This is a genomic window from Dyella sp. 2YAF14, assembly GCF_052114725.1.
Lineage (GTDB): Bacteria > Pseudomonadota > Gammaproteobacteria > Xanthomonadales > Rhodanobacteraceae > Dyella.
In genome coordinates, this window is sequence record NZ_JBFRFH010000006.1 from 55,222 (window position 1) to 168,788 (window position 113,567).

At 64.2% G+C, this 113,567-nt stretch carries 104 protein-coding genes, 1 tRNA gene and 1 other RNA gene (2 of these 106 only partly in view); 71 read left to right on the top strand and 35 right to left on the bottom strand.

The features are described from left to right. Window positions 1-654, bottom strand: partial view of a DUF58 domain-containing protein gene (locus tag AB4Y82_RS11455; RefSeq protein WP_441604047.1) — the 5' portion only. The gene continues 303 nt to the left of window position 1, outside the view; 654 of the gene's 957 nt are visible here — the first part of the coding sequence; its start codon is at window positions 652-654; the stop codon falls past the left edge of the window. Beyond that, window positions 654-1,595: an AAA family ATPase gene (locus AB4Y82_RS11460; RefSeq protein WP_441604048.1), complete on the bottom strand. Its 942-nt coding sequence runs from the start codon at window positions 1,593-1,595 to the stop codon at window positions 654-656. The genes AB4Y82_RS11455 and AB4Y82_RS11460 overlap by 1 nt, the downstream gene beginning before the upstream one ends. A 41-nt stretch (window positions 1,596-1,636) precedes the next feature. Between AB4Y82_RS11460 and AB4Y82_RS11465 the strand changes: the two genes are divergently transcribed. Continuing rightward, entirely contained in the window at window positions 1,637-3,232 is a 1,596-nt protein-coding gene (locus AB4Y82_RS11465) for an ArnT family glycosyltransferase (RefSeq protein ID WP_441611279.1), read from the top strand. A gap of 1 nt (window position 3,233) precedes the next feature. On the opposite strand, the gene AB4Y82_RS11470 is transcribed toward AB4Y82_RS11465, so the two are convergent. Together AB4Y82_RS11470 and AB4Y82_RS11475 are read right to left on the bottom strand one after the other, a co-directional pair. Beyond that, window positions 3,234-3,818 carry a Maf family protein gene (locus tag AB4Y82_RS11470; protein WP_441604050.1) on the bottom strand — a complete coding sequence of 195 codons (585 nt, stop codon included), beginning with the start codon at window positions 3,816-3,818 and terminating at the stop codon, window positions 3,234-3,236. Next, window positions 3,815-4,270: a hypothetical protein gene (locus AB4Y82_RS11475; protein ID WP_441604051.1), complete on the bottom strand. Its 456-nt coding sequence runs from the start codon at window positions 4,268-4,270 to the stop codon at window positions 3,815-3,817. The genes AB4Y82_RS11470 and AB4Y82_RS11475 overlap by 4 nt, the downstream gene beginning before the upstream one ends. A 173-nt stretch (window positions 4,271-4,443) precedes the next feature. Here AB4Y82_RS11475 and AB4Y82_RS11480 point away from each other — a divergent pair, with 173 nt between their 5' ends. From AB4Y82_RS11480 to gyrA, 43 genes are all read left to right on the top strand, one after another. Next, window positions 4,444-4,923, top strand: coding sequence for a YceD family protein (locus AB4Y82_RS11480; RefSeq protein ID WP_441604163.1), 480 nt, complete (start codon window positions 4,444-4,446; stop codon window positions 4,921-4,923). Between the two features lie 18 nt (window positions 4,924-4,941). Further along, window positions 4,942-5,136, top strand: a complete 195-nt coding sequence (gene rpmF, locus AB4Y82_RS11485) for a 50S ribosomal protein L32 (RefSeq protein ID WP_046970143.1) — start codon at window positions 4,942-4,944, stop codon at window positions 5,134-5,136. 147 nt (window positions 5,137-5,283) lie between these two features. Further along, on the top strand, window positions 5,284-6,258 hold the full coding sequence (locus tag AB4Y82_RS11490) for a beta-ketoacyl-ACP synthase III (protein WP_441604052.1): 975 nt from the start codon (window positions 5,284-5,286) through the stop codon (window positions 6,256-6,258). Window positions 6,259-6,480: 222 nt separating this feature from the next. Next, window positions 6,481-7,428 (top strand): ACP S-malonyltransferase, encoded by a 948-nt coding sequence (fabD, locus tag AB4Y82_RS11495; protein WP_441604053.1) that lies wholly within the window; start codon window positions 6,481-6,483, stop codon window positions 7,426-7,428. Between the two features lie 67 nt (window positions 7,429-7,495). Then, window positions 7,496-8,239 carry a 3-oxoacyl-ACP reductase FabG gene (gene fabG, locus AB4Y82_RS11500; RefSeq protein WP_441604054.1) on the top strand — a complete coding sequence of 248 codons (744 nt, stop codon included), beginning with the start codon at window positions 7,496-7,498 and terminating at the stop codon, window positions 8,237-8,239. 304 nt (window positions 8,240-8,543) lie between these two features. Then, entirely contained in the window at window positions 8,544-8,783 is a 240-nt protein-coding gene (gene acpP, locus AB4Y82_RS11505; RefSeq protein ID WP_019466215.1) for an acyl carrier protein, read from the top strand. A 207-nt stretch (window positions 8,784-8,990) separates the two neighbouring features. Then, window positions 8,991-10,229 (top strand): beta-ketoacyl-ACP synthase II, encoded by a 1,239-nt coding sequence (gene fabF, locus AB4Y82_RS11510; RefSeq protein WP_441604055.1) that lies wholly within the window; start codon window positions 8,991-8,993, stop codon window positions 10,227-10,229. A 5-nt stretch (window positions 10,230-10,234) separates the two neighbouring features. Next, window positions 10,235-11,587 carry an aminodeoxychorismate synthase component I gene (locus AB4Y82_RS11515; RefSeq protein ID WP_441604056.1) on the top strand — a complete coding sequence of 451 codons (1,353 nt, stop codon included), beginning with the start codon at window positions 10,235-10,237 and terminating at the stop codon, window positions 11,585-11,587. Further along, window positions 11,587-12,411: an aminodeoxychorismate lyase gene (gene pabC / locus AB4Y82_RS11520; RefSeq protein WP_441611281.1), complete on the top strand. Its 825-nt coding sequence runs from the start codon at window positions 11,587-11,589 to the stop codon at window positions 12,409-12,411. The genes AB4Y82_RS11515 and pabC overlap by 1 nt, the downstream gene beginning before the upstream one ends. Beyond that, window positions 12,408-13,445 carry an endolytic transglycosylase MltG gene (mltG, locus tag AB4Y82_RS11525; RefSeq protein WP_441604058.1) on the top strand — a complete coding sequence of 346 codons (1,038 nt, stop codon included), beginning with the start codon at window positions 12,408-12,410 and terminating at the stop codon, window positions 13,443-13,445. The genes pabC and mltG overlap by 4 nt, the downstream gene beginning before the upstream one ends. Continuing rightward, window positions 13,436-14,074: a dTMP kinase gene (tmk, locus tag AB4Y82_RS11530; protein WP_441604059.1), complete on the top strand. Its 639-nt coding sequence runs from the start codon at window positions 13,436-13,438 to the stop codon at window positions 14,072-14,074. The genes mltG and tmk overlap by 10 nt, the downstream gene beginning before the upstream one ends. Further along, window positions 14,071-15,006 (top strand): DNA polymerase III subunit delta', encoded by a 936-nt coding sequence (holB, locus tag AB4Y82_RS11535; protein ID WP_441604060.1) that lies wholly within the window; start codon window positions 14,071-14,073, stop codon window positions 15,004-15,006. Before tmk ends, holB begins: the two co-directional genes overlap by 4 nt. Before the next feature lie 82 nt (window positions 15,007-15,088). After that, window positions 15,089-16,711: a hypothetical protein gene (locus AB4Y82_RS11540; RefSeq protein WP_441604061.1), complete on the top strand. Its 1,623-nt coding sequence runs from the start codon at window positions 15,089-15,091 to the stop codon at window positions 16,709-16,711. 1 nt (window position 16,712) lies between these two features. After that, entirely contained in the window at window positions 16,713-17,642 is a 930-nt protein-coding gene (locus AB4Y82_RS11545; RefSeq protein WP_441604062.1) for a PIG-L deacetylase family protein, read from the top strand. 98 nt (window positions 17,643-17,740) lie between these two features. Further along, on the top strand, window positions 17,741-18,097 hold the full coding sequence (locus tag AB4Y82_RS11550; protein ID WP_046970154.1) for a PilZ domain-containing protein: 357 nt from the start codon (window positions 17,741-17,743) through the stop codon (window positions 18,095-18,097). Between the two features lie 284 nt (window positions 18,098-18,381). Next, window positions 18,382-18,738 (top strand): NADH-quinone oxidoreductase subunit A, encoded by a 357-nt coding sequence (locus AB4Y82_RS11555; RefSeq protein WP_121880989.1) that lies wholly within the window; start codon window positions 18,382-18,384, stop codon window positions 18,736-18,738. After that, window positions 18,729-19,286, top strand: a complete 558-nt coding sequence (locus AB4Y82_RS11560) for a NuoB/complex I 20 kDa subunit family protein (protein WP_046970156.1) — start codon at window positions 18,729-18,731, stop codon at window positions 19,284-19,286. Before AB4Y82_RS11555 ends, AB4Y82_RS11560 begins: the two co-directional genes overlap by 10 nt. 17 nt (window positions 19,287-19,303) lie before the next feature. Continuing rightward, window positions 19,304-20,032: an NADH-quinone oxidoreductase subunit C gene (locus AB4Y82_RS11565; RefSeq protein WP_441604063.1), complete on the top strand. Its 729-nt coding sequence runs from the start codon at window positions 19,304-19,306 to the stop codon at window positions 20,030-20,032. 2 nt (window positions 20,033-20,034) lie between these two features. Next, window positions 20,035-21,288, top strand: coding sequence for an NADH-quinone oxidoreductase subunit D (locus tag AB4Y82_RS11570; RefSeq protein ID WP_441604064.1), 1,254 nt, complete (start codon window positions 20,035-20,037; stop codon window positions 21,286-21,288). 18 nt (window positions 21,289-21,306) lie between these two features. Then, window positions 21,307-21,834 (top strand): NADH-quinone oxidoreductase subunit NuoE, encoded by a 528-nt coding sequence (gene nuoE / locus AB4Y82_RS11575; RefSeq protein ID WP_046970159.1) that lies wholly within the window; start codon window positions 21,307-21,309, stop codon window positions 21,832-21,834. Window positions 21,835-21,846: 12 nt separating this feature from the next. Then, on the top strand, window positions 21,847-23,157 hold the full coding sequence (gene nuoF / locus AB4Y82_RS11580; protein WP_441604065.1) for an NADH-quinone oxidoreductase subunit NuoF: 1,311 nt from the start codon (window positions 21,847-21,849) through the stop codon (window positions 23,155-23,157). After that, window positions 23,154-25,475, top strand: a complete 2,322-nt coding sequence (gene nuoG, locus AB4Y82_RS11585; protein WP_441604066.1) for an NADH-quinone oxidoreductase subunit NuoG — start codon at window positions 23,154-23,156, stop codon at window positions 25,473-25,475. The genes nuoF and nuoG overlap by 4 nt, the downstream gene beginning before the upstream one ends. A 4-nt stretch (window positions 25,476-25,479) precedes the next feature. Beyond that, window positions 25,480-26,508, top strand: coding sequence for an NADH-quinone oxidoreductase subunit NuoH (gene nuoH / locus AB4Y82_RS11590; RefSeq protein WP_441604067.1), 1,029 nt, complete (start codon window positions 25,480-25,482; stop codon window positions 26,506-26,508). A gap of 6 nt (window positions 26,509-26,514) precedes the next feature. Next, window positions 26,515-27,006 carry an NADH-quinone oxidoreductase subunit NuoI gene (gene nuoI, locus AB4Y82_RS11595; protein WP_046970163.1) on the top strand — a complete coding sequence of 164 codons (492 nt, stop codon included), beginning with the start codon at window positions 26,515-26,517 and terminating at the stop codon, window positions 27,004-27,006. A gap of 12 nt (window positions 27,007-27,018) precedes the next feature. Beyond that, the gene (locus tag AB4Y82_RS11600; RefSeq protein WP_441604068.1) at window positions 27,019-27,672 is read left to right on the top strand and encodes an NADH-quinone oxidoreductase subunit J; all 654 of its coding nucleotides are present in this window, start codon (window positions 27,019-27,021) and stop codon (window positions 27,670-27,672) included. Further along, entirely contained in the window at window positions 27,669-27,974 is a 306-nt protein-coding gene (gene nuoK, locus AB4Y82_RS11605; RefSeq protein WP_046970165.1) for an NADH-quinone oxidoreductase subunit NuoK, read from the top strand. The genes AB4Y82_RS11600 and nuoK overlap by 4 nt, the downstream gene beginning before the upstream one ends. A 4-nt stretch (window positions 27,975-27,978) precedes the next feature. After that, the gene (gene nuoL, locus AB4Y82_RS11610; protein ID WP_441611283.1) at window positions 27,979-30,060 is read left to right on the top strand and encodes an NADH-quinone oxidoreductase subunit L; all 2,082 of its coding nucleotides are present in this window, start codon (window positions 27,979-27,981) and stop codon (window positions 30,058-30,060) included. Window positions 30,061-30,073: 13 nt separating this feature from the next. Then, the gene (locus AB4Y82_RS11615; protein WP_441604070.1) at window positions 30,074-31,582 is read left to right on the top strand and encodes an NADH-quinone oxidoreductase subunit M; all 1,509 of its coding nucleotides are present in this window, start codon (window positions 30,074-30,076) and stop codon (window positions 31,580-31,582) included. Window positions 31,583-31,594: 12 nt separating this feature from the next. Next, the gene (nuoN, locus tag AB4Y82_RS11620) at window positions 31,595-33,034 is read left to right on the top strand and encodes an NADH-quinone oxidoreductase subunit NuoN (RefSeq protein ID WP_441604071.1); all 1,440 of its coding nucleotides are present in this window, start codon (window positions 31,595-31,597) and stop codon (window positions 33,032-33,034) included. A gap of 124 nt (window positions 33,035-33,158) precedes the next feature. Further along, window positions 33,159-33,235, top strand: a tRNA-Met gene (locus tag AB4Y82_RS11625). Window positions 33,236-33,457: 222 nt separating this feature from the next. After that, on the top strand, window positions 33,458-33,973 hold the full coding sequence (gene rimP / locus AB4Y82_RS11630) for a ribosome maturation factor RimP (protein ID WP_441604072.1): 516 nt from the start codon (window positions 33,458-33,460) through the stop codon (window positions 33,971-33,973). Window positions 33,974-34,022: 49 nt separating this feature from the next. Continuing rightward, window positions 34,023-35,528: a transcription termination factor NusA gene (gene nusA / locus AB4Y82_RS11635; RefSeq protein WP_441604073.1), complete on the top strand. Its 1,506-nt coding sequence runs from the start codon at window positions 34,023-34,025 to the stop codon at window positions 35,526-35,528. Window positions 35,529-35,653: 125 nt separating this feature from the next. After that, window positions 35,654-38,530 (top strand): translation initiation factor IF-2, encoded by a 2,877-nt coding sequence (gene infB, locus AB4Y82_RS11640; protein ID WP_441604074.1) that lies wholly within the window; start codon window positions 35,654-35,656, stop codon window positions 38,528-38,530. A gap of 193 nt (window positions 38,531-38,723) precedes the next feature. Continuing rightward, a complete protein-coding gene (gene rbfA, locus AB4Y82_RS11645) occupies window positions 38,724-39,119 on the top strand; it encodes a 30S ribosome-binding factor RbfA (RefSeq protein WP_441604075.1) in 396 nt (131 codons plus the stop codon). 129 nt (window positions 39,120-39,248) lie between these two features. Beyond that, the gene (gene truB, locus AB4Y82_RS11650; protein WP_441604076.1) at window positions 39,249-40,181 is read left to right on the top strand and encodes a tRNA pseudouridine(55) synthase TruB; all 933 of its coding nucleotides are present in this window, start codon (window positions 39,249-39,251) and stop codon (window positions 40,179-40,181) included. Between the two features lie 145 nt (window positions 40,182-40,326). After that, window positions 40,327-40,596 carry a 30S ribosomal protein S15 gene (gene rpsO, locus AB4Y82_RS11655; protein ID WP_102304155.1) on the top strand — a complete coding sequence of 90 codons (270 nt, stop codon included), beginning with the start codon at window positions 40,327-40,329 and terminating at the stop codon, window positions 40,594-40,596. 83 nt (window positions 40,597-40,679) lie between these two features. Continuing rightward, window positions 40,680-42,785, top strand: coding sequence for a polyribonucleotide nucleotidyltransferase (gene pnp, locus AB4Y82_RS11660; RefSeq protein WP_441604077.1), 2,106 nt, complete (start codon window positions 40,680-40,682; stop codon window positions 42,783-42,785). Between the two features lie 343 nt (window positions 42,786-43,128). Further along, a complete protein-coding gene (locus AB4Y82_RS11665; RefSeq protein ID WP_441604078.1) occupies window positions 43,129-44,190 on the top strand; it encodes a poly(R)-hydroxyalkanoic acid synthase subunit PhaE in 1,062 nt (353 codons plus the stop codon). A gap of 9 nt (window positions 44,191-44,199) precedes the next feature. Next, window positions 44,200-45,267: a class III poly(R)-hydroxyalkanoic acid synthase subunit PhaC gene (gene phaC, locus AB4Y82_RS11670; RefSeq protein ID WP_441611285.1), complete on the top strand. Its 1,068-nt coding sequence runs from the start codon at window positions 44,200-44,202 to the stop codon at window positions 45,265-45,267. Window positions 45,268-45,298: 31 nt separating this feature from the next. Continuing rightward, window positions 45,299-45,484, top strand: a complete 186-nt coding sequence (locus tag AB4Y82_RS11675) for a PspC domain-containing protein (RefSeq protein ID WP_121880953.1) — start codon at window positions 45,299-45,301, stop codon at window positions 45,482-45,484. A gap of 61 nt (window positions 45,485-45,545) precedes the next feature. Then, the gene (gene mtnA / locus AB4Y82_RS11680) at window positions 45,546-46,559 is read left to right on the top strand and encodes an S-methyl-5-thioribose-1-phosphate isomerase (RefSeq protein ID WP_441604080.1); all 1,014 of its coding nucleotides are present in this window, start codon (window positions 45,546-45,548) and stop codon (window positions 46,557-46,559) included. After that, window positions 46,556-46,966 carry a GtrA family protein gene (locus AB4Y82_RS11685; RefSeq protein WP_441604081.1) on the top strand — a complete coding sequence of 137 codons (411 nt, stop codon included), beginning with the start codon at window positions 46,556-46,558 and terminating at the stop codon, window positions 46,964-46,966. The genes mtnA and AB4Y82_RS11685 overlap by 4 nt, the downstream gene beginning before the upstream one ends. Window positions 46,967-47,104: 138 nt before the next feature. Next, entirely contained in the window at window positions 47,105-49,699 is a 2,595-nt protein-coding gene (gyrA, locus tag AB4Y82_RS11690; RefSeq protein WP_441604082.1) for a DNA gyrase subunit A, read from the top strand. Between the two features lie 54 nt (window positions 49,700-49,753). On the opposite strand, the gene AB4Y82_RS11695 is transcribed toward gyrA, so the two are convergent. Then, a complete protein-coding gene (locus AB4Y82_RS11695; RefSeq protein WP_441604083.1) occupies window positions 49,754-50,134 on the bottom strand; it encodes a DUF427 domain-containing protein in 381 nt (126 codons plus the stop codon). A gap of 112 nt (window positions 50,135-50,246) precedes the next feature. After that, on the bottom strand, window positions 50,247-50,726 hold the full coding sequence (locus AB4Y82_RS11700; RefSeq protein ID WP_441604084.1) for a peroxiredoxin: 480 nt from the start codon (window positions 50,724-50,726) through the stop codon (window positions 50,247-50,249). 224 nt (window positions 50,727-50,950) lie between these two features. Here AB4Y82_RS11700 and AB4Y82_RS11705 point away from each other — a divergent pair, with 224 nt between their 5' ends. After that, window positions 50,951-51,859 carry a DnaJ C-terminal domain-containing protein gene (locus AB4Y82_RS11705; protein ID WP_441604085.1) on the top strand — a complete coding sequence of 303 codons (909 nt, stop codon included), beginning with the start codon at window positions 50,951-50,953 and terminating at the stop codon, window positions 51,857-51,859. A 65-nt stretch (window positions 51,860-51,924) separates the two neighbouring features. On the opposite strand, the gene pilH is transcribed toward AB4Y82_RS11705, so the two are convergent. The 8 genes from pilH to AB4Y82_RS11745 all read right to left on the bottom strand — a co-directional run bounded on the left by pilH (window position 51,925) and on the right by AB4Y82_RS11745 (window position 61,915). After that, a complete protein-coding gene (gene pilH / locus AB4Y82_RS11710; RefSeq protein ID WP_121880941.1) occupies window positions 51,925-52,290 on the bottom strand; it encodes a twitching motility response regulator PilH in 366 nt (121 codons plus the stop codon). A 72-nt stretch (window positions 52,291-52,362) separates the two neighbouring features. Continuing rightward, window positions 52,363-53,370: an oxidoreductase gene (locus tag AB4Y82_RS11715; RefSeq protein ID WP_441604086.1), complete on the bottom strand. Its 1,008-nt coding sequence runs from the start codon at window positions 53,368-53,370 to the stop codon at window positions 52,363-52,365. 30 nt (window positions 53,371-53,400) lie between these two features. Then, complete coding sequence (locus tag AB4Y82_RS11720) at window positions 53,401-53,997, bottom strand: TIGR00730 family Rossman fold protein (RefSeq protein WP_441604087.1); 597 nt, start codon at window positions 53,995-53,997, stop codon at window positions 53,401-53,403. Window positions 53,998-54,236: 239 nt separating this feature from the next. Then, a complete protein-coding gene (lpdA, locus tag AB4Y82_RS11725; protein WP_441611287.1) occupies window positions 54,237-55,661 on the bottom strand; it encodes a dihydrolipoyl dehydrogenase in 1,425 nt (474 codons plus the stop codon). 147 nt (window positions 55,662-55,808) lie between these two features. Further along, window positions 55,809-57,011 (bottom strand): 2-oxoglutarate dehydrogenase complex dihydrolipoyllysine-residue succinyltransferase, encoded by a 1,203-nt coding sequence (odhB, locus tag AB4Y82_RS11730; RefSeq protein ID WP_441604089.1) that lies wholly within the window; start codon window positions 57,009-57,011, stop codon window positions 55,809-55,811. A gap of 82 nt (window positions 57,012-57,093) precedes the next feature. After that, window positions 57,094-59,940, bottom strand: a complete 2,847-nt coding sequence (locus AB4Y82_RS11735) for a 2-oxoglutarate dehydrogenase E1 component (RefSeq protein WP_441604090.1) — start codon at window positions 59,938-59,940, stop codon at window positions 57,094-57,096. Between the two features lie 251 nt (window positions 59,941-60,191). Then, window positions 60,192-60,725, bottom strand: coding sequence for a DUF7931 domain-containing protein (locus tag AB4Y82_RS11740; protein ID WP_441604091.1), 534 nt, complete (start codon window positions 60,723-60,725; stop codon window positions 60,192-60,194). Further along, window positions 60,722-61,915 (bottom strand): JmjC domain-containing protein, encoded by a 1,194-nt coding sequence (locus AB4Y82_RS11745; protein ID WP_441604092.1) that lies wholly within the window; start codon window positions 61,913-61,915, stop codon window positions 60,722-60,724. The genes AB4Y82_RS11740 and AB4Y82_RS11745 overlap by 4 nt, the downstream gene beginning before the upstream one ends. 224 nt (window positions 61,916-62,139) lie before the next feature. On the opposite strand from AB4Y82_RS11745, the gene AB4Y82_RS11750 reads away from it, so the two are divergent. From AB4Y82_RS11750 to AB4Y82_RS11765, 4 genes are all read left to right on the top strand, one after another. Next, window positions 62,140-63,912 (top strand): assimilatory sulfite reductase (NADPH) flavoprotein subunit, encoded by a 1,773-nt coding sequence (locus tag AB4Y82_RS11750; protein ID WP_441611289.1) that lies wholly within the window; start codon window positions 62,140-62,142, stop codon window positions 63,910-63,912. Window position 63,913: 1 nt separating this feature from the next. Then, entirely contained in the window at window positions 63,914-65,608 is a 1,695-nt protein-coding gene (cysI, locus tag AB4Y82_RS11755) for an assimilatory sulfite reductase (NADPH) hemoprotein subunit (RefSeq protein ID WP_441604094.1), read from the top strand. Beyond that, entirely contained in the window at window positions 65,605-66,327 is a 723-nt protein-coding gene (locus AB4Y82_RS11760; RefSeq protein ID WP_441604095.1) for a phosphoadenylyl-sulfate reductase, read from the top strand. Before cysI ends, AB4Y82_RS11760 begins: the two co-directional genes overlap by 4 nt. 68 nt (window positions 66,328-66,395) lie before the next feature. Next, on the top strand, window positions 66,396-68,162 hold the full coding sequence (locus tag AB4Y82_RS11765; RefSeq protein WP_441604096.1) for a bifunctional sulfate adenylyltransferase/adenylylsulfate kinase: 1,767 nt from the start codon (window positions 66,396-66,398) through the stop codon (window positions 68,160-68,162). A gap of 311 nt (window positions 68,163-68,473) precedes the next feature. Here the strand turns inward: AB4Y82_RS11765 and AB4Y82_RS11770 are convergent, their stop codons facing one another. Beyond that, window positions 68,474-69,493, bottom strand: coding sequence for a LysR substrate-binding domain-containing protein (locus AB4Y82_RS11770; protein WP_441611290.1), 1,020 nt, complete (start codon window positions 69,491-69,493; stop codon window positions 68,474-68,476). Window positions 69,494-69,826: 333 nt separating this feature from the next. Here AB4Y82_RS11770 and cysG point away from each other — a divergent pair, with 333 nt between their 5' ends. Next, the gene (cysG, locus tag AB4Y82_RS11775) at window positions 69,827-71,263 is read left to right on the top strand and encodes a siroheme synthase CysG (RefSeq protein ID WP_441604098.1); all 1,437 of its coding nucleotides are present in this window, start codon (window positions 69,827-69,829) and stop codon (window positions 71,261-71,263) included. Window positions 71,264-71,338: 75 nt separating this feature from the next. After that, window positions 71,339-72,280 (top strand): cysteine synthase A, encoded by a 942-nt coding sequence (gene cysK / locus AB4Y82_RS11780; protein ID WP_441604099.1) that lies wholly within the window; start codon window positions 71,339-71,341, stop codon window positions 72,278-72,280. Window positions 72,281-72,486: 206 nt separating this feature from the next. Here cysK and AB4Y82_RS11785 read toward each other — a convergent pair whose 3' ends face one another. After that, the gene (locus tag AB4Y82_RS11785; protein ID WP_441604100.1) at window positions 72,487-72,858 is read right to left on the bottom strand and encodes a winged helix-turn-helix transcriptional regulator; all 372 of its coding nucleotides are present in this window, start codon (window positions 72,856-72,858) and stop codon (window positions 72,487-72,489) included. A gap of 154 nt (window positions 72,859-73,012) precedes the next feature. Between AB4Y82_RS11785 and gstA the strand changes: the two genes are divergently transcribed. After that, window positions 73,013-73,627: a glutathione transferase GstA gene (gene gstA / locus AB4Y82_RS11790; protein WP_441604101.1), complete on the top strand. Its 615-nt coding sequence runs from the start codon at window positions 73,013-73,015 to the stop codon at window positions 73,625-73,627. Between the two features lie 62 nt (window positions 73,628-73,689). Here gstA and purB read toward each other — a convergent pair whose 3' ends face one another. Then, entirely contained in the window at window positions 73,690-75,057 is a 1,368-nt protein-coding gene (purB, locus tag AB4Y82_RS11795) for an adenylosuccinate lyase (RefSeq protein WP_441604102.1), read from the bottom strand. Window positions 75,058-75,580: 523 nt separating this feature from the next. On the opposite strand from purB, the gene AB4Y82_RS11800 reads away from it, so the two are divergent. Further along, window positions 75,581-76,978 (top strand): class II fumarate hydratase, encoded by a 1,398-nt coding sequence (locus tag AB4Y82_RS11800; protein WP_441604103.1) that lies wholly within the window; start codon window positions 75,581-75,583, stop codon window positions 76,976-76,978. 92 nt (window positions 76,979-77,070) lie between these two features. Here AB4Y82_RS11800 and AB4Y82_RS11805 read toward each other — a convergent pair whose 3' ends face one another. The 5 genes from AB4Y82_RS11805 to AB4Y82_RS11825 all read right to left on the bottom strand — a co-directional run bounded on the left by AB4Y82_RS11805 (window position 77,071) and on the right by AB4Y82_RS11825 (window position 80,274). Further along, window positions 77,071-77,631: a DUF2884 family protein gene (locus AB4Y82_RS11805; protein WP_441604104.1), complete on the bottom strand. Its 561-nt coding sequence runs from the start codon at window positions 77,629-77,631 to the stop codon at window positions 77,071-77,073. A gap of 115 nt (window positions 77,632-77,746) precedes the next feature. Further along, entirely contained in the window at window positions 77,747-78,712 is a 966-nt protein-coding gene (locus AB4Y82_RS11810; protein ID WP_441604105.1) for a hypothetical protein, read from the bottom strand. After that, window positions 78,709-79,566 carry an ABC transporter ATP-binding protein gene (locus AB4Y82_RS11815; RefSeq protein ID WP_441604106.1) on the bottom strand — a complete coding sequence of 286 codons (858 nt, stop codon included), beginning with the start codon at window positions 79,564-79,566 and terminating at the stop codon, window positions 78,709-78,711. Before AB4Y82_RS11815 ends, AB4Y82_RS11810 begins: the two co-directional genes overlap by 4 nt. Further along, window positions 79,563-79,946 (bottom strand): GntR family transcriptional regulator, encoded by a 384-nt coding sequence (locus AB4Y82_RS11820; protein ID WP_441604107.1) that lies wholly within the window; start codon window positions 79,944-79,946, stop codon window positions 79,563-79,565. Before AB4Y82_RS11820 ends, AB4Y82_RS11815 begins: the two co-directional genes overlap by 4 nt. Before the next feature lie 4 nt (window positions 79,947-79,950). Beyond that, on the bottom strand, window positions 79,951-80,274 hold the full coding sequence (locus AB4Y82_RS11825; protein ID WP_441604108.1) for a hypothetical protein: 324 nt from the start codon (window positions 80,272-80,274) through the stop codon (window positions 79,951-79,953). Between the two features lie 290 nt (window positions 80,275-80,564). On the opposite strand from AB4Y82_RS11825, the gene AB4Y82_RS11830 reads away from it, so the two are divergent. The 10 genes from AB4Y82_RS11830 (at window position 80,565) to AB4Y82_RS11875 (ending at window position 96,253) form a co-directional block, all read left to right on the top strand. Beyond that, the gene (locus AB4Y82_RS11830) at window positions 80,565-81,350 is read left to right on the top strand and encodes an SDR family NAD(P)-dependent oxidoreductase (RefSeq protein ID WP_441604109.1); all 786 of its coding nucleotides are present in this window, start codon (window positions 80,565-80,567) and stop codon (window positions 81,348-81,350) included. 533 nt (window positions 81,351-81,883) lie between these two features. After that, entirely contained in the window at window positions 81,884-84,160 is a 2,277-nt protein-coding gene (gene bcsB, locus AB4Y82_RS11835) for a cellulose biosynthesis cyclic di-GMP-binding regulatory protein BcsB (protein WP_441604110.1), read from the top strand. Window positions 84,161-84,163: 3 nt separating this feature from the next. Next, complete coding sequence (gene bcsZ, locus AB4Y82_RS11840; RefSeq protein WP_441604111.1) at window positions 84,164-85,327, top strand: cellulose synthase complex periplasmic endoglucanase BcsZ; 1,164 nt, start codon at window positions 84,164-84,166, stop codon at window positions 85,325-85,327. Continuing rightward, entirely contained in the window at window positions 85,309-89,112 is a 3,804-nt protein-coding gene (locus tag AB4Y82_RS11845; protein WP_441604112.1) for a cellulose synthase subunit BcsC-related outer membrane protein, read from the top strand. Before bcsZ ends, AB4Y82_RS11845 begins: the two co-directional genes overlap by 19 nt. A gap of 31 nt (window positions 89,113-89,143) precedes the next feature. Further along, entirely contained in the window at window positions 89,144-90,901 is a 1,758-nt protein-coding gene (bcsE, locus tag AB4Y82_RS11850) for a cellulose biosynthesis protein BcsE (protein WP_441604113.1), read from the top strand. A gap of 7 nt (window positions 90,902-90,908) precedes the next feature. After that, entirely contained in the window at window positions 90,909-91,109 is a 201-nt protein-coding gene (locus tag AB4Y82_RS11855; RefSeq protein WP_441604114.1) for a hypothetical protein, read from the top strand. Continuing rightward, window positions 91,106-91,900: a cellulose biosynthesis protein BcsQ gene (gene bcsQ, locus AB4Y82_RS11860; RefSeq protein WP_441604115.1), complete on the top strand. Its 795-nt coding sequence runs from the start codon at window positions 91,106-91,108 to the stop codon at window positions 91,898-91,900. Before AB4Y82_RS11855 ends, bcsQ begins: the two co-directional genes overlap by 4 nt. Further along, entirely contained in the window at window positions 91,897-94,464 is a 2,568-nt protein-coding gene (gene bcsA / locus AB4Y82_RS11865) for a UDP-forming cellulose synthase catalytic subunit (protein ID WP_441611292.1), read from the top strand. The genes bcsQ and bcsA overlap by 4 nt, the downstream gene beginning before the upstream one ends. A gap of 11 nt (window positions 94,465-94,475) precedes the next feature. Continuing rightward, on the top strand, window positions 94,476-96,059 hold the full coding sequence (gene bcsG / locus AB4Y82_RS11870) for a cellulose biosynthesis protein BcsG (RefSeq protein ID WP_441604117.1): 1,584 nt from the start codon (window positions 94,476-94,478) through the stop codon (window positions 96,057-96,059). Then, window positions 96,059-96,253: a hypothetical protein gene (locus tag AB4Y82_RS11875; RefSeq protein WP_046970283.1), complete on the top strand. Its 195-nt coding sequence runs from the start codon at window positions 96,059-96,061 to the stop codon at window positions 96,251-96,253. Before bcsG ends, AB4Y82_RS11875 begins: the two co-directional genes overlap by 1 nt. 2 nt (window positions 96,254-96,255) lie before the next feature. On the opposite strand, the gene AB4Y82_RS11880 is transcribed toward AB4Y82_RS11875, so the two are convergent. Then, window positions 96,256-98,007, bottom strand: a complete 1,752-nt coding sequence (locus tag AB4Y82_RS11880; protein WP_441604118.1) for a diguanylate cyclase — start codon at window positions 98,005-98,007, stop codon at window positions 96,256-96,258. Between the two features lie 304 nt (window positions 98,008-98,311). Here AB4Y82_RS11880 and AB4Y82_RS11885 point away from each other — a divergent pair, with 304 nt between their 5' ends. Both AB4Y82_RS11885 and AB4Y82_RS11890 read left to right on the top strand, forming a co-directional pair. Next, window positions 98,312-98,575, top strand: coding sequence for a hypothetical protein (locus AB4Y82_RS11885; protein WP_441604119.1), 264 nt, complete (start codon window positions 98,312-98,314; stop codon window positions 98,573-98,575). Window positions 98,576-98,587: 12 nt separating this feature from the next. Then, window positions 98,588-98,926, top strand: coding sequence for a hypothetical protein (locus tag AB4Y82_RS11890; RefSeq protein WP_441604120.1), 339 nt, complete (start codon window positions 98,588-98,590; stop codon window positions 98,924-98,926). 7 nt (window positions 98,927-98,933) lie between these two features. Here AB4Y82_RS11890 and AB4Y82_RS11895 read toward each other — a convergent pair whose 3' ends face one another. The 8 genes from AB4Y82_RS11895 to ssrA form a co-directional block, all read right to left on the bottom strand. Then, complete coding sequence (locus AB4Y82_RS11895; RefSeq protein WP_441604121.1) at window positions 98,934-99,701, bottom strand: bestrophin-like domain; 768 nt, start codon at window positions 99,699-99,701, stop codon at window positions 98,934-98,936. 247 nt (window positions 99,702-99,948) lie between these two features. Then, on the bottom strand, window positions 99,949-101,115 hold the full coding sequence (locus AB4Y82_RS11900; protein WP_441604122.1) for an acyltransferase family protein: 1,167 nt from the start codon (window positions 101,113-101,115) through the stop codon (window positions 99,949-99,951). Between the two features lie 104 nt (window positions 101,116-101,219). Then, a complete protein-coding gene (locus AB4Y82_RS11905; protein ID WP_441611294.1) occupies window positions 101,220-101,453 on the bottom strand; it encodes a LytTR family DNA-binding domain-containing protein in 234 nt (77 codons plus the stop codon). Continuing rightward, the gene (locus AB4Y82_RS11910) at window positions 101,348-101,947 is read right to left on the bottom strand and encodes a LytR/AlgR family response regulator transcription factor (RefSeq protein ID WP_441611296.1); all 600 of its coding nucleotides are present in this window, start codon (window positions 101,945-101,947) and stop codon (window positions 101,348-101,350) included. The genes AB4Y82_RS11905 and AB4Y82_RS11910 overlap by 106 nt, the downstream gene beginning before the upstream one ends. An 8-nt stretch (window positions 101,948-101,955) precedes the next feature. Beyond that, window positions 101,956-103,062 (bottom strand): sensor histidine kinase, encoded by a 1,107-nt coding sequence (locus tag AB4Y82_RS11915; protein ID WP_441604124.1) that lies wholly within the window; start codon window positions 103,060-103,062, stop codon window positions 101,956-101,958. A 158-nt stretch (window positions 103,063-103,220) separates the two neighbouring features. Next, window positions 103,221-104,144 carry a hypothetical protein gene (locus AB4Y82_RS11920; RefSeq protein ID WP_441604164.1) on the bottom strand — a complete coding sequence of 308 codons (924 nt, stop codon included), beginning with the start codon at window positions 104,142-104,144 and terminating at the stop codon, window positions 103,221-103,223. Between the two features lie 423 nt (window positions 104,145-104,567). Then, window positions 104,568-104,900: a hypothetical protein gene (locus AB4Y82_RS11925; protein WP_441604125.1), complete on the bottom strand. Its 333-nt coding sequence runs from the start codon at window positions 104,898-104,900 to the stop codon at window positions 104,568-104,570. Between the two features lie 93 nt (window positions 104,901-104,993). Beyond that, window positions 104,994-105,345: a transfer-messenger RNA gene (gene ssrA / locus AB4Y82_RS11930) on the bottom strand. A gap of 109 nt (window positions 105,346-105,454) precedes the next feature. Between ssrA and AB4Y82_RS11935 the strand changes: the two genes are divergently transcribed. Beyond that, entirely contained in the window at window positions 105,455-105,967 is a 513-nt protein-coding gene (locus AB4Y82_RS11935) for a GNAT family N-acetyltransferase (RefSeq protein ID WP_441604126.1), read from the top strand. On the opposite strand, the gene smpB is transcribed toward AB4Y82_RS11935, so the two are convergent. Then, on the bottom strand, window positions 105,959-106,450 hold the full coding sequence (smpB, locus tag AB4Y82_RS11940; protein ID WP_441604127.1) for an SsrA-binding protein SmpB: 492 nt from the start codon (window positions 106,448-106,450) through the stop codon (window positions 105,959-105,961). The two genes, AB4Y82_RS11935 and smpB, sit on opposite strands and share 9 nt — an antisense overlap. A gap of 82 nt (window positions 106,451-106,532) precedes the next feature. On the opposite strand from smpB, the gene AB4Y82_RS11945 reads away from it, so the two are divergent. Together AB4Y82_RS11945 and AB4Y82_RS11950 are read left to right on the top strand one after the other, a co-directional pair. Continuing rightward, a complete protein-coding gene (locus tag AB4Y82_RS11945) occupies window positions 106,533-106,964 on the top strand; it encodes a type II toxin-antitoxin system RatA family toxin (protein WP_441604128.1) in 432 nt (143 codons plus the stop codon). Further along, the gene (locus AB4Y82_RS11950; RefSeq protein ID WP_441604129.1) at window positions 106,957-107,238 is read left to right on the top strand and encodes an RnfH family protein; all 282 of its coding nucleotides are present in this window, start codon (window positions 106,957-106,959) and stop codon (window positions 107,236-107,238) included. The genes AB4Y82_RS11945 and AB4Y82_RS11950 overlap by 8 nt, the downstream gene beginning before the upstream one ends. A gap of 16 nt (window positions 107,239-107,254) precedes the next feature. Here the strand turns inward: AB4Y82_RS11950 and AB4Y82_RS11955 are convergent, their stop codons facing one another. Then, window positions 107,255-107,713, bottom strand: a complete 459-nt coding sequence (locus AB4Y82_RS11955; RefSeq protein ID WP_441604130.1) for an outer membrane protein assembly factor BamE — start codon at window positions 107,711-107,713, stop codon at window positions 107,255-107,257. A 76-nt stretch (window positions 107,714-107,789) separates the two neighbouring features. Between AB4Y82_RS11955 and fur the strand changes: the two genes are divergently transcribed. Then, window positions 107,790-108,206, top strand: a complete 417-nt coding sequence (gene fur, locus AB4Y82_RS11960; protein ID WP_109127012.1) for a ferric iron uptake transcriptional regulator — start codon at window positions 107,790-107,792, stop codon at window positions 108,204-108,206. Between the two features lie 345 nt (window positions 108,207-108,551). Here the strand turns inward: fur and AB4Y82_RS11965 are convergent, their stop codons facing one another. Continuing rightward, entirely contained in the window at window positions 108,552-110,147 is a 1,596-nt protein-coding gene (locus AB4Y82_RS11965) for an MASE1 domain-containing sensor histidine kinase (RefSeq protein ID WP_441604131.1), read from the bottom strand. 115 nt (window positions 110,148-110,262) lie between these two features. Between AB4Y82_RS11965 and AB4Y82_RS11970 the strand changes: the two genes are divergently transcribed. Further along, a complete protein-coding gene (locus AB4Y82_RS11970) occupies window positions 110,263-110,898 on the top strand; it encodes a response regulator transcription factor (protein WP_046970299.1) in 636 nt (211 codons plus the stop codon). 304 nt (window positions 110,899-111,202) lie between these two features. Here AB4Y82_RS11970 and recN read toward each other — a convergent pair whose 3' ends face one another. Continuing rightward, window positions 111,203-112,873, bottom strand: coding sequence for a DNA repair protein RecN (recN, locus tag AB4Y82_RS11975; RefSeq protein WP_441604132.1), 1,671 nt, complete (start codon window positions 112,871-112,873; stop codon window positions 111,203-111,205). Window positions 112,874-113,066: 193 nt separating this feature from the next. Here recN and hrcA point away from each other — a divergent pair, with 193 nt between their 5' ends. Continuing rightward, a protein-coding gene (gene hrcA / locus AB4Y82_RS11980) for a heat-inducible transcriptional repressor HrcA (protein ID WP_441604133.1) crosses the window boundary here: on the top strand, window positions 113,067-113,567 show its 5' portion. 552 nt of this gene lie beyond the right edge of the window; 501 of the gene's 1,053 nt are visible here — the first part of the coding sequence; it begins with the start codon at window positions 113,067-113,069; its stop codon lies beyond the right edge, outside the window.

Genomic DNA, 113,567 nt, shown 5'->3' on the forward strand with positions numbered 1-113,567 from the left:
GGCCGCAATATCCTCGCCCTGATGCAGGCGTTGCTGCTTGCTGGCATCACCGGGCAGCAGCGGCGGTGGGCCGCCGGTTTCAGGGTGCGGCCACACCAGCACGGACTGCTCGGGATGAATCCAGCTCCAGGCATGGAACAGCCCGAGCGGCCAGTTGCTCCACAGTTTGATGCGCGGCATGGGGCGCCAGCCACGACGCCGGGTATCCAGCTGCAGGGAGACCAGGGTTTCGCCGTGTGCCTCGACGGCAAAGGCTTCGGCCTGGCCGTTCATGTCCGCGTGTACCGAGGTATGCGCGTGGCCGCTGCCGCTGAACACCAGGGTGATCGCCATGGGCTCGCCCGCGATCGCCTGGCCTTGCCGGATGCCGGTGAGCTTCAGTCCATCAAGGCTGCGAAACGCAATCAGCATGCTCGCCGAGGTGGCCGAGCCGAGCAGACAGGTGAGCATCAGTGCGGCGTTGTTGGTGTAGTTCAACGCACCCACCAGCATGATCAGCAGGAGCACCGTAAAGGCAGCGCCAAAGGCGGTCGGCACGATGTAGACGCGCCGCCGATGCAGCACGATCGGCAGGGATTCGGGGCGCTTGTAGCGAGTGAGTGCGGGCAGGCGTCGTTCTGCCCAGGTCTGGACGCGACGAATCGCGGCGAGCATTAATCCACCGCGACGTCGGCAAGCAGGCTGCGCGCGAGGCTGTCGCCGCTCGCGCCCCGGGTGGTGACCAGGCGATGCGCCGCCAGCGGTACGAACAGCGCCTGGATGTCCTCCGGCAATACATGTTGGCGGCCGCTCAGCATGGCCCACGCGCGCGCGGCGCTCAGCAGCGCCAGGCCGGCGCGTGGCGACAGGCCGACGCGAACGTCCGCATGACGCCTGCTGGCGGCCAGCAAGGCCTGCAGGTAATCCAGCAGTGCGGCGCTCGCCGTCACCGATTGCGCTCGCCGCGCCAGTTCGGCCAGTCCGGCCACATCCAGTTGCGGCGTGAGTTGGGCTAGCAGGTCGCGTCGGTCGCTGCCGGTCAGTAGCGCGCGTTCTGCGGCAGCGTCGGGATAGTCCAGCGACACACGCAACATGAAGCGGTCCAGCTGCGAGTCCGGCAGCGGGAAGGTCCCGGCCAGATCGAGCGGATTCTGCGTGGCCACCACAAAAAACGGCTGCGGCAGGATATGCGTCTGGCCGTCCACCGTGACCTGGCCTTCCGCCATCGACTCGAGCAGGGCGCTCTGCGTCTTGGGCGTGGCGCGATTGATTTCATCGGCCAGCAGCAGGCCGGTAAAGATGGGACCGGGATGGAATCGGAACTGCCCTGTCTCGCGCTCGTAGACGCTCACCCCGATAATGTCCGAGGGCAGCAGGTCGCTGGTGAACTGCACGCGCTGGAAATCCAGCTCAAAGCTGGCGGCCAGGGCATGGGCCAGGGTGGTCTTGCCAACGCCGGGCACGTCTTCCAGTAGAAGATGGCCGCCAGCAAGCAGGCAGGTGAAGGCCAGCTTGACTTGGCGCGGCTTGCCAAGCAGCACGCGATTGACCTGGGCCATGCTGGCCTCCAGCCGCGTGCGTAGTGATTCTTCGTGTAGCGGAGTAATGGCGGACATGGGTTTCTGGCAGCGGGGAAGGGTGATGCGGAACAGAGCTCATGCGTGACACCCCCAGTGTAGCCGTGGGTTTCTCGCGCTGGCGAGCGGTGTTCGTGATCGCCTTCGCAGTGCTCTGCGTGCTCAAGATCATGCTTGCTGCAAGCCTGTCACCGTTTGGTGACGAGGCGTTTTACTGGCAAGAGAGTCGCCGCCTGGCCTGGGGCTATAGCGACTTGCCGCCGCTCACGGCCCTGCTGATCCACTTTGGCGAGCACATCGCCGGGCACGGCGTGTTCGGCATGCGCTGGCCTTTCCTGCTGATCGGCAGCCTCCTGCCATGGCTGGTGCGAGCCTTTGCCCGCGAGGCCTTCGACGAACGCACCGGCTGGCAGGCCGGCCTGCTGTGCCTGGTCTTGCCGCTGGCGGGCAGTCTGGGCGTGCTCGCTTTACCGGACGTGCCGCTGACCGTGGCGATCACGGCGGCCCTGCTTGGCCTGGTGCGGGCGCTGGATCGCGACTATTTGCGCGACTGGCTGCTGCTCGGCCTCTCGCTGGGCGTGTGCTGGCTGACCCATTACCGGGCCGCCATGCCGATGTTGGCCGGCCTGCTGTTTTGCGTGATGACCCCGCGTGGTCGGGCGCAGTGGCGCCGTCCAGGTCTGTGGCTGGCCATGGCGATGGCTGCGCTGGGCCTGATCCCACTGGTCATTTCCAATTGGCAGCACCACGCTGCAGGCCTGGCCTTTCAACTGGTCGAACGCAATCCCTGGCAATTCCATGCCGACGCCCTGGTGCAGCCGCTGGAGCAGGCGGTGGCCTGCACGCCGTTGCTATACCTGCTGCTGCTGTGGGCGGCATGGGTGAGCTGGCGGCGTCGTGAGGAGGGGCGGCCGTGGGACCTCATCGCGATCGTGTCCGGCTGCTTCCTCGTCGTCTATTTCGCGCTTGGCCTGTTTGCGGACGACATACGCTTTCGGGCGCACTGGCCTTTGCCCGGCTATCTGCCGCTGTTGGCCGCATTGCCTGTCTTGCTGCGCGAACGCCGGCCGTGGCGCCAGGCGTGGTTGACCGCTGCGTTCGTGCTGGCGGCGGCGGGTCTGCTTGGCGGCCTTGCGTATCTCGGCCTGGCCGCCAGCAACAACGGTGCGCGTGTGTTGGCCGGCTTCAAGGCGTTCCCGGCGCGTTTCGTTGGCTGGCGCGAAAGTGGCGACATGGCGCGCGAACTGCTCGCCTCGCATCCAGGCGTGGTGGTCGCCGACAACTTCATGCTGGCGGCAGAAATCGATTTCCAGTTGGGCGGCAGCGTGCCGGTCTACGTGCTCGACAGTCCACTCAACGTCAAGCACGGGCGCGCACCGCAGCTGGTCTGGTGGGAACTGGACGAAACCGCCTTGGGCCGACGGCATGGTGGCGAACTCATGTTGCTCGCGGTGGATGAAAAAGCGCTGCGCGTGCATGAGCGGGCGGACTGGTTGCGTGCGCTGTGCGGCCGCATCAACCAGCCAGCACCGCTGACGCGGCTGGATCTGTTCGACGGGCGCCGCCGGATCGCTTTTTATGCAGGAACGGTCCCGTTGTCGCTGCCAGCCATGGCGACGGCCAGCGATGCCTGCCCGATTTGGCGAATCGCCGCGGTGAACGACGAACAACCCTGAGTCAGGGCAGGGCGATGCCTGCTTCGCGCAGCATGCGTGCAAGTGCAATCAGCGGCAGGCCAATCAAGGCCGACGGATCCTGGTTGTCGATCCGCTCGAACAGGCTGATGCCCAGTCCTTCGCACTTGAAGCTGCCGGCGCAATCGAGCGGCTGCTCGCGTTCGATGTAGCGATCGATCTCGTCCACGGTGAGGCTGCGAAACATCACCACGGTGTGGTCGACATGCACGCGATCCTCACCCGTGCGGGTGTCGTGCAGGCACAGCGCCGTATGGAAATGCACCTCGCGACCGGAGCTCGCCAGCAGCTGTTCGCGGGCGCGCTCGGCCGTGCCAGGTTTGTCGAGCACCATGCCGCCCAGTTCGGCAACTTGATCGGAACCAATCACCAGCGCATCGTCCAGTCCGGCGGCTGCGGCGCGCGCTTTGGCGATGGCGAGCCGACTGGCGCGATCGCGTGGCGTTTCATCGGGCAGGGCGGTCTCGTCGGTGCCGGGAGCGCGTTGTTCGAAATCGTCGACGATGCGGCGTAGAAGTTCGGCCCGATAACGCGAGGTCGAGCCCAGCACCAGGGTGGGCAGGCTCATGCGTCGTGCTCGCGGCGCAGGTGTTCCCGCATGGCGCTGTCCAGATCGTGCTGGGCGCGATCCAGGGCTGCCAGCAGCGGCTGCAGGCGATCGCGGGTATCATTCATGGATGCGACGGCTCTATCGAGTTCCTCCTGCGAGGCTTTCGGTGCGGCGTCGCGGATCCAGATGCGTTGTTGCAGCAGGGAGCGCAGGCCCGCGTCGATCGCGTGGCGCGCCTCCTGTTCGCTGCTGGCGGGCAGATCCGGATTGAGCGACATGACGGCGTGGGCCTGTTGCAGGCCGGCTCGACAGGTCTTGAGATCCGCTTCCACCTTGTCGGCCAGCTCCAGCAACTGAAGCAGGCTCAGCGTCCGGCGATCGGCACGACGCCGATAGGCCAGGATGGCCCCGACCAGGGCAGCGGCAAGGATCAGCAGCGCAGCGATGCCGAGCGTCAGGTAGGGGTTCACGGGCGGCCAGCTCGCAGGAGAGGTGGTCAAAGTCTGCCGTACCGGGGCCGTTCAGGCAAAATTGGCCAAGTCAGCGCTCGCGGACCCGCCAGCCCGTTGACTTCAATGGGTTGTAATCCTATGATTTCGGGTCTATGTCCGTGACACTGCCAGAGTCCGTGGACGCTTGGCGCATGGTCTCGGCGCGGCGTTCGTTCCAGGGGGAGTTCCCCGTAGTCGCCATGAAGCGATTGGGCGAGGCCTTGGCCGGTACGGAAGGGACGGCGCACTACGAGCTGGATTTTGGCCGGGACGAGTTTGGTACGGCGTACCTCGACGTGCGTGTCCAGGTTCCTGTCACGCTGACCTGCCAGCGCAGCCTGGAGCCGTTTGTACTGCCCATGGCGGTTGATAGCCGGCTGGGATTGATCCGCTCCGAGCGCGATGAAGCGGCCTTGCCGCCCAACGTCGAGCCGCTGCTGATCGCCGACGACAGCAAGCTCAACCTGCTGGAAGTCATCGAAGACGAATTGTTGTTGGCGCTGCCGCTGGTCCCGGTCAATCCGGACAGCACATTGCCTGAAGACGTAGTAGGCCCCACGCCGGAGGAAGTCTCCAGCGAAGGGCGTTCCGATAACCCGTTCGCGGTTTTGCGCGAACTCAAGAAAAACTGATTTAGCTGGAGATTCGCCATGGCCGTTGCCAAGAGCCGCAAGACCCCGTCCACCCGCGGCATGCGTCGTTCGCACGATGCGCTGAAGACCGTGCAGCTGTCGACCGATCCGACCAGCGGCGAGGTGCATCTGCGCCACCACGTCACCAAGGACGGCTACTACCGCGGCAAGAAGGTCATCCAGACCGCCGGCGCGGTGGTCGAAGAGGATTAATCGTTTCCCGCAAGGGATACGGTTCCGCATGGCGGCGCGATTTCGCGCCGCTTTGCGTTTATGCGATCACCCACGTAACGTTGGCGGTTTGGAAGCTGGCTTGAGCTGTTGAGGCCGCTTCATCCCAATCCGTCGCATGGAAAGTTAATGGCCCAGATTTACGCCCGCATCACCGGCACCGGCAGCGCACTGCCTGAGCGAGTGGTGACCAACGCCGATCTCGAGAAGATCGTCGAGACCAGTGACGAATGGATTGTCAGCCGCACCGGCATTCAGCGCCGCCACATCGCCGCCGAAGGCCAGACCACCGGCGACCTGGCCACCGAAGCCGCGGAGCGCGCCCTCGAAGCTGCCGGCGTCAAGGCGTCAGAGATTGATCTGATCGTGCTCGGCACGACCACGCCGGACATTATTTTTCCGTCCACCGCCTGCCTCGTGCAGCATCGCCTGGGCGCCAACGGTTGCGCCGCGTTCGACGTCAATGCGGCCTGCTCGGGCTTCGTCTACGCGCTGGGCATTGCCGACAAGTTCATCCGCAGCGGCCAGTCCAAGAAAGTGCTGGTGATCGGCGCGGAAACGCTGACCCGCATGGTCGACTGGACTGAGCGCGAAACCTGCGTGCTGTTCGGCGACGGCGCCGGCGCGGTGGTGCTGGAAGCCTCGGAAGAGCCGGGCATCTACGCCACGCTGCTGCATGCCGACGGCGGCTTCAAGCATCTGCTGTACAACCCGGTGGGCGTCTCGGTCGGCTTCAAGGACGAGCCCAACCACGGCGTGCGCATCAACATGGCGGGCCGCGAAGTGTTCAAGGTCGCCGTGAAGACGCTCGACTCGCTGGTCGACGAAACGTTGCAGGCCGCTGGCATGGACGAATCGCAGATCGACTGGCTGATTCCGCACCAGGCCAACCTGCGCATCATCGAGGCCACGGCCAAGCGCCTGAAGATGCCGATGGAGCAGGTGATCGTCACCGTGCAGGAGCATGCGAATACCTCGTCCGGCTCGGTGCCGCTGGCGCTCGATTACGCCGTGCGTTCGGGCAAGGTCAAGCGTGGTCAGAACCTGCTGCTGGAAGCGTTTGGTGGCGGGTTTACGTGGGCTTCGGCGCTGTTGCGCTACTGATTGTCCAGTTGCACGAGATACAAGGCCGCCTCCGGGCGGCCTTTGTCTTTCCTGTGGGAGCGCACCCTGTGCGCGACTGGCCTCAGGGCTGACCGAGGGGCGTTGTGGTCGCGCACAAGGTGCCCTCCTACAGGTGTCGCGTGTCGAAATGACTGAATACAGCTGCGTATGGCGCTGATTACTGGCACCATTCCGTTTTTCGATTTCAGAAAACCCCTATCCATGACCGATACCGCCGCCACGCTAGCTTTCGTTTTCCCTGGCCAGGGTTCGCAATCCGTGGGCATGCTGGCCGAGCTGGCCGCTGCGCATGCGGAAGTGAAGGCCACGTTCGACGAGGCATCGCAGGGCGCGGGCACCGACCTGTGGGCGCTCAGCCAGCAGGGTCCGGAAGAGGACCTCAACCGCACCGAGAACACGCAGCCGGCACTGCTCGCCGCCAGCGTGGCGGTGTGGCGCGTGTGGCAGAAGCTGGGTGGCGCGACGCCTGCGCAGATGTCCGGCCACAGCCTGGGCGAGTACAGCGCTCTGGTATGTGCCGGCGCCTTGTCGCTGCATGACGCTGCTGCACTGGTCGCCGAGCGCGGTCGCCTGATGCAGGCCGCCGTGCCGCCGGGCGTGGGCGCGATGGCGGCCATCCTTGGTGGCGACGATGCGCAGATTGCGGCGGTGTGCGAAGAAGTCGCGCAGGGCCAGGTCGTGTCGCCGGCCAACTTCAATTCGCCCGGCCAGCTCGTCATCGCGGGCAATGCCGAAGCGGTGGATCGCGCGTTGGCCAAGCTGGCGGAGCAGGGCGTGAAGAAAGCCATCAAGCTGGCCGTGTCGGTACCTTCGCATTGCGCACTGATGCGCGACGCGGCCGATCGCCTGGGCGAGCGCATGGCGTCCATCAACTGGGCATTGCCGTCTGTGCCGGTCGTGCAGAACGCCGAAGCGCGCAGCTACGACAACCTGGACGATATTCGCGGCGCGCTGCAGCGCCAGCTGTATCTGCCGGTGCGCTGGACGCAATGCGTGCAGGCGCTGGTCGCAGGCGGTGCGACGCGCATGGCCGAAGCTGGTCCGGGCAAAGTGCTGGCAGGCCTGATCAAGCGCATCGACAAGAGCGTGGAAGCGCGCGCCATCGGTACGCCGGCCGAGCTGGAAGCCGCCCGTACCGAGTGGGCCTGATTCCCGGCACTTTCCCGATTCATGCGGCTGGACGGATTGCCGTTTAGCCATCCAAAGGAAATAACAGATGAGCAAGACACTGCAAGGTGAAATCGTCCTCGTCACGGGCGCCAGCCGCGGCATCGGTGCGGCGATTGCCGACGAACTGGCGGCGCAGGGCGCCACGGTCATCGGCACCGCCACCAGCGACAGCGGTGCGGCGGCGATCGGCGAGCGTCTTGCCGCGCACGGCGGCCATGGCCGCATGCTCAATGTGACCGATGGCGCGTCCATCGATGCGCTCATCGACAGCATCGCCAAGGAATTCGGCCCGGTCTCGATCCTGGTCAACAATGCCGGCATCACGCGCGATCAGCTGCTGATGCGCATGCGCGATGAAGACTGGCAGGCCATTCTCGATACCAATCTCACCTCGGTGTATCGCGCCTCCAAGGCGGTGATGCGCGGCATGATGAAGGCGCGCAAGGGCCGCATCATCTCGATCGCTTCGGTGGTCGGCGTCACCGGCAACCCGGGCCAGTCCAACTATGCGGCGGCCAAGGCTGGCATCATTGCGTTCTCCAAGTCGCTGGCGCGCGAGATCGGTTCGCGCGGCATCACCGTGAACGTGGTGGCGCCGGGCTTCATCGATACCGATATGACGCGTGCGCTGCCTGAAGACGCCCGTACGGCGCTGCTGGGTCAGATTGCGCTCGGGCACCTGGGTCAGGCGACCGATATCGCGAAGGCCGTGGGCTTTCTGGCGTCCCCGTCGGCGGCTTACATCACCGGCGAGACGCTGCATGTGAACGGCGGCATGTACATGCCGTAAGCCCTCAAGAAAGGGCGGCAAGCCCTTCTGTTGGCCCCCAATTGTTTGAAACGGCCGAATTGCCCTCCATCTATGGGGACGGGCAGTCCGGTGCGCCGGCGCGGGCCGGCTTAACACGGAGTTGTCGCAAGCTACATCGTTTTAGGCGACAATTGCTTCTTTCGCGCCGGCCCCGTGGCCTGCGTATCACCATTGCTGGCGGATCATGGCGGCCTTGCGGCTTAACCACTACAATCCGCCGGCCATATGTCGGCCTTATGTCCGGCGTTGATCAGGTAACTACTCCTTGGGAGGTATTGGCAACATGAGCACCATCGAAGAGCGCGTCAAGAAAATCGTCATCGAGCAGCTGGGCGTGAAGGAAGAGGAAGTCACGGCGAACGCTTCGTTCGTGGACGATCTGGGCGCTGATTCGCTGGACACCGTCGAGCTGGTCATGGCCCTCGAGGAAGAGTTCGAGACCGAGATTCCGGACGAAGAGGCCGAGAAGATCACCACGGTGCAGCAGGCTGTTGACTACATCAAGGCCCACACCAAGGAGTGATCGCTCTGCTGCGACGACGCCATGCGTCTGTCCACTAGCGATACCGGAAGCTGCGCCACATTGGCGCAGTTTTCGTTTCTGCATTTTGCAACGTCCGATCCCGTATGGTGCGCACGGCGCACTGCACGGCCCGGATGACGTGGCCACGAATGACGCAGATTGCCTGCCGCCATCGATAGAGCCACGGATACACAAGGGAAGATCAGCATGAGCAAACGACGTGTGGTTGTAACCGGGCTGGGCATCATTTCCCCGGTCGGCAACGAAGTCGCGACCGCCTGGGACAACATCCTCAAGGGCGTCAGCGGCATCGGTGAGGTTACCCATTTCGACGCCACCGCCTATGCCACGCGCATCGCCGGTCAGGTACGTGATTTCGATCCGGCGCAGTGGATCGCCCAGAAAGAAATCAAGAAGATGGATCCGTTCATCCATTACGGCATCGCCGCGGGCACGCAAGCCCTGCGCGATTCCGGCCTGGAAGTGACGGAAGCAAACGCACCGCGCATCGGCGTGGCCGTGGCTGCCGGTATCGGCGGCCTGCATACCATCGAACATACGTCGATCGAGCTGCACGACAAGGGGCCGCGTCGCGTGTCGCCGTTCTTCGTGCCCTCGTCGATCATCAACATGGTGTCCGGTCACCTGTCGATCATGTACGGCCTGAAGGGCCCGAACATCGCCTGCGTCACGGCCTGCACCACGGGTACGCACAACATCGGCCTGGCCGCGCGCATGATCCAGTACGGCGATGCCGACGTGATGATCGCCGGCGGCGCCGAGTTCGCCACCACCGGCACGGCGATGGCGGGCTTCTGCTCGGCCAAGGCCATGTCCACCCGCAACGATGAGCCGACCAAGGCCAGTCGTCCGTGGGACAAGGACCGCGATGGTTTCGTGCTGTCCGACGGCGCCGGCGTGCTGGTGCTGGAAGAGTACGAACACGCCAAGGCACGCGGCGCGAAGATCTATGCGGAGCTGGTCGGCTTCGGCATGAGCGGCGATGCTTTCCACATCACTGCCCCGAGCGAAGGTGGCGAAGGTGCGGCGCGCAGCATGGACACGGCACTGAAGGACGGTCATCTGAACCCGACCGACGTGCAGTACGTCAATGCACACGGCACGTCCACGCCGCTGGGCGACCTGGGTGAAGTGCTGGCCGCCAAGCGCGTGTTCGGCGATCACGCCTACAAGCTGGCGATGAGCTCGACCAAGTCGGCCACCGGTCACTTGCTGGGTGCCGCTGGCGGCGTGGAGGCGATCTTCACCATCCTCGCCCTGCGCGACCAGGTATTGCCGCCGACCATCAACCTGGACGAGCCGGGCGAAGGCTGCGATCTGGATTTCGTGCCGCACACCGCGCGCGAAGCGAAGTTCGACGTGGCCATCTCCAACTCGTTCGGCTTCGGCGGCACCAACGGTACGCTGGCATTCCGTCGCATTTGAGCGAAGTGACCACGTTCCATCGCAAGACCCTGCACGGCCGGCGCGATCTACTCGCGCCGGCCGCTGCATTTCCGGAGCGCTATCCGGGCCTGCTGCAGAGCGTGACCCACGGTACGCCGCAGTCGCGCTACGACATTCTTTTCGCGTTTCCGCAGGAAGCGCTGACCCTGCGCGCCGATGGGCGGCTCATCGACGATCGGGGGGAGCCGTTGCAGCGCGGCTTTCTCGATGCGCTGGATGAAGCATGGTGCGCGGTTCGATCGCCGCGTGACGGAGCAAGCGACTTGCCGTTCCACGGTGGCTGGCTGCTGTTTCTTGCCTATGAACTGGTTGGCGAGATCGAAACGCGCCTGCAGCTGCGTCCCTCCGATGTTTTGCCCACTGCCATCGCCTTGCGCTGCCCTGCGGCGGTTATCGTTGACCATGCGCGTGGTTGCACGGTGTTGGTGGCGGAGCAGGGGCATCAAGGCTTGCTCGATGTCATGGAGGCTGATCTCTTCGCGCCGATGGAATTGCCTGCGTTGCCTGCACCCGACGCTTGCAGCGAGGACGAGCCGGCGCTGTTTCTCGATGGCGTGGCGCGCATCCACGAACATCTGCATGCCGGCGACATCTTCCAGGTAAATCTCTCGCGGGCTTGGCACGCGCATTACGCGAATCCTGTGACGCCTGCGCAATTGTATTTGTCGCTGCGCCAAGCCAATCCGGCGCCGTTCGCGGGCTTGTTCCAGCAGCCCGAATGGGCAGTGGTGAGTTCATCACCTGAGCGCCTGGTCGAAGTACGCGATGGCCTGGCGCAGACGCGTCCGATCGCCGGCACGCGGCCGCGCACACCGGGTGATGACGACACCGCGCGCATCCTTGAGCTCAGCACGCATCCCAAGGAACGCGCCGAGCACGTCATGCTGATCGATCTCGAACGCAATGACCTGGGCCGCGTCTGCGTGCCGGGCACGGTCGAAGTCAACGAGCTGATGGTGGTGGAGAGTTACGCGCACGTGCACCACATCGTCTCAAACGTGCGCGGTCGCCTGCGCGACAATGTGACGCCGGGCGAAGTGATTGCCGCCACCTTCCCGGGCGGCACCATCACCGGCTGCCCCAAGGTGCGCTGCATGGAAATCATCGCTGCGCTGGAAGATGCGCCGCGTGGCGCCTATACCGGCGCGCTCGGTTATCTGGACCGCAACGGCGATCTCGATCTCAATATCCTCATACGCACGTTCACGCTGGCCGGTTCCGACGTCACGCTGCGCGCTGGCGCAGGCATCGTGGCCGATTCAGTGTCGGATAAAGAGCTGGACGAGACGCGTGCCAAGGCGCGCGGCCTGCTGCGTGCACTGGGAGTGCAGGGCTGATGGCAGACCGCGTACTCATCAACGGTGCGCCGTCGGTCACCGTCTCCGCGTTTGATCGAGGCTTGTCCTACGGCGACGGCTTGTTCGAAACCATCCGTTTCGTCGATGGCGTGGCGCCGCTGTGGTCGCGACACATGGACCGTTTGCGCGAGAGCTGCATCCGCTTGCGCTTGCCTGCGCCCGATGCGCCGCAGCTGGCACGCGAAGCGGCGCTGGTGATCGAGGGCATGCACGATGCCGTCGTTCGCATCACGCTCACTCGCGGCGTTGGAGAGCGCGGTTATGCACCGCCTCAGGCTGCTGCGCCCACCCGTGTCGTGGCCGGCTTCGAGGCGCCGTCCATGGCGGGTGATGTGTATCGCTCAGGCCTGCGCGTGCGTTGGTGCGACACGCGTCTGGCCGCGCAGCCGGTGCTGGCGGGCATGAAGCACCTCAACCGGCTGGAGCAGGTGCTGGCGCGCGCCGAATGGTCCGACCCCGCGCTGGGCGAGGGCCTGCTTTGCGATGCCGAGGGACAGCTCATCTCGGGCACCATGACTAATCTGTTCGCCGTGCTCGATGGCGTCCTGATCACACCGGCGCTGGATCGCTGCGGCGTGGCGGGGGTGGCTCGCGCCGAGATTCTCGCCAGCCGGCCAGGCGTGCGCATCCAGGGACTGCGCCCGGCGGAGCTCGCCCGGGCCAGTGAGGTCTTCCTCAGTTCCAGCGTACGCGGCATCCTGCCTGTTCAGGCCTTGGGCGATACCGTGTATGTTGCCGGGCCGGTCACCCGCGCTTTGCAGCAGCATTGGCGCGGCCTGGGTTTCCCGATGGAGCAGGCATGAGTGGACACAAGATGCAGGGGCGGGCGCTTTGGCGCAGCCTGATCGTGCTGGTGTTGCTGGCGGTAGCCGGCGGCGTCGCCTATGGATGGATGGACTATCAGCGCTTCGTCGGCATGCCGTTGGCGGTGTCGCCGCAGACGCCCAGCGTCGATGTGGCCAAGGGCAGCAGCCTGCGTGATGTGGTTGGCCAGTTGCGCGAGCAGCACGTGACGAATTCGCGCACGCTGTATTGGCGTGTGCTGGCCGAGCAGTTGCGTGTGGCCGGTCGCCTGCATGCGGGCGAATATGCGTTGAGCGCGGGCATGACGCCGCGCGAGCTGTTGCTCAATATGGCTGCGGGCAAGGTCCTGCAGCGCAATTTCACCATCGTCGATGGCTGGAACTTCCGAGACCTGCGCCAGGCCTTGGCCAAGGCGGACCGGCTCAAGCAGGAAGGCGCCGGTCTCGACGACGCCGCGCTGATGGCCAGGATCGGGGCGCCTGGCGAAATGCCCGAGGGACGTTTTCTTCCCGAGACCTACGCCTATGTGAAGGGCGACAGCGACCTGGACATCCTGCGCCGCGCGCATGCCGCGATGGCCAAGATGCTGGACACGCTGTGGGCCCAACGCGACAAGAATGTGCCGCTGGCCACGCCGTATGACGCGCTGATCCTGGCGTCCATCGTGGAAAAGGAAACCGGCCGCGCCGATGAGCGTGCGCGCATCGCCGGCGTGTTCGTGCGTCGGCTGCAGGAGCACATGCTGCTGCAGACCGACCCCACCGTGATCTATGGCATGGGCGAGTCCTACACCGGCAACATCCACAAGTCGGACCTGACCACCGACACGCCGTACAACACCTATACCCGCGCCGGCCTGCCGCCGACGCCGATCGCCATGGCTGGCAAGCCCGCCATCGAGGCGGCGCTGCATCCGGCAACCGGGTCGGAGCTTTACTTTGTCGCGCGTGGCGACGGCACGCACGTGTTCTCCAGTACGCTGGACGAACACAATCACAACGTGGCCTGTTTTCAGCTGAAGCGATGCCAATGACACGAGGCAAGTTGATCACGCTCGAAGGTGGCGAGGGGGCCGGCAAGAGCACACTGCTCGCCGGCCTGCAGCAGCACTTGCGCGCGCAGGGCGTGGATCTGGTGCAGACGCGCGAACCCGGCGGCACGCCGCTGGGCGAGGCGGTGCGCGCCATCGTGCTCGATCCGGCGCATCGCGGCATGGGCGCCGAATCCGAATTGCTGCTGATGTTCGCCTCGCGGGCGCAGCTCGTGCGCGAATGCATCGAGCCTGCGCTGGCGGCGGGGCAGTGGGTGTTGTGCGATCGTTTCACCGATGCGAGCTACGCCTATCAAGGCGGTGGTCGCGGGGTGCCGAATGAGCGCATCGCCACGCTGGAGCAGTGGGCTACACATGGTTTGACGCCTGACCTGACCCTATTGCTCGATCTTCCCGTGGCGACCGGGCGTGCGCGCGCTGCCGGCCGCGGCGAAGCGGATCGCATCGAAGTGGAAGGCGATACATTTTTTGAGCGCGTGCGTGCGGCTTATCGTGCGCGTGCCGCCGCGGAGCCGGCGCGCTTCCGCATCATCGACGCCACGCTGACGCCGCCGGAAGTGCTGGCGGCCGCCATCGATGCCACCCGTCACCTGTTTGGGACTCCGGCATGAATCTGATGCCATGGCATGGCGAGCATTGGGAACGCCTGCAGGCTAGGCGTGAGCGCAACGCGATGCCGCACGCGCTCTTGCTGTGCGGGCCCGAAGGCCTGGGCAAGCGCGACTTCATGCGTCGCTTCGCCGAAGGCCTGCTGTGCCAGCACCCGCAACACGGCGAGCCGTGCGGCCAGTGCCGCAGCTGCCTGTTGTTTGCAGCGGGCACGCACCCGGATTTCGCCACGTTGAGTTTTGGCCTGCGCAAGGATGGCGTGCAGCGCAGCGAGATCGTGGTCGACCAGGTTCGCGAGCTGTCCGCCCGTCTTGCCATGTCGAGCCAGTTCGGTGGATGGCAGATCGTGTGCATCGATCCGGCCGATGCCATGAATACCGCGGCAGCCAACGCCTTGCTCAAGACGCTGGAAGAACCCTCGCCGCAGACGCTGCTGCTGTTGGTCGCCGATGCGCCATGGCGCTTGCCGCAGACCATTCGCAGCCGCTGCCAGCGCATCGAGTTCCATTTGCCCTCGCGCGAGCAGTCCTTGGCGTGGCTTGAGCAACAGGGCGTCAAAGACCCAGCTGCTGCGCTCGACGCGGCGGGCGGCAATCCCGGCCTGGCGCGTGCCTGGGCGGAGCAGGGTGCGCTCGCGCGCCGGCTGGAAGTCCGCAAGGACCTTGGCGCCTTGGCGGCAGGTCGTGGCGAGGCCATGGAAGTAGCGCGTCGCTGGCTGGACAACGAGCCGCAACAACGCCTGTGGTTTGCCGCGCAGGCGGCTGCGGAAGAGTTGAAATTGCGCGCCACCGCGGGGCAGGGGCCGCTGGCCAGTCAGCTGGACGCCGAAGGCCTCGACCAGTGGTACATGGCGGCCAATCGCACGCGTGAATCCCTGCGTGGCCCGTTGCGCGGCGATCTGCTCTTGCTGGAGCTGCTTGCCCGCTGGCACTGATGCCAGCGTGACAACCGGGTTGCAGTCACCGCGTTTCCCCTAGGGAAAGGCCGCTGACAGGCCGCCTGCCTACGCTTCGCCGATGAAGTTCGTCCCCCAACGCCAGCTCCCCATTTGGCCGTGGATTTCGCTCCTGTTCCTGCTGGTCCTTCGACTGGCATGGCTTAATGCGTACACGCTCAACTCCGACGAAGCGCAGCACGCGCACGTCGCATGGGCGTGGACGCAAGGGCTGCTGCCTTACCGTGATGTTTTCGACAACCACGGCCCGCTGTTCGGATGGCTGCACTCGCCGCTGCTGAAGTGGCTGGACAACCGTCCCGACGTGCTGACCTGGCTGCGCCTGGCCATGCAGTTTTGGTATGTGATCGCCCTGGGTTCGGCGGGCTGGATGGCGCAACGCCTCTACGGCTGGCGCGTCGCTGCGGTGGTTGTGCTGGTGGCCGGTCTATTCCCGCGGTTCTTCGTCGTCAGCGGACAGTTCCGCACCGACGACATGTGGATGGCGATGTGGTTGCTCGGCCTGGCGTTCGTGGCGGGCGCACCGCCGCGCCTGTGGCGTTACTTCGTGGCCGGCCTGGCGATGGGCTGTGCACTGTCGGTATCGCAGAAAACACTGGTGCTGCTGGTCACCACCGTCGTCGCGGCCGGCGTGGTGCGGATGATGCGGCCCTCGCACGCGCCGCGGGCCGGCGTGCGTTGCTGGATCGCCGCGTTGCTGGGCGTACTGCTGGTGCCCGCCATTTTTGCCATTTGGTTGGGCACGCACGGTTTGCTCGAAGACGCGTGGTACGGGCTGGCCGAGTACAACATCGGCGGCGCCAACAAACGGCATGCGGCGCAGCAAGGTTTGTGGTTTCTGATTTTTGCAGCGGTGCTGGTGGTGATGTGCGTGCGTGAAGCGCGGCAGCGCTCGGAAGGCGGTTTCGACTGGACCGTGTTCTTTGCCTTGCAGGGCGGTCTGTACCTGCTGCTGATCTGGTTCATCTGGCCACTCATCACCAAGCAGGATTTCCTGCCTGTGCTGCCGACGCTTGCCATTGCCTCTGCCGGCCTGGCGGCGACTTGGCAGTGGTTGAACTCGCGTCCGCGACTGCGCGGCGTGTTGTTGATGGTTTTGCTGGTGGCGGAAATGGCAGCCGTCATTGCCGATGCGCCGCCATGGCAGGACGATCTCGCCGCGCAACGCAATGAACTGTCGACCGTGCTGCGTTACACGAACGAAACCGACACGGTGATGGACCCCAAGGGCGACACGATATTCCGCATGCGCCCTTACTATCCCGTGCTGGAAAGCTTGGCCATGCGGCGCCTGCGCCGTGGGCAGATGGCGGACACCATCGTCGACGACCTGGTCAATCACCGGACCATGCTGGTGGTGTTGCGGCGCCTGCCGCCTTCGAGCGCGCGCTTCGTGATGCTCAATTATGTGGAGGCTGGCGGAGATATCTGGATCGCGGGCCGTATGCTTGCCGATCACCAGCCCCAGCAGACGATAGACGTGAACGTACCCGGAGACTATGTGGTGACCGATGGACACCAGCGCCTCAGCGGCAGCCTCGATGGCGCCGCGCCGGCGGACCACTGGTTCCTGAGCCGCGGCACCCACCATCTGGTGGTGAGCGGCGGCACGCCTGTGGCTTTCGTGTGGTCGCAGGCCTTCGATCGCGGCTGGCGTCCGGCGCCTCCTGTCACAGGGGGCTGACGTGAGCTTGAGCCTCAATGCCAGGACGCGACTGCTGGTCGTCGCGCCGCACCCGGATGACGAATCGATCGCCACCGGCGAGCTGATCCTGCAGGTACGGCAGGCCGGCGGCGAAGTGCAGATCCTCCTGCTCACCAATGGCGACAACAATCCCTGGCCACAACGCTGGGTGGAGCGCCGGTTGCGCATCGGCCCCTACGAGCGCCGCCGCTGGGGTGAGCGCCGGCGTGCCGAAGTGACCCAGGCCTTGGCTCAGTTGGGCGTGACCGGCGAGGCGTTGCTGCCCCTGGGCTGGCCCGACATGGGCATCACCAGCCGCCTTTGCGACCAGCTGGATGTTAGCGTCGAGATGGTGAGCCGGCACTTGGAGGCGTTTCGCCCCAACCTGGTCGCCTTGCCCGCGCTGGGCGATCACCACCCCGATCACGGCGCCGCCCATGTCCTGACCCGCCTGGCGGTGGCCCGCGCCAACGTCGAGACGCCGCGCATGCTGGCCTATCTCGTGCACGGCCAGGAGGTCATCGGCAAAGGCCGGGTCAAGCTCGACTCCTCGGTCGGCATCCATGCCACCAAGATGGCCGCGCTGGCCTGTCATCGCAGCCAGATGGCCTTGAGCGGCAAGCGGATGCGCCGTCTGGCGGACCGTGGCGAGCGGTATCAGTCGGTGCGGGGAACCGCTGTTTCCACCGAGTCGGCCGTGCTGCCATGGCAGCCATCTCCTTCGCTCCATCGCTGGTTGCACCTGACCCTGGTCGACGAGCGGGGCGTTCGCCAGTGGCCGTGGCGCCAGGCGCCACTGACCATGGACGGGCAGGGGCGTTACGTATTGCATGGCCTGGACCCGGCCGCGCCTGGGCCGCGCTTCCTCAAGCTGCATATGAATCTGCCATCGCCCTGGATCTTCGACCGCTGGGGCTGGTGCGAGCTCTAGCGCCGTCACATTCCGTCGACATCTCGCTTGTGGCAATGGCCGACCGCTCGCTACGATGCGGCTGAGGGGCACTGCATCAGCGGTGTACAGGAGCAGTCATGAATCCGGCCATTGCCGCCCGCCAGGGCATCATTTCGTTGAAGATCAAGGACACGGCGTCGCTCTACAACGCCTATATGCCTTATCTGAAGCACGGCGGCCTGTTCGCCCCTACCGCCCAGAAGTACGCCCTGGGCGACGAAGTGGTGCTGCTGATCAACCTCACCGATGAAGGCGAGCGCCTGTCGGTGGCCGGCAAGGTGGTCTGGGTGACCCCGGTCGGTGCGCAGGGCAACCGCACGGCCGGGATTGGCGTGCAGTTCAACGAGTCGTCCGATGGCGAAGTGGCGCGTACCCGCATTGAGAACATCCTGGCCGGCCTGACCGGATCCGAGCGCCCCACGCACACGATGTAGAGTCAGGCTCTAAGACCTTGGTCGCAATGGCTTACGACCGCTGGAAGAAACCCCTGCAAATCTCCTTCCAAACAGCCGTCAAGGCTTGTTGTTGTTAAGCGCACTGATACAATGTCGCGATCCCTCGATTCAGATCGAGGGAAGTCGGACGCTCGCTGCCCCCAATGCACGTGATCGTGGCGCCTAGCCCTTGGCCCTCGCGGGTCATGCCGAACCCAAGTTCCGCGGACCGTTTCCCCGACGGTCACTGATGCGCCAATGAAGGCGCGGAGGTACGTTTCATCGTGCTTGCCCAATACTGGCCCATTCTGCTTTTCATCGGCGTTGCCGCCGGCTTAGGCGTGGTGCTTCTGGTCATCGGCCTGCTGGCCGGCCCGCGTCGCCCCGAGTCCGAGAAGCTCTCGCCGTACGAGTGCGGCTTCGAAGCCTTTGAAGATGCGCGCATGCGTTTTGACGTGCGCTATTACCTGCTGGCGATCCTGTTCATCATCTTCGACCTGGAAATTGCGTTTCTGTTTCCGTGGGCCGTGGTGTTCACCAAGATCGGCCTGATTGCCCTGGTCGAGATGGCGCTGTTCCTGCTGCTGCTGGTCATCGGCTTTGCTTACGTGTGGAAGAAGGGAGCACTGGAATGGGAGTGATCTCGTCGCTTGACCGGGTGATGCACAACCCGCAGCCGTTGAACCTGGTGGACGACATCCTGCGTCCGGCCGAAGACAACCCCGTCATGCAGCGCGGCTTTGCCACGACCAGCGTCGACGCCCTGATGAACTGGGCGCGCACCGGTTCGATGTGGCCGATGACTTTTGGCCTGGCCTGCTGCGCCGTGGAAATGATGCATGCCGGCGCCGCGCGCCTGGACCTGGACCGCTACGGCGTGGTGTTCCGCCCCAGCCCGCGCCAGTCCGACGTGATGATCGTGGCCGGCACGCTGGTCAACAAGATGGCCCCGGCATTGCGCAAGGTCTATGACCAGATGCCCGACCCGAAGTGGGTGATCTCGATGGGTAGCTGCGCCAACGGCGGCGGCTACTACCACTACTCGTATTCCGTGGTGCGTGGCTGCGACCGCATCGTGCCGGTGGACATCTACGTGCCGGGCTGCCCGCCAACGGCCGAAGCGCTGATCCACGGCATCCTGCAGTTGCAGAAGAAGATCCGCCGCACCAACACCATCGCGCGTTCCTGACAAAGGCGCAGCAGAGCATGACTGATACCTCTTTCAACTCGCTGGCCGAGCGCCTGTCCGCGCGATTCGGCGAAATGCTGACGATCAGCGTCGTCCGCAATGAAGTCACCGCCGAAGTGGCCGCCGCCGACCTGCTCGCGGTGGCTACCGCGCTGCGTGACGAAGCATCGTTCCGCTTCGGCGTGCCGATCGACGTCTGCGGCATCGATTACCTCGGCTACGGCCAGACCGAATGGGACACGGAAACCGTGTCCGGCACCGGCTTCTCGCGCGGTGTGGAAGGCGAGGCGATGGGCCGCTTCAAGTGGGCCGACCGCCCGCACGCCGACTCCTCGCCGCGCCGCTTCGCCTCCATCGTTCACCTGCTGTCGCTGGAGAACAACCAGCGCCTGCGCCTGCGCGTGTTCTGCGACGACGACTCGCTGCCGATCGTGCCTTCGCTGACCGGCATCTGGCCGGGCGTGAACTGGTTTGAGCGCGAGTCGTTCGACCTGTACGGCATCATTTACGACGGTCACCCGGACCTGCGCCGCATCCTCACCGACTACGGCTTCGTGGGTCATCCGTTCCGCAAGGACTTCCCGCTGATTGGCAATGTCGAGGTGCGTTACGACCCCGAGCAGAAGCGCGTGGTGTACGAACCCGTGTCGATCGAGCCGCGCGTGCTGGTGCCGCGCGTCATCCGTGACGATGCCGACCTGCAGCAGGCCAAGGCCGAAGCGGCCGATAACTGGCGGAATAACTGATCATGCAAGAGATCCGCAACTACACCATGAACTTCGGCCCGCAGCATCCCGCTGCGCACGGCGTGCTGCGCCTGGTGCTGGAGATGGACGGCGAAACCGTGGTTCGCGCCGATCCGCATATCGGTCTGCTCCATCGCGGCACCGAGAAGCTGGCCGAGTCCAAGCCGTTCAATCAGTCGATCGGCTATATGGATCGCCTCGATTACGTGTCGATGATGTGCAACGAGCACGCCTACGTGCGCTCCATCGAAACCCTGATGGGTATCGAGGTGCCGGAGCGTGCGCAGTACATCCGCACCATGTTCGACGAAATCACCCGCATCCTGAATCACCTGATGTGGATCGGTTCCAACGCGCTCGACCTGGGTGCGATGGCAGTGTTCCTGTATGCGTTCCGTGAGCGCGAGGAACTGATGGACGTCTACGAGGCGGTGTCGGGCGCGCGCATGCACGCGACCTATTACCGTCCGGGCGGCGTCTACCGCGATCTGCCCAACCACATGTCGCAGTACCGCGAGTCGCCCTGGCACAAGGGCAAGGACCTCAAGCGCCTCAACTCCTGGCGCGAAGGCTCCATGCTCGACTATCTGGAAGCGTTCACCAGCGACTTCCCGACCAAGGTGGATGAGTACGAAGAACTGCTCACCAACAACCGTATCTGGAAGCAGCGTACGGTCGGCATCGGCGTGATCCCGCCGGAAAAGGCGCAGGCCTGGGGCATGACCGGCGTGATGCTGCGCGGTTCGGGCATCGAGTGGGATCTGCGCAAGAAGCAGCCGTACGCCAAGTACGCCGAGGTCGATTTCGACATCCCGGTGGGCGTGGGCGGCGACTGCTACGACCGTTACCTAGTGCGCGTGGAAGAAATGCGCCAGTCCAACCGCATCATCCAGCAGTGCGTGAAGTGGCTGAAGGCCAACCCGGGTCCTGTCATCGTGCAGAACTACAAGGTGGCGCCGCCGCATCGCGAAAGCATGAAGGAGGACATGGAAGCGCTGATCCATCACTTCAAGCTGTTCACGGAAGGCTATGGCGTGCCTGCGGGCGAGACCTATGCCGCCGTGGAAGCACCGAAGGGTGAATTCGGCTGCTACCTGGTATCCGATGGTGCGAACAAGCCGTTCCGCGTGCATCTGCGCGCGCCGGGCTTCGCCCATCTGTCCTCGATGGACGTCACCGTGCGCGGCCACATGCTGGCCGACGTGGTGGCGATGATCGGTACCTATGACCTCGTGTTCGGCGAAGTCGATCGCTGAGCCCGGAGGAAACCACACATGAAAGCCACCGGAAATTACGCGCAGGTCAAGAATGTCGACCCGCTCGTCGTACTGAACGAACACACTCGTCATCACATCGAAGAGTGGGTTGCCCGTTTTCCTCCTGACCGCAAGCGTTCGGCGCTGATCCAGGCGCTGTTTGCCGCGCAGGAGCAGAACGAAGGCTTCCTCACCGACGAGCTGATCACCGCCGTTGCCAAGTACCTCGACCTGCCCGCCGTGTGGGCTTACGAGGTGGCGAGCTTCTATTCGATGCTCGAGACCAAGCCGGTGGGCCGCAACAACGTGGCCATCTGCACCAACGTCTCGTGCTGGCTCAATGGCGCCGATGATCTGGTGAAACACTGCGAGCAGAAGCTGGGCATCAAGCTGGGCGAAAGCACCGCCGATGGCCGCGTGTATCTGAAGCGCGAAGAAGAATGCATCGCCGCCTGCGCCAGCGCGCCGGCGATGACCGTCAATGGTCACTACCACGAGCGACTCTCGATCCAGAAGATCGATGAAATCCTCGATGGTCTTAAGTAAGGGCTGGGCGCAATGGCTTACGGACCCGCACCCCAAGAACATCAGGTCGTCTACACCACGCTGCATTTCGACAAGCCGTGGGCGATGGACAGCTACACCCAGGTGGGTGGCTATGAAGCGTGGAAGAAAATCCTCGCCGAGAAGCCCGACCCGACTGCCCTGATCGACGAGATCAAGAAGAGCAACCTGCGCGGCCGCGGCGGCGCAGGCTTCCCGACTGGCCTGAAGTGGTCCTTCATGCCCAAGGGCACCATGCAGAAGTACATCCTCTGCAACTCCGACGAATCGGAGCCGGGCACCTGCAAGGATCGCGACATCCTGCGCTTCAACCCGCATGCGGTGATCGAAGGCATGGCGATCGCGTGCTATTGCACCGGTTCCACCGTGGCTTACAACTACCTGCGTGGCGAATTCCATCACGAGCCCTTCGAGCATTTCGAAGAGGCGCTGAAGGAAGCGTACGCCGCCGGTCTGCTGGGCAAGAACATCCAGGGCACCGGCCTCGATGTGGACATCTATGGCGCGCTCGGCGCCGGTGCCTATATCTGCGGCGAAGAAACCGCGCTGATGGAATCGCTGGAAGGCAAGAAGGGCCAGCCGCGCTTCAAGCCGCCGTTCCCGGCCAACTTCGGCCTGTACGGCAAGCCCAGCACGATCAACAACACCGAAACCTATGCCTCGGTGCCGGCCATCCTGCGCAAGGGTGCGGACTGGTTCCTGGCGCAGAGCAAGACCAAGAACGGCGGTCCGAAGATCTTCTCGGTCTCCGGTTGCGTGCAGAAGGGCGGCAACTTCGAAGTGCCGCTGGGCACCACCTTCGACGAGCTGCTGGAAATGGCCGGTGGCCTGCGTCCGGGCCGCACGCTGAAGGGTGCGATTCCCGGCGGTGTGTCGATGCCGGTGCTGCGCGCCGAACAGCTCAAGGGTTTGCCGTTCGACTACGACACGCTGCGTGACCTCAAGACGGGCCTCGGCTCGGGCGCCATCGTGGTGCTCGACGACACCGTCTGCACGGTGCGTTTCACCCGCCGCATCTCACAGTTCTTCCACAAGGAAAGCTGCGGTCAGTGCACGCCGTGCCGCGAAGGCACCGGCTGGATGCACCGCGTGCTGGATCGCATCGTGGAAGGTCAGGGCACCATGGAAGACCTGCATCGTCTCAAGGCCATTGCCGGCCAGATCGAAGGCCACACCATCTGCGCGTTCGGCGAAGCCGCGGCGTGGCCGGTGCAGGGCTTCCTGCGCCAGTTCTGGGATGAATTCGAGTACTACATCGTCAATGGCCGCTCCATTGTCGACGACAAGCTTGGAGCCGCCGCATGAGTGCGCAGCCCGCAGCACCCAATCTCGACCTCGTCAACATCGAGGTCGATGGCAAGCCCACGCAGATCCGCAAGGGCGCCATGATCATCGAGGCGGCTGATGCCATCGGCATCAACATTCCTCGCTTCTGCTATCACCGCAAGCTGCCGATCGCCGCCAACTGCCGCATGTGCCTGGTGGAAGTGGAAATGGGCGGCAAGCCCATGCCCAAGCCGCAGCCGGCCTGCGCCACCCCGGTGGCCGAAGGCATGAAGGTCACCACGCGCTCCGACTCCGCCCTGAAGTTCCAGAAGGACGTGATGGAGTTCCTGCTGATCAACCACCCGCTGGATTGCCCGATCTGCGATCAGGGCGGCGAGTGCGAACTGCAGGACGTCGCGCTGGGCTATGGCCGCAGCGTGTCGCGCTATACCGAACGCAAGCGCACCATCGCCGACGAAAACCTCGGTCCGCTGGTCGCCACCGAGATGACCCGCTGCATCCAGTGCACGCGCTGCGTGCGCTTCACCAGCGAAATCGCCGGTACGTACGAGCTCGGCGGCATGAGCCGCGGCGACAACCTGCAGATCGGTACCTACATCGGCAAGACCATCGAGACGGAACTGTCGGGCAACATCATCGACGTCTGCCCAGTGGGCGCGCTGACCAACAAGCCGTTCCAGTTCCAGGCGCGCGCCTGGGAACTGATCGCCAAGCCGTCGGTCGCCTATCACGATGCGCTCGGCTCCAACCTGTGGCTGCATACGCGCCGCGGTGAGGTGCTGCGCACGGTGCCGCGCGACAACGAATCGATCAACGAGTGCTGGCTGTCCGATCGCGACCGTTACAGCCATCAAGGTCTGTACGCGGCCGATCGCGTCGGCGCGCCGCAGGTCAAGCGCAACGGCCAGTGGGTCACCACCACCTGGGACGACGCGCTGAGCGCCGCCGTGGAATCGCTGAAGGCGGTGCCGGGCAGCGAGCTGGGCGTGCTGGTGCACCCGGCCACCACCAACGAGGAAGGCGACCTGCTGGTGCGCCTGGCCCGTGGTCTGGGCAGTGCGCACATCGATCACCGCGTGCGTCAGCTGGACTTCGCCGACAACGCGATCGCCACCGCGTTCGCCAAGCCGGTCGCCGAGCTGGACAAGGTCAAGGCTGCGCTGCTGGTGGGCTCGGATCTGCGTCACGAGATGCCGCTACTCAATCACCGCATCCATCAGGCGGTGAAGAAGTGCGCCAAGGTTTACGCGGTCAATCCGGCGAGCTTCAACTTCAATTACAAGCTGACCGGCGAAGCCATCGTGGCGCCGCAGGCCCTGGTCGATGCGCTGCTGTCGCTGGCCAAGGGCGTGGTCGAAGCGGGTGCCACCGCGCCGGCCGCACTGGCCGATGCGATCCACGCTGCGTCGTGCGACGAGGGCGACAAGGACGCGATTGCCGATCTGAAGAGTGGCAGCGCCGTCGTCATCCTCGGCGAAGCCGCCGTCACCCATCCGCAGGCCTCGTGGCTGCGGGCCGTGGCGCAGTTCATCGCGCAGGCGACGGGTGCGGGTTACAACGAACTGCCGGTCGGTGCGAACGCCGTGGGCCTGGGCCGCGTCGGCGTGCTGCCGGGTAACGGCGGCCTCGATGCTCAGGCGATGCTGGCCCAGCCGCGCAAGGCTTATGTGCTGTACGGCGTCGAGCCGCAGGACGTCGCCGATGGCGCGGCCTTGCTGAAGGCGCTCAAGGGCGCGCAGAAGGTGGTGGCGTTTACGGCCTATGCCAGCGATGCGCTGCGCGAAGTGGCCGAAGTGATTCTGCCGATTGGTCTGCTGCCGGAAATCGACGGCACCCTGGTCAATGTCGATGGTCTCGCCCAGAGCGTGGCCGCCGGCGCCAAGGCGCCGGGCGATGCGCGTCCGGGCTGGAAGGTGCTGCGTGCACTGGGCGGCGTGATGAAGGTCGCGGGCTTCGAGTTCGATGACCTGGCCGGTCTGCGCGAAGGCATCAGCGAGCGTGCGCATCAGCCGCGCGCCGAGCTGGCTTCGCGTCCGTCGGCGGTTGGCCTGAGCCGTCTCGCCACCTGGCCGATCTACCGTACCGATGCCGTGCTCCGTCGTGCGACCGCACTCAGCAAGCACCCGCTCAACCGTGCGCCGGCCGTCCGCATCAATGCGGACGAAGCCAAGCGCCAGGGTCTGGGCGAGGGCGATGCGGTGCGCGTGGCCGACGCGGTGCTGCCGCTGGCGATCGATGCGACCGTGCCCGATGGCGCGGCCTGGATCGAAGCCGCACACGACGACACTGTCTCGCTGCCGCCCTACGGCGCAGCCCTCACCCTGAGCAAGGCGTAAGCACATGGGCGAACAGATCTTCAACCAGGTGGTCATGCCGGTCATCTACATCCTGTGCATCGTCCTGCCGCTGGTCATCACGGTGGCGCTGTACGTGTGGTGGGAGCGCAAGGTGCTCGGCTGGATGCACGTGCGCATGGGGCCCAACAAGGTCGGTCCGTTCGGCCTGCTGCAGGCCTTCGCGGACGTGACCAAGCTGCTGATCAAGGAAGTGATTCTTCCGACCAGCGCGAACCGGACCCTGTATTACATGGCGCCGCTGCTGGCGCTGATCCCGGCGCTGGCCGCGTGGGCCGTGATTCCCTTCAACGACAAGATGGTGCTGGCCAACGTCAACGCCGGCCTGTTGTACCTGCTGGCAATGACCTCGCTGGGCGTGTACGGCATCATCCTGGCCGGCTGGGCGTCCAACTCGCGTTACGCGCTGCTGGGTGCGATGCGTTCGGCCGCGCAGGTGATCTCGTACGAGCTGGCCATGGGCTTGTGCCTGGTCTGCGTGTTGGTGCTGGCCGGTTCCTTGAACCTTACCGACATCGTGCATGCGCAGGCCGGCAGCAAGGGCATCTTCGACTGGTTCATGTGGCCGCTGCTGCCGGTATTCATCATCTACTTCATCTCGGGCGTGGCCGAAACCAACCGCGCGCCGTTCGACGTGGCGGAAGGCGAGTCGGAAATCGTCGCGGGCTTCCATGTGGAGTATTCGGGCTCGGCCTTCGCGCTGTTCTTCCTGGCCGAATACGCCAACATGATCCTGATCAGCTTCCTGGCGCCGATCCTGTTCATGGGCGGCTGGCTGTCGCCGCTGCCGGCTTCGTGGGGCATCGTGGGGCAGGCCAGCGTGCTGTGGCTGTTCGTCAAGGTGTTCGTTTTTGCCTTCATGTTCCTGTGGTTCCGCGCGAGCTTTCCGCGCTACCGCTATGACCAGATCATGCGTCTGGGCTGGAAGGTATTCATTCCCATCACCATCGTCTGGGTCCTCGTCGCCGGCTGCATGAAGTTTTTCGGCTGGGTCACCGTCGGCACGGGAGGCTGAAGAAACATGTCCCGCGTAACTCACTATTTCAAAAGCCTGCTGCTCATCGAGCTGTTCAAGGGCTTGGGTCTGACCATGCGTTACATGTTCAGCCCCAAGTACACCATGCGCTATCCGATGGAGCACATCCCCAAGTCCAACCGCTTCCGCGGCCTGCATGCGCTGCGTCGCTACGCCAACGGCGAAGAGCGTTGCATCGCGTGCAAGCTGTGCGAGGCGGTGTGCCCGGCGCTCGCCATCACCATCGACTCCGCCCCGCGCGAGAGCGACGGCCAGCGCCGCACCACGCGCTACGACATCGACCTGTTCAAGTGCATCTTCTGCGGTTTCTGCGAAGAGAGCTGCCCGGTCGACTCGATCGTCGAAACGCATATCCATGAGTACCACTTCGAGCAGCGTGGCGAGAACGTGGTGACCAAGCCGCAGCTGCTCGCCATCGGCGATCGCTTCGAGCAGGACATCGCGGCTGCCCGCGCTCAAGACGCCGCGTATCGCTGAGGACGGGACATCATGATCGATACGAATATGTTCCAACTCGTGTGTTTCTACGCCTTCGCGGCCGTCACCGTGGTGGCGGCGCTGGGCGTGATCACGCTGCGCAACACGGTGCATGCCGTGCTGTCGCTGGTGCTCACCTTCTTCAGCACCGCCTGCATCTGGCTGCTGGCCGAAGCTGAATTCCTCGCCATCGCCCTGATCGTGGTCTACGTGGGCGCGGTGATGGTGCTGTTCCTGTTCGTGGTGATGATGCTGGACATCAAGCAGGAACACGTACGCGAGGGTTTCATCAAATACCTGCCGGTCGGCATCATCGTGGCCCTGGTCATGCTGGGCGAAATGCTCGCGCTGATCGGCGTGCGTGCGATGCACCAGGCCGTGATGGGCGCCGATCCGGCCACCATGGCTGGCATGTCCAACACCGCCTGGCTGGGCACTGCGCTCTACACGCAGTTCCTGCTGCCGTTCGAAGTGGCCGCACTGATCCTCACCGTGGGTGTGGTGGCTGCCGTGGTATTGACCCTGCGCCAGCGCACCGGCGTGCGTCACCAGCAGGCCTCGCAGCAGGTTCGCGTCAACCCGCGTGACCGCGTCCGCGTGGTGAAGATGGCCGCGGAAGTTCCCGTCGCGCCCCAGCCGGCACCGGGCAAGGAGACCACCCCATGATCACGCTTTCGCACTTCATCGTGCTCGGCGCCGTGCTGTTCTGCATCGCGCTGGCCAGTCTGTTCATCAACCGCAAGAACGTCATCGTGTTGCTGATGTCGATCGAGCTGATGCTGCTGGCGGTGAACATCAACTTCGTCGCGTTCTCCCGTTTCCTGGGCGACGTGGCAGGGCAGGTGTTCGTGTTCTTCATCCTCACCGTGGCTGCGGCGGAAACCGCCATCGGCCTGGCGATCCTGGTCCTGCTGTTCCGCAACCGCAGCACCATCAATGTCGCCGAAATCGACAGCATGAAGGGCTGACCCGATGGAATTGTCTACCTCCATTCTGCTGACCATCGCCCTGGCACCGCTCGTCGGCTGCCTGCTGGCGGGCTTCTTTGGTCGCTTCATCGGTCGCGCCGGTTCGCACAGCGTGACCATCCTGGGCGTGGCGATTGCCTGCGGCCTGTCGTTCTACGTGCTGTACCAGCTCACCACGGGCGGCGCGCCGATCTATAACCAGAACATCTACACCTGGTTCGAGATCGGCAACTACAGCGCCCATGTCGGCTTCATGATCGATCGCCTGACCGCCATGATGATGGTGGTGGTGACCTTCGTGTCGCTGCTGGTGCACATCTACACCATCGGCTACATGGCCGACGACCCGGGTTACCAGCGCTTCTTCAGCTACATCTCGCTGTTCACCTTCTCGATGTTGATGCTCGTGATGAGCAACAACTTCATGCAGCTGTTCTTCGGCTGGGAAGCGGTAGGCCTGGTGTCGTACCTGCTGATCGGCTTCTGGTACAAGCGCCCGACGGCGATCTTCGCCAACCTCAAGGCGTTCCTGGTCAACCGCGTAGGCGACTTCGGCTTCCTGCTCGGCATCGCCGGCGTGCTGTATTTCCTGGGCACGCTGGACTACACCACGGCGTTTGCCGCGGCGCCGGGCCTGGTGGGCAAGACCCTGCAGATCACCCAGAACACGCATTGGGATGCCGCCACCGTCATCTGCATCTGCCTGTTCATCGGCGCGATGGGCAAGTCCGCCCAGGTGCCGCTGCATGTGTGGCTGCCCGACTCGATGGAAGGTCCCACCCCGATCTCGGCACTGATCCACGCCGCGACGATGGTGACCGCCGGCATCTTCATGGTGGCGCGCATGTCGCCCATCTTCGAACTGTCGGAAACCGCACTCAGCTTCGTGATGATCATCGGCGCCACTGGCGCGCTGTTCACCGGCCTGATCGGCATCGTGCAGAACGACATCAAGCGCGTCGTCGCGTACTCCACGCTGTCACAGCTGGGCTATATGACGGTGGCGCTGGGCGTCTCCGCTTATGCCGGCGCCGTGTTCCACCTGATGACGCATGCCTTCTTCAAGGCGCTGCTGTTCCTGGGTGCCGGCTCGGTCATCATCGCCATGCACCATGAGCAGGACATGCGCTACATGGGCGGCCTGCGCAAGTACATGCCGATTACCTGGATCACCATGTGGATCGGTTCGCTGGCGCTGTGCGGCGTGCCGTTCTTCGCGGGCTTCTATTCCAAGGACGCGATCATCGAAGCGGTGGGCGAGTCGCATCGCTGGGGTGCCACCTACGCATACTTCTGCGTGATGGCCGGCGCCTTCGTGACCGCGCTGTATACCTTCCGCCAGATGTATCTGACCTTCCACGGCAAGGAGCGCTTCGTGGTGGTGCACGATCATGGCCATGGCCACGGCCATGCTCACGGCCACGACGACCATGCCGCGCACGACGAACACCATCATGTCTCGCACAAGGATGACCACGGTCATCACGAGCAGGGCATCATGCACGAGACGCCGAAGGAGTCGCCGTGGGTGGTGACGCTGCCGCTGATCCTGCTGGCGATCCCGTCGATCATCGTGGGCGGGCTGGCTGTGAAGCCGCTGCTCTACGGTGAATGGTTTGGCTCGGCGATCCACGTCAACGAGACCAACAATGTGCTTGGCGAGATGGCCAAGGAGTTCGGCAATTGGATGTCTGCCGGCTTCCATGGCTTTGCACAGCTGCCGTTCTGGCTGGTCGCCGCCGCGTTCATCATCCAGACCTACATCTACCTGTTCAACCCGTCCGTGGCCGATCGCATCAAGAACGCGCTCAAGCCGATTTATAACCTGCTCAACCACAAGTACTGGTTCGACGCGGTTTACTTCATCGTCTTCGCACGCGGCGGTATGGCGCTGGGTCGTGCCCTGTGGAAGGGCGGCGATGCGGCGGTTATCGACGGCGTGCTGGTCAATGGTTCGGCGGGTCTGGTCGACCGTATTGCAGGTGGTATGCGTCGCCTGCAGTCCGGCTATCTCTATCACTACGCCTTCGCGATGATTCTCGGCCTTATCCTGCTGCTTGGCGGGTATTGGCTGGTCGGGCAATAAGGGAACCTGCTCCATGTTCAATCATTTGCTCAGCCTGCTGATCTGGCTCCCCGTGGTGGGCGCCGTCCCGGTGTTGCTTGCCGGCTCCGGTCGACCCAACGCTGCGCGTTGGATCGCCCTGGCGGTCGCCGTGCTCACCTTCGTGCTCAGCCTCTACATGCTGCCGCTGTACAACGCGGCGGATGCCACCAAGCAGCTTGCCGAAAGCCATGTATGGATCGCCTCGCTGGGCGTCCACTACAACCTGGCGGTCGACGGCATTTCGGTGGCCCTGATCCTGCTGACCAGCTTCGTCGGCATCCTGGTGATCGTGGGCGCGTGGGAGGTCATCCAGACCAATCCGCACCAGTACATGGCCGCCATGCTGGTGCTCGAAGGCCTGATGATCGGCGTGTTCTGCGCCACGGATGCGTTGCTGTTCTACGTGTTCTTCGAGGCCATGCTGATCCCGATGTTCATCCTCATCGGTGTCTGGGGTGGTCCGCGTCGCGTGTACGCCACGCTGAAGTTCTTCATCTACACGTTCTTCGGCTCCATCTTCATGCTGGTGGGCCTGATCTACCTCTACCTGAAGGCCGGTTCGTTTGACCTCGCCACGCTGGCGGCGCTGCCGCTGTCGATGAAGGAGCAGACCTGGCTGTTCTTCGCGTTCCTCATCGCCTTCGCGGTGAAGGTGCCGATGGTGCCGGTACACACGTGGTTGCCCGATGCCCACGTGGAAGCGCCCACCGGTGGTTCGGTGGTGCTGGCCGCGGTGATGCTGAAGATCGGTGGCTATGGTTTCCTGCGCTTCTCCCTGCCCATTACGCCCGACGCCGCTGATGCGTACGCCTGGGTGGTGATCGGGTTGAGCCTGATCGCGGTGGTCTACATCGGCTACATCGCGCTGGTGCAGGAGGACATGAAGAAGCTGGTGGCGTATTCGTCCGTGGCACACATGGGCTTCGTCACGCTGGGCATCTTCATCGCCTTCATGCTGGTGCGCGGCAGCAACAACCTCGATGCCGCCAAGCTGGGCATGCAGGGTGCGATGGTGCAGATGATTTCGCACGGCTTCGTCTCGGGCGCGATGTTCTCGTGCATCGGCGTGCTGTACGACCGCATGCATACGCGCCAGATCAAGGATTACGGCGGCGTCATCAACGTGATGCCGTGGTTCGGCTTCTTCTACGTGGTGTTCGCCATGGCCAACAGCGGCCTGCCGGGTACCAGCGGTTTCGTGGGCGAATTCCAGGTGATCCTGGCCAGCTTCCAGGCCAATCCGCTGATCGCGTTCTTTGCCGCGTTCACCCTGATCATCGGTGCCGCCTACACGCTGTACATGGTCAAGCGCGTGCTGTGGGGCGACATCACCAATCCCCATGTGGCGGAGATGAAGGACCTCAACGGACGCGAATGGTTTGTACTGGGCGCGTTCGCCGCAGCCGTGTTCGCCCTGGGCATCTGGCCGCAGCCGCTGATCCATCTGATGGATTCGTCGGTCACGCAGCTGGTGACCCAGCTTGGCAACCACAAGATCTAAGCAGGACTGATCATGCCGAATTTCAATGACATACTGATCCTGTTGCCGGAGTTCTATCTGGTGGCGGCAGCGTGTTTGCTGCTGTTGCTGGATGCCTTCATGAAGCCCGAGCAGCGCCCGGTGCTGCACTGGCTGTCGATTGCCGTGCTGCTGGTGGCCATCTACCTGGTGGTCGCCGGCCAGCCCAGCCAGGCGGTCACCGCGTTCAACGGGATGTTCATCCGCGACGGCGTCTCGGAGATCCTAAAGGTCTTCTCGCTGCTCACCACCGTCCTGGTGTTCTTCTACGCCAAGCCCTATCTGCAGGACCGCAAGCTGTTCGTGGGCGAGTTCTACACGCTGACCATCTTCGCGGTGATCGGCATCATGCTGCTGGTGTCGGCCGGCAACCTGATCATGGTGTACCTGGGCCTGGAACTGCTTACGCTGTCGTCGTACGCGCTGGTCGCACTCAACCGTGATTCGCGCCTGTCCTCGGAAGCGGCCATCAAGTACTTCGTGCTGGGTGCGCTGGCCTCGGGCATGCTGCTGTACGGCATGTCGATGGTCTACGGTGCCACCGGCACGCTCGACCTCGTGCGCCTGCACATGGCCGCCGGCCACACGGGCATGCCGCATCTGCTGGTGTTCGGCCTGATCTTCATGATCGTGGGTATCGGCTTCAAGCTCGGTGCCGCGCCGTTCCACATGTGGATCCCGGATGTGTACCAGGGTTCGCCGACCGCGGTGACCGTCTTCATCGGTTCCGCGCAGAAGCTGGCGGCGTTCGGTATGGCCTACCGTTTGCTGGCGTCGGGCCTGGGCGACCTGTCCCAGCATTGGCAGCTGATGCTGGCGTGCCTGGCGGTGCTGTCGCTGGCGATCGGCAACATCGTTGCCATCGTGCAGACCAACCTCAAGCGCCTGCTGGCCTACTCGACCATCTCGCACATGGGTTACCTGCTGGTCGGCCTGGTCAATGCCGGTCCGGAAGGCTATGCCTCGTCGCTGTTCTATGCGATCAGCTATGCGATCACCAGCGCCGCAGCGTTCGGCATGATCCTGGCGCTGGCGCGTGCCGGCTTTGAGTGCGAAGAGATCGACGATCTCAAGGGCCTCAACCAGCGCTCGCCGTGGGCGGCGTTCCTGATGATGCTGGTGATGTTCTCGCTGGCCGGCGTGCCGCCGCTGTTCGGCTTCTTCGGCAAGCTGCTGGTGTTCCAGGCGGCGATCCATGCCGGCTTCCTGTGGCTGGCCCTGGTCGGCGCGGTGTTCGCCATCATCGGCCTCTATTACTACCTGCGCGTGGTCAAGGTGATGTACTTCGACAAGCCGGTGGAAGGCACCGAAGTGCATCTGCAGAAGGACGTCTCGGTGCGCCTGGTACTGTCGTTGAACGTGCTGGCGCTGCTGGTGCTCGGCATCGTCTGGGGCCCGCTGTTCGGCTGGTGCCAGAGCGTTTTCGTCGGTTGATGATTGCTTGATTTTTGGGCGTCACGGCCGCATCTCCGTGACGCTTTCTTGTCGATGAAGTGAAATTAGTTAGCGAAAAGGCTTGCAAGAATTCGGCCATCTCGCTAATCTTTGCGGACTCTGATGCGGGGTGGAGCAGTCTGGCAGCTCGTCGGGCTCATAACCCGAAGGTCGTAGGTTCGAATCCTACCCCCGCTACCAGATCTTTCTTAGAACAAGAAAGCCTCCTCGTGAGGCTTTTTTGTTGGGCGCAAGGAAGCGTCGCACGTGCGTCACAAGCCGCTTAGATGCTGGCTGCGCCCCAGGTGCCCCGAAAGAGTCTGGATGGGTCGGGACATCGGCGAGACGCTCTATTTTTAGAGCATGGAATGGGCCGCTTGAGCCCATTTTTTGTTTCTGGCGATCAGTAACGGTAGGGCAATCATGGATACGCAGGCACTGGCTCAACGCTTTACGGAAGTTCTGGCCGATCTGGGCCTGGAATGCATCGGCGTGGAGTTCACCCCGTCGCAGGGGCAGAGTACCCTGCGTGTCTTCCTCGACACCGAGGGCCGCGAGATCAACGTCGAAGACTGCGAGGCGGCCAGCCGGGAAATCTCGGCCATGCTCGACGTGGAAGATCCGATCCCGGGGCATTACGTGTTGGAAGTTTCTTCGCCCGGTATCGACCGTCCGCTGTTTACCGCGGCGCAGTTCGCCAAGGTGGCGGGAACGGAAGTGAAGATTTTGCTCAAGGCGCCCATGGAAGGACGTCGCCGCTTGCGCGGCAAGGTGATCTCGGTCGAAGGCGAGCGGATCTCGCTGGAAGCCGAAGGCAAGACCTTCGAGTTCGACCATGACGCGGTGGAAAGCGCGCGCGTGGTGCCCGACTGGGTGGCGCTCGGTTATGTGCCGCAGCCCAAGCCGGGTAAAGCCCCGGGCAAGAAGGCCGCGAAGTAAATCAACTTAAAACCGATGGGGCGCCGGCGGCGTCTACGGAGTTGCTGCAATGAGCAAAGAACTTTTGCTGGTGGTTGACGCGGTTGCCAATGAAAAAGGCGTGCCGCGTGAAGTGATTTTCCAGGCCATGGAAGCGGCTCTCGCGTCCGCCGCCAAGAAGCGCTATCCGGATGAAGATCCGGATGTCCGCGTGGTCATCGATCGCCACTCCGGCGATTACGAAACGTTCCGTCGCTGGGAAATCATCGCCGACGACGGTGAGATGGAATCGCCGTATCACCAGGTGCGCCTGATGGACGCCGTCGACGAGCGCGAAGACGCTGAGGTCGGCGAATACATCGAGCAGCAGGTCGAGAACGCCGAATTCGGCCGCATCGCCGCCCAGGCCGCCAAGCAGGTGATCGTGCAGCGCGTGCGCGAAGCCGAGCGCATGCAGGTGGTCGACGCCTTCCGCGAACGCGTGGGCGAGCTGGTTACCGGCATCGTCAAGCGCGTCGAGCGCGGCAACGTCTATCTGGACCTGGGCAGCAATGCCGAGGCCTTCATCCCGCGCGACCGCACCATTCCGCGCGAATCGGCCCGTGTCGGCGACCGCGTGCGCGGCTACCTCTACGAGGTGCGTTCGGAAGCCCGCGGTCCGCAGCTGTTCGTCTCGCGCGCCGCACCGGAATTCATGATCGAGCTGTTCAAGCTCGAAGTGCCGGAAGTGGGCCAGGGCCTGGTCGAGATCAAGGGCTGCGCCCGCGATCCGGGCGACCGCGCCAAGATCGCCGTGGTTGCGCACGACACCCGCACCGATCCCATCGGCGCCTGCATCGGCATGCGCGGTTCGCGCGTGCAGGCCGTGTCCAACGAGCTCAATGGCGAGCGCGTGGACATCATCCTGTGGCACGAAAACCAGGCCCAGTACGTCATCAACGCCATGGCGCCGGCCGAAGTGCAGTCCATTATCATGGACGAAGAGAAGCACTCGATGGACATCGCCGTCGCCGAGGACAAGCTGTCCCAGGCCATCGGTCGCGGTGGCCAGAACGTGCGCCTCGCCAGCAAGCTCACCGGCTGGCAGCTCAACGTGATGACGCAGGACCAGGTCGCCGCCAAGAGCGAGGCCGAACAGGAAGCCGCACGCCAGCTGTTCATGGAAAAGCTGGAAGTGGACCAGGAGATCGCCAACATCCTCGTGCAGGAAGGCTTCTCCAGCGTCGAAGAAATCGCCTATGTGCCGAGCGCCGAGCTGCTGGCCGTGGAAGGTTTCGACGAAGACATTGTTGAAGAGCTCCGCGCCCGCGCCCGCGACGCGCTGCTCACCGAAGCACTGGCCGTGGAAGAGGGCATCGACGAGCATCAGCCGTCCGATGAACTCCTGCATCTGCCGGGCATGGACGAGGCCACCGCATTTGCGCTGGCTTCGCGTGAAGTGGTCTCGGTGGACGATCTGGCCGACCTCGCGGTTGATGACCTGATCGACATCGATGGCATGGACGAGGAACGCGCTGCGGCGCTGATCATGGCAGCACGTGCGCCGATGATCGCTCGTCTGGAGAAAGGTGGCTAACCGCGGGCGGTAGCGCTCTGGAAGAGCGCACCGAGGAGGGCTGAGATGCCTCCACCATGGATGGGTTGGCTGTGCAGGCGAAGCCGCACGGACGTTAAGCGCGGGAACGGCGGAGAAAGAACACGATGTCGGACGTAACGATCAAACAACTTGCCAAGGTACTTGGCATGCCGGTGGACAGGCTGCTTGGGCAGCTGGGCGAAGCTGGTATGAAATTCTCCGATCCGGAGCAGATCATCAGCAGCACCGAAAAGGTGAAGCTGCTGGGCTTCCTGCGCCGTACCCATGGCAAAACCGAGATCAGTCCCGCGGAAGCGGACGACAGCTCGCCCCGCCAGATCACCCTCAAGCGCCGCAAGGTCAGCGAGCTCAAAGTCGCCACGCCGGGCGGCCGCGGTGCCGCTGCCAGCGCCAAGACGGTGAACGTCGAAGTGCGCGCCAAGCGAACCTACGTCAAGCGCAGCGTCATCGCCGAAGAAGCGGGCAATGACGTCGAGCGCGAAGACGCCGTGCGCAAGCTGCAGGAATCTCAGACGCAGCGCGACCACGAAGAAACCGAGCGCCTGGATGCGGATCGCCGCCGCCAGGAAGAAGCCCAGCAGCGCGCCGACGAAGCTCAGCGCCAGCGCGAGGCTGAAGAAGAACAGCGTCGCCAGCAGGCCGAGGCTGAGGCCGCTGCACGCGCCAGGGAACAGCAGGAGCGCCAGGTGGCCGCCGAAGCTGCCTCTGCCCCCGCACGCAGCGAGCCGACGCCGGTGGTGGCCGAGCCGGTCAGCGCCGAGGCTGCCGACAAGCAGGCCCCGGTCGAACAGTCGGTCCAGCGCATCGATCACAGTGCGCTGGGCATGATCGTGCCGACCATCCACGAGCCGCGTCGTCGCGAGAAGAAGGTCGTGGTTGTGGCCCCCGCGCCCGCGCCGGCCCCTGCGCCCGCCCCGGCTGCAGCAGCGCCCGCCGCAGCTGCAGCCCGCACGCCGGGTGCTCCCAATGCTGCGGCTGGCGCCGCGGCACCGGCCGGCAGCAGCAACAAGACCCGTTATGCCCGCGAGCGCGAGGAAGGCCCTGGTGGCAAGCGCTTTGCGGCAGGCGAGATGCACCTGAGCGACGCCGACCGTGCGCGCCGCTCAAGCAACAACAAGCGTGGCGGCAAGTCCGGCCGTGGCCCGAGCCGCGATACCTCGCGGTATAGCAGCCCGTCCTCCAGCGGCCCGCATGGCTTCACCCGTCCCACCGCTGCGGTGGTGCGTGAGGTCGTGATCGGTGACCACAACGTGGTGGCGGATCTCGCCAACAAGATGGCGGTCAAGGGTTCGGAAGTGGTCAAGGCCCTCTTCAAGATGGGCGTGATGGCCACCATCAACCAGACCATCGACCATGACACCGCGGTGCTGGTGGTCGAAGAGCTGGGCCACACCCCGGTGGCGGCAAGCGAGAACAACGCCGAAGCCGCGCTGGCTGCCCACACGCAGAACGCCGAGCTCGAGGGCGAGAAGAAGCCGCGTCCGCCGGTGGTCACCATCATGGGCCACGTCGACCACGGCAAGACCTCGCTGCTCGATTACATCCGCCGCACCAAGGTGGCCTCGGGCGAAGCCGGTGGCATCACGCAGCATATCGGCGCGTACCACGTGGAAACGCCCAAGGGCGTGATCACCTTCCTCGACACCCCGGGCCACGCGGCGTTTACCTCGATGCGTGCCCGCGGCGCCCAGTCCACCGATATCGTGGTGCTGGTCGTGGCAGCCGATGACGGCGTCATGCCGCAGACGGCCGAAGCCGTGCAGCATGCACGCGCCGCCAAGGTGCCGCTGATCGTGGCGCTCAACAAGATGGACAAGTCCGACGCCAATCCGGACCACGTCAAGCAAGGCCTCGGCAACCTGGAAGTGATTCCGGAAGAATGGGGTGGCGACACGCCGTTCGTGGCCGTCTCGGCCAAGACCGGCATGGGCATCGACGACCTGCTCGACGCCATTTCGGTGCAGGCCGAAGTGATGGAGCTGACCGCTGTGGAAGATGGCCCCGCCTCCGGCGTGGTGATCGAATCCAGCCTGGACCGCGGTCGCGGCCCGGTGGCGACGGTGCTGGTGCAGCAGGGCACGCTCAAGCGCGGCGACTTCGTCGTCTGCGGTATCGAGTACGGCCGCATGCGTGCGCTGATCGACGAAGCCGGCAAGACCGTGCAGGAAGCTGGTCCGTCGATTCCGGTGCAGGTGCTGGGTCTGTCCGGCGTGCCGGAAGCCGGCGACGACTTCGTGGTGGTGGCCGACGAACGCCTGGCTCGTGAAGTGGCCGCCGAGCGTCAGCTCAAGCGTCGCGAAACGCGCATGGTCAGCAAGGCCAACCGCCTTGAAGACATCATGGCGCAGATGGCCCAGGGCGCCGAGCAGCAGACGCTCAACATCCTGGTCAAGGCCGACGTGCAGGGTTCGGTGCAGGCGCTGCGCGAATCGCTCAGCCAGATCGGCAACGAGAACGTGAAGGTCAACGTGATCGCCGCCGGCGTCGGTGGCATCACCGAGTCCGACGCCACGCTCGCCGCCGCCTCCAAGGCGCTGGTGATCGGCTTCAACGTCCGTGCAGATGCTTCGGCCCGCAAGGTGATCGATACCTCGGGCCTGGATGTCCGCTACTTCTCGATCATCTATGACGTGATCGACCAGGTGAAGCAGGCCGCTTCGGGTCTGCTTGGCAAGGAGATTCGCGAAGAGATCATCGGCATCGCGCAGGTGCGTGAAGTGTTCCGCAGCTCCAAGTTTGGTGCAGTGGCCGGTTGCATGGTCATCGAAGGCACGGTCAAGCGCAGCAAGCCGATCCGCGTGCTGCGCGACAACACTGTGGTCTTCCAGGGCGAACTGGAATCGCTGCGTCGCTTCAAGGACCTGGTCGACGAAGTGCGCAACGGCATGGAATGCGGTATCGCCGTGAAGCAGTACAACGACGTCAAGGCCGGTGACCAGATCGAATGCTTCGAGCGTATCGAGGTTGCCCGCACGCTGTAACAGTGGCCGGTCCGCACGTCGGGCCGACCCTCGCAGTGGTGGTATTGAGGCGGGCGGTGTGGATGACCACATCGCTCGCTTTGTTTTTCAGGACACGCCGTGCTGGCGTGCTCTAAATGGATGAGTGCGGCCAGGGACGGCCGCTTTTTGACCTTCGCGTTCACGGATGAACGCAAACACCTAGGAGTGCGTCATGCCCTCACGCGATTTCAAACGTACCGACCGCGTCGGCGCCGAACTGCGCCGCGAACTGGGCCTGCTGGTCCATGCCGCCGTGCGCGACCACGGCCTGCCGTTGATGAGCGTGTCGGACGTGGAAGTCACCCGCGATCTCGACTGGGCCACGGTGTGGATCACGGCCTTGCAGCCGGAGCGTTCCGTTGAAGCCATGAAGGCGCTGAAGGAGCTGGCGGTGGAATTCCGCCGCGAGCTGTCGCGCTCGATGCGCCTGCGTCGCGTGCCTGAGCTGCGTTTCAAGTACGACGATTCGGTCGACAAGGGCGAGCGCATCGAGAGCCTGTTGCGGCAGGAAGCTGCACGCATGCCGGCTGCCGATGAGGAAGGCGAGGGCGAAGGCGAGAAGGGCTGAGCGTCGGCTTCCTATCTCGCCTCGACATTCGTCTCTTCCCCACTTCATTGCGGCCTGCGCCGGAACGACGGTGAGGGTATAGGCGGCGCACATGCCAGATGCAGAACAGGCTCCATGAGTAAAACTTCCATGAAGCGGAAGATTCGATTTCGCGACCTGCACGGCATCGTGCTGTTGGACAAGCCGCTGGAGTTGAGCTCCAACGCGGCCCTGCAGCTGGTCCGCAAAGGTATTTTCCGGGCGGAAAAGGGCGGCCACACCGGCGCGCTCGATCCGCTGGCCACCGGCCTGTTGCCGCTGTGCTTCGGCGAGGCGACCAAGCTGGCCGGCATGCTGCTGGGCTCGCGCAAGGCCTATCTGGCCGAGTGCCGGCTGGGCGCCACCACCTCGACTGCGGATCTTGAAGGCGAGATCGTGCTGGAGCGGCCGGTGCCCGCGCTCACCGACGACGCTATCGAAGCCTCGCTGGCCAAGCTGCGCGGACGTATCACCCAGGTGCCGCCCATCTATTCAGCCATCAAGCTCGACGGCGAGCCGCTGTACGTGAAGGCGCGTCGCGGCGAGGCCGTGGATGTGCCCTCGCGCGAGGTTGAGGTCTACCGGCTGGAGGTGGTGTCGCGTACCCACGACAGCCTCACGCTTTACGTGGAATGCGGCTCGGGGACCTATGTGCGCAGTCTGGCCGTCGACCTGGGCGAGGACCTGGGCTGCGGCGCCCATCTGACGGCGTTGCGCCGGCTGTGGGTCGAACCGTTCCGGGAGCCGGCCATGGTGACGGTGGAGCAGCTGCAGGCGGCGCTGGAGCAGGGGGACGATGCGCTGCTGCCGCTCTTGCTGCCGGTTTCCGCGGCCCTGGCCGATCTGCCCGCCATGCACCTGGACGCCGAGCGCAGCCTGGCTGTCTCACAGGGCCAGCAGATTCCGGTGGATCCGGCCCTGGCCGGTCGGCATGCCGTATTCGCCGACGACGGTCGCCTGCTTGCCCTGAGCGAGGCGGTGGGCGGAAAACTGTGCATCGTGCGGGGTTTTAACCTGCCCGCAGATGGCAAACATAAGCACTGACTATGACGGTCTTGTTGTCATAGGGCTCCGGTCGCTACAATACGGAGCTTGTTCCAGACTTTTCATTCATCTAGGCGAAGCTTGCGCAACGTCACCCACGTGATGTTGCGCAAGCTTCGCACCGCTTTTTTAGGAAGAGATACCAATGTCCCTTACCGCTGAACAGACCGGCAAAATCATCGCTGACTTCGGCCGCGTGCCGAACGATACGGGTTCGCCGGAAGTGCAGGTCGCCCTGCTGTCGGCTCGCATCGACCACCTCACCGGCCACTTCAAAGAGCACAAGCAGGATCACCATTCCCGCCGTGGCCTGCTGAAGCTGGTCAACCAGCGCAAGCGTCTGCTTGCCTACCTGAAGGATCGTGACCTGGCTCGTTACCAGGGCCTCATCGAGCGCCTCGGCCTCCGTCGCTAAGTGTTGGTGTTCGCGTTCATTCGTGATCGCGAAGATCAAAAAGCGGCCAACTCTGGCCGCACTTCCCAATTCAGGAAAAGACAGTGGCGAAAGTAACCAAGTCATTCCAGTTCGGTAATCACGAAGTCACACTGGAGACGGGCGAAATCGCCCGCCAGGCTTCGGGTGCCGTCATGGTCAGCATGGGCGGCACGGTTGTGCTGGTCACCGTGGTGGCCAATGCCAAGGCGAAGGAAGGGCAGGATTTCTTCCCGCTCACCGTCGACTACGTCGAGAAGTTCTACTCCGCGGGCCGTATCCCGGGTGGCTTCTTCAAGCGCGAAGGCCGCCCGACCGAGAAAGAGACGCTGACCTCGCGTCTGATCGATCGTCCGGTGCGCCCGCTGTTCCCGGAAGAGTTCAAGAACGAAGTGCAGGTCATCGCACAGGTCGTTTCGCTGAACCCGGAAGTCGACGGCGACATCCCGGCCATGCTGGGCGCCTCCGCGGCGCTGAGCCTCGCCGGCATCCCGTTCAAGGGTCCGATCGGCGCTGCCCGCGTCGGTTACGCCAACGGCAAGTACCTGCTGAACCCGACCGCCACCGAGCTGAAGACCTCCGAGCTTGACCTGGTCGTCGCCGGTACGGCCAACGCCGTGCTGATGGTGGAATCGGAAGCCAAGCTGCTGTCCGAGGAAGTGATGCTCGGCGCCGTGGTGTTCGGTCACCAGCAGCTGCAGGTGGCCGTCCGCGCCATCGCCGAGCTGGCCACCGAGGCGGCTCGTCCGTCCATGGCATGGTCCGCTCCGGCCCGCAACGAGTCGCTGATCGCCGCCCTCACCGGCGCCGTCGGCAACCAGCTCGAAGCCGCCTTCCAGGTGCGCGACAAGCTGCAGCGCCGCGACGCCATCGCCGCCATCAAGAGCGACGTGCTCGCTTCGCTGGCTGGTGATGTCGAAGCCCAGGGCTGGGACAAGGCCGAGCTGTCGAAGGAGTTCGCCGAGCTCGAGTACCGCACCATGCGCGACGGCGTCCTCAAGACGAAGATCCGCATCGACGGTCGCAACCTGGACGACGTCCGCCCGATCTCCATTCGTGTCGGCGTGCTGCCGCGCACCCATGGTTCGGCACTGTTCACCCGCGGCGAAACCCAGGCGCTGGTCGTGACCACGCTGGGCACCACCCGCGATGCGCAGATCATCGATGCGCCGGAAGGCGAGTCGAAGGATCCGTTCCTGTTCCATTACAACTTCCCGCCGTTCTCGGTCGGTGAAGCCGGTCGCTTCGGCGCGCCGAAGCGTCGCGAAATCGGCCACGGCCGCCTCGCCAAGCGCGGCGTGCAGGCCGTCAAGCCGAGCATCGAAGAGTTCCCGTACGTGGTGCGCGTGGTTTCGGAAATCACCGAATCCAACGGTTCCTCGTCGATGGCTTCGGTGTGCGGTTCGTCGCTGGCCATGATGGACGCGGGCGTTCCGCTGAAGTCGCCGGTCGCCGGTATCGCCATGGGTCTGGTCAAGGAAGGCAGCGACTTCGTCGTGCTGTCGGACATCCTGGGTGACGAAGATCACCTCGGCGACATGGACTTCAAGGTGGCCGGTAGCGCCGATGGCATCTCCGCGCTGCAGATGGACATCAAGATCGACGGCATCACCGAAGAGATCATGAAGGTGGCGCTGGAACAGGCCAAGCGTGGTCGTCTGCACATCCTCGGCGAAATGGCCAAGGTGATCAGCACCGCCCGCACCGAGATGAGCGAGTATGCCCCGCGCCTGCTCACCATCAAGATCCATCCGGACAAGATCCGCGAAGTGATCGGCAAGGGTGGCGCGACCATCCGCTCGATCACCGAAGAGACCGGCACCACCATCGACATCAGCGATGACGGCACCGTGATCATCGCCTCGGTCAACCGCGAAGCCGCCAACGCCGCCAAGGCGCGCATCGAGCAGATCGTCTCCGACGTCGAGCCGGGCCGCATCTACGAAGGCAAGGTTGCCAAGCTGATGGACTTCGGCGCGTTCGTGACCATCATGCCGGGCAAGGACGGCCTGGTGCACGTCTCGCAGATCTCCAGCGAGCGCGTGGAAAAGGTCTCCGACAAGCTCAAGGAAGGCGACATCGTCAAGGTCAAGGTGCTCGAAGTGGACAAGCAGGGCCGTATCCGCCTGTCCATGAAGGCCGTGACCGAGGACGAAGGCACCAACGCCTAAGTCGTCGATCCAAGGTACCAACAGAAGCCCGGCGAAAGCCGGGCTTTTGCTTTAGAGCCTGTTGACGCTCTCCGCATGGCCCGGGCCGGGTCTGTTTGCACACAGGTCGGCGTCATCACTCAGTCGTGTACGGACGTACACTCCTTCGCTCTTCCTTGCCCTGAGCGCAAACAGCTCCCGGCGCGGGCCATGCGGAGAGCGTCAACAGGCTCTTGGGCCCTGCATGACTGCCCGCTGATGGTGCGCTGCGATGCGCTCGAGTTTGGGCCCGAACTAATGCGCTTTTTGCGTCCGTCGCAACAGGCTTTTGCTACGATGGCTTGAGCATGAAGAGGACGTGGGCATGGCCGACCCGGCGAATGACTTTCTGAAGGACTACCAGGCGATGGCGCAGCAATCCTGGGAAGCCTGGACACGCTATCTGCAGCAGCCGACCGCTTCGGCGCCATTCGGTGCAGGAGCCTCGCCGTTCGGATCGATGGGCGCCGGCGACGACTTGATGGCGCGCAGCATGGCCGCGCTCAAGGGTTATGGCGACTGGTTGCAAGGCGCCGCGAGCAGTGGCCTTGGGCAGGGGCCCGCCGATTGGCAGCAGTCCTTGCAGCAGCTCTTTTCTTCGCTGGGCGGTCAGCCGTTTGCGCATGCTTTTGCCAGCATCGACAGCGAGGCCGCCAAGAGCTTCGCGCAGATGTGGCAGGGCTGGATGCAAACCAACCCGCCGAGCTTTGGCGGCATGAAGTTCGACGTCGAGCATATGGCCGCCTTTGGCTACACGCGCGAACGCCAGCGCATGCATCAGGCGCTGGCGACGGCCATGCAGGATTACGCTGAATGGGCCGGCAAGTACCAGGCCCTGATCCAGCGCGCCAATACGGAAGGTTTTGAACGCCTGCAGTCCAAGCTGGCCGGGTTGGCCGAGTCGCCCAAGCAGATCGAATCGCTCAAGGCGCTCTACGATCTGTGGGTGGATGCGGCCGAAGAGGCCTACGCGCAGATCGCGCTGTCGGAAGAATTCCGCCATGCCTATGGCGAGATGGTCAATGCACAGGGCCGCGTGCGCCAGTTGCAGCAACAACAGCTCGATGCCTTGTGCCGCGAGATGGGTATGCCGACGCGCAGCGAGGTCACCGCGCTCGGCAAGCGCCTGCATGAGCTTCGTCGCGAATTGCGTGAAGGCCGTGCACCGCAGCGCGAGGATGAATTGACGAGCCTTCGCGCCGAAGTGGCAGCGCTCAAGCGCCAGCTGGCGACCAAGCAAGAGACCGTCAAGCCGGTCGAGAAGAAGGCGCCGTCGCGCGGCACCAAGCGGGCCACCGAAAGCATCGACGTCAGCGGCTCGAAGAAATCATCTGCCGTGGCCGCCCGCAAGACCGTTGCGCGCGGCGTCAAGCGCACGCGCAAGTAAGGACTATTTATGCAACCACCGCTACGCCTCGATCCGGCCGCGCTGATGGGCGAAATCACCGCTTTCCAGCGCAAGCTGGCTGCGGGCATGGAGCATCTCAAGCGCCAGCTCGAGCCCGAATACGCCAATACGCCGCGCGAGCTGGTGTACCGCGAGGACAAACTCTCGGTGTGGCACATGAAGGGGCAGGGCAAGCCGACGGCGAAGACGCCGACGCTGATCGTCTATGCCCTGGTCAACACCRTGTGGATGACCGACCTGCAGGACGATCGTTCGATGGTGCGCAACCTGCTCGAACAGGGTGAAGACATCTACCTGCTCGACTGGGGCTATCCCGATGCCGCCGACCGCTGGCTGGGACTCGACGACTACATCAACGGATATCTCGACCGTTGCGTGGATGCCGTGAGCAAGCACGCGGGCGTGGACGCGATCAACCTGCTCGGCATCTGCCAGGGCGGCACATTCTCGCTGTGCTACACCGCCACGCACGGCGAGAAGGTCAAGAACCTGATCACCATGGTGACGCCGGTCGATTTCCAGACGCCGGACAATATGCTGTCGAGCTGGTCGCAGCAGATGGACGTCGATTTGTTTGTCGACACCATGGGCAATATTCCCGCCGAACTGCTCAACTGGGTGTATCTCACGTTGAAGCCCGTGCGCTTGAATCAGCAGAAATACGTGGGCCTGGTCGACATCCTCGACAACCCCAAGGAGCTGCAGAATTTCCTGCGCATGGAACGCTGGATCTTCGATTCGCCGGACCAGGCGGGCGAAGCGTTCCGCGAATTCATCAAGGACTTCTATCAGCAGAACAAGCTGATCAAGGGCGACCTGATCATCGGCGGCAAGCCGGTGGACTTGGGCATGATCACGCACCCCGTGCTGAATATTTTCGCCGAGCAGGATCACCTCGTGCCGCCGGATGCATCGCGCGCACTGCAGCAGCATGTGGGCAGCACCGACTACACGCAGATCGCCTTCAAGGGCGGCCATATCGGCATCTATGTGTCGGGACGCGCGCAGCGCGAAGTGCCGCCGGCTATCCATCAGTGGCTCAGTACGAGAAACTGAGTTTCATCCACCGCAACCACAGGGCACAGTCATGGAAAAGCGCCTGCATCGATCACTGACGGACCGCAAAATCGCCGGCGTCTGCGGCGGTATCGCCGAGTACCTCGGCTGGGATCCGACCCTGGTACGCGTGCTGTGGATCGTGCTCACCTTCCTGGGTGGCTCGGGCATCGTGGCTTATCTCATTCTCTGGCTCGTCATGCCCGACGGCCCCTGATCTCCCGGCTGGCGCGCTGACGCGCCGCCGACTTTCGTTTTCATCGCTGGGTTTTTGCTTTATGGATTACGACCGTTACGACCGCATCCGTGCCGTGCAGTGGCAGGGTGACCATCTCCGTTTGCTTGATCAGCGCCTGCTGCCGCAGGAAGAACGCTGGATCGACTGCGCCAACGCCGCCGATGTCACCCAGGCCATCAAGGACCTGGCTGTGCGCGGTGCGCCGGCGATCGGCATCGCGGCGGCGTGGGGTGTGGTGCTGGCGGCCAAGCAGGGTCAACCGCTGGAACCGGCGCTGGCCATGCTGCGCGCAGCCCGTCCCACCGCGGTCAACCTGATGTGGGCGCTGGATCGGATGAAGTCGCGCATCGCCGCGGGCGCCGATGCTGCCGCACTCGAACGCGAAGCCCAGGCCATCCAGGACGAGGACCTCGCCGCCAATCGCCATATGGGCGAACTGGGTGCGGCCTTGATCGCGCCGCATTCGGGCGTGCTCACGCACTGCAATACCGGCTCGCTGGCGACGTCCGGTTTCGGCACGGCGCTGGGCGTCATCCGCGCAGGCGTGGCTGGCGGTCGCATCGAGCAAGTGTTTGCGGGCGAAACGCGACCGTGGCAGCAGGGCGCGCGCCTGACCATGTGGGAGCTGGTGCGCGACGGCATTCCCGCCAAGCTGATCGCCGACTCCGCCGCGTCGCATCTGATGCGTTCGGGTGCGGTGCAATGGGTGATTGTTGGGGCCGATCGCATTGCCGCCAATGGCGACACCGCCAACAAGATCGGCACCTACCAGCTCGCTATCGCGGCACGCCATCACGGCGTGAAGTTCATGGTGGTGGCGCCGTCGTCGACGGTCGATATGGCGACCGCGTCGGGTGACGACATCGAGATCGAACTGCGCGATTCGGCGGAGCTGTTGGCGGTGGCCGGCCGCCGCACGGTGGTGGAAGGCGCCGATGCGTGGAATCCGGTATTCGACGTGACGCCGGCCGAGCTCATCGATGCCATCGTCACCGAGCGCGGCGTGATCGAGCGTCCGACCACCATCGCCATGCAGGCGCTGTTTGGTCGATGAAGCTATCCCGGCAATTCTTCCTTTTCACCATCGGTGGCGTCATCGGCTTCATCGTTGACGCCGGCCTCGCCCAGGCTCTGGTGAGCTGGAATGGCTGGAATCCGTATTACGCGCGTCTGGTCTCCATTCCGTTGGCGGCCACCGCAACGTGGCTGTGGAATCGCCGGCAGACCTTCAAGCACAGCGAAAGCGGGCGCGGGCTGTTCTCCGAATGGCTGCACTGGATGGCCCTGATGGGCGTGGGCGCCCTGGTCAATTACGGCACCTATGCCGCGCTTTTGATGGGCTTTCCGATGCTGCACCGCTGGCCTGCCATCGCCACCGCGGGCGGTTCTTTCGTGGCTGCCGTGTTCAATTTTTCGACAGCGCGCCTGATGCTTTTCAAGGGCGCCAAAACGTCCGCGTAAGCCATTGATCCATATAGTGAAAATACTGTGAATCCCGCGTCAAACGTGGTACACTTCACGGGTTATCTCAAGGCAGCCCGCGCCTAGTTCCTGGGGGAGCGCGCCGGGGCCCTCTACCTTCATCATGGAAGCCGATTGATGGCAGAACTCGCCAAAGAAGTCATTCGCGTCAATATCGAAGACGAGATGCGTCAGAGCTACCTCGATTACGCCATGAGCGTGATCGTGGGACGCGCCCTTCCCGATGTCCGCGATGGTCTGAAGCCGGTCCATCGCCGCGTTCTGTTCGCCATGAACGAACTGGGCAATGCATGGAACAAGCCCTATAAGAAATCGGCCCGCGTGGTCGGTGACGTGATCGGTAAATACCATCCGCATGGCGACTCGTCGGTGTACGACGCGATCGTGCGCATGGCCCAGCCGTTTTCGCTGCGCTACATGCTGGTCGACGGCCAGGGTAACTTCGGTTCGGTCGACGGCGACAACGCGGCAGCGATGCGATACACCGAGGTGCGCATGTCGCGCCTCACGCAGGAGCTGCTCGCCGACATCGACAAGGACACTGTCGACTTCGGTCCCAACTACGACGAAAGCGAACACGAACCGCTGGTGTTGCCCACCCGCGTGCCGAACCTGCTGATCAACGGCTCGGCCGGTATCGCCGTGGGCATGGCCACCAACGTGCCGCCGCACAACCTCACCGAGGTGGTGTCGGCCACCATCGCGCTGATCGACGAGCCCACGCTGTCGATCGACGATTTGATGCATTACATCCCCGGTCCGGATTTCCCGACCGCCGGCATCATCAACGGTTCGTCGGGCATCGTCGAGGCGTACCGCACCGGTCGCGGCCGCATCCTGGTGCGCGCACGCGCCGAGATCGAAACCGAGTCGAACGGCCGCGAAACGATCATCATCCACGAGCTGCCGTATCAGGTGAACAAGGCTCGCCTGATCGAAAAGATCGCCGAGCTGGTCAAGGAAAAGAAGCTCGAAGGCATCAGCGAACTGCGCGATGAGTCCGACAAGGACGGCATGCGCGTGGTCATCGAGATCCGTCGCGATTCGATGGGCGACGTGGTGCTCAACAACTTGTTCCAGCAGACGCAGCTGCAGGTTACGTTCGGCATCAACATGGTCGCGCTTCTGGACGGCCAACCGCGCCTGTTGAACCTCAAGGACATTCTCGAGGCCTTCATTCGCCACCGCCGTGAAGTGGTGACGCGTCGTACCATCTTCGATCTGCGCAAGGCTCGCGCCCGTGCGCACATCCTCGAAGGCCTGACGGTTGCGCTGGCCAATATCGACGAGATGATCGAGTTGATCCGCACATCCGCCTCGCCGGCCGAAGCGCGCGAGCGCATGCTGGCGCGCAAGTGGCAGCCGGGCATGGTCGCCACGCTTCTGGAAGCGGCCGGTGCTGAAGCCTCGCGTCCGGAGGACATGGATCCGCGCGAAGGTCTCAAGGCCGAGGGTTATCAGCTGTCCGAAGTGCAGGCGCAGGAAATCCTCGCCATGCGCCTGCATCGCCTCACCGGCCTGGAGCAGGAAAAGCTGTCCGACGAGTACCGCCAGGTGCTGGAGACCATTCGTGGTCTGATCGAAATCCTGGAAGACCCGGCGCGTCTGCTCACCGTGATCCGCGATGAACTTGAAGCAGTGAAGGAAGAGTTCGGCGACAAGCGTCGCACCGAGATCCAGCATTCGCAGGAAGACCTCAACGTCCTCGACCTGATCGCGCCGGAAGACGTGGTGGTCACGCTGTCGCACACCGGTTACGTGAAGCGCCAGCCGGCCAGCACGTATCGCGCGCAGCGCCGTGGCGGCAAGGGTCGTTCGGCCTCTGCGCTGAAGGACGAGGATTTCGTCGAGCAGCTGTGGGTGGTCAACACCCATGACACGCTGCTCACCTTCACCAGCAGCGGTCGCGTCTACTGGCTCAATGTGTATCAGCTGCCGGAGTCCGGCCCGAACGCGCGCGGCAAGCCGATGGTGAACCTGCTGCCGCTGGGTCCGGGCGAGAAGGTGCAGGCGGTGCTGCCGGTGCGTGAATACACCGAAGACCAGTTCGTGTTCTTCGCCACTAAGCAGGGCACGGTGAAGAAGACGCCGCTGACCGAGTTCGCGTTCCAACTGCAGAAGGGCAAGATCGCCATCAACCTCGACGAGAGCGATGCGCTGGTCAACGTCGCGCTCACCGGCGGCAACAGCGATGTGCTGCTGTTTGCGTCGAACGGCAAGACGGTACGCTTCGATGAATCCGAAGTGCGCTCGATGGGCCGGACGGCCACCGGCGTGCGTGGCATCAAGCTTGGCGAAGGCGCCGAAGTGGTCTCGCTGATCGTTGCCGCCGAGGGCGATATCCTCACCGCGACCGAGCGTGGCTACGGCAAGCGCACCACGCTTGACGAGTTCCCGAAGAAGGGCCGCGGCACCCAGGGCGTCATCGGCATCCAGTGCTCCGAGCGCAACGGCAATCTGGTCGCTGCCATCCAGGCCAGCGAAGCGCACGAGCTGATGCTGATTTCCGACCAGGGCACGCTGGTGCGTACCCGCGTGGCGGAAGTCTCGCAGCTGGGTCGCAACACCCAGGGCGTCACGCTGATCCGCCTGCCGTCCGACGAGAAGCTGGTGAGCGTCGTGCGTCTCGATGCGGAAGTGGAAAACGGCGAAGTCGAGGGCGAAGAAGGCCCGATCGATGCCGCTCCGGAAGCACCTGCCGACGGCGAGTGAGCCTTGCTCGCTTGGTGAAAAAACCCCGGCTACGGCCGGGTTTTTTTTGCCTGGTTAGCCCGGCGTCACTTCGACCGCATCCACACGCGTGCCGTAGAACGCCACGTAATCCTTGATCGGCGTCACCGAGTCATACGGATGTTCATACGTCCAAACCGCGTTCGTGCCGCGGTCGCCTGCGGAGGGAATGCTGAAGTAGGAAGCGTCGCCCTTGTACGGGCAATAGGTGTTGTGTTCCGTGCGTTCGAGCAGGGACATGTCCACATCCTCGCGCGGGATGTAGTGCACTACAGGATAGTTCGCTTCCTGCAGGCTCAGCGAACGTCGCGTATCGGCAACGACGCGATCTGCCACGCGCACGACGACGTGGTCTTTGCTCGGCGTCACCTCGATCGGATGATCGGGTCCGGGAATGCGCTGAACTCGGCTGGACATGGCGTGGCTCCGCTTTGATGGGAACTGAAGGGTCCAACGTTACTCGCCGTCACGACAAGAAACAGTGCAGCGGATGTTCAACGCCTGGGACGCCGCACCAGCGGCGCCGTTATCAGCCCAGCGCTTCCAACATGGCTTCCGCGGTGGAAACGCGGAATTCACCGGGCGCTTCGACCTGCAGCTGCTTCACCACGCCGTTCTCGGCATACAGTGCGAAACGTCGCGCGCGCAGGCCCATGCCGTAACCGCTGCCATCGAGTTCGAGCCCGAGCGCCTTGGTAAACGCACCGTTGCCGTCTGCGAGCATCCACATGCCTGCCGGCACGTTCTGCGAGGCGGCCCAGGCTTGCATCACGTAGGCGTCATTCACGGCCAGGCACATCACTTCCACGCCGCGCTGCTGGAACTCGGCGAAATGCTTCACATAGCCTGGCAGATGCTTGTTGGAGCAGGTGGGCGTGAAGGCGCCCGGTACGGCAAACAGCACGACCTTCCGGTCCGCGAACAAGGCGCCTGTCTGGGCGGGTTCGATGCCATCGTGGACGACGCGGATCTCGACGTCGGGCAGGGTGTCGCCGACCTGGATGCTCATGGCAGAGTGCCAGTGATGATGGGGAAGGAGGCGATGCTAGCGCCATGGGGCCGGCTTGTCGCCTTGAATCACGCCGTTTTCGCACCCATGTGGTCGACCATAGCGACGCAGGCGGGGCCTCGCCATGCGTGACCCATGCGAGCCGGGCGAAGGGTGCCGGCCGATGGGTGCAGATCGAGCGTTCCGCCCGTGAGTCTGGGCGGCTGAATTGCCGGGGAGTGGCAGTGGAATTCAAAGATTATTACGACATCTTGGGCGTGAAGCCGGAAGCGACCGAGGCAGAGATCAAGACTGCCTATCGCAAGCTGGCCAGGAAGTTTCACCCCGACAAGAACAAAGACGCGGGAGCGGAAGAGAAATTCAAGGCAATCAACGAAGCCAACGAAGTGCTGCGCGACACGGAAAAACGTCGTGCCTACGATGAGCTGCGCGCTGGCGGCTACCGCGGCGGCGAACAGTTCCGGCCGCCGCCGGGCTGGAACCAGAACCACGGCTTCGATTTCGGCGGCGACGGCGGCGGCGACTTCAGCGACTTTTTCGAAAGCCTGTTTGGCGGACGCGGCGGAGCTGGCCCCGGTCCGCGCGGCGCGCCACGCGCGCGTCGTGGCGGCGATGTGCATGCGCATGTGCAGATCGATCTGCAGACCGCTTTTGACGGCGGTCGCACGCGCCTGGCGCTGCAGGATGGCAGCGGTGGCGAGCGCGTATTGGAAGTAAAGATTCCAGCAGGCATCCAACCAGGTCAGGTGATACGTTTGGCTGGGCAGGGCCATAGTGGTTCGGGTGGCGCATCCAACGGCGACCTGCTGCTGGAAGTGGGCATACGCGATGATGGCCGCTTCCGTCTGGACGGCCGAAACGTGCTGCACGTGCTGCCGATTGCGCCTTGGGAAGCCGCGTTGGGCGCCACGGTGCCGGTGCCGACGCTGGCCGGCACGGTGGATCTGCGCATTCCGGCAGGCTCGCAATCGGGTCGCAAATTGCGCCTGAAAGGGCGCGGCCTTCCCGGCGCGCACCCCGGCGATCAGCTGGTGGAGTTGTCGATACGTGCACCGCTGGCGGACACTGATGCGCAGAAGAAGGCGTACGAAGCCTTGCGTGAGGAGTTTGGCGATTACGATCCGCGGCATTGAGCCCCAGCGATCCAACGAAAAACGGCGCCCGAGGGCGCCGTTTTTCATGAAGCCAGCCGCGTCGCTTACGCCGGCAGCAGTTCCTTCAGCGTGCTCACCAGCTCTTCCTCACGGATCGGCTTGGTCACATAGGCCTTCGCACCCTGGCGCAGACCCCACACCTTGTCCGTTTCCTGATCCTTGGTGGTCACCAGCACGACCGGGATGTGCTGGGTGTCCGGATCCTTGCTGATGGTGCGCGTGGCCTGGAAGCCGTTGAGGTTGGGCATCACCACGTCCATCAGGATCAGGTCGGGGCGCTCGCGCCGGGCAGCCTCCACACCGGCGGCGCCGTCCTCGGCGGTCAGCGCTTCATGCCCGAGCTTTTCGACGATGCGCTTGATGCCCAACAGCTGCGACGGCGAATCGTCGACGATCAGGATGCGTGCCATAAGGTGGAATTCCCCTTGTTGTTTCGTTGGATTCTATGACGCTGAGGCAGAGCTTCCAAGCTGAGCGTAAGCTCAGCTTGCGCTACCTACGCGTACTACGGTACGCCCAAACGAATCGCCCGCAAGCATGCGGGGAAATGCGTCGGGCAACTGCTCCAAAGTGACTTCGCGCGTGGCGATGCGCTCAAGATGTTGCGGTTTCCAGTCGCTGGACAGCCGTTCCCAGACGCGGTCGCGCAGGTCGCGCGCCGTGCCGGCGGAGGCAATGCCCAGCAGGCTGGCGCCACGGATGATGAAGGGCATTACCGTGCTTTCGAAGCCGATGCCGCCGGCATTGCCGCAAATGGCGACGTTGCCGTAGGGCGCGATCAACGGCAGCAGGCCGGCCAGCATGGCGCCGCCGACGTTGTCGAGCGCGCCACCGAAGCGCGCCGAATCCATCGGCTTGCCGCTGAAAACGAGCTGGTGGCGATCGATGCACTCGGCCGCGCCGAGGTCGCGCAGGAAGTCGAAATGGGACGCCTTGCCGCTGATCGCATGCACAGCGTAGCCGGCGCGCGTGAAGATATCGATGGCCAGCATGCCCACGCCGCCGCTGGCGCCGGTGACGGCGAGCGGGCCCAACGCAGGCGTCTGGCGGTTGTCTTCCATGCGCAGCAGGGCAAGCGCGGCGGTAAAGCCGGCCGTACCGATGATCATGCTGTCGCGCAGGCTCAAACCCTTGGGCAGGTGGATGGTCCACGCCGAGGGCAGGCGGATGTATTCGCCATAACCGCCATCGCGCGTTTCGGACAGGCCACTGCCGGTGCAAAGCACGGCATCGCCTTCCTTGAAGGCCGGGTCGGTCGAGGCGACGACGGTGCCCGACACGTCGATGCCGCCATTGAGCGGGTACTGGCGGAGGATTTTGCCCTTGCCGGTGCCGGCCAAGGCGTCCTTGAAATTGATCGACGAATAAGCGACCTGCACCAGCACTTCGCCGGGGCTCAGCGCATCGGCGGCGAGGGTTTCGATGCCGCCGCGATAGCCGGCGTCATCGTTATGGATACGGAAGGCGCGAAAGGCGCTGGGTGTACTCATGGCCAATCCTTAAAAGGCGTCGTGCCGGGGTCAGGCTTTGACGCTGCTGCGGTCGATCCATTTGGGCGTGTGGACGCCCTCGTAGCTGTCCAGCCAGTCGAACAGCTGCGCCATGTCCTGTCCGAACCATACACTTTCGCGCTGCTCGGGGCGCACGAATCGTTCGGTCACCATGTGATCCATCATGGCGCGCAGCTGTGTGTAGTAGCCGCGTACGTCGTAGAAGGCGCAGGGATAGCGGTGCAGGCCCAGCTGGGCCCAGGTCAGCATTTCGAACATCTCGTCCATGGTGCCGTAGCCGCCGGGCAGGGCGACAAAGGCATCGGACAACTCGAACATGCGCGTCTTGCGCTGATGCATGGTGTCTACGACTACCAGCTCGCTGAGGCCGACGTGGGCCACTTCCAGATCGACCAGCTGGCGCGGAATGACGCCGATTACCTTGCCGTCGGCGGCCAGTACCGCGTCGGCCACGGTGCCCATCAGGCCGACTTTGCCGCCGCCATAGACCAGCGCGATGCCGCGGCGGGCCATTTCCGTACCGAAGGCACGGGCCTGTTCGACGTATTCAGGGTGACTGCCGCTGCTGGAGCCGCAGTAGACGCAAAGGGCGGTGGGTTGGGGCATGGGGATCGACGAACCTGTGGGAATAAATTCGTCATTCCGGCGCAGGCCGGAATCCAGTGGCGGCAATGTTGGGTTGTCGCGTAGCCGTTGGTCGGCCCTTTTTCGCGATAACCGTGCGTTGCGGCTCCTGGATTCCGGCCTGCGCCGGAATGACGGAAAAAACAAAACGGCCCGCTCATGTTGCCACGAGCGGGCCGCGGATTCCGTGTCGCCTGCCGTGAAGGCGCGGCGCGGTGTCCTCAGTTGCCCTTGTGGATGGCGCGCTTGTCGACCGACAGGGCGGCCTCGTGCACGGCTTCCGAGAGCGTCGGATGCGCGTGGACGATGCGGGCCAGGTCTTCGGAGGAGCCCTTGAACTCCATCGCGACCACGCACTCGGCGATCAGCTCGGACACGCCCGGGCCGACCATGTGCACGCCCAGGATGCGATCCGTCTCGGCATGAGCCAGCATCTTCACCTGGCCGATGGCCTCGTTCATGGCCACGGCGCGGCCGATGGCGGCGAACGGGAAGGTACCCACCTTGTACGGGATGCCTTCGTCCTTCAGCTGCTTCTCGGTCTTGCCGGCCCAGGCGATTTCCGGCTCGGTATAGATCACCCACGGCACGGTGTCGAGGTTGATGTGGCCAGCCTTGCCGGCGATCCACTCGGCCACGGCCACGCCTTCCTCGGAACCCTTGTGCGCGAGCATCGGGCCGCGCACGGCGTCGCCGATGGCCCACACGCCGTTCACGCCGGTGTGGTTGTGCTCGTCGACCACGATGCGGCCGCGCTCGTCCAGCTTCACGCCCGTGTCGGCGGCCAGCAGGCCGTCGGTGTAGGCGCGGCGGCCCACGGCGACCAGCAGCTTGTCGACGGTGAGCTCGTGCGCGCCGTCCTTGTCTTCATAGGTCAGGGCGACTTCGTTGCCCTTGATCTCGGCCTTGGTGAGCTTGGCGCCGAGCTTGATGTTCAGGCCCAGCTTGCCGAATTCCTTGAAGGCGATCTTGGCGATGTCCGCGTCGGCCACGCTGAGGAAGTCCGGCAGCGCTTCGAGCACGGTCACGTCCGAACCCAGGCGCTTCCACACGCTGCCCAGTTCCAGGCCGATCACGCCGGCGCCGATCACGCCCAGGCGCTTGGGCACTTCGGTGAAATCCAGTGCGCCGGCGTTGTCGATGATGAACTTGTTGTCGAACTTGGCGAACGGCAGCTCGATCGGCACGGAGCCCGAAGCGAGGATCACGTTGGTGGCGCTGATGGTCTGCTTGGAACCGTCGTTGCCGGTGATTTCGACGTCGTTGCCCTTGAGCAGCTTGCCGGTGCCGAAGAACGGCGTGACCTTGTTGGCCTTGAACAGCTGGCCGATGCCGCCGGTGAACTGCTTGACGATCTTGTCCTTGCGGCCGATGAAGGTGCCCAGGTCAACCTTGGCGCCTTCCACCGTGATGCCGTGCACCGGCAGGTTGTGCGCGATGTTGTAGTACTGCTTGGACGAATCGAGCAGCGCCTTGGACGGGATGCAGCCCACGTTGAGGCAGGTGCCGCCGAGAGCCTGCTTGCCGTCCTTGCCGACAAACGCGTCGATACACGCGGTCTTCAGGCCCAGCTGCGCGGCGCGGATCGCGGCCACATAGCCGGCCGGGCCGGCGCCGATGACGATGACGTCGAATTTTTCGCTCATGATGTTTCCTAGCTGTGTGACGGGCCGGGGAGCTCGTCACTTATGAAGCGGGAGATATGTGCGGCGAGCGTGGATTCAATGCCAACGCTCGCCGCCAGAGCTTCGTTACCTGGTTGCACGGATCGCCGAGACGATCCGTACGCGCGATCAGATACCGAGCAGCATGCGCTGCGGATTCTCGAGCTGGTTCTTGATATCGACCAGGAACAGCACCGCGTCCTTGCCATCGATGATGCGATGGTCGTAGGACAGCGCCAGGTACATCATCGGGGCGGCGATCACCTGGCCGTTCTCGACGATGGCGCGCTCCTTGATGGCGTGCATGCCCAGGATGGCGCTCTGCGGCGGGTTCACGATCGGGGTCGACAGCAGCGAACCGAAGGTGCCGCCGTTGGTGATGGTGAAGGTGCCGCCCTGCAGGTCGTCCAGGCCCAGCTTGCCGTCACGCGCCTTCTTGGCGTAATCGACGATGCCGCGCTCGACGTCGGCGAAGTTCATGTCCTGCACGTCGCGCAGCACCGGCGTCACCAGGCCCTTGTCGGTGGACACGGCGATGGAGATGTCCTGGTAGCCGTGATAGACGATGTCGTTGCCGTCGACCGAGGCGTTGACCAGCGGATGGCGCTTCAGCGCTTCGGCAGCGGCCTTGACGAAGAAGCTCATGAAGCCGAGCTTGACGCCGTTGGCCTTCTCGAACGACTCGCCCAGCGCCTTGCGCATCTTCACCACCTCGGCCAGGTTCACTTCGTTGAACGAGGTGAGCATGGCGATGGAGTTCTTCGACTGCATCAGACGCTCGGCGATGCGTGCGCGCATGCGGGTCATCGGCACGCGCTCTTCCGGACGCGAGCCCGGGGTCGGCTTGGCAGCCGGCGCAGCGGCGGCCGGAGCGGCGCCACCCTTGCCGACGTTGAGCAGGTCTTCCTTGGTCACGCGGCCGTCGCGGCCGGTGCCGGCAACCTTCGATGCATCGATGTTCTGCTCGGTGGCTACGCGCAGGCCGGCCGGCGACAGGTCGGCATTGCCGGCAGCGCCAGCCTTCGGCGCGGCGGGTGCAGCAGCCGGGGCAGCGGCAGGGGCGGCAGCGGCCGGAGCCGGTGCAGCAGCGGCGGCGCCTTCCTCGATCACCGCGATCACCTGCTGGCTGTTCACGGTGTCGCCGGACTGGAACTTGATTTCCTTGAGCACGCCGTCGACCGGCGAGGGCACTTCGAGCACCACCTTGTCGGTCTCGAGGTCGACCAGGTTTTCGTCACGCTTCACCGCTTCGCCGGCCTTCTTGTGCCAGGTAGCGATGGTGGCGTCGGAGACGGACTCGGGCAGGACGGGAACTTTGACTTCGATAGACATGTGGATTCCTTGGATAAGTGCGCTCATCCCTGAACGCTAAAAAGTGGAAAAGCGGCCATCCATGGCCGCACTTTTCAGGATTTTATTCTGCGGAATGGTCGGTGCCGACCGGCGTAACCAGCGCCTGCTCAACCAGCGCCGCCTGTTCGACGACGTGCGTGCTGAGATGGCCGGCAGCCGGTGCCGGCGAGCGCGCGCGACCCGCGTACGAGAGGCTCTGCTTGCTGTTGATGCAGGCCTGCAGGTGATGGCGGATCTGGAACCAGGCGCCCTGGTTCATCGGCTCTTCCTGGCACCACACCACTTCCTTGGCGGCGGCGTACTTCTCGAGCTCGGCAGTGACTTGCGGACGCGGGAACGGATACAGCTGCTCCACGCGGACGATGGCCACGTCGGTCTGGCCGCGCTTTTCGGCGTCTTCCAGCAGGTCGTAGTAGACCTTGCCCGAGCACAGCACGACGCGCTTGACCTTCTTGGCGGCCAGCTCGCGATGCTCCGGGATCACCAGCTGGAAGCTGCCGTTGGCCAGCTCGTCCAGCGAGGACACGGCCAGCTTGTGGCGCAGCAGCGACTTGGGCGTCATCACGATCAGCGGCTTGCGCGTCGGGCGCACCATCTGGCGGCGGATCATGTGGAACGCCTGGGCCGGCGTGGTGGGCACGCAGACCTGCATGTTGTCCAGCGCGCACAGCTGCAGGAAGCGCTCGAGGCGGGCGGAGGAGTGCTCCGGGCCCTGGCCTTCGTAGCCGTGCGGCAGGAACAGCGACAGACCGCACAGGCGGTTCCACTTCGATTCGCCCGAGCTGATGAACTGGTCGATGACGACCTGGGCACCGTTGGCGAAGTCGCCGAACTGGCCTTCCCAGATGTGCATGGTGTACGGGTCGGCGGTGGCGCTGCCGTACTCGAACGCCATGACCGCTTCTTCGCTCAGCAGCGAGTCGATGATCTCGACGTCGGCGCCGCTGCGCACATCAGCCAGCGGCATATAGGTGTAGCCGGTCTGCTGGTCATGCAGCACGGCATGGCGATGGAAGAAGGTGCCGCGGCCGACGTCCTGGCCCACGATGCGCAGGTTGTAGTTTTCGTCGATGAGCGAGGCGTAGGCCAGGTTTTCGGCAAAGCCCCAGTCGCCTGGCTGCTCGCCGGCGGCCATCTTGGCGCGGTCTTCGTAGATCTTGGCCACGCGCGACTGCAGGGTCAGATCCTTGGGCATCTTGAGGATCTGGTTGGCCAGCTCCACCAGGCGCTGCTTGGAGTAACCCGTCGGGGTCTCGGTGGACAGCTTGCCGCCGATGAACCGGTCCCAGTCGACTTCGATGTCCTTCACCAGCGAGCTGGTCAGCTCGGTCATCGGCTCGCCGGCCTCGAGGCGGGCGCGGTAGTCCTCGAACATCTTCTGGCCGTCGCCTTCGGCGATCACGCCTTGCTTCACCAACTCCTGCGCATACAGGTCGCGGGTGGTCGGGCGCTTGCGGATGATCTGGTACATCACCGGCTGGGTGGCTGCCGGCTCGTCGGCTTCGTTATGGCCGTGGCGGCGGTAGCACACCAGGTCGAGCACGGCGTCCTTGCGGAACTGCTTGCGGAAATCGTAGGCGAGGCGGGTGGCCTGGATCACCGCTTCCGGGTCGTCCCCGTTCACGTGGAACACCGGCGCGTTGACCATCTTGGCCAGGTCGGTGCAGTACAGCGTGGAGCGGGCGTCCTGCGGGTTGGAGGTGGTGAAGCCCACCTGGTTGTTGATCACGATGTGCAGGCTGCCGCCGATCTTGAAGCCGCGGGCCTGGGACATGTTGAACAATTCCATGTTCACGCCCTGGCCGGCCAGCGCTGCGTCGCCGTGCACCAGCACGGCCATCGACTGCTTTCGCTCGGTGTCGCGGCGGCGGACCTGGCGCGCATGCACCGAGCCAGCCACCACCGGGTTGACGATTTCCAGGTGCGACGGATTGAACGCCAGCGCCACGTGGGTGCCGCCGTTGGGCGTCTTGACGTCGGCGGAGAAGCCCATGTGGTACTTCACGTCGCCCGAGTGCGCCGGATCATCCGGGTGGTCGAACTTGCCTTCGAACTCGTTGAACAGCGTGCGCGGCGGCTTGCCGAGGATGTTCACCAGCATGTTGAGGCGGCCGCGGTGGGCCATGCCGATCACGACTTCCTTGATGCCGTTGTCGCCGGCGGCGCGGACGATGTCGTCCACCATCGGGATGAAGCTGTCGCCGCCTTCCAGCGAGAAACGCTTCTGGCCCACGTACTTGGTGTGCAGGTAGCGCTCGAGGCCTTCGGCAGCGGTCAGCTCGGCGAGCACGCGCTTCTTGCCCGCGGCGTCGAGGCCGGCGGTGCCGTTGGCCTGCTCCAGGCGGGTGTAGATCCAGTTGCGCTGCTCATGATTGCTGATGTGCATGAACTCGACGCCGAGGGTGTTGGTGTACACCTTCTTCAGTCGGGCAATCAGCTCGCGCAACTTCATGCGCTGGCCACCGCCGGCAAAGTTGCCGCAGTCGAACTCGGTGTCCAGGTCGGCATCGGACAGACCGTGGAACGAGGGTTCCAGATCCGGAGCCGGCAGCTTCTCGGCCAGGCCGAGCGGGTCGAGGTTCGAGGCCAGGTGGCCGCGCGAACGGTAGGCGGTGAGGATGCGCAGGACGCCGGCCTGCTTGCGGGCGTGGGCGTCGTCGACCGGAGCGCCGGCGACGGCAACCCCGTTTCGGCGCTGCTTTTGTGCGGCCTCTATACGCGCAATGGCCGCAGAGTGGGGAACGTCCCCTGACTCGCGGCCTTTGAAAGTCTCGAAGTATTTGCTCCAGGTAGCTTCGACCGACGAAGGGTCTGCCAACCACGATTCATAGAGCTGTTCAACGTAATCGGCGTTACCGCCGGCGAGTTGGGAGGATTCGAAAAACTCGCGGATCAGATTAGTGCTCACGTCACCACCGGTGAGGAAGGGAAGCAGCAGCCGTTCCGACCGGGGTTGGCCGGATGGCTGGGAAAAATCCCGTTAATTATAGCCTTGGGGTGCTGCGACGCGGCAACCCAGGTTGCACCTCTAAGTGGGGTCGATGATCGATATTTCGAGTTATCGGGTACCGACGATCGTCGTAGAGCGCGGATTTGCATCGTTGAAAGCGCGTTTGGCGCCGATGTCACCGCCCGGCGCGACGGGAGGCTTCCGTTCAGTTACAGATCGAGCGGCAGCCAGGCGGTGGCGCGTGCCGAGCGCTCCCACACTTCGTTGAAGTGCTGCAGCAGCGGCGCCTGCGCGGCCCGATCGGCGAGCGCGGCGCGGCCGTCGGCGCGGCGGGCATCGGGCAGGAACAGATAGCCGCCTTGATCCGTGAGCAGGTAAGACGAGGCGTAGGCCAGGTCGACTTCTTCCAGCGGCGTGCGCACCAGCACGATGCTGGACAGGCGCTGGGCCAGGGCCACCAGCCGATGGTTGTCGCGCAGTGCGTCCTCCGGCGCATGCAGGATCAGCCGGATTTCGGCGCCGCGGCCGGAGGTGGCAAGGCGCCGAAGCTCGGCCAGCTCGGCGACGCCGCCATAGACATCGTCGCTCAGGACCGGCTGGTAGATCGCGATCCGTCGCCGGGCTGCAGTCAGCAGACGAAGGCGGGCATCGGCCAGTTCGGTGCGGTCGCGCACGGGCAGGGGCGGCGTGGCCGGCCCTTCGCCCGCGTTCGGTGCATCGTCGTGGGCGTCCCGCTCGCTCATCGGCGGCGCGGCTTGTGGGCGACCAGGTGGCCGTCGTTGACCAGGGTGAGCAGCAAGGCGAGCTCGGCTTCCGGCACCTTGGTGCCCGGGGTGAGTTCGCGCTCGGCACACAGGCGCTCGGCGACATCCACCGACGTCGGGTAGGCATGCCCGTTGACGAACAGCATGGCGCCTCGCTTGGCGCGCGCCCAGGCCATGCGTGCCCAGGGGTGGCGCAGCAGGGCGGCGCCTGCGTCCAGTTGCTTGCGCAGGGCGGCTTCCGTCAGTTCCTTTTCCGGCGGCACAGGCTGCTGGGCGCTACGGTAGCGGGTGATGAAGCGGCCAAACCAGTCGGTGAGCGTGGCGTCGTCCAGCGCTGCGGCAAACGGCAGGGCCTGCTTGAGGCGTGCGAGCGCGGCGCGGTCGATTTCGCCGACGGCCTTGGCCGGGGTCAGGTCGGGATCGGTGTAGCGCAGCTCATCCGGCAGGCGTTCGGCCAGATAGTCGGCGAGGTCGCCGGTCAGCTCGGCCTGCGACGGCGCACGCATGCCGACCGAGATGGTCAGGCACGGTCCCCCGAACGCGATGCCGTCGTGCGGCACGCCCGGCGGCAGATACAACATGTCGCCCGGTTCGAGCAGCCACTCGTGGTCTGGCTCGAAGACCTGGAGCTGCTTCAGTTCCACGTCCGGGCGGAAATCCTTGGGAGCTTCGGGGTTGGTGTCGATCGCCCAATGGCGCTGGCCCAGGCCCTGCAGCAGGAACACGTCGTACTGGTCCACGTGGGGGCCGACGCCGCCGCCGGGCTCGGCGTAGGAAATCATGATGTCGTCCAGGCGCCAGCTGGGCAGGAAGTTGAAGTCTTCCAGCAGCGCGGCCACGTCGGCATCCCATTTGTCCACATCCTGCACCAGCAGGGTCCAGTTCTTGTCCGGCGTGCTGGCGAAGTCCTTTTCGGTCAGGGGACCGGTCTTGACCTTCCAGCGGTCGCGGCCTTCGTCGTGGATGATCAGGCGCGACAGCGCGGTTTCTTCCATCGCCAGGCCGGCGAGGTCGTTCGGCTCGATCGGCGAGGCGAAATCAGGAAACGCCTGGCGGATCAGCAGCGGGCGCTTCTGCCAGTAATCGCGCAGGAACTGGGCGGGACTCATGCCCAGCGGCTGCTTGGCGCTGCCGCGGACTTCGATGGGGAGGGTGGGGGACTTGGTCATCTGCCCATTCTAAGCGAAGGCGATGACGGTCCCGTTGATCGTCGTCAGGGGAAAAGCCACGGCGGGTCGGTCAGGGCGGCCTGCCTGCCGGAAATGAGCCGACGGACATATGGTTATGCCAACACGTCCTTTCACATGACAAGAGGTGATGACTAGTTTGAGTGTCCAGGTGTCTGGACGTCCAAAGGTGGACAGTGAACGCGGTCGTCGCAACGCAAGCCGGTATGGGCTCCATCGATGGCGACAAGTTGTCGGCACTGGAGCGCCTGGCCGAGGGGCTGAGTCCCGCCGAGCTCTACTGGGTCGCGGCCTGGAGCGCGGCTCGCGCCGACCAGCTGCAGCGAGGCATCGTGCCGTTGCAGGCGGCCAAAGCCATCGGCGAGCGGCTGACCATTCTGTACGGCAGCCAGACCGGGCAGGCCAAGCGCATCGCCACCCAACTCAGCGCCCGTGCGGAAGCTGCCGGGCTGGCGGTGCGCCTGGTGCGGGCCGATGGCTACGCCCAGCGCGATCTGGCCAGGGAAACGCATCTGGTCGTGGTGATCAGCACTCAGGGCGATGCGGAGCCACCAGACGATGCCCGCGGCCTGGTGGAGTTCATCCTGGGCAAGCGCGCGCCCAAGTTGCCCGGCCTGCGCTACGCGGTGCTGGGGCTGGGCGATTCGAGCTATCCGCAATTCTGCGCCATCGGTCAGCAGCTCGATCAGCGTTTTGCCGAACTCGGTGCCTCGCGTCTGGCGCCGCTGGGCGAAGCGGACGTGGACGTCGACGCGGTCGCGGTGCCATGGACGGAGCGCACGCTCGAACAGGCCAGGCAGGCGCTTGGTACAACCCAGCCGGCGGCACGACTGGCGACGCTGCAACCGGTGCCTTCGCGCGCCAGCCATCATCGGGATCGCCCGTTTGCCGCGCCGGTCCTCGACAACCAGCCGATCGTGGCGCGCGACGCCGGCCGGGACGTACGTCATGTGGAGTTGTCGCTCGAAGGATCGGGCCTGCGTTACGAGCCCGGCGACGCCGTGGGCGTGTGGCCGCAGAACCCACCTGCGCTGGTCGATCGATGGCTGAACCTGCTCAAGCTCGACGGCGAGCGAGCGGTGTTCCACGACGGTCGGGAGTTGCCATTACGTCAGTGGCTGACGCACGAGCGCGAGCTCACGCGCCTGAGTCGGCCGGTGATCGCCGCGGTGGCCGATGTGAGTGGCGATCAGGAACTCGCGGGGCTGCTGCGCCCCGATCAATCCTCACGCCTGGCCGCGCTGTTGGCGGACGAACAACCGATCGACCTGTGGCGTCGCCATCCCGAGGGTTGGTCAGCGGACGAACTGGTGGCCGCACTGCGTCCGCAGACGCCGCGCCTGTATTCGATTGCTTCCAGCCAGAAAGCGGTGGGCGACGAAGTGCATCTGACTGTGGCCGTGATCGATTACCAGGCACATGGCGAACAACGCTGGGGCGCGGCGTCTTCCTTCCTTGCCGCTTCGACCGACGAACGCCGCGTGCCGATCTTCATCGAAGAGAACGAGCGCTTCCGCCTGCCCCGGGACGATAGCCGCGACGTGATCATGATCGGCCCGGGCACGGGCGTGGCGCCGTTTCGCGCCTTCGTGCAGGAGCGCCGCGAAACGGCTGCGCGTGGACGCCACTGGCTGTTCTTCGGCAACCGTCACTTCACCAGCGAATTCCTCTATCAGACCGAATGGCAGGCAGCGCTGCGCGATGGCTCACTGGATCGGCTCGACCTGGCGTTCTCGCGCGACAGTGACGCCAAGGTCTACGTGCAGCAGCGCGTCCGTGAACAGGGCCGTGATCTCTATGCGTGGCTGCAGGAGGGCGCCCACATCTACGTGTGTGGCGACGCCAACCATATGGCCAAGGACGTTCATGCCGCCTTGATCGACGTGGCGGTGACGCACGGCGGCCAATCGCACGAACAGGCGAAGGAATGGCTGTCCGGTTTACTCCAGCAGGGCCGCTACGCCCGCGACGTGTACTGATATGACGACACCGCTCTCCGATTTCGAACGCATCAAGGCTGCGAGCCGCCAATTGCGCGGCGGCATCGTCGAAGGCCTGCGCGATCCGGTCACCAACGCGATCAGCGACGATGACAACAAGCTGCTGAAATTTCACGGCAGCTACCAGCAGGACGATCGCGACCAGCGCGAGGAACGCCGCAAGCAGAAGCTCGAGCCAGCGTTCTCTTTCATGCTGCGCGCACGCCTGCCGTCCGGCGTGGTCACGCCCACGCAATGGCTGGTGTTCGATCGTCTTGCGCGCGACTACGCCAACGGCACGTTACGCATCACCACGCGCCAGACGTTTCAATGGCACGGCATCATCAAGCACAAGCTCAAGCCCACCATTGCCGCCATCCACGACGCCTTGGCGACCACGATCGCCGCTTGCGGTGATGTCGTGCGCAATGTGGTGAGCACCGCCAATCCGGTGGAATCGAGCGCCCACGCGCTCGCCTATGCGTGGGCGACGCGACTCTCCGAAGAACTGTCGCCGCGTACACGCGCCTATCACGAGATCTGGCTCGACGGCGAACCGCTGGTCGACGAGCCGGAAAACGAAGAGCCGCTGTACGGCCGCACTTATCTGCCACGCAAATTCAAGATCGGCCTGGCTGTCCCGCCGCTCAACGATGTCGATGTCTTCGCGCAGGATCTGGGTCTGATCGCGATCATCGAGCATGGCGAACTGAAGGGCTTCAATGTCGCCATCGGCGGCGGCATGGGCGCGACCCATGGTGATCCGAGCACGTATCCGCGGCTGGGAACGATCATCGGCTTCGTGCCGCCGGAACGCCTGCTCGCCGTGTCCGAAGCCATCGTGACGGTGCAGCGCGACTGGGGAAACCGCAGCGAGCGCAAGCATGCACGCCTGAAATACACGCTCGATCATCGCGGCGTGGACGTCTTCAAGGCGGAAGTGGAACGGCGCGTGAGCTTTGCGCTGGAAGCGGAGCGTGACTACCACTTCGACCACAACGGCGATCGCTACGGCTGGATCGAAGGCGAGGATGGGCGCTGGCATCTGACCCTGCAGATCGAATCGGGTCGGCTTGCGGATGTGGGCGAGCGTCGCTGGCTCAGCGGATTGCGCGAGCTGGCGAAGATCCACGAGGGCGATTTTCGCCTCACCTGCAACCAGAACGTGATTGTCGCCAACGTGAGTACGGATCAGCGTGCGCGCATCGACGCGATCGTCGCGGCACATGGGCTGGATGGTTATCGCACCGACAGCGGTGTCCGCCGTCACGCCGTGGCCTGCGTAGCGCTGCCCACCTGCGGCCTGGCGATGGCGGAAAGCGAACGGTATCTGCCCGATATCCTGCCCAGGCTGGAAGCACTGCTGGAGTCCTTCGGTCTGCGCGACGCGCCCATCCTGCTGCGACTCTCCGGTTGCCCCAACGGCTGCTCTCGCCCGTATCTGGGCGAGATTGCCCTGGTCGGGCGTGGACCGGGCCGCTACGACCTGCGACTGGGCGCGGATTTTCGTGGCCAGCGACTCAACCAGGTCTATCGGGAGAACGTCGACGAGCCGGCGATCCTCGATGCATTGTCGCCGCTGTTCGCACGTTACGCGGATGAGCGGGTAGTCGATGAGGGCTTCGGTGATTTCCTGCTGCGCAGCGGCGTGATCGCCGCATCGACACGGCAGATCCCGTTGGAGGTGGTGGCATGAAGCAGGCGCTGCTCGAGGATGCGCAGCACGGCGAGCGCGCTCTCGATGAATTGAATGTGTGGCTGGGCGGTCTGCAGGCGGAGCAGCGGGTGATCTGGGCACTGGCCCATGCACCGGGTACGCATGTGCTGTCGTCGAGCTTCGGCGCGCAGGCGGCGGTGTCGCTGCACCTGTTGACGCGGCAGCGGCCGGATCTTCCCATCGTGCTGATCGACACCGGTTATCTGTTTCCCGAGACGTATCGCTTTATCGACGAGCTGCGCGAGCGACTCGGGCTTAACGTCAAGGTGTATAGCGCGGCGGAAAGTGCTGCCTGGCTCGAAGCGCGGGAAGGGCGCTTGTGGGAGCAGGGCGTGGCGGGCATCGATCGCTATAACCAGCTGCGCAAGGTGAGACCGATGCAGCGAGCGCTGAGCGAACTCCAAGCGGGTTCGTGGTTCGCGGGATTGCGTCGCAGCCAGGCACGCACGCGCGCTGCCATTCCCTATGCCGAGCGTCGCGACAACCGCTGGAAATTCCATCCCATCGCGGACTGGACCGATCGCGACGTGGGCCTGTACTTGCGCAAGCACGGCCTGCCGTACCACCCATTGTGGGAGCAGGGCTACATCTCCATTGGCGACGTACATACCACGCACCGCTGGGAGCCTGGCTCCGAGCTGGATGCCACCCGTTTCTTTGGCCTGAAGCGCGAATGCGGGCTTCACGGCCTGGCCTGACCGAACACCCTAAGAACCGCCCCGGCGCACGCCGCCGGTTTTCGCCCCGACCGAAGAAGAACGACACCATGAGCCAGAGTGCCCTTGCGCAGCCCCAAGCTGCGCTGCTCGACGACGCCCCCGTTTCGCTGATCGCGCCTCACGGCGGCGTGCTGAAGGAGTTGTATCTGCAGGCGGAAGAGGCCGCCGTGCTCAAGCAGCGCAGCGCGGGCCTGCCGGCGATCGATCTCAATACGCGCCAGTTGTGCGATTTGGAGCTGCTGCTCAATGGCGCGTTCTCGCCCCTGGAAGGTTTCCTCTCGCAGCGCGACTACGATCGGGTGGTTGCCGAATACCGCCTGGCCGACGGCACATTGTGGCCGATACCCATCACGCTGGATGTGAGCGAGGCGTTCGCCGAACGCCTGACCGTAGGCAGCGAGGTCGCCCTGCGCGACGTGGAAGGCGTCCCCATCGCGGTGCTCGAGGTGGAAGACATCTATCGCCCGGATCGCGAGCACGAAGCACAACACGTGTTCGGCACGCTGGATCGCGGGCATCCCGGTGTGGCTGACCTGCTGGATCGGTATCGCCCGGTGAATCTGGGTGGACGCGTGCGCGGCATCCAGTCACCGTCGCACTACGACTTCGCTGCGCTGCGCGATACACCGCGCAGTCTGCGAGCATGGTTCACTTCGCAGGGCTGGCATCGCATCGTGGCGTTCCAGACGCGCAACCCCATGCATCGCGCGCATCGTGAACTGACCCTGCGCGCTGCCCAGCAAGTGGGTGCGAAACTCCTGCTGCAGCCATCGGTGGGGCGCACCAAGCCCGGCGACGTCGATCACTACACTCGCGTGCGCTGCTACCAGGCTTTGCTGCCGCAGTACCCGGTGAACAGCGCGCGGCTTTCGCTGCTGCCACTGGCGATGCGCATGGGCGGTCCCCGCGAGGCGCTGTGGCACGCGATCATCCGCAAGAACTATGGGGCGAGCCATTTCATCGTGGGGCGCGATCATGCGGGGCCTGGCAACGACTCCGCTGGCAAACCGTTCTACGGTCCCTTCGACGCACAACATCTGCTGGAGCGTCACCAGGATGAACTCGGCATCCGCATCGTGCCGTTCCCCGCGATGGTGTATGTGGCCAACCGCGACGCCTATATGCCCTCCAATGAGGTCCAGCCCGGCGACGAAGTCCGTGATATCTCGGGCACGCAGCTGCGTCGCCACCTGCAGGATGGCAGCGATATTCCCGCATGGTTCTCCTTCCCCGACGTGGTGAAGATCCTGCGCGAGCGCCATCCCGTGCAGGCGTCGCGGGGCTTCGCCTTGTTCTTCACTGGCCTATCCGGTGCCGGCAAGTCGACCATTGCGCAGGCGGTAGTCGCGCAGTTGCTGGAACGCACGGCTCGCGCGGTCACCGTGCTGGATGGCGACGAGGTACGAAAGCATCTGTCCCGCGGCCTGGGTTTCTCGCGCGAGGATCGCAATGCCAATGTGACGCGTATCGGCTATGTGGCCAGCGAGATCGTACGCCACGGCGGCGTGGCGGTTTGCGCGCCGATTGCGCCCTATGCGGATGCACGTGCCGAAGCGCGCTCCCTGGTGGAAGGGCACGGCGATTTCATCGAAATCCATGTGGCGACGTCATTGGATGTTTGCGAAGCGCGCGACCGCAAGGGTTTATATGCGCAAGCGCGCGCCGGGGCGATCACGCATTTCACGGGGATCAGTGATCCCTATGAGGAGCCCGTGCAGCCTGAGTTGCGGATTGACGGGAGCGCGTCGCAGCCGCTGGTGCTGGCGGGGCATATTGTGGCGCTGCTGGAGCAGCGGGGGTTGTTGCGCAGTTAGGCGTGGCAGCGCCCTTTGGTTTGTCTGTGGGAGCGCACCCTGTGCGCGACAGCCACGCCTGGGTGTAGCGCTCCGTAGGTTTGTCGCGCACAGGGTGCGCTCCCACAAGGAGCGCTCCGCACCTATTCACCCGCAGCTGGGGCCGTGGTTGTTCTTTTGTAGGAGCGCACTTGTGCGCGACCGCAGCGCTGGGGTGTACTGCTCCGTAGGTTTGTCGCGCACAGGGTGCGCTCCCACAAGGAGCGCTCCGCACCTATTCACCCGCAGCCGGGGTCATGGTTGTTCTTTTGTGGCCCAACAACCTCTACGTATTACTGCGCCTCGACGAGCGTCTCCGTCGCTTTGTGCGCCACCTTCCGTTCCCGCCAATGCGGCACCCCCGCCCAATGCGAGGTCCCCGTGCCCCCGGAAGCAAGCGCGCGACTCACCGCACGACGCTCCAGGTGCGGCGCAAACACACTGATGAAATCGAGCGTGTATTCGCGCAGCACACTCTCACGGCGCAAGACGATCCACGTCGTGCAAGCGGCAAACAGCTGGTCCGCGCCCAGTTCGCACAGGTCGGTGTCGTGCTCCGGCTGATAGGCCATTTCAGCCAGCACGCCGATGCCCAATCCCTCGCGCACGTAGGTCTTGATCAGGTCGGCATCGCTGGCGGTCATGACGATCTGCGGATCGAGCCCGGCGCTTTGGAAGGCGCGGGTCAATGAGGATTCGGGCTTCAATGAAGAGTCGTAACTGATCAGCGGATGGGCAGCAAGCTGTTCCAGCGTGGGCGCCTGCTTTTGTCGCGCCAGGGGGTGGCCATTGGGCACGACGATGCTGCGGTTCCAGCGGTAGGCGGGCAGGGCGATGCCGTTCGGTGGCGGCCCGCCGGCGGCCGTGCTGACGATGGCGAGATCGACCTGGCCGACCTCGAGCAAGGAGATCACGTCCGAATCGTTCACCGGCTGCAAATGCACGCTCACCTGCGGATAGCTGCGACTGAGCACCGCCACCGCCGAAGGCAGCGCGAAGCGAGCTTGCGTATGTGTGGTGGCGATGCGCAGCGTGCCACGCGATTCGTTGCGCAGGTTGGCCGCGATGGAACGGATATTGGCCGCTTCCGCCAGGATGGTGCGGGCACGTTCCAGCACGTGCGTGCCGGCGTGCGTGATGGCGTGCAGGCTGCGGCCCTTGCGGTGGAACAGCTGGAAGCCGAGCTCGTCTTCCAGCTGGCGCAACAACTTGCTCAGGCCGGGCTGGGTGGCATGCACCCGCTCGGCCGCGAGGGTGATGTTCAGGCCGGCATCAGCGATGGCGACGAGATAGCGTAATTGGGTCAGCGTCATGGTTGGGGTTCCACAGGCAATCGAGAGAGTAGGGACTCGGTGTCGCGCTGCGGATACATCGCGCGTGCTCATCCGCCGATGCGCTGCACTGGCAGGCGGTCGGGGTGGTTTTCAGCCAATGGCGATGATGGTCCATGATTACCGTAACGGGGCGGTCACAATTAGACGTCTATACAGCGGTTGCTGCGTTGCGTCAATACTTCGTCGTGCCGGTAGATCCGATCGCCTTATAACGGGCCGTCATGTCTGGCGCAGCAGAAATCATTTGTACGGCCATCTGCGCGTGCCTAGCTTGGGTGCTCCAGCCGTGCATCTCATGGAGCCTGAGGTTCGATGAAGCTTTACCCATTGTTCGCCGATCTGTCCGGCCGCCAGGTCCTGGTGGTGGGCGGCGGCGTGGTGGGTGAGCGCAAGGTCGCCGCATTGCTGGAGGCCGGCGCGCAGGTCACGGTGGGGGCGCCCGACCTCACGCCTGCGCTGCTCGGTTTGGCCAACGATGGGCGGGTGCGATGGGTGCGTGGCCGTTTCGAGGATGGCTGGCTTGACCAGGCATGGCTGGTGATCGCCGCCACCCCGGATGCCGAGCTCCATCGGCATATCGCTGCCCTGGCCGAGTCCCGGCGCATTTTCGTCAATGTCGTCGACGACGCGCAGCAATCGAGCTTCCACGTGCCGGCCGTGATTGACCGCGCGCCGGTGACGATTGCGATTTCCAGCGGTGGACACGCGCCGATGCTCGCGCGGCTGCTGCGCGAACGGCTTGAAGTGTTGATCGATCCGGTGGTCGGCTCCGTTGCCACCTTGTTGGCGCGGATGCGTCACCGCATCCGCGCGAGACTGCCGGATGTCGCGTTGCGTCGTCGTTTCTACGAGCGTCTGTTGAGCGGACCCGTGCAAAGCCTGCTGCGTCGAGGCCAATGGGCACTGGCCGAAGCCTCGACCGAGCGTTTGCTCGAAGCGACCGAAACCAGGCCTGTCGGTTCGGTGGTCTTGCTTGGCGCCGGCCCCGGCGATCCCGGCCTGCTCACGTTGCGTGGGTTGCGTGCATTGAACGAGGCGGATGTGATCCTGCATGACCGCCTGGTCAGCGTGGAGGTGTTAGGCCTGGCGCGCCGCGACGCCGAGCGCATCGAAGTGGCCAAGCAGGCGGGCAACCATCACACCACGCAGGAGCAGATCCACGCCCTGATGCTGGAACATGCCGCTGCAGGTCGCCGTGTGGTGCGCCTGAAGGGCGGCGATCCATTCGTATTCGGTCGCGGTGGCGAGGAGCTGGAATTCCTGCGCCGCCACGGCATTGCCTATGAGGTGGTGCCAGGTATCACGGCGGCCCTGGCGTGTGCCGCCTACGCCGGCGTGCCGCTGACGCATCGCGATCATGCGCAGTCCGTGCGGCTGGTGACGGCGCACTGCCAGCAGTCCATCGACACGCTCGATTGGCCGGCGCTGGCACAGGAGCGGCAGACGCTCGCGGTCTACATGGGTACCGGCGAGCTGGACCTGATCGCGCAGCAGCTGGTTGAGCACGGCCGCGCAGCGAGCACGCCGTTCGCCCTGGTGGAAAACGGCACGCGAGCGGAACAACGGGTGATCGTCGGCACGCTGGCTAACTTGGCGGAGCAGGCGGGGCGACACGGTGTACGGTCGCCGGCGCTGCTCATCATCGGCGAGGTGGCCAGCCTCGCCACCTCGCTGTCATGGTTCGGCAGCCGGCCGCTGGGCGCCCTCGTCCCGTCGCTGCCGCATTCGTCGAAAGCGGTTGCGGCTTGACACAACCTTTCCCTTGACGGGTGCACCATCGCGCCTCGTGCCACCTTCATCCATGCCGCGTACCGGAGTCACTTCATGATCTACGACAGCATCCTCGACACCATTGGCAACACGCCGATCGTGCGCATTCACCGTCTGGCGCCCAAGCACGTGACGCTGTACGCCAAGGTGGAGGCATTCAATCCGGCCGGTTCGGTCAAGGATCGTCTTGCTTACGCCATCATCATCGACGCCGAGCAGCGCGGCGTGCTCAAGCCCGGCCAGACCGTGGTGGAAGCCACGTCAGGTAATACCGGCGTGGCGCTGGCCGCCGTGTGCGCGGCGCGCGGCTATCCGTTCGTGGCGGTGATGTCCGATTCCTTTTCGGTCGAGCGGCGCAAGCTGATGCGCGCCTATGGCGCCAAACTGCTGCTGACGCCCGCGGCGGAACGTGGCAGCGGCATGGTGCGCAAAGCCAAGGAGCTGGCCGACAAGCACGGCTGGTTCCTGGCCGGCCAGTTCGACAATCCGGCCAATCCCGCCTATCACCGCAATACCACGGCCCCGGAAATCCTGCGCGATTTCGCCGGCAAGCGGCTGGATTACTTCGTCACCGGCTGGGGCACGGGGGGCACCCTCACCGGTGTGGGCGAGGTGCTGAAGGTGGCGCGCCCGGAAGTGAAGATCATCGCGAGCGAACCAGTCGGTGCAGCGCTGCTTTCCGGCAAGGAATGGCAGCCGCACAAGATCCAGGGCTGGACGCCGGATTTCGTGCCTGCGGTGCTCAATCGCGAGGTCGCCGACCAAATCCTTCCTGTCGACGATGTGTTGGCACGCGATACGGCGCGCGATCTGGCGCAGAAGGAAGGCATTTTCGTCGGCATTTCCTCGGGTGCCACGCTGGCTGCGGCCCTGCAGGTGGCGAAGGATGCGCCGGAGGGGACGGTGTTGTTGGCGATGTTGCCCGATACCGGCGAGCGCTACTTGTCGACCTTCCTGTTCGAGGGAGTTAATGAGGGGTCGGACGAGGTGGAGTGAAGATGTGTTCTGCCCGCAGCCTTGGGCGTGGGCAGAAATCTGTGGGAGCGCACCCTGTGCGCGACGAACCGACGGAGCGATACACCCAGGCGTGGCTGTCGCGCACAGGGTGCGCTCCTACAGGAGATAGCCGCCCCACGGAGAGGCGGGATGACGCGCCTCTGTTCTAAGGCGCCACAGGCCCTCAGCGGGCGAAGGTGATAGCTTCAGCGCACCGCCGCCCTCCGCTGATGCATCTCCCACTCCTCAATCAACTTCCTCCCCACATTCGCCAACGCATCGATGGCCGGTAGCAACTCGCGCCCCAGCGTCGTCAGGGAGTACTCCGCGGATGGCGGCGACGAATCGAGCACGCGCCGCGTCACCAGCCCTCGCGTTTCCAGCTCACGCAAACGCGCACTCAACACACGTGCGGAGATTTTCGGCATGTCGTGGCGCAACTCACCGAAGCGACGTGGTTCGCCGCTGAGTTGCCAGATCACGTTGGGCGCCCAGGCGCCGCGCAGCAGGCCCAGCACTTCGCTGAGAGGGCAGGTGGGTGCTGGGCAGACTTTGCTCTTGCGTAGCGGCAGACCCATGGGGTGCTCCTGGGGGGCTTCGGTAACTCGGCGGTTACCGGATTTTAGAGGTTACCGGCGGTTAGGTGGTATCCAACAGTAACCATGATGGCTAGCATCGGTGGCCTTCGCGAACCCGGATCGCGTTGATCCCGTCCCCTCAAGGAGAACCACCATGAAGCTCTACTACGCCGCTGGCGCCTGTTCGCTGTCGCCGCATATCGTTGCCCTGGAAGCGGGTATTCCTGTGGAACTGATCAAGGTCGACAACAAGGCCAAGCGCACCGCGAGCGGCGAAGACTTCCTGCAGATCAACCCCAAGGGCTATGTGCCGGCGTTGCAGTTGGAAAGCGGTGAGTTGCTGACCGAGGGACCGGCCATCGTGCAGTACCTGGCGGATCTGAAGCCCGAGACCGGCCTGGCGCCCGCCCATGGCACCACCGCCCGTTATCGCTTGCAGGAAATGCTGGGTTACATCAACTCCGAGTTGCACAAGAGCTACTCGCCGTTGTTCAAGCCCGACACGCCGGACGCCGTGCGCGACGAGCGCCAGGCCTATCTGCGCAAGCGCTATGCCTTCCTGGAACAGCGTCTGTCCACGCACGACTGGCTGATCGGCGAGCAGTTCACCGCGGCCGATGCTTATCTGTTCACCGTGACGAACTGGGCGCAGCACGTGAAGCTGGATCTGTCGGACTTCCCGGGAATCGTCGCCTTCCAGCAACGCGTGGCCTCGCGTCCGAAGGTGCAGTCGGCGTTGCAGGCAGAAGGGCTGCTCAAGGCGGCCTGAAAACGAAGGGCCGCGCATGCGATGCGCGGCCCTCGTAGTGAAACAGAAGTAACGTTACGCGATCAGATCTGCGTGGCCAGCGACTCGGCCAGTCCGATATAGCCGCCCGGCGTGAGGTCGAGCAGGCGCTGCTTGGCGTCGGCGGGCAGGTCCAGTCCGGTGATGAAGGTGCGCATGGAGTCCTTGGTGATGCCCTGGCCGCGGGTGAGTGCCTTGAGCTGTTCGTACGGTTCGGGCAGGCCATAGCGGCGCATCACCGTCTGCACGGCTTCGGCCAGCACTTCCCAGCTGGCGTCGAGATCTGCGCCGAGGCGGTCGGCGTTCACGGTGAGCTTGCCCAGGCCCTTCTTCAGCGATTCGAGTGCGACCATGGTGTGGCCGAACGCGGTGCCGAGTGCGCGCAGCACGGTGGAGTCGGTGAGGTCGCGCTGCCAGCGGCTGATCGGCAGCTTCTCGGCGAAGTGGCCGAGCAGGGCATTGGCGAGGCCGAAGTTGCCTTCGGCGTTTTCGAAGTCGATCGGGTTGACCTTGTGCGGCATGGTCGAGGAACCCACTTCGCCGGCCTTCAAGGCCTGCTTGAAGTAGCCCAGCGAGATATAGCCCCAGATGTCGCGCGCCAGATCGATCAGGATGATGTTGGCGCGACGCACGACGTCGCAGTACTCGGCCACGCCGTCATGCGGTTCGATCTGCGTGGTGTAGGCGTTGTAATCGAGGCCCAGGCTTTGCACGAAACGCTGCGAAAAGCCGCGCCAGTCCAGTTCGGGATAAGTGATCACGTGCGCGTTGTAGTTGCCCACGGCGCCGTTGATCTTGCCGGGCACGTCCACCGCGGCGAGCTGCTTGCGCTGGCGTTCCAGGCGGGCGACCACGTTGGCCAGCTCCTTGCCGAGCGTGCTGGGCGACGCCGTCTGGCCGTGCGTGCGCGAGAGCATCGGCAGGCCTGCATTGGCATGAGCCAGCTCGCGCAGCTGGGCGATGATGCCGTCCAGCGCGGGCAACAGCACCTGGTCGCGCGCATCGCGCAGCATCAGGGCGTAGGAGAGGTTGTTGATGTCTTCGCTGGTGCAGGCGAAGTGCACGAATTCCTTGGCTTGCGCCAGCGACGCATCGTTGCCGATGCGTTCCTTGATGAAGTACTCCACCGCTTTCACGTCGTGGTTGGTGGTCGCTTCGATGGTCTTGATGCGCGCGCCGTCGTCCACGCTGAAGTCGCCCGCGATGCCCTTGAGCCTGGCCACCTGGTCGGCGGTGAATGCCGGCAGCTCGACGATGCCCGGGTCCGCGGCCAGCGCCAGCAGCCATTCGATTTCCACGTGCACGCGGCGGTGCATGAGGCCGAATTCACTGAAGATCGGGCGCAGCGTTTCGACCTTGCTGGCGTAACGGCCGTCCAGGGGGGACAGGGCGGTCAGGGCATGGGAGGACATCGGGGGTGTTCCGGAGGCGGGAAAGGGGGAATTTTACAACAGGGGAGGGGGAGGGGGTTTTGGGGGTGGGTTTTGGTGGTCAATGCGCCGCAGGCCGCTTTTTGCTCGTCATCCCTTTGGGCTTTCCTTCACCCGCCCGCCGCGTCATACGGGGACCCCGGGGGCGAGAGCCACATCAAGAGCCGAACAACGGCCGGCGCTACCCGGGCTAGCAGCTCACTTGTAGGAGCGCACCCTGTGCGCGAACACCCTGCGGAGCGGTACACGCCAGCGCTGCGGTCGCGCACAAGGTGCGCTCCTACAAGGGAGACGCAGGCCTGAGCGGGGCGGATCAATCTTGCCGGTCGGCTCTTTGTGGGAGCGCACCCTGTGCGCGACAGACCTACGGAGCGGTACACCGCTGCGTGCTTGTCGCGCACAGGGTGCGCTCCCACAGACAAGCTGGGACGCTATCCCCCCTTGGCGGCGCCCTAACACGCCCCGACCTATATTCCCGAAATCCCCCGAGAGGAATCGCAAGGACATGACCCAGTTCCGCATCGAACACGACAGCATGGGCGAGTTGAAGGTGCCGGCGAAGGCGCTTTACGGTGCCCAGACGCAGCGCGCTGTCGACAATTTTCCGATTTCCGGCATGCATTTGCCGCGTTCCTTTATCCGCGCGCTGGGCCTGATCAAGGCCGCGGCTGCCGACGCCAATTTCCTGCTGGGTTACCTGAAGAAGAACCAGGCGCACGCCATCCGCAAATCGGCACTGGCCGTGGCTGAGGGCGAGTACGACGATCAGTTTCCGATCGACGTATTCCAGACCGGCTCGGGCACCAGTACCAACATGAATGCGAATGAGGTGATTGCCCATCTGGCCAACAAGGCGGGCGGCAAGATTCACCCTAACGACCACGTCAATTACGGGCAAAGCTCGAATGACGTCATTCCCACCGCGATTCATGTCAGCGCCACGCTGACCACCAGCGAACAACTGCTGCCGGCGCTCAAGCACCTCAAGCGCACCATCGACCGGCGTGCGCGCGAATTGCGCAACGTGCCCAAGACCGGCCGCACGCATCTGATGGATGCGATGCCGGTGACCTTTGGCCAGGAGCTTTCCGGCTGGGCCGCGCAAATTGGCAGCGCCATCGAACGCATCGAAGACAGCCTCAAGCGCATGCGCCGCCTTCCGCTCGGCGGTACGGCCGTGGGCACCGGCATCAATGCCGATCCGAAGTTCGGTGCCGCGGTGGCGCGTGAATTGAAGAAGCTGAGCGGCGTGCGTTTCGATGCGGCGGACAATTATTTCGAAGGCATGGCTGCGCAGGATGCCGCCGTGGAGCTGTCCGGCCAGCTGAAGGCGCTGGCCGTCGCGCTGATGAAGATCGCCAACGACTTGCGCTGGATGAACTCCGGCCCGCTCGCCGGCCTGGGTGAGATCGAGCTGCCGGCGCTGCAGCCGGGTTCGTCGATCATGCCGGGCAAGGTGAATCCGGTGATTCCGGAGGCCACCGCGATGGTCGCCGCGCAAGTGATCGGCAACGATGCAGCGATCACCATCGCGGGTCAGTCGGGCAATTTCCAGCTCAACGTGATGCTGCCCCTCATCGCGCACAACCTGCTGCAGTCGATCGGGATTCTGTCGAACGTCAGCGTGCTGCTGGCGGACAAGGCGATCGCCGGTTTCAAGGTGAATACGGCGCGGGTGAAGGAAGCGCTGGACAAGAATCCCATCCTCGTCACCGCGCTCAATCCGGTGATCGGCTACGAGAAGGGCGCCGCTACGGCCAAGAAGGCCTACAAAGAGAAGCGCCCGATCATGGATGTGGCGCTGGAAACCACCGGGCTCTCAAAGAGCGAACTGCAGAAGCTGCTGGATCCGATGACGCTCACGCGCGGCGGTATCCACGGCGGCGGTGGCAGCGGCGGTTGACAATGTGGGAGCCAATCCTGTACGCGACGCTCGTGCGTTAGGTGACGCATCGCAAGTCGCGCACAGGGTGCGTTCCCACAAAGGCGGTTCCGTCAGTGCCTGGTGTCCTTGCGGCACTTCTCGACGTTCTCGTCGCTTACCGCCGTGGCATACGGTTTGAATGCATCGAGCTGGGTCGCCAGCGCGTCCTGCGCGGTTTTCATGTCCGCCACGTCCTCGCAGATCTTGGCGGCGGCCTGCTTGATGGTTGCAGCGGCTTCCTCGACTTTCTGCTTGGTTTGCTCGGCAGTGTCGGCACCGGTCATCTTGCCGGTGACGGCACCCAGCTCCTTGGTGGCAGTAGCTACGCCCGCCTTGCCCGCCTCCATCGCATGTTCGCGCATTTGCCGCGCCGCGCCGTTGTAGCGCTGCAGCAGCGAACGCTGCGCGTCGTTGATCGCCACCTCGTGGCCATCGATGGCCAACTGCCCGTTCTGATCGACCGTGGCGTCGGGGGCGCCGGACGCCTTGATGGTGACTTGTCCATCATGGAGCGTGATGTGGCCGTTGATCACATCGGTATCGCCGCCGAAGATCTGGACATCATTGCCTGAGCTGCAAGCGGACGTCAGCACGGCAAGGGCGAGCACGCAGGGCAGGTAGCGGAACGACATGGCGACACTCCGTGGTGTGAGGGGTGAAGTCTGCCGCAGCTTGGGCGGCGGGAAAAGTTTGTCCCGCCTGCACCCCGCGTCCTTGCGGAAGATGCAGGCGGGACAAGACCGTCAATCAGCTGTCGTCGCGAACCCGGCGGAACCACACGGCGGCGGCGATCAGGGCCAGTCCGGCAATCACACCAATCCACAGGTCAGGCGAGGCGAGCAGGCCGTAGGTGTGCATTGGCGACAGTATTGCCAGCGGATCGTTGTCGTTCATGTCGCCCATGTTCAGCGCGCTGTGCCTGTCGAACACCAGGTTGGAGCCCGGGAACACGCTCAACAGTGCGCGCTGTACGACGTTGGTCCAGAACCATGCGGAGGACAGATTGAACAAGCCCATGATGCCGAACCAGCTCACCAGCAGACCGAGCACCACCGGCACCGCCACCGCCCACAGGAAGGGCTTGCTGCGTGCGCCGGCCGAGCAGAGCATCAGCCAGCCCACCGCGGGCAGGGCCCAGAGTGCATACAGCGGGACATTGCTGACCAGCGAGGCCACGGCGCGCAGCGGATGGCTCAGTGCCAGCAACTGCCACACGTTGATGCCATGGAAGGACAGCACGATGGAGAAGATGAACAGCTGCAACAGGCCGCAGATGATGCTGACCACGACCGCGATGACCGGCGCCACGATGGCGGCACTGACGACCTTGGACAACACGGTGCTCGTGTTGGAAATCGGCAGGGATTTCCAGAACAGCACGCTGCGGTCGCGGCGGTCGTCATAGAGCGAGCCGAGGCAGTAGAACAGCACCACGATGCCCATCACGATGCCGATGAATCCCATCGAGGAAATCATCGCCACGTCGGCCGCCGCACCGACCTGTTTCCAGTCGCCGGCATCGGCGTGCTGCATCATCATCTGGATGTCGTTGCCACCGATGCGTACGCCATGACGCGCGCTGAGCACTTCGGCGGTGATGATGGCCATCACGTTGAGCACCAGGAAGACGCCGCCCGTGACAATCGGGGCCCACAGGAAGCCACCGCGGTGCTCCCAGAATTCTCGCTTCAGCAACCAGTAGAAGGTTTTCATGCGTAGGTTCCCTTCATGGTGGCAACAAACAGGTCGCTGACCGTCGGGCGACGGACTTCGCCCATGCTTTCCAGCGTGGCGCGGTCGGCGCCGTCGAACAGGAAGATGCTCTTGCCGAACACCTGTCGCTCATCGAGCGGCTTCATGCTGCGGGCGGTGGCGGCCTTGTCGGCACTCACCATCACCTCGGCGAATCGTTCGCCAACCGTGTCCATGTCGGTATCCAGCACGATCTTGCCGTCGCGGATGAACATCAGGTCGGTGAGGATGTTTTCGATCTCCTCGACCTGGTGGGTGGTGACGATGATCGTCTTGTTCTCGTCGAAATAATCTTCCAGCAGGCTCTGGTAAAACTGCTTGCGGTAGAGGATGTCCAGCCCGAGCGTGGGCTCGTCCAGCACCAGCAGGCGGGCGTCGATGGCCATCACCAGCGCCAGGTGCAGCTGCACGATCATGCCCTTGGACATCTGCTTCACGCGCTGATTGGGGGTGAGCTTGGTGCGCGCCAGGAAGGCTTCGCACTTGGCCCGGTTGAAGCGCGGGTGCACGTTGGCCACGAAATCGATGGCCTCGCTTACCCGGATCCAGCGCGGCAGCACCGCCACGTCGGCGATGAAGCACACCTGTTCCATCAGCTGGTCGCGCTGCGTGCGTGGATCGAAGCCCAACACATTCAACTCGCCCTTGAAATCGGTGAGGCCGAGGATGGCCTTCAGTGCGGTGGTCTTGCCGGCCCCGTTGGGACCGATCAGGCCCACGATGCGGCCGGACTCGATGCGAAAACTCACGTCGTTCAGGGCGTGCGCATTCTTGTAACTCTTGTTCAGACCAGTGGCCGTGACGACCGCGTTCATGACTGGCTCCCTTCGCTGCCCGCGTTGTTCGGGGCTTCGCGCAGCAGGGTCTTCAGGTCCAGCCCCAGGCGTTGCAGGCGGGCGAAGAGCGCGGGCCATTCCTCCCGCAGGAAGCGCTCTCGTTCGGACTTGAGTAGCGCTTCCCTGGCTCCATCGATGACGAACATGCCCAATCCCCTCCTTTTTTCCACCAGTTGATCGTCGACCAGTTCCTGATACGCCTTGGAGACGGTGAGCGGATTGATTTGGAAATCCGCAGCAACCTGGCGTACTGACGGCAGCGGGTCGCCCTCGTTCAAGGCGCCGTCCAGAATCATCGCCACAACGCGTTCGCGGAGCTGGCGGTAGATCGGGACGCTGTCGTTCCAGGTGATGGTCATACTGTTATTCCTTGCTGATACGGCCGAACTTGGTGCTACCGAAAGAATAGTAGGGCATGGCCAGCTGGCTCCCGAGCACCACGTTGGAGGCGGCTTCGGCCGACAGCAGCGGGGCAGTGCTCAGGGTGGCGACGTTGGCGTCGGCCAGCATGGCGGCGGCGCGGAGGTCTTCAGCGGACGGGCGGACCGTGACCGGAGCCAGGTCGATGACCTTGACGCCGTTGATCTCACTGACGGGGAGACTGTTGACGTTGGAGTTGATGGCGGCCAGGCCAACCGTAGTAAACAAGGCGGCGGCGGTCAGGGCTAGCAGGTTATTCGCTTTCATGGCGTTCTCCTTTAGTGCTCTCGTGGACCGGTGTTGTAGTGAACTATAACACCATATCCTGAGGCGTCAATAGCTGGGATTGAAATTCGCAACATGACTGATGGCCTATAAAGCTGAACGAGGTCCGGGGCAGGCCTGGGCCCGGAAGCTGGCGCTTATGGTGTCCAGGGAGGCAGGCCGGCGGCAGGGCCAGCCATCAGCCATCGCAGGTGACAGGCATCACCTCCACGCGCGCGCTGCGGGCAGCGTGCTTCAATGACCTTCGTTGCTATGGGTACAAGGAACGCTGCATGGACGTCGGTCTGGCTGGGCATGTCGTGGTGATCACCGGCGCGAGCAAGGGCATTGGCCTGGCGTGTGCGCAAGCGTTTGCACGCGAAGGGGCGAAGGTGGTGGGCATCTCGCGCAACCTCGCGCACCTGCATGCCGCACAGCACGACCTCGAGCGCGAAGGACTGCGCATGGACGTTGCTGCGGCGGACCTGCGCGAGATCGTCGCCGCGCAGATGGTGGCCGAGTACATCGAGAACGAATTCGGCCCGATCGACGTCCTGGTCAACTGCGCGGGCGCCGCGCGCCGCACGCCCATCGCGGATCTGCACGCCGATGCGCTACATGACGCGATGCAGGCGAAGTACTTCACCTATATGCACATGATCGACCCGGTGATCCGCCGCATGGCGGCGCGCGGCCACGGCAGCATCGTCAATGTGGTGGGGCAGGGCGGGCGTCAGGTCAGTACCGTGCATATCGGCGGCGGCGCGGCCAATGCGGCCTTGATGCTCGCTTCAGTGGGTTACGCCAGTGCGTACGCGTCCAAGGGCGTGCGCGTGAACGTGATCAATCCCGGGCCGACGCATACCGGGCGCTTGCAAGAGGGCCTCGATGCCTTGGCGCGCGCCAGCCACCGGACCATCGACGAAGTGCTGGCTGACCAGTTGGCGGAAATTCCCATGGGACGCATGGCCGAGCCGCGCGAGATCGCCAACGTCGCCGTGTTCCTCGCCTCGCCGCTGGCCAGCTATGTCACGGGTGCGGTGATTCCCATGGATGGCGGCAAGACCGGCGTGGCCTGATGGTTGCCTTTTGTCATCGGACGTAAAGACGTCCATACGGTTGTGTGCGATGGATGGGATGCATTGATCGACCAGGCGATCGACGCTACGGCCTTTCGGATGTAGTCACCGGAAACTGCTGCGCCGCGCCAGGGAATTCGCAGGTTCATGCACGGCCGCACACTTCGGCGTTGCCAGGTTGTGCTTCGTGTGACTATTCACGTTTCTTTTATGCCGGTTTCTTTAATCGTCTCTGCCGAGTGACGAGGTGCCGCTGTGCCAGCGCGCGAAACCGGTCGAAAGCCCCGATTTCATGCGTTGCGCACATGCTCCACGGAATGCTGGTCAGCACCTGATCGTGGATGCCGAGCAAGCCATCGTCAGCAGGGGCATGAGCGTGGAGACGCCGTAGAGGGCAGGGTTCATTGGCGTTGGCCAATCGGTTTCCGCGGATCGTGTGGGTTCGTTGGTAGAGGCAGCAGCGCAGGGGACGGGGATTGCCTGATCAGCCAGCCCGTTTCCGACGTTCCGTCACTGACCCAGGGCGACATTCCATGCGGCAGCTACGTCATGTTTGTTGGGGTTTACTGCTGGTGGGAGGCTGGCTGGTGGCGAGCGCCGATGCGCAGCCCCTCCAGGACGCAGCGCACGGCGTCGCTCAGCCAGCTCCCGCGACTTCGGCGCCCAGCAGCGACGCCTCGGCGCAAGTGGCACCCGCCGGGGTGGCCCGCGACCTTACGTTGAAACAGATGGGCGTCTACGGCGCCATCAAACTGCGCGGGCAGGACCCCAACGGCACCTTGAATGTGGCCGTGCGCAACGACGAAGTGGTGACCGGCGCAAAGTTGCGGCTGGTCTATACCTATTCGCCGTCGCTGATCTATTCGCTCTCGCACCTCAAGGTGTTCCTCAACGGCGAGGTGGTCGCCACGCTGCCCTTGGACAAGGAGCAGGCGGGGCAGACGGTGAGCAAGGATGTCGTGCTCGATCCGCGCCTGTTCACCGACTTCAACCGTATCGGTGTGCAGATGATTGCGCACTACTCGCTCGATCACTGCGAGGACCCGTATCACACCTCGTTGTGGACCGACATCAGCCCCGATACCACGCTCACGCTCACTACCTCGGAAATCGGGCTGCCCAACAGCCTGGCCCTGCTGCCGGCGCCTTTCTTCGATCGCCGCGACAACCGGTCGTTGGTGGTTCCCTTCCTGCTGCCCGCACATGCCGATGCGCAGACGCTGCGTGCGGCAGGCGTGGTGTCGTCATGGTTCGGCGCGCTGGCTGGCTGGCGCGGTGCACGCTTCCCGGTGGCGCAGACGCCGCCGACGGATGGGCATGCCATCGCCTTCGCCCTGCCCAACGCGATGCCTGAGGGCGTGAAGCTGGGCGATATCAAAGGCCCCACGGTCATCGTGATGGCCAATCCGGCCAGCCCGCCGCAGTCAGGTCGCAAGCTGCTGGTGCTGGCCGGGCGCGACACCAAGGAGTTGCAGGAAGCGGCCAATGCGCTGGTGATTGGCCAGGTGGGCATGTCCGGTGACCAGGCCATCGTGAAGTCGGTGGATCTGGGGCCGGAGCGTCGACCGTACGATGCGCCGAACTGGGCGCCGGTGGATCGCCCGGTCAGCTTCAAGGAACTGGTTACCGATCCGGCGCAGCTCGAAGCGGCCGGCTTCAATCCGCAGCCGATCCGCGTCGACATGCGCCTGCCGCCCGATCTGTTTGCATGGGCGCGCCACAGCGTGCCGTTGAACGTGCACTACCGATATACGGCGCCGTCCAACTACAACGACTCGGTGCTCAATATCGGCGTCAACGATCAGCTACTGCGCTCGCTGCGCTTGCGCCCGGCCGATCCTTCCGGCGTCGAGAGGCAATTCAATGTGCCTCTGCTGTCCAGTTCGGAAGCGCGCGGCGCGGAAGAGATCCGCGTGCCGGCGCTGCGCATCGGCAGCACCAACCAGTTCCAGTTCCAGTTCCACATGGATTCGCAGAAGAACGGGCTATGCGTTACCGCGGCTACCGACAGCGCACGTGCGGCAGTGGATCCCGATTCAAACGTCGACTTCAGCCAGTTCGTGCACTACACGGCGATGCCGAACCTGGCGTTCTTCGCCACCAGCGGGTTCCCGTTTACGCGCATGGCGGATATGGCCGATACGGCCGTGGTGATTCCCGATGCGCCAGACGCGCACGAACAGGAAGCACTGTTCACCATGCTCGGACAGCTCGGACGCTGGAGCGGACTGCCGGCCCTGCGTGTATCGGTGGTGCCTGCTGGCGCCGTGGAATCGGTGCGCGACCGCGATCTGCTGGTAATCGGCACCGGTACCGCCGGGGAGCTGATGGCGAAGTGGGGCAAGGGCTTGCCCATGCTGATCGAACGCAGCGAGAACGATTTGTCCGTGCGTGAACTCACTGATCGCCCCAAAGGGCAGGGCCCGGTGGCGCGCGCTGCGATGAGCGTGAATGGACCGACCGCCGCCTTCGTGGGTTTCCAGTCGCCGTACACCAAGGGCCGGAGCGTGGTGGCGCTGGCGGCCAATGCGTCCGATCGCCTGGGTGATCTGCTCGACGTGCTCGGCGACGACACCAAGCTCGGCGAGGTACGCGGTGACCTCACCGTGGTGCGGCAGAAAGTGGTGGTGGGCCTTAGCGTGGGCGATACCTATTACGTGGGACATCTGCCGTGGTACGCCTGGCTGTGGATCCATATTTCCCGATATCCGGCCTTGATGGCGCTGGCCGGCATACTTGCGGGACTGTTCGTGGCACTCACCGTGTTCTGGGCGCTGGGTCGGCTCGCCGCACATCGACTTGAGCGGTGATCCATGCGCCGCGCCTCGATTCCGTTGCTACGCGCGCTGCTGGTGGTCGGCGTGACCTTCGCCTCCAGCCATGTACAGGCTGCATCCTGCGCATGGCCGGACTGGGAGCACTTCAAGCAGGGCACGCTCAGTGCCGACGGCCGCGTGGTCGATGCAAGCACGCCCGAACAGGTCACCGTGTCCGAGGGGCAGGCGTATGCGCTGTTCTTCGCGCTGGTGGCGAATGATCGGGCCACGTTTGATCGCGTGCTCAACTGGACCCAGAACAACCTCGCGCAAGGCGATCTGACCAGGCATCTGCCGGCCTGGCAGTGGGGACGCCAAACAAAGAAGGATGCCGCCCAGGTCTGGGGCGTGCTCGACGGCAATGCAGCCTCCGATGCCGATATCTGGATCGCCTATACGCTGCTCGAAGCGGGGCGCCTGTGGCACGAGCGCAGCTACACCGCGCTGGGCACCGTGCTGGCTCAGGCCATCGTGGCGAAGGAAACGGCGGTGTTGCCAGGACTCGGCCGCACCGTGTTGCCCGGTCCCGTGGGTTTTCATCCGCAGGACGACGTGTGGCGACTCAATCCCAGTTATGTCCCGCTGCAGGTGATGCGCCATCTGGTGAGTGCGTTGCCGCAGCAAACGGAATGGAAGGCCATCCTCGACAGCTCGACCAGGCTGGTCACCGGCACGGCGCCGCATGGCTTCTCCCCCGATTGGGTGATGTACAAGCGCGACCAGGGCTTTGTCGCGGATCCGGCCAGCAAGGCTGAAAGTGCGTACAACGCGATACGTGTGTATCTGTGGGCCGGACTGCTGGCGCCGGATGCGCCGGAGCGTGCCGCGGTGCTCGACACGTTCCGCCCGCTGGCTGAATTCGTCGCCGCGCATGGTTTTCCGCCTGAGCGCGTGGACACGCAAACCGGCGTCGCGGCCAGCAACGAAGGCAATGCCGGTTTTTCCGCCGCGGTGGCACCGTATCTCGCTGCTCTTGGCCGCAACGAGCTCGCGCAAGCGCAGGTGCAACGCACGCGCACACTCGCCGCGCAGTCGCCGCTGGGCTATTACAGCCAGGTGCTGACCTTGTTCGGTCTTGGCCATCTCGATGGCCAGTACCGCTTCGATGCGAACGGTGCAGTCGTTCCTGCCTGGACCTCGACGTGTCCCGCGGCGCACTGAATCATTTGTTCGCACCTGCCATCGCGCTGCTGGTTGCCGGTGGCGCCATGCCGTCGCTGGCGTTGGCGCAGACCACGGCCGGCGCACCCAGTCCGGCGATGAAACAGCTGCTCGATTCAGCGCGCGTATGGCAGGCCAAGAATCGTCCGGATATGGCGCGCGGCATCGTGGAGAAAGCCCTGCTGATCGATCCCGCCCAGCCGGACGCGCTGGCCTTGATGGGGCAGATCGAGCTCAGCTCCAATCGACCTGCTGAAGCGGCAAAGTTGCTGCAGCGGCTGCAGGCGCTTTATCCCAGGCATCCGGCCACGCTCGAATTGGCGGATGCCTATCGTCTTGCGACCACCGACAAGACCGCGCTGGCGAAGGCGCGCCTGGCGATGCGCGCCGGCCAGTCGCAAGAAGCGTGGCAGCAGATGCAGGCGCTGTTTCCGCGCGGTGCGCCCAACGGATCGCTGGCTGGCGATTACTATCGCGCGATGTCCGCGGCAGGCCAGCGCGACAAGGCCTTGAATGAACTGCGCGAACGTGTGCGGCAGGATCCGGATGATCTGGGCCTGGCCATGACGCTGGCAGACATGCTGACCGATCGCGCGTCGACGCGACTGGAAGGCCTGGACATCATCTATCGCCTCTACCAGCGGCAGGATGCCAACCGTCCGCAAGCCCTGGAACTGTGGCGACGCGCGCTCAACAGCGCCGGCAGCGACGATCCCGCGTACTACGTGTGGTATCAGCGCTACCTCAAGGAAGTGCCCAACGACGACAGCGCCAAGGCAGCGCTCGCTGCGCTGGCCAAGAAGGGCGGTGCCAGCTACGTGCCGCCGCCGAAGGGTGCAGCGCCGTCCAGCGAAACCTCGACGACGTCCTCTGCCCCAGTGCGCTCCTCCACCTCTCGCCAAGGCGAAGCGGTTGGTGAGCAAGGCCTGGCCAAGATGCGCGAAGGCAAGCACGACGAAGCGCGTGCCTTGTTCGCGCGAGCGCTTCAGCTCGATCCGGACAACGCCGGCAAATGGCGCAGCCTGATGGCCACGGCGACGTTCTGGGGCACCTTGTCCAAGGCGCGTGCGGCCAACGATCAGGGGCACCCGGAGCAGGGCGAAACCCTCGCCCGCGAGGCGCTGCGCCAGCAGCCCAACCAGAGCGATGCCAAGAAGGTGCTGGCGACCTCGCTGATCGCGCAAGAGAAATGGGCTCAAGCCGAGGCAGTGCTGCGCCCGATGGTGGAGGCGGAGCAGCCGGACGTCGATGCGCTGGAATTGTTGGCCAAGGTGTTGATCGCCGCGCATCGCACGCAAGAGCTCACGCCACTCATCGCGCAGGTGGAGCAGCGCTATAACGGTTCCAGCGACGCCATGATCACCCTGCGCGCGCAACTGCTGTCCATCGAAGCGGATCAGCTGATTGCCGACGGTAAAAGCGGCGCAGCCGTATTGAAGCTGGAAGATGCTGTACGCCTGACGCCCAAGAATGCCTGGCTGCGCTACACGCTGGCCCGCCAATATCGCGACCTGGGTCTGCCCGCCTTGGGTCGTTCGGTGATGGAAGACGGCCTGCGCGTGGCGCCCGCACCCGACATGCGCTACGCCAGCGCGCTCTATCTCAATTCGCTTGACGATATCGACACCGCCAGCAGCGTGCTTGCCCAGGTGCCAGCGAGCGAGCGTTCCGACGGCATGCGCGAACTCGCGGCCAACCTCAAGGCGCAACGAGACCTGCGCGAAGTACATCAGCTTGAAGCTCAAGGTCGTCAAGAGGAGGCGCGAGCGCTGCTGGACCGGATTGCGCTGGACGTGCGCCATGATCCTCAAATGCTCGCGAGCGTCGGACGAGAGTGGATCAGCCTGGGCGAGCCCGACAAAGGCTTGAAGTTGGTGCGCGATTGGCTGGATGCGCACCCTAACGATCCCGCCGTCGGCGTGCGCCTGCGTTATGGCGAGCTGCTTGGTGCAGCCAATCGTGACGAGGAGTGGCGCAGGTGGATTGCCGATGCGCGATCACGCCCCGGAGTCACGCCCGAACAGCAGGCGCAGTTCGACGACCAGCTGCTGCGCCTGTCCATGCGCAAGGCCGCGCGGCAGATCGATGCAGGCGATCTCGCGGGAGCCGACCGCACGCTGGACGACGTACCCGAACACAGCAAGCAGGAAAAGCGCTGGCTGCTTGCCCAGGCCGATCTACGCGAGGCCCATCGCGATTATCGCGGCGCGCAAGCTTATGCCCGCAAAGTCTTGGTGGATCATCCTGGCGATGCCGACGCGCGGCTCACCATCGCGCGCATGGAAGAGCGCATGGGGCATCGCAAGGCCGCGTTGGCCATGGTCGACGAGGTGCTGGCCGATACCCCGCCGGACGATGTCGATACGCGTCTGGCCATCGCGCGCCGTTACACCGCCCTGGGCCGCAACGAGCAGGCGCGCGCCGTGGTCGATCCCTTGCGGCAGCCGTATACCGATCGCTCCGATGTCACCCTGCAGTCGGGTCGCATTGAACAGTCGCAAGGTCACTACGACGAAGCAGCCCAGCTGTACCGCACGGCGTTGACGCAGGAGCAGGCCGAGGGCGAAACCCCCAGCGCGGACGACGGACTCACCTCGGCGCAGCGTGCCTTGCAGGGTCTGGATGATCGCCGGCAAGGGCAGGTGGCCACCGGTGTGCTGCAGTCCAATGAATCGGGCAGCAGCGGCATGTCGCGCCTGGACGCCACGGAGATTCCGGTCTACCTGCGTCTTCCAGATGGCTATACAGGGCACTACTTTTTCCATGCCGATACGGTCCTGCTCAATGCCGGCACCTTGCCGGCGGACCGGTTCGATCCTGCCTTCGAGTTCGGCAAGATCGCGGCGCTTGGCAATGCCGGGCTGCGACCCCTGGATCAGACCGACAAGGGTGTCGCGCTGGCGGCCGGCTACGACTTCAACGGCGCGAGCAACAGCTGGCGCGCCGACATCGGCAGTACGCCGATCGGTTTCACCGTCAACAGCATCCTCGGCGGATTTCTCTATCGCCACGATTTCTACGATGCATCGGTGACGCTGGATGTGTCGCGCCGTCCGGTGACCAGCAGCCTGGTGTCGTATGCCGGAGCGCGCGATCCGGTTACCGGCGAGGCCTGGGGCGGCGTGGTGCGCAGCGGTTTCACCGTGCGCGGCGCACAGGATCTGGGCCGCACGACGCTGTTCGCATCCGTTGGCTTTGGCGTGCTCACCGGCGAGAACACCGAGACCAACCATGAGTTCAAAGTACGCACCGGCATCGACGTGCCGGTCTACGTGGGCGTCGATCAACAGTTTTCCAGCGGCCTGGTGATCAACTACTGGCACTACGCCAACAACCAGCATTTCTACACCTTCGGCAACGGCGGCTATTACAGCCCCGGTCGCTATTTTTCGGCCTCCATCCCGTTGGATTGGACCGGTCGTTACAGGCGCTGGTCATGGGAGTTGGAGGCCTCGGTCGGGAACTCTTCCACCAATGAGGAGGAGGCGCCGTACTTCCCCACGCGCCCGGATCTCCAACAGCAGGCGGTGGCCCGCATGGCTGCCGCGGATGTGGGCTCGCCGTATTTCGGCACCGGTTCGGGCGGCGGCTTCAGCTATACGGTGGCAGCGGCGCTGGAATACCGGCTCACGCCGCACTGGGTGATCGGCACGCGCTTCAAGCTCGATCGTTCACGCGATTACGCGCCCAACCTTGGCACGATTTACCTGCGTTACTTCTTCGACCAGCAACGGCTGCCCGTGCCGTTCCCGCCCAACCCCGTCAAACCGTATTCCACGTACTGACGGGATCACCTTGCCGCTAGGGACGAGAGTCGTGACGAACCTGCCTCCATCGCCTTACGAATCGACCGATCGAGCGACGCCACGTGCGTTGCTGCGACTGAATCAGTCGCTGGCCATCGAAGGCCTGCCGTCGTCGTTGTCGGCGCTGGCGACCGGGCAGGTGTATGCGGTGTACGCCAGTCGCTCGCCGGCACGCGACGCGCTGTTCTGGAAGACCGCGGCGCATGCGCTGCTCACGCCGGTGACCGTGCTTTCCACGCGGTCGGCGGAGGATGTCGCGCAGGCACTGCACCAGCACGGCATGGATATCGACCACCCGGGTGCGGTGCATCCCAAGTCCAATGTGTGCAGTCTGAAGATCCCGCCGAACCGCGACGGTTGCGACGTGCTGATGGAATCCTTGCAGGCGCTGTCCGCGCAATGCGCGACGCCCGCAAGCCAGTTTCTGGTCGAAGGCGTGGCGACCTGTTTTGCCTGGCAGGATCGGGCGGCGCTGATCCGGCAGGGTGCTGCACTGGCAGGCTGGTGCGCACAGACGCGGCACACCGTGCTGCTGGTGATGTTGCCGCCGCTGGTGGAGCAGAGCGGTGACTTCCGGCCGCTCACGGATTTCCAGATCCAGTTCGCGGGCGCCGCGCAACTGGTGCATGTGCAAGGCGAGTTTCGTTGGGAGGTGGCGTTCTGGCGCGACAATCGCGGGGCGCTATCGGCCAGCGAATCCATTCCGCTGCGCTTTTCGGCCAATGATCACCGTTTGATCGCGGTGCCGGACGATCCCGCCAGCGGCGAAGTGGCCGGCATGCTCGCACCCGATGAGAGCGTGGTGATGGTGGCCCAGGGCACGGTGGCGCGCGAGCGGGTGGTGCCCAAGGGTTGGCAGGTGTTGCCGGACAATGAGGCGTTGGTATCGGCGGCCAGTCGGGCGGTGGCGGCCACGGTGATCCTGCACTACGGCATCAACGAAAGCGTCGCTTCGTTGGCCAGGCAGGTGAACTACCTGCGCCGCCAATGCGGCAAGGCACTGAAGATCCTGATCCGCGAAGACAACGTCAGTATCCGCTACGAGTTGCTGATGCTGACCTTGGGCGCCAACGCCATCATTGCGCGCAGCATGCCGATGGCGCAGGTCGAAATCGCGGTGGATGGCGTGCAAGGGCAGCTGTTCTCGCGCCCCGTGCCGGACGACTACCTCGGCGCGCTTTCGGCGGCGATGCGCGATTCCACCACCGGCTACGTGCCGGCGCAGCGCTTCATCCAATTGGTGCGCGAGGCTGTGGAGCGCAGTCGCCCGATACGCCTGCCCAACGTCTTGCTGCGGCTGCCGCTGGAGCCGGACGTGGCCGGCATCGATGCGCTGCAGGCCTGCCGCATCCGTCGCACCGGCGATCTGTGCACGGCCAGCGGCGACAGTCTGTATCTGTTCTTTTTTGCCTGCCACGTGGAGAACGCTGGCGAGGCCATGGAAAAGGTGTTCGAGCGGCCGCTATCGGAGCTGTTTCGCGGCGAGCTGCGCTGCGGTGACCGCGAAACCATTATTTCCACGCTCAATGGTCTCGCAGAGGAAATCGCCGAACTGCCGCCGCCCGATTACACCGGCCTGGTCGCACCTCCCGAACCGATCGCCTCGCCTGCGCCACCGGTCGCCGAATCACCGGCAGAGAGCGTCATGACCGAGGCGACACCGTCCGGACTTCCCTTGCTCGGCAGCGTGGAGGCGATCAACGCGGCGGCCGCCACCATGCGCCGTCCACCACGTCCTGCATCGCTGCCGCTGAAGGCAGGGAGGTGAGACGGGCATGAGCACCTTCCTGGGGTACTTCATCTTGGGCCTGATACTGGCGGCGCCGCTATGGTGGCTGTTCTGGCGTTTCCGGCTGGGCTCCTTGTGGTCGCGCACCCAGTCCTTGCTTCGTCGGCGCAAGATCCAGTTGCCGCCGCAGCTGGAAGGCCTGGTCATACTCGGCAAGCGCCAGGGCGGCGCGGGAAAGAAAGCATGAAGACGATTGCCATCATCGCCTCCGTTGGTGGTGCAGGACGCACCATGCTCACCGCGTCGATGGCAGGCTTGCTGTCGGAACGCCGGCACGCGGTGCTGGCGGTGGAATGTGATCCGCGCAATGTGCTCACGTTCTATTGCGGCTTGCGTACGCCGGCCCAGCGTGGACTCCACTCGCAGGTGCTTGCGAGCAACGATGACTGGAGCGATGCAGCGCTGCAGACGGACGACGGCGTGCTTTGGCTGCCCTGGGGTGGCGCGCGTGGCGATGCCGCACTCGCCTCGACTGCGTCGTTGTCTGCGGCCCTGCACGAGCAGCCGACCTGGTTGCGCGATCTGCTGGCGCGGGTGGATCTGCCCGGCCACGGCGTGACCCTCATCGATACGCCGGCCTGGCCTTCCGTTTACGCCGCGCAAGCCATGGCGGCGGCCGACCTGGTGATGGTGGTGCTGCCACCCGCACCGCTGGCCTGCGCCACGCTGCCGCGCCTGCGCAGTGAACTGAAGTCACTCGGCAAGGAAACGGTGTACGTGGCCAATGGCGTGTCGCCGGCCTCGCAATTGCACACTGACATACTCGCCTTGTTGCGCGACACGCTGGGCTCGTCACTTTCTACCTACCGCGTGCATGCCGACAGCGGCATTCCCGACGCGCTTGCCCGCAACGAGAGCTTCGTGCACAGCGCACCGCATTCGCAGGCAGCGCACGATATGCAGGGCCTGGCGACCTGGCTGTCGAGCTGGGTTCGACGCGCCTACCAGCCTGGCGCGGCGGCGGGAGGTTCGGCATGAGCACGCCGGGCGCCACCTCGGTCCTGTCGCGTTTGCGCCGCACGCTGGCGCAGCAGCTTGGCGTAGATGCCGAGGCAGGCCGCGGTACGTGGTTGCTGCGGCTGGTGTTTCGCCAGCCGCCGCCGGGCCAGCGCGATTGGCCTGCGTGGTGGGCCGAGCGACTGGCACGGCGACTGCGCGTCGAGCTCGCTGTCGCTGAAGGCGAGGGCATGGGCACGTGGCTCAAACGAATCTTCTTCCGTCCCCATCGCCGTCGCGTGCGCTTGTCCGCCAATCTGCGCAGCGCGCGGCATCATCGCGGCGCACGTCGTCGTTCGATGTTGCTGGGCCGCCTCGGTCATTGGCTGGCACCGGTGCATGGCATCGCGGGCCGGGCAGGGCATGCGGTGACTTCAAAGCTTCCGTCGGTGCCGTGGGCCCGCATTGGCGAGCGCGTGAATCATTGGTCGTCCGGACTGGATCGCGTGCCTCATCTCAAGCCGGTGATCCTGCTGCTCGCCCTGATGGTGGCCGTGGGGTTCTGGACCACGCCCTTGCCCATCGCCGACCAGTTCCGCCTGTTTGTCGCGGTGCTGGTGGTGATGGTCCTGGCGCGGCGGATCCCAGGTCGCTGGCCGACCATGCTGATGGTGTCGCTGTCGATCCTGATGACGGGACGCTACATGTGGTGGCGCGTCACGCAGACGCTCAACTTCGCCACGCCGGTCGAGGCCTTGTTCGGCTATCTGTTGTTTGCGGCGGAAATCTATACGTGGATCGTGCTGTTCTTCGGCTACATCCAGACCGCGTGGCCGTTGAACCGCCAGCCCAAGCCGCTGCCCGACGACACCGACAGCTGGCCCACGGTGGATGTGTATATCCCCACCTACAACGAGCCGCTTTCCGTGGTGAGTCCTGCGGTGCTCGCCGCCAAGAGCATGGACTGGCCGCACGACAAGCTGCGCGTCTACCTGCTCGATGACGGCAGCCGCGAGCAATTCCATCGCTTTGCCAACGAGGTTGGGGTGGGCTACCTCACCCGTGAAGAACATCGCTACGCCAAGGCCGGCAACATCAATCACGCGCTGTCCATGACCAGCGGCGAATTCATCGCCATCTTCGACTGCGACCACATCCCCACGCGCTCCTTCCTGCAGACCACCATGGGCGAGTTCATCGCCGACCCCAAGTGCGCGATGGTGCAGACGCCGCACCACTTCTTTTCGCCCGATCCGTTCGAGCGCAACTACGACACCTTCATGCGCATCCCCAACGAGGGCAGCCTGTTCTACGGACTGATCCAGGATGGCAACGATTTCTGGAATGCCACCTTCTTCTGCGGGTCCTGCGCGGTGATTCGCCGCGCGCCGCTGATGGAAGTCGGCGGCATCGCCATTGAAACGGTCACCGAGGACGCGCACACCTCGCTGAAGATGCATCGTCGCGGCTACCGCACGGCCTATCTGCGCATCGTGCAGGCGGCGGGTTTGGCCACGGAGAGCCTGTCCGGACATATCGGCCAACGCATCCGCTGGGCGCGCGGCATGGCGCAGATCTTCCGCATCGATAACCCGTGGTTGCGCAAAGGCCTCACGTTCTTCCAGCGCATCTGCTACAGCAACGCCATGCTGCATTTCTTCTACGGCATTCCGCGGCTGATTTTCCTGTGCATGCCAGGCGCCTTTCTGTTCTTTGGCCTGCACGTCTTTGCTGCGGATGCGCTGTCGGTGATGGCTTATGTGTTGCCCTACCTGTTCGTCTCGGGCATGGCCAACTCGCGCATCCAGGGCCAGTACCGCCATTCGTTCTGGGCCGAGGTCTACGAGTCGGTTTTGGCCTGGTACACGGTGTTGCCTACCACGGTGGCCTTCATCAATCCGAAGAAGGGCAAGTTCAATGTAACGGCCAAGGGCGGCCTGATCGAGCAGGAGTATCTCGACTGGGCCACCTCCAAGCCCTATGTATGGCTGCTGGCACTGAACCTTTGCGCGCTGGTGGCAGGCATCGTGCGCATCTTCACCACCCAGCGCGACGAGCCGGCGACCGTGCTGATGAACATGGTGTGGGCCTTGTTCAACGTGGCGATGCTGGGCGCCGCCGTGGGCGTGGCGAAAGAGGCTCGGCAAGTGCGCGTATCCCATCACGTGCCGCTGGTCGTGCCCGCAACCCTGGTACTGCCCGACGGCAAGACCATCGCCTGCCGTACGGAAAATTATTCGACCGGCGGCCTGGGCATCATCCTGCCCGAGTCCATGGAACTGGATCGCGGCAGCCCGCTGGGCGTGGCGCTGTCGCGTGGCGATATCGACTACTACTTCCCCGCAGTGGTGGCGCGCAACAGCGGTCTACACCTCGGCATGAAGTTCGAGGAGTGGTCGTATGAGAAGGAGACGCAACTGATCCAGTGCACATTTGGTCGTGCGGATGCCTGGGTGCGCTGGGAAGAAGAACTGGTGCCCGATGCGCCGCTGCACAGCTTTGTCGAAGTGATCGAGATGGGTTACCAAGGCGTGCTTCGCTTGTTCGATGCCTGCCTTGATGCCGTCGAGGCTGCCGTCGTGCGCCGGCCGCGCCGGTCGGGCTAATGGAGTAAGGCATGGGCATCTGGAATCTCTATTTCATCGCCGCGCTCTACCTGGCCGCGGTAGGCAGCATCCGGCCGGTCTGGTGGCTCAACCTGCTGTTTGCGCTGGCGCTGCTCGTGCCGCTGCAACAGCGCTGGCAACGCGTGACCAGGCACGTGCTGGCCGTGCTGGCGGGCGCGGCCTTGCTGTATCACGAATCGAAGCTGCCGCCGATCGGTTACGCGCTCAAGCAGATCCCCGCGCTGGCCTCGTTTTCGCCCGCCTACATGATGGAACTGGCCCGCCGCCTGTTCAGACCGGCGATGGTCTATATCCCGATACTGGTGCTGTTGATCTACGCCATCGTCAACCGCTGGGTGCGCGTGACCACGTTCGTGCTATTGGCGCTTGTCGTGTTCCCGCTATGGCAGGGCATGGGCACCTTGATTGCCAAGTCCAGCGGCGGCGCGAGCTATGCGGTCAATCCACGGGCCGACGCGGATACGGCGAACGCCGGGACGGACAGTTCCACCGGCAGCTATGACCAGCAACTGGCTGCGTTCCATCATGCGGAAAAGAGCCGGCGCGTTGCGTTCTTCCCGATGAGCACCGACCCTGCCGTGCAATTTGACATCATCATCATCCACATCTGCTCGCTGTCCTGGGACGACCTGGACGTGGCCAACATGCGTGACAACCCGCTGTTCGGCAAATTCGACTACGTCTTCAAGAAATTCAGCAGCGCGGCGAGCTATAGCGGACCCGCCGCGATTCGGCTTTTTCGTGCCTCGTGTGGACAGGACGCACATCAGGAGCTGTATAGCGCCGCTCCGCAGGAATGCCATGTGTTTGCCGATCTGGCGGCGGCTGGCTATGACGTCGAGTACTTGATGAACCACAACGGTCGATTCGACGATTTCCGCGGCATCGTGGAGCGCGAGATTGGCCGACCGGGCATCCAGCCGCAATCGATCGAAGGCCTGCCGCCGTTCATGCGGGAATTCGATGGCTCCTCTCTGGTCGACGATTACGATGCGCTCGCAACGTGGTACCAGGACCGCGCAACCAGGGGCGGCGGCCCGGTGGCGCTCTATTACAACACCGTGAGCATGCACGACGGCAACCGCCTGCCCAACAGCAATCTCACCAGCCTGCAGTCGTATCCCATCCGCCTGACCCGGCTGCTTGGCGATATCGATCGGCTGACCGACTTGATCGCCCACTCCGGTCGCAAAGCCGTGGTGATTTTCGTGCCTGAGCATGGGGCCGCCCTGCGCGGTGATGCGGGGCAGATTTCCGGCCTGCGCGAAATTCCCACGCCGCGCATCATCGATGTGCCGGTGGGCGTGAAACTGATCGGTCTGCCGGCCGGCAAAGAGCCGCCGGGCCACGCCATTTCCATCGATACGCCGACCAGCTATCTCGCCCTCGCGCAGCTGATGTCGAACCTGGTGGCGAACAGCCCGTTCAAGGCCGATGCGCCGGCATTGCAGCAGTACGCGCATGATCTGCCGCAGACCCGCATGGTGGGCGAGAACGAAAACACCGTCACCATGGACACGGCCAACGGTTATGTGATTCACACGCCGGACGGTGTCTGGATGGAGGGCAAGTAATGGCCGCGCCACGCGATCCGCATGCCAGGATGAAGCCGAGCGACATCGAGACCTATGCCAGCTATGTCGAGGGCGTGGATCCGGCGCGGTATTACGACAGCCAGGCCAAAGACGTGTGGCTGGCCGCACTCAAGCGATGGCCCTTGCTGGCGGCGGTGCTGTACGCGGACGATCCATCGACCGGGCCGCGTTGAGCTCAGCCTGGATCCGTTTCGATGCGATCGCGTCCGTTGGACTTCGCGCGGTAGAGCAGGGCGTCGGCCTCGCGCAGCAATGCGTCCACTTGCAGCCTGGCCCCGGCCACGCGCTGTGCAAAGGCGATGCCGATACTGACGGTAAAGCCAAATTGCTGGCCGTCGGTGGCCGTGACGGTCTGCACGCGCAGTTGTTTGCATAGCTTCTCCGCCAGCGCCTGAGCATGCTGCGCCGCCTGCACGCGAAGCAGTATCACGAACTCCTCGCCGCCGAAGCGCGCCACGATATCGTCCGCACGCACGGTTTCCCGGCACAGCGTGGCCAGCGCCACGAGTGCCTTGTCGCCGCTTTCGTGGCCATAGGTGTCGTTGACGCGCTTGAAGAAATCGATGTCCAGCATCATCAGCGCCACCAGCGGATCGCTACCGCGTTTGTCGGCCAGCAGAACGCGGGCGCGGCTCTCGAACGCGCGGCGGTTGAGCAGGCCGGTGAGCGGATCGGTTTCGGCCATGGTCTGCAATTCGCGGATCAGGCGATTGCGCTCATGTTCCAGCTGATGGCGCTTGAGATCGTTCTGCTTGAGCACGTTGAGCGCGGCGAACAGATCCTGCACCTCGCTGCCGTAATGCCCATGGGGAATTTCCGCCGCCGTGTCGCCCGACGCCACGGCGAGAATGAACTGCTGCGCCTCCGAAAAGGGGCGGATGACCTTTTCGCGGAAACGCCAGATCATCACTACCAAGAGGGCGGTGAGGGCAACGGCCAAGACGCCGCTGGCGAGCAGGTAGAGCAGGTGCCGGTGCAGGCTCTTGTCGATGGTGTCACTGGCCAAGGTCAGCGCGTCGTCGCGGAACCGGTCGATCGGCGCTACCAGTGGGCCATACTGGTCAGAAAGTTCCATGAGCGTGAACTTGCTGCCCGAGGCAACAGCTGCCTCCTGGCGCAGTTGGTTGAGCAGAGCCACTGCGTCGCCGTAGTAGCGGCGCTCGAGTTCGGCATAGTCCTGCAGCAGTTCGGGCGGTAGCACCCGCACGCTCGGCACCAGCAATTGCCGCAGCTGCTCGATCTTGCCCAGGCTGGCAGCGATCTCCAGTGCCTCCTGTTCGGTCAGCGGACGATGCTTCACCAGCGCCGGCGCAAACTGCTGCGCAACCAGGCCGGCTTGTTCCCTCAGCAAGCCCGACAGCCGCGCCACCAGCAGATAGCTTTGCACGTCGGCGTTCTCACGAATCACGCCAGTGGCACCGGTTTGCGCAATCGACGACAAACGGGGGATCACTTTGACGATGCGGTTGAAGCCGTTGACGATCTCTGTGTCGGAGTGGGCAGTATGTTGCATGGCATCCAGTCCCTGCCGCGCCTGCACGAGTTGAGCGCGCACACCATCCCACGCTGGCGCAATCGTTGCGCACTGATCGCAGTCGGGGTCGCGCAGGGCTGCGCCCAATTCGTCCATCTGCCGATCGGTCATTCGCCGCGCAGAATCGAGCACATCGCGCCACTTGGCTGCTTCGGATTCCTCCAGCATGAGTACGGCAACAGCAGGCCGCCGTTCTTTCGACACATCCGCCATGGCGTGCAGCGCAGCCTGGACGACGCTGAATTGTTTCTGCGCCTCGTGAGCATCCCGATAGCCCCGCCACTGCAAGGTGAACTGCCACATCATCACCCCCACCACCATGAGGTAGAGCGTGACGACGATGTAACGGAACCGCCGGTTGACGGATTCGTTGTGTGCTGCCTGTGTTGGCATGGCTCGTGTCGCCGAAAGCAAGAGAACCATGAAGGACGGCAACTGCGCCGGCCTGCCGTGCTGCAACGGTCCGATCTCCCCAGTGAGCGTGGCCCGCTACGCGCGCACAGTCTCAACGGCTGTCCGTGATGGCTTCGTAGGCGCCCAGGACGCCGCGCCAACCGCTTGCATGTGGGTGATATTTAACGCGAAATTCCATGGTCCAAGTCCGCCGGCCCGAAAACGCCGCGGAGTGGGTCGTCCGCCCGAAGCCGTTCGGCGCTACATTCCAAGCCGCCCATCCACGCGCTCAAAGGTGTCGACCATGGCTCGCGACTTCACACCGGCAGACGCCAAGGCCCATGCGTGCTCCTACATCCTCCTCAGCCTGCTTCAACGCATGGATATGAAAGAGCCCGGCCTGATCGACGAACTGATCGCCGGTGCCGAAGGCGACTTCGCGGCCTCCAGCGAGCAAGGCGAATTGCCACCTGCCGTGCCGATGATTTTCCGCGAAGCCATCGCCATCCTCACCCGTGCAAATGCATACAAGCGCAACATGGCGGTCAGCGCCAACGACGACGTGTAACGTGCGCGGCGCATGAAGCGGCGAACCAAACGACGGATCGTTCGAACGATACTCACTGTTGTCGTCATCGGTACCTTGATGGCGGCTGCCTGTTGGCATCGCTCGCATCAACCCGCGGATGCGCCAACGGCCGAAGCGGCGGCGCGTCATGACCGCCAGGTCGCCTCCTGCGAAGCGCAGCTTCGCCCGCGTCTTCAGGGTGAAATCGACGGCTGGCGCCTAGTCGACGAACTGCCGGCAGGGCACGGGAGGCAGTTCACCTTCGCCGCCAACTTCAACGCGAAAACCGCGCTCTACCACTGCGAGGTAGATGACTCCGCCACCGTTCTGGCTGTCGAAGGCCCGCCCTGACCAACGCCTAAGAGGCGGGCAGGGACGCCTTCAGCGCCTCCAGGTTTTGCGGGGACACGCGAATAAGCCCGCCGCGCGGACTGTCGATGTCAGCAATGAGCATCAGCGAGATGGCGACCACCAAAGGCAGCACCAACAAGAAGAACGGCTCGGCCGGCCGCCGCCCGCTGCCAACGCCCACCAGCAAGTTGCAGCCGATCGCGATGGCGCCCAACAGCATCCATGCTGCGATGGGTATGCGATTCCACCAGGCCGCCTGCGTATAGCCTTCCGAATTCAACACATCGTTCATGCCTGCCACCACCAGCGCCGTGATCGGCGTGGGCTGCTGGCCAGCCGGTGTGACCACCGCACTCCAAAGCTGCGACTGCAGCTGATTTTTGCGCGCAGTGATGGCGGGCAGCTGGCTGCGATCGGTGGTTTCGTAGAACGTGATGCGATGCTGGAGATAGGTCGCCAGCAACGGCCGCAGCTTCGATGCGTCGGCAGGCGCAAGCAGATCCAGCCGCACGTATTCCGTACCGATCGCGTTCGCCTCCGCTTCTTCGTAGTTCTTGCGCTGGTCGTAACGGCTGATCGCCATGGAAAAACTGAAGCCGATGATCAAGCCGAGCAAGGTGAGCGTGGCACCTTGCACGATATTGAACATCTCGTGCGACTCCCCATCCGCCAGCGGACGGCGCCGGGACCACCATGCGCCCAAGTGCGCGGCGATCCACATGGCAACAAACGAGATGACGAACACCACCAGCGGATGGTTGATCGCGAAAGTCATGCACTATCCCCGTCAGCAGATCGCGGCTGGCAACCACCGGCCGGCGCGTGGTGGAGATCCTCGCGAAGAAGAAGTGAAGAAAGTGGATAGCGCCACCCGGCGAAGGGGGCGTGATGCTGCTGTAGCTGGCAGAGGTTTGATGGACGGCAGCGGGGTCGGCCAAAAAACTACGCCAAAAACGAAGTCAGGTTCACCTCGATCGCCCGCCTTCGATCTGAGAAGTGAACCTGCCCCTTTTCCTGGTTGCCTACTGCATATCATCACCTGTCGCACGCCGCGCCAGTGCCGGACCAAGGCCAGCACCTCCATCTTGAGCTTTCATTCCGAAGACGAGACACAGGGCCGTAAACCGCCGGATACATCCCTGGTAAAGGGCAACACACGCGCTGATGCTGAGGACCAGGATCACGAGGTACTTTATCCACGGCGTCCACGAGTACGGGATGACGTAGTACCCAATGACGACGATCACCGTCTGATGCAGGATGTAAATGGGGTAGCTGGCCTCTCTCGCCCAGATAAGCAACGGATTTGCGAACGACAGGTAACGATAGCCGTAACCCAGGAAAACCATTATCCAAAGCCAGGTGAAGATGTTGGCACCGATCCCGTCGGCCGCCGATCCGTGTTGGATAACACCGGTGTTGAATAACGCTAGCAGAGCAATGAAAGACCCGAGTCCTGCGATTAGCGACCACTTGCGAAATTCAGACAGCCACTTCCAGATGCCGGGCACAGCTGCCATGACGTAGCCATAGGCAGTCAGCAGCAAGTAGTGATTGAAAATGTACCAATCGCTGACGAGGTTATGCGTCTCTGGAAACCACGGTTTCAGCAGAGCTTCGTTGATGCCAAGAGGAAGACCCAGCAAACACAACCACGCGCCTGGTGTTGCGCGAGGCTGGGCTCGGCGCCACCAGAGCATCGCGGGCAGCAGCAACAGGACGTACGAATAAAGATAGAGGATGAACCAAAGGTGATGCCAGCTGAAATCTCCCGCTGGATAGGGGATGAACTGCAGCACTCGCGAGGCATAGAACGCCAGGTAGCTCCCGTGCCATTGCCCGCGAAGTAGTCGCTCGTAGTAGATCTGCGGCGGTACGACCAGGAACACGCCAACGACCAGGGGCAAAAGTAGCTTGATCGTCCGCTCCTGCAGAAACCGCGCTGTCGTGCGACGCTGAAGTGCGAACCACATGCCCGCGCCGGCAATGACAAACAGCAGCGGCATGCGCAGGCGATGTGCGATGTCCATGGGCCACTCAAGAGAGGGTATGGTCTGACTGTTGACGATATGCCAGCCCCAGCCGACGAAGATCATTCCCGTGTGGAAGAAGAACAGCACGAAGATGGCAAGGACTCTCAGCCAGTCCAGAAAATCGTAACGCTGCTTCCAGTCGTCGGTTCTGCGCATGTGTCCAGCCTCCTGTGTTGGCGATAGCAGGAAGACTGATCGACCAGTGATCGACTGACAGCTGATCAGGGGCGAACGGAGATGTGGGTGTGGTGAGCGGAACCTTACCGCCCCATGCGGGCGAACAAGGCTGCTCGGAAACGTCGGCTTAGCCGAAGAGTGCGGCCATTGCGAAGATGGACTTCGTAGTCACCCTTGAAGAGCGGGGTGAGCGATTGGATGCAACCGAGGTTCACCGCCGTCGATCTGTGGATCCGTACGAAGCGTTGCTCTCCCAGCTGGGACAGCAAATCCTGCAAGGTCCTTCGCAGCAAGTAAGTACGGCCAGCGGTATGCACTTGAACATATTGTCGTCGGCCTCAAGCCATTCGACGGAAGCAGCATCGATCAGCTGAAGTCGTTCGCGATCGGGCACCAGCAGTCGCTCACAAGAAGTGGCTTGTGCTCGTCCAGTCGCCACGGCACTGGCGCCGGTCTCATGGGACCGTACGCGCTCCCTGACGCGCTGCAGGGTGCGCGTGAACCTCTCTTGGTCATAGGGCTTGAGCAGGTAATCGACGGCATCGAGGTCGAACGCGCTCACCGCATGCTCGTCATAAGCGGTCACGAAGACAATCAGTGGTGCGCGCGATGGTTCGAGCTGTGCCGCCACCTGGAGTCCAGACAGCGTGGGCATTTGGATATCGAGAAAGGCTACGTCCGGGCGAGACTGCTCAATGCAGTGCGCCGCTGACAAGCCGTCCTCGACCGATCCAACCACGGCCATATCCGGTTGATCCGCCAACCAGCGTTCGAGCTTTTCGCGAGCCGGCGCTTCGTCGTCGGCAATCATGGCGCGTATCATGGAAGGGCGCCCGTCAGAGGGATCAAGACGCGCGCGGCGACGCCGGCACCCTCATTGCGAACCAGCAGCGATGCCGAGTTTCCGTAAATGATGCTCAGCCGCTCCCGGCAGTTGCGAAATCCGACCCCGTCGCGATGCTCGGGAGCCAGCAGGGAGCCGGAGTTGCTCACGACGATTTCGAGCGAGCCGTTTTCGCCTCGTGCACTGATTTGGATACGTACCCGTGCCACGGTGCGCTCGACTCCATGCTTGAACACATTCTCAAGCAGCGGCTGCAGCAGCAGGGCCGGTACGGGGGCGTCGAGCAGCGCGTCATCGGTCTGCCAGCTCAGTTCCACGCGATCTCTGAATCGCTCGCCCATGATGTTGGCGTATAGCTCGAGCGTCCGAAGTTCTTCGGCAAGCGTCGTCATCTCGTTCTCGGTTGACCGAAGGCTGATGCGCAGCAGATCTCCGAGCGCTGCCACCAACCGGTCGGCTCGTGCCACGTCGGTATACATCAGGGCAGAGACGGTATTGAGCGCATTGAACAAAAAGTGCGGCCTCAATTGACCCTGAAGTTGGGCAAGCTGCGCCTCGGCCAACGCTTTCTGTGTTTGCAGCAAACGGTGTCGATGGAGTTGCCACTGCGCATAGGAATCCATGCCGAACAAGATCCCGAGCCACAATCCCGCAAAGATCGTCAGCTTGAAACTCTCGTACACGACGACAAAGCCCCAGCCGGGGTGCTCGTAGGTACGGCCCACGAGGGCGTATGCGCCGTGTCGTATCGCGTAAACCGCCGCCAGCCACGTAATCACGACCAGTGGCAACCATCGCAAATAGCAGCCGAACCAGCTCAAGGGCCTGTCCAGATAAGACGCATAACGTCCACGTACACGCACTGCCAGCATCATCCATGCGGTCGCGACCAGCGCTGAACTTCCCTCCCACAGGACTGGCTCCCACCACCGGATAAGCGGGCTACGGAGCGCGTCCTGGAGGGAGACGCTGATCATGAGCAGCCAGAACGCTGCCCACAATGCTGCCAAGGATTTCGGAGCAAACGACGCGTTGCAGCCGCTGTGATTGGACACCGAGGGAAGAGGCGAGAGTACGTTCATGCGTTCGAGTGTAGCCACACCCGTGGCGACGAACGTGGCCTATGTGGCGAGCGGGGCCTGTGCGGGGTGAAGCGGATACTGGCGGGTCAATGAGCGTCGCACTGCCGACACCTTGATGTCGGCGTGAGTGCATCTGACCTCGGCTCTGGCGACAGTTTTCAGTGCGCACCCGGGCCCGTGGCATCCGCTGGCACCGCCGCTTCAGCCGCCGCACGCTTTGGCGTATCGAGCGGGCACCAGGTCTTGAGCCGCTTGCCCGCACGATACAAATCGATGCATTCACGCATCTCGGCCTTGAAGGCCAGATCAGGCGTATTGATGGGGCAGCCGCTCGACAACGGTTCGCCTGCCTTGTACTCGTCAATACAGCTCGACAGCGGCGGTACCTTCGGCGGATTGGGATTGTCGGCCAATGGTGCTGGCGGCAGGTTGAGGCGCTCATCGCGATCCTTGGACGAGGCGGGCGGCGGAGGTGCGCCGCAAAGCAGGTTGGTAGCCGTGCTGCTCTTGGTGGGATCGCACACGCTTTTGGCAACTTCCTTGATCACATCGCCGATATGGCGTCCCACTGCGCCACCGGCGGTCTCGTTCGGGGGCGGGAAGTATTTTTCGAAACGGGTGGCCTTGTAGTGCATGTGGTTGCTGTCGTGCTGCATGATCTGGCGATCGTCCGCAGGCTTGGGCGGTTCGGGGTTAGTGCTTGCTGTAGTCGAAGCAGCATCCGTCGTGGATGGCAGGTGCACTGAACCATCCTTCGCGAACAAACTTGTGGCGGACGGCGTCGCTACGGATGTCGTCGGCGCAGGAGCTGCCGAATGATCCTGCACGACCATGGCGTCACGACGGGGCTTTTCGTGGGTGATCGGAGGAATGCGGGCAGCCAGCTCCGGCTTCGGCGGCGCCAACTTTTCGGGCTGTGCGGGTGGCGCTGGTGGCTGCGCGGCGGGCGGCTTTTTGGAAGGCTCAATCAGACGCACAATCAGCGCCTGGTCGTTATCGACATTCACCACCGCAGGATGCTGCGGCTTGGGCTGCATCTCGAGCCACAGTGCCAGCGCGAACAGCGCGTGCAGCACGCACACCAAAGTCAACGCCAGCACCAGCGTCGGGCGCGTTAGCGGCGGCTGTCGCCAACGTTTGCGACCAAGGGTCTCACGCGTTTCGCTGTCGAGTAATGCCAGGCCGCGCGCACTATCCCCCTCCTGTCGATGTCGGACCTGCCCGGAACGCTTCATCAAACCCCACTACGCCAATGATCGACACGAAACATGCGCGTGCCGTCGGCGCGTGTTGCGACAAGCCAGATTAGACAGGTAGTTTCAATCAGGGTTCCCTCTCATCCGCATCAAAAAAAGCGCAAGAAAGAGCGGGGCGCGTGCAGTTCGACGGAATCATCCCTCCGCGAAGAAAAAAGCCCGGCAATCACTCGCTGGGCTGTTCGTCATGGGTAGCCATTGAAGGTGGAACCAGAGCGCTCTGCTTGATTGATAGGCTGACCAGTAACGTTAGCTCCTGCTCCCCATCCACGCGTAAAACGCAAGCGCCACCAGGAACATCAGCAACGCCAATGCACTGAAGAACGTGGCAACGACCCGCCACAGCGAAGCGTCTGCCGCGCCCACGGCCTCTTCTCTCTTCCAGCAGGTCCTGACCAGGTAGCCGCAGAAGACCATCAACAGGACGTAGAGGCCGATGGAACCGATGTTCGATTGCAGGAGTTGGGGCAGGTGCCCATCCTGGGTGACCGCGATCAGGGTGAGGGTGGCGGTGCAGAACATGACGGCGGAAACGACCACCTTTCCCAGGGTACGCACGCGCAGGTCAGTGGCCATCGTCATGGATGCACCTCGACTCGTTGGGTTGGGACGGCATGAATATACGTCGCCCGCCAACAAAAAAGCCCGGCGATCACTCGCCGGGCCTTTCCGTATTGGTGGAGGTGGCGGGAGTCGAACCCGCGTCCGAAGGCGTTTGACGCCCGGTACTACATGCTTAGCTCGCCGTTAGATCTCATCCCGCGACAGCACAGCGTGCGAAGCGCATCGAAGGACCAGCCTGCTTGATTTAGCCCTTACCGACAGGCGGCAGCTTCGGGCGATCTCGTGATAATGACCCTACATCCACGAGCACGAGCACAAGTGGGTTCGGGGCTAGGCCTTAAGCGGCCAGAGCGTAGTTGTCGTCGTTGGCAACTATAAGTTTGCGGCTGGATTAACGAGGAAAGCTGCCCCCTCGGCATGCACCAAGCTATCTCACTACCCCCGTCGAAGCCATGACACCCCCGGGGAAACTGAAACAGTAACTGGTCAGCCAGTATATGTAGGCAGAAGGCATTTCTACAAGCTGGCACGACGCCGCTATGGTTTGCCCCTCACCACCCAAAGGAACGGCCATGGTCCGGATACGTCAGGCGGTGCTGCACGATGCAGGTGTGTTGACGGATTTGCGTTGCGCCTTTCTGGAGGAAGAGCTCAAGCAGCAGCTGCCGGAGGGCTTTGCCGATCACTTGCGCGGGTGGATCGAAGAAGCCATGCCCGAGGGCAGGCTGCTGGCCTGGCTGGCCGAGGTGGAAGGGCGGGTGGCCGGGTGCGTGATGGTGCACCCGTATACGCATCTGCCATCGGCGTATTTCCGCCAGGGCGTGGGCTGGTATGTGCTGAACATGTTCGTCAAGCACACTCATCGTCGCCAGGGCCTGGCTACTGCCTTGCTCGCCGCAGTGGGTGCGACGGCAAGAGAGCAGGACATCGACTCGCTCAATCTGCACTCCACGGGCGCCGCGCACTGCATCTATGAGCGCTTTGGCTTTGGCACCTCGGTGGATGCCATGAACATGTCGCTGCGCAAAGATGTGGTGGGACTTTCCGAAGGCGAGCCGGGCTCGTGGCGGAGGATGTCAGGCTAGCTTGTTGTGCGAACGCATGGTGCGCTGCTTTTCGCGCTGCCAGTCGCGTTCCTTTTCCGCATCGCGCTTGTCGTGCGCCTGCTTGCCTTTGGCCAGGCCGATTTCCACCTTGACCTTGTTGCCCTTCCAATACAGGGCCATGGGGATAAGGGTGTAACCCTTGCGCTCGACCGCGCCGATCAGAGTGTCGATTTCCTCGCGATGCAGCAGCACTTTGCGCGTGCGGCGATCGTTCGCCACCACGTGCGTGGATGCGCTGATCAGCGGCGGAATCGAGCAGCCCACCAGGAAAATCTCGCTGCGCAACACCACCGCATAGCTGTCGCCGAAGTTGATGCGGCCGGCGCGCAGCGATTTGACTTCCCAGCCTTGCAGCTCGAGTCCCGCCTCGAAGCGTTGGTCGATGTGGTACTCGTGGCGTGCGCGTTTGTTCAGCGCAATGGTGCCGCCCGAGCTTTTGTCTTTGTCCTTAGGCTTGGCCATGTCCGTTAAACTTCGGGCTCATTGCCCTGATGATGGTCCCGTCCGTGGAGGGACTGAAGATGATGCTCAAGAAGAGGCTGAAGTGATCGAGATCCGCCGCAGCGCCCTGGTGCGATATTCGCCGGACCAGATGTTCGATCTGGTCAATGACGTTGAAGCATACCCAAAGCGCTTCCCCTGGTGTGTCGACGCTCAGGTGCTGGAGCGTGGCGAGGATGTGCTGGTGGCGCGGCTGGATCTCAAGTACATGGGGTTTCGCCAGAGCTTTACCACGCGCAATTCCACCGTGCGCCCCAGTCGTCTGCATATGAGCCTGGTCGATGGACCGTTCCGCAGCCTGGATGGGCTTTGGGAGTTCATCGCGCTGGGCGACGCCGGTTGCAAGATCTCGTTCGCGCTGGATTTCGATTACGCGGGCAAGCTCGGTGGCGCGGCGATCAAACTGGGTTTTCAGGGGCTGGCCAGCCGCATGGTGGACGATTTCTGCCGCGAGGCGGAGCGCACCTATGGCTGAGCAGGTCACCGTCGAGGTGGTCTTTGCCGAACCCTCGCGCCGCTGGCTGCGCAAGGTGAGCTTGCCCTCGGGCAGTACCGTGGCGCAGGCCATCGAAGCTTCGGGCATCGTCCAGGACATTCCGGGACTGGTCGTGGATCCGGCCCGACTGGGCATTTTTTCCCGCAAGGTGGGACCGGAGCACGTGGTGGGCGAGGGCGACCGGGTGGAAATCTACCGGCCGCTCACCATCGATCCGAAAGAAGCACGCCGGCGCCGCGCCCACGAGGGCTGACGCCGGCCGGCGGGTCTTAGTGACCGTCGTTGCCGCCGTTGTTGCCGCCGCCGTCGCCGCCCTTGTCGCCACCGCCGGTCGACTTGTCGCCCTTGGTTTCGTCCACTGGGTAGCTGGCGTGGTACTTCTTGGTGTCGTTGACCAGCTTCTGCGCGTCTTCGGCGAAGAAGTCGCCCTCGGTGCGCACCAGCACGTCGTTATTGAAGGTGAGCTTGAGCGAGCGCACCTTGATGTCGCCACCGCGGTGCTGCTGGGTGGAGACGTAATTCCATTCGTTCTGGCTGAAGGGCGAGTTGACCGAGGGCGAACCCATCAGCACCAGCACCTGGCGCTTGGTCATGCCGGGCTGCAGCTGATCCACGGTTTTCTTGTCGAGCAGGTTGCCCTGTTGCACGTCGGGGGTATAGATAAGACGGCAGCTGGCCAGCGAAAGGGCCAGCATGGCAAAACCCAGCGTGCGAATCAGCTTATGCATGCGTGTTGCGTCCGGATCGTAAAGGTGTCGGATGATACACTAACGGCCTCGTGGCGCCGTGTGCGTGGAGTTTGCTATGGAACAGGAAACGAAAGAACTGCGCAAAGCCGGGCTCAAGGTGACCCACCCCCGCATGCGTATTCTGCAGATCTTCGAGGATGAGGAAGCTCACCATCTCACCGCCGAAGACATCTACAAACGCCTGCTGGCCCACCAGGAAGACATCGGCCTGGCCACCGTCTACCGGGTGCTGACCCAGTTCGAGGCGGCCGGCATCGTCGTCAAGCACAACTTCGAGGGCGGGCAGGCCGTCTACGAGCTGGACCGCGGCAAGCATCATGACCACATGATCGATGTGGACAGCGGAAAGGTCATCGAGTTCGTGAGCGAGGAGATCGAGCGCCTGCAGGCCGAGATCGCCGCCCGCCACGGCTACGTGATCGAGGATCACAGCCTGGTGCTGTACGTGCGCCCCAAGAAGGGCAGCAAGTAAGCCAAGGCGTGCGGTGTCCGGAAGGCCGGTGACGGAGACGTTGCCGGCCTTTTTCGTGGCCGGTCGGCAAGATACAAAACCTTCGCCCATAAAAAAAGCCGCGGGAGGACTCCTGTCCGCCCGGCGGCTTATCCGATACCGGATGGCTCCTAGGAGGGCGAGTTGCTCGCGCGTCCCGGTTTTGCCACCGATTTCGGCGGAACGGCATCCTGCCGTTCTTCATGCCCACCGTCCCCACGGTTGGCATGGCTCACCATCTTGCGATGGTGGCTCCCCCACATCGATGAATCCAGCGTAACGAACCCTTCACACCTCGGGTATCGGAAAATTTCCTATGTAACGATCCTAAGTGCGAGCTACGTCACCAGTTTGTGTGTTGCTGCGCAACAATATTCGAAGATGAACGCCCTGGGCCTCAGGCCGGACCCGGAACAGCCCACCCAGTGAAGTCACCCGGTCGCGCATGCCCTGCATGCCCCGACCGCCCCGCGGCATGCGGGCCGGCAGGCCGATCCCGTTGTCCCGGATGTCCAGCAGGGCCAGTGCCACGCCCTGGCGCTCGCCGATGCGCAGGCGCAGCTGGAAGGTGTCCGCATGGGCGTGCTTCACGGCATTGGTGGCGCTTTCCTGCACCAGGCGATAGACCACGGTGCGGGTGTCGTCGTCGAGCAGGCGCGGGTCGCCGTGCAGTTCGGTGCGATAGGCCACGCCGGCGGCGTTGAGCAGGTCGCGGATCGGGCCTTCGTCCAGCGCGCGCAACAGGCCGAATTCGTCGAGCACGGCGGGCCGTAGATCGTCCAGCAGACGGTGCAGGGCGCGACGCATATGGCCGAGGATGGCGTTGATCGACACGCCGATATCGTCCATGCCCGCTTGCGCCAGCCGCGATTGCGCCAGCTTGAGGTGCGTCTGGATGGCCGTGAGGTTCTGGCCCAGCTCGTCGTGCAGCTCGGCGGCCATGTGGCGGCGCTGGTTTTCTTCGGTACGCAGGTTGCCGCGGGCGGCGTCGCGCAGCTGCCGTGCGAGGTGATCCAGGCGGCGGTTCACGGCGGCGAGATAGACGTTCTGCTCCGCCACCCGCTCGCTGCTGCGGCGTAGCGCATCGGTCGCCGAGCCGAGCATCAGCGCGCCGGTGCCGGCCACCGCCAGGAATAGTTCGCCGGGTGCGCCGGGCGAGCCATGACCGGAGAGGTGATCGACCAGCGTCATGCCCAGGCTCGAAATCAGCATGGCCAGGCTGGCGCCGCGCCAGCCATGGCGGAACGCAAAGAACAGCACCGGCGCCAGCGACAGCACGCGTGCGAACTGCGGCTGCGGTGCCGCGTGCGAGGACAGCACCAGCAGGATGGCCAGCGAGGGCAGCAGCACCAGCAGGCCGTCCATCAACAGGCGCCCCAGGCCGCGCTTGTCGAGCCGAGCCCGCAGCAGCATCACCAGCAGCGGCACCACCAGCAGCACGCCGACGTAGTTGCCCAGCAGGTCCTGGCCCAACGCCTGCATCATCAGCTCGGTGGTGGGGCTGGCATGGACCAAGGCCATCAGCACCGCATCCGTCGCCGTGGTGGCTGCCACGGTGAAGGCCGCTGACAGCAGCAGGCGGGCCACGTCTTCGGGATCGCGCAGGCTGGCGTGCAGGTTCGCGCGTCGCATCAGCCACAGGCAGGTGGCGACGACGAGGGGCTCGGGCAATTCACCGAGCAGGAAACCATGCCAACCCATCGGCTGCGGGTGGACATAGGAAATCAGCCCGCTGGCGGCAAACTCCGCGCCGAGCAGCCAAGGCCACATGCGCATGGGCGCCAGCAGCAGTGCGCCGAAACGCAGGCCGTAGGGAAGCATCCAATAGGGTTGCTCGGTGGGCCACAGCAGCAGCCAGAGCAGCAGATAGCCGATGCCGAGCAAGAGGCTGGAACCGGGCAGCACGGGGTGTTTAGGTCGCATGCGGTCGATGTTACATGGCGTCGGGAGGGCGTCTAGGCGGCCACCGGCGTGCTTTTGGCCGGTCGCATGCGCAGGGTGATCGTCAACCGCCCCGCAGGCTGCTATACATGCGTTCATGTACAGCATTGTCCTGGTCGATGACCATGCCATTGTCCGCGAGGGGTTCAAGCGGCTGATCGAATTGGAACCGGATCTGGAGGTCGTGGCGGAATGCCGCTGCGCCGACGATGCGGTCGAAGCGGTCGGCACCTGTCGTCCCCATCTCGTGGCACTCGATCTCTCGCTGCCCGATGGCAGCGGGCTGCCGTTGATCGAGCATCTGCGCAGCGTCGCCGTGGACACCCGCATCGTGGTGCTGAGCATGCACGACGGCGAGCCCTATGTATCCGAAGCCCTACGTCGCGGCGCGAGCGGCTACGTCACCAAGGGCGTGGCCCCCGAAGAACTGGTCGCCGGCCTGCGTGCGGTGATGCAGGGAGAGTGTTTTCTCAGCTCCGACCTGCGCAAGCGTCGCGCCGAGCGGCCGAGCGAATCGCGCGATCCCATCCATCGATTGACGGCACGCGAGCGTGAAGTCTTCCTGTTGCTGGCCGCAGGTCGCGCACCCAAGCAGGTGGCCGGTGAGTTGGGCATCGGCCAGAAGACCGTCTACATCCACCGCGCCAGTTTGATGGGCAAGCTCGGCGCCGGTTCGGAATTGGATCTCTATCGCATGGCCGCCGAACGCGGGTTGTTGCCGCGCAAGAACTGATTCCACAGGACCATCGCGATTTTGATTTTTGTAGGAGCGCACTTGTGCGCGACCACCTACGGAGCGACAACGACGCGACGCTTTTGATTGTTGTAGGAGCGCACTTGTGCGCGACCACCGACGGAGCGTCAACGACGCGACGCTGCGGTCGCGCACAAGTGCGCTCCCACAAGGGTTTCCAGCACCTGCGCCCATGTTGATTTTGTGGGAGCGCACCCTGTGCGCGACAAACCTACGGAGCGCTAACGACCCGACGCCGCAGTCGCGCACAGGGTGCGCTCCCACAGGTGTACGCGCAACCTGATTAAACCTGCGCCCGCTCCAACATCTGCTTCGCATGCGCCCGCGTTTCACGAGTGATCTCCACACCGCCCAGCATGCGCGCGAGCTCATCGCGGCGACCATTGGCATCGAGCTTCTCGATACGCGTACGCGTCGACTCGCCATCGCTGTCCTTGCTCACGCGCAGATGCGCATGGCCTTGCGCAGCGACCTGCGGCAGATGGGTGACGCACAGCACCTGCCGTTGCGCGCCGAGCGCGCGCAGCTTCTGCCCCACCACTTCGGCCACGGCGCCGCCGATGCCGGTATCCACTTCGTCGAACACCATGGTGCCGACGGTGTCCTTGCCCAGTGTGGCCACTTCGATGGCGAGGCTGATGCGCGCCAGCTCGCCGCCCGAGGCCACCTTGCGCAGCGCGCGCGGCGGCTGGCCGGGGTTGGCGCTGACCAGCAGTTCGCAACGTTCGCGGCCCTGCACATCGGGATCACCTTCGTTGGTCGCTTCCAGCTCCACCACCAGGCGACCGCCGCTCATGCCCAGCTCGCCCATCAGGATGCTGACTTCACCGCCCAGGCGCTCGGCGGCCTGCTGGCGTGCCTGGCTGAGTTGGCCGGCTTGTTCGTCGTATTGCTGCTGCAGGCGCGTGCGCTGCTTGGCCAGTTTTTCCAAAGCATCGCCGGCGCCTTCCAGTTCGCTCAGCTCAATGCGCAGCGTGCCGGCCTTGTCGTGCAACTCGGCAACCGTTACGCGATGGCGGCGCGACAGTTCGTGCAGACGCGTGAGATGCGTATCCACTTCCGCATAGCGGTTGGGATCGAGATCGACGTCGAGCGCATAACGGCCCAGGCCATCGGCTGCTTCGCTGAGCTGGATGGAGGCGTTGTCCAGCAGCTCCAGCAGCGGGGCCAGGCGATCGTCCAGCGCGGCGAGCTTGCTCATTTCCAGCTGAGCGCGGCCGAGCGCACGACGCAGCGCGAATTCGCTCTCGCCATCGAGCAGTTCCACCACGCCGCCGGCGCCTTCGGCCAGGCGGCCGGCATTGGCCAGGCGTTTGTGGCTGGCTTCCAGCTCGGCCAGATCGTCCGGCGGCAGCGCCCACTTTTCCAGTTCGCCCAGTTCGTGGCTGAGCAGTTCGATGCGTTGCTCGCGGTCGTCGCCGCCACTGAGCTTGCGGATGCGGTTGCCGAGCTCGCGCCATTGCTGCGCCAGCTCACGTACCTGCGCCACCAGGGCTTCATTGCCCGCATAAGCGTCGAGCAGCTCCATCTGATGGGCGCGCGAGAGCAGGGCCTGGTGCTCGTGCTGGCCGTGGATTTCCACCAGCAGCGTGGCCAGCTCGCCGAGCTGGCTGGCATTGGCCGGACGGCCGTTGATCCAGGCGCGCGAGCTGCCCTCGGCGCGGATCACGCGGCGCAGCTGGCAGCTGTCTTCGTCGTCCAGTTCCTCCCGGCTCAGCCAGGCGCGGGCTTCGGGCAGGTTCGTCAGGTCGAACTCGGCGGTGAGTTCGGCGCGGTCGCTGCCGGCACGGACCATGCCGCTGTCGGCGCGCGCGCCGGCCAGCAGCATCAGCGCGTCCACCAGCAGGGATTTGCCGGCGCCCGTCTCGCCGCTGACCACGGTAAGGCCGGGGCCGAAGGCGATCTCGGCTTCTTCGACGACGGCAAAATGACGAACGTAGAGCGAGGTGAGCATGGGTGGCGGCTTGGTGAAGTCGGGGGATTGTAAGGGGATGGGGCCGGGGAGCGGGTAGTGGGGGCGCGCACTTCGGCGTCCGGCAGATCACCGGCATCGGTTTTTGCACCCTCGCGACCGATCCCCCATCCCCGTTTCTTGCAAACTTTCCCGCAAGACCTTATTTCTTGTGTGTCTCACGAAGCGATACAGCATGCCAGCCGCCCCTCTCGATGCCCGCGCACGACGCCTCTTGCGCACATTGATCGCCCAGTACCTCGCCGATGGCGAGCCTGTCGGCTCGCGCACGCTTTCGCGTTCGTCCGGCCTGGACGTCAGCCCGGCCACCATCCGCAACATCATGGCCGACCTGGAAGAGGCGGGCCTGGTCGCTTCGCCGCATACCTCGGCCGGCCGCGTGCCTACGCCGCGTGGCCTGCGCCTGTTCGTGGACAGCCTGATCGAACTGCAGCCGCTGCCGCAGGACGAGATGGCCCGCCTGCGCCGCGAGCTGCCGCCGGGCCCCACCACCACCCGCGACCTGCTGGGCAATGTGTCGACGCTTCTTTCGGCCATGACGCAGTTCGCCGGCGTGGTCACCGTGCCGCGCCAGGCGGATTTCCCGTTGCGCCACATCGATTTCGTGGCCCTGCCGGACGCCCGCGTGCTGGTGATCCTGGTGTTCTCGGACAACCAGGTACAGAACCGCATTGTG

What these genes read in the sequence shown, in the direction of transcription:
- mtnA (WP_441604080.1), top strand. Translation starts at nt 45,546, where the DNA reads ATGGATTACGACCGTTACGACCGCATCCGTGCCGTGCAGTGGCAGGGT.
- fabG (WP_441604054.1), top strand. Translation starts at nt 7,496, where the DNA reads ATGAGCAAGACACTGCAAGGTGAAATCGTCCTCGTCACGGGCGCCAGC.
- bcsG (WP_441604117.1), top strand. Translation starts at nt 94,476, where the DNA reads ATGGGCATCTGGAATCTCTATTTCATCGCCGCGCTCTACCTGGCCGCG.
- AB4Y82_RS11715 (WP_441604086.1), bottom strand. Translation starts at nt 53,370, where the DNA reads ATGAGTACACCCAGCGCCTTTCGCGCCTTCCGTATCCATAACGATGAC.
- AB4Y82_RS11675 (WP_121880953.1), top strand. Translation starts at nt 45,299, where the DNA reads ATGGAAAAGCGCCTGCATCGATCACTGACGGACCGCAAAATCGCCGGC.
- nusA (WP_441604073.1), top strand. Translation starts at nt 34,023, where the DNA reads ATGAGCAAAGAACTTTTGCTGGTGGTTGACGCGGTTGCCAATGAAAAA.
- nuoE (WP_046970159.1), top strand. Translation starts at nt 21,307, where the DNA reads ATGAAAGCCACCGGAAATTACGCGCAGGTCAAGAATGTCGACCCGCTC.
- AB4Y82_RS11460 (WP_441604048.1), bottom strand. Translation starts at nt 1,595, where the DNA reads ATGTCCGCCATTACTCCGCTACACGAAGAATCACTACGCACGCGGCTG.
- recN (WP_441604132.1), bottom strand. Translation starts at nt 112,873, where the DNA reads ATGCTCACCTCGCTCTACGTTCGTCATTTTGCCGTCGTCGAAGAAGCC.
- AB4Y82_RS11700 (WP_441604084.1), bottom strand. Translation starts at nt 50,726, where the DNA reads ATGAGCATCCAGGTCGGCGACACCCTGCCCGACGTCGAGATCCGCGTC.
- AB4Y82_RS11600 (WP_441604068.1), top strand. Translation starts at nt 27,019, where the DNA reads ATGATCGATACGAATATGTTCCAACTCGTGTGTTTCTACGCCTTCGCG.
- odhB (WP_441604089.1), bottom strand. Translation starts at nt 57,011, where the DNA reads ATGTCTATCGAAGTCAAAGTTCCCGTCCTGCCCGAGTCCGTCTCCGAC.
- AB4Y82_RS11540 (WP_441604061.1), top strand. Translation starts at nt 15,089, where the DNA reads ATGAAGTTCGTCCCCCAACGCCAGCTCCCCATTTGGCCGTGGATTTCG.
- fur (WP_109127012.1), top strand. Translation starts at nt 107,790, where the DNA reads ATGGAACAGGAAACGAAAGAACTGCGCAAAGCCGGGCTCAAGGTGACC.
- AB4Y82_RS11875 (WP_046970283.1), top strand. Translation starts at nt 96,059, where the DNA reads ATGGCCGCGCCACGCGATCCGCATGCCAGGATGAAGCCGAGCGACATC.
- AB4Y82_RS11915 (WP_441604124.1), bottom strand. Translation starts at nt 103,062, where the DNA reads ATGAACGTACTCTCGCCTCTTCCCTCGGTGTCCAATCACAGCGGCTGC.
- nuoG (WP_441604066.1), top strand. Translation starts at nt 23,154, where the DNA reads ATGAGTGCGCAGCCCGCAGCACCCAATCTCGACCTCGTCAACATCGAG.
- purB (WP_441604102.1), bottom strand. Translation starts at nt 75,057, where the DNA reads ATGTCCTCCCATGCCCTGACCGCCCTGTCCCCCCTGGACGGCCGTTAC.
- cysK (WP_441604099.1), top strand. Translation starts at nt 71,339, where the DNA reads ATGATCTACGACAGCATCCTCGACACCATTGGCAACACGCCGATCGTG.
- fabF (WP_441604055.1), top strand. Translation starts at nt 8,991, where the DNA reads ATGAGCAAACGACGTGTGGTTGTAACCGGGCTGGGCATCATTTCCCCG.
- AB4Y82_RS11810 (WP_441604105.1), bottom strand. Translation starts at nt 78,712, where the DNA reads ATGAAAACCTTCTACTGGTTGCTGAAGCGAGAATTCTGGGAGCACCGC.
- AB4Y82_RS11490 (WP_441604052.1), top strand. Translation starts at nt 5,284, where the DNA reads ATGGCCCAGATTTACGCCCGCATCACCGGCACCGGCAGCGCACTGCCT.
- AB4Y82_RS11830 (WP_441604109.1), top strand. Translation starts at nt 80,565, where the DNA reads ATGGACGTCGGTCTGGCTGGGCATGTCGTGGTGATCACCGGCGCGAGC.
- mltG (WP_441604058.1), top strand. Translation starts at nt 12,408, where the DNA reads ATGAGTGGACACAAGATGCAGGGGCGGGCGCTTTGGCGCAGCCTGATC.
- bcsZ (WP_441604111.1), top strand. Translation starts at nt 84,164, where the DNA reads ATGCGCCGCGCCTCGATTCCGTTGCTACGCGCGCTGCTGGTGGTCGGC.
- AB4Y82_RS11560 (WP_046970156.1), top strand. Translation starts at nt 18,729, where the DNA reads ATGGGAGTGATCTCGTCGCTTGACCGGGTGATGCACAACCCGCAGCCG.
- AB4Y82_RS11685 (WP_441604081.1), top strand. Translation starts at nt 46,556, where the DNA reads ATGAAGCTATCCCGGCAATTCTTCCTTTTCACCATCGGTGGCGTCATC.
- rbfA (WP_441604075.1), top strand. Translation starts at nt 38,724, where the DNA reads ATGCCCTCACGCGATTTCAAACGTACCGACCGCGTCGGCGCCGAACTG.
- AB4Y82_RS11720 (WP_441604087.1), bottom strand. Translation starts at nt 53,997, where the DNA reads ATGCCCCAACCCACCGCCCTTTGCGTCTACTGCGGCTCCAGCAGCGGC.
- AB4Y82_RS11890 (WP_441604120.1), top strand. Translation starts at nt 98,588, where the DNA reads ATGAAGCGGCGAACCAAACGACGGATCGTTCGAACGATACTCACTGTT.
- bcsA (WP_441611292.1), top strand. Translation starts at nt 91,897, where the DNA reads ATGAGCACGCCGGGCGCCACCTCGGTCCTGTCGCGTTTGCGCCGCACG.
- AB4Y82_RS11885 (WP_441604119.1), top strand. Translation starts at nt 98,312, where the DNA reads ATGGCTCGCGACTTCACACCGGCAGACGCCAAGGCCCATGCGTGCTCC.
- AB4Y82_RS11855 (WP_441604114.1), top strand. Translation starts at nt 90,909, where the DNA reads ATGAGCACCTTCCTGGGGTACTTCATCTTGGGCCTGATACTGGCGGCG.
- AB4Y82_RS11800 (WP_441604103.1), top strand. Translation starts at nt 75,581, where the DNA reads ATGACCCAGTTCCGCATCGAACACGACAGCATGGGCGAGTTGAAGGTG.
- gyrA (WP_441604082.1), top strand. Translation starts at nt 47,105, where the DNA reads ATGGCAGAACTCGCCAAAGAAGTCATTCGCGTCAATATCGAAGACGAG.
- AB4Y82_RS11805 (WP_441604104.1), bottom strand. Translation starts at nt 77,631, where the DNA reads ATGTCGTTCCGCTACCTGCCCTGCGTGCTCGCCCTTGCCGTGCTGACG.
- fabD (WP_441604053.1), top strand. Translation starts at nt 6,481, where the DNA reads ATGACCGATACCGCCGCCACGCTAGCTTTCGTTTTCCCTGGCCAGGGT.
- AB4Y82_RS11665 (WP_441604078.1), top strand. Translation starts at nt 43,129, where the DNA reads ATGGCCGACCCGGCGAATGACTTTCTGAAGGACTACCAGGCGATGGCG.
- AB4Y82_RS11470 (WP_441604050.1), bottom strand. Translation starts at nt 3,818, where the DNA reads ATGAGCCTGCCCACCCTGGTGCTGGGCTCGACCTCGCGTTATCGGGCC.
- AB4Y82_RS11770 (WP_441611290.1), bottom strand. Translation starts at nt 69,493, where the DNA reads ATGACGCTGACCCAATTACGCTATCTCGTCGCCATCGCTGATGCCGGC.
- AB4Y82_RS11695 (WP_441604083.1), bottom strand. Translation starts at nt 50,134, where the DNA reads ATGTCCAGCCGAGTTCAGCGCATTCCCGGACCCGATCATCCGATCGAG.
- AB4Y82_RS11615 (WP_441604070.1), top strand. Translation starts at nt 30,074, where the DNA reads ATGTTCAATCATTTGCTCAGCCTGCTGATCTGGCTCCCCGTGGTGGGC.
- AB4Y82_RS11465 (WP_441611279.1), top strand. Translation starts at nt 1,637, where the DNA reads ATGCGTGACACCCCCAGTGTAGCCGTGGGTTTCTCGCGCTGGCGAGCG.
- AB4Y82_RS11970 (WP_046970299.1), top strand. Translation starts at nt 110,263, where the DNA reads ATGTACAGCATTGTCCTGGTCGATGACCATGCCATTGTCCGCGAGGGG.
- cysI (WP_441604094.1), top strand. Translation starts at nt 63,914, where the DNA reads ATGACGACACCGCTCTCCGATTTCGAACGCATCAAGGCTGCGAGCCGC.
- lpdA (WP_441611287.1), bottom strand. Translation starts at nt 55,661, where the DNA reads ATGAGCGAAAAATTCGACGTCATCGTCATCGGCGCCGGCCCGGCCGGC.
- truB (WP_441604076.1), top strand. Translation starts at nt 39,249, where the DNA reads ATGAAGCGGAAGATTCGATTTCGCGACCTGCACGGCATCGTGCTGTTG.
- AB4Y82_RS11820 (WP_441604107.1), bottom strand. Translation starts at nt 79,946, where the DNA reads ATGACCATCACCTGGAACGACAGCGTCCCGATCTACCGCCAGCTCCGC.
- bcsB (WP_441604110.1), top strand. Translation starts at nt 81,884, where the DNA reads ATGCGGCAGCTACGTCATGTTTGTTGGGGTTTACTGCTGGTGGGAGGC.
- AB4Y82_RS11785 (WP_441604100.1), bottom strand. Translation starts at nt 72,858, where the DNA reads ATGGGTCTGCCGCTACGCAAGAGCAAAGTCTGCCCAGCACCCACCTGC.
- nuoI (WP_046970163.1), top strand. Translation starts at nt 26,515, where the DNA reads ATGTCCCGCGTAACTCACTATTTCAAAAGCCTGCTGCTCATCGAGCTG.
- smpB (WP_441604127.1), bottom strand. Translation starts at nt 106,450, where the DNA reads ATGGCCAAGCCTAAGGACAAAGACAAAAGCTCGGGCGGCACCATTGCG.
- AB4Y82_RS11895 (WP_441604121.1), bottom strand. Translation starts at nt 99,701, where the DNA reads ATGACTTTCGCGATCAACCATCCGCTGGTGGTGTTCGTCATCTCGTTT.
- AB4Y82_RS11925 (WP_441604125.1), bottom strand. Translation starts at nt 104,900, where the DNA reads ATGACGATGGCCACTGACCTGCGCGTGCGTACCCTGGGAAAGGTGGTC.
- AB4Y82_RS11815 (WP_441604106.1), bottom strand. Translation starts at nt 79,566, where the DNA reads ATGAACGCGGTCGTCACGGCCACTGGTCTGAACAAGAGTTACAAGAAT.
- nuoN (WP_441604071.1), top strand. Translation starts at nt 31,595, where the DNA reads ATGCCGAATTTCAATGACATACTGATCCTGTTGCCGGAGTTCTATCTG.
- AB4Y82_RS11565 (WP_441604063.1), top strand. Translation starts at nt 19,304, where the DNA reads ATGACTGATACCTCTTTCAACTCGCTGGCCGAGCGCCTGTCCGCGCGA.
- AB4Y82_RS11950 (WP_441604129.1), top strand. Translation starts at nt 106,957, where the DNA reads ATGGCTGAGCAGGTCACCGTCGAGGTGGTCTTTGCCGAACCCTCGCGC.
- tmk (WP_441604059.1), top strand. Translation starts at nt 13,436, where the DNA reads ATGCCAATGACACGAGGCAAGTTGATCACGCTCGAAGGTGGCGAGGGG.
- gstA (WP_441604101.1), top strand. Translation starts at nt 73,013, where the DNA reads ATGAAGCTCTACTACGCCGCTGGCGCCTGTTCGCTGTCGCCGCATATC.
- AB4Y82_RS11965 (WP_441604131.1), bottom strand. Translation starts at nt 110,147, where the DNA reads ATGCGACCTAAACACCCCGTGCTGCCCGGTTCCAGCCTCTTGCTCGGC.
- AB4Y82_RS11935 (WP_441604126.1), top strand. Translation starts at nt 105,455, where the DNA reads ATGGTCCGGATACGTCAGGCGGTGCTGCACGATGCAGGTGTGTTGACG.
- bcsQ (WP_441604115.1), top strand. Translation starts at nt 91,106, where the DNA reads ATGAAGACGATTGCCATCATCGCCTCCGTTGGTGGTGCAGGACGCACC.
- AB4Y82_RS11480 (WP_441604163.1), top strand. Translation starts at nt 4,444, where the DNA reads ATGGTCTCGGCGCGGCGTTCGTTCCAGGGGGAGTTCCCCGTAGTCGCC.
- AB4Y82_RS11880 (WP_441604118.1), bottom strand. Translation starts at nt 98,007, where the DNA reads ATGCCAACACAGGCAGCACACAACGAATCCGTCAACCGGCGGTTCCGT.
- nuoL (WP_441611283.1), top strand. Translation starts at nt 27,979, where the DNA reads ATGGAATTGTCTACCTCCATTCTGCTGACCATCGCCCTGGCACCGCTC.
- AB4Y82_RS11760 (WP_441604095.1), top strand. Translation starts at nt 65,605, where the DNA reads ATGAAGCAGGCGCTGCTCGAGGATGCGCAGCACGGCGAGCGCGCTCTC.
- AB4Y82_RS11550 (WP_046970154.1), top strand. Translation starts at nt 17,741, where the DNA reads ATGAATCCGGCCATTGCCGCCCGCCAGGGCATCATTTCGTTGAAGATC.
- pabC (WP_441611281.1), top strand. Translation starts at nt 11,587, where the DNA reads ATGGCAGACCGCGTACTCATCAACGGTGCGCCGTCGGTCACCGTCTCC.
- nuoF (WP_441604065.1), top strand. Translation starts at nt 21,847, where the DNA reads ATGGCTTACGGACCCGCACCCCAAGAACATCAGGTCGTCTACACCACG.
- infB (WP_441604074.1), top strand. Translation starts at nt 35,654, where the DNA reads ATGTCGGACGTAACGATCAAACAACTTGCCAAGGTACTTGGCATGCCG.
- AB4Y82_RS11750 (WP_441611289.1), top strand. Translation starts at nt 62,140, where the DNA reads ATGGGCTCCATCGATGGCGACAAGTTGTCGGCACTGGAGCGCCTGGCC.
- acpP (WP_019466215.1), top strand. Translation starts at nt 8,544, where the DNA reads ATGAGCACCATCGAAGAGCGCGTCAAGAAAATCGTCATCGAGCAGCTG.
- rpmF (WP_046970143.1), top strand. Translation starts at nt 4,942, where the DNA reads ATGGCCGTTGCCAAGAGCCGCAAGACCCCGTCCACCCGCGGCATGCGT.
- AB4Y82_RS11765 (WP_441604096.1), top strand. Translation starts at nt 66,396, where the DNA reads ATGAGCCAGAGTGCCCTTGCGCAGCCCCAAGCTGCGCTGCTCGACGAC.
- AB4Y82_RS11740 (WP_441604091.1), bottom strand. Translation starts at nt 60,725, where the DNA reads ATGAGCGAGCGGGACGCCCACGACGATGCACCGAACGCGGGCGAAGGG.
- AB4Y82_RS11745 (WP_441604092.1), bottom strand. Translation starts at nt 61,915, where the DNA reads ATGACCAAGTCCCCCACCCTCCCCATCGAAGTCCGCGGCAGCGCCAAG.
- AB4Y82_RS11955 (WP_441604130.1), bottom strand. Translation starts at nt 107,713, where the DNA reads ATGCATAAGCTGATTCGCACGCTGGGTTTTGCCATGCTGGCCCTTTCG.
- cysG (WP_441604098.1), top strand. Translation starts at nt 69,827, where the DNA reads ATGAAGCTTTACCCATTGTTCGCCGATCTGTCCGGCCGCCAGGTCCTG.
- rpsO (WP_102304155.1), top strand. Translation starts at nt 40,327, where the DNA reads ATGTCCCTTACCGCTGAACAGACCGGCAAAATCATCGCTGACTTCGGC.
- holB (WP_441604060.1), top strand. Translation starts at nt 14,071, where the DNA reads ATGAATCTGATGCCATGGCATGGCGAGCATTGGGAACGCCTGCAGGCT.
- AB4Y82_RS11900 (WP_441604122.1), bottom strand. Translation starts at nt 101,115, where the DNA reads ATGCGCAGAACCGACGACTGGAAGCAGCGTTACGATTTTCTGGACTGG.
- nuoK (WP_046970165.1), top strand. Translation starts at nt 27,669, where the DNA reads ATGATCACGCTTTCGCACTTCATCGTGCTCGGCGCCGTGCTGTTCTGC.
- nuoH (WP_441604067.1), top strand. Translation starts at nt 25,480, where the DNA reads ATGGGCGAACAGATCTTCAACCAGGTGGTCATGCCGGTCATCTACATC.
- rimP (WP_441604072.1), top strand. Translation starts at nt 33,458, where the DNA reads ATGGATACGCAGGCACTGGCTCAACGCTTTACGGAAGTTCTGGCCGAT.
- AB4Y82_RS11570 (WP_441604064.1), top strand. Translation starts at nt 20,035, where the DNA reads ATGCAAGAGATCCGCAACTACACCATGAACTTCGGCCCGCAGCATCCC.
- pilH (WP_121880941.1), bottom strand. Translation starts at nt 52,290, where the DNA reads ATGGCACGCATCCTGATCGTCGACGATTCGCCGTCGCAGCTGTTGGGC.
- AB4Y82_RS11825 (WP_441604108.1), bottom strand. Translation starts at nt 80,274, where the DNA reads ATGAAAGCGAATAACCTGCTAGCCCTGACCGCCGCCGCCTTGTTTACT.
- AB4Y82_RS11910 (WP_441611296.1), bottom strand. Translation starts at nt 101,947, where the DNA reads ATGATTGCCGACGACGAAGCGCCGGCTCGCGAAAAGCTCGAACGCTGG.